This is a genomic window from Cupriavidus sp. 10L43_2, assembly GCF_056395265.1.
The window spans coordinates 115,344-203,787 of record NZ_JBFTJE010000009.1; the positions used below are offsets into that span (position 1 = coordinate 115,344).

An 88,444-nucleotide genomic window follows, 5' to 3' on the forward strand; every position below is an offset into this window, starting at 1 on the left:
CGGATCGCGCCCGGCGACGTCACGTCGCCGCCGAGCCGAATATCACCGCGCCCGTCCTGCCCCGCCGCCTTCACGAGCACGGTGGCGCCATTGACGGCGCCGCCAACGTCCACGCTGGCAGCGGCATCCAGCGTCACCGCCTCCGCCGCCTTCACGCCGCCGGCGCCGTTGATCGCGCCGCCAGCCGTGACGGTCAGCGCCCGACCCGACTCCAGCGTACCGCCCAGCGTGACATCCCCACCCGCCTGAGCCGTGTAGCCCGCCTCTGCCTGGCCGTTGCCCGACGCCACGATCGCGCCGCCCGCGTTGAGCGCCGCCGCCTGCTTGGCATAGGTGCTGCCTACTTTGAGATTGCCAGCCGAGTCGATGGTCAGATTGCCGGCCGATGCCGCCAGGTTGCCATCGGCGCGCACGCCCACGCCCGCCGTCGTGCTGATGATGTGGATCTGGCCGGCGTTCATCGCACCAAATGCCGTGGCATCAATCGCCAGCCCGTTGCTCGCGCTGGAATTGGAGGCGGCGCTATTCGCCCCGGCGGCGGCAGTGGTAAAGCCATCGCCCAGCGGCGTCACCAACTGGCGGCCGGCCACCACGTTGATCTGCTTGCCCGCGTTCAGCGCGGCGTCAATGCCGATCGACTCGCCAATCAGATTGATGTTGCCGACCGTGCCCTCGATGCCCGTGGCAGCGCTGCCCGGGTTGGGATTGCCGATCCGGATCCTGCCGCCTTCCACCAGGAAGCCCGCCGTGGCGGCGGTGTCGAAGCTCGTGATGGTGCCGGCAGCGGACAGCCATTGCGGCGTGCCGGTGGTCAGCGTGACCTGGCTGGTATTGGTGAAGCCCGCGCCATTGGTGTAGACGCCGCCGGGCGCGGCAATCACGAGCCCTGCCGCCGCACCGAAGATCTCCACGGTGCCGTTGATCTGCGCCGGCGCGCTGCTGGTGACCTGGTTGACGATCAGCCGCGCCGGCCCCGACGCGGCCAGATTGGCATTGCCGGCAACCTGCCCGCCCAGGAAAGCGCCACCGCCGGTCGCACTATTGTTCAGGATCAGGCCGATGGGATCGACGACAAACGTGCGGTACTGGTTGAGCGAGATGCCCTGCGCGTTCGGCGTGGTGATGCCGACGACCGGTACGCCGCCATCGGGCGCACCGGGTCCCGTGGTCACGGAAATCGATGGCGTAAAGCGCACCGGCGCGTTCGGATCGGTAATCGGCGCGGCCAGCGCCTCCGCCGGGCCAAAGCGCAGCAGCACCGGCAGCTTCGACACGGCCCAGCGCAGCAGCCCTTGCCGCACCGCGCCGCCGTGCACGGCCAGTGCATCGACCTCCGTCGCCCCCGCCGCCAGCGCGCCCGCCGCCTGCCGCGCTTGCTGCAGGGTGATCTGCACCGGCCCAAGCCACAACGTGACGGCCACCGTCGCCGCCACCGCCCGTGCAAGCAGGCTGCGCCGGCCCCGCTCGGCCAGCGAAGCTGGCTCCCGCGTATCCGTCGGGACGGTCGCGGCGGTCGGGGCGTGAATGTTCAGGGCGTGGGCGGACGGCGTGGCCGAGCGGTCGCGTTGCATGGCGTTCCTACGATTTCTTCCAGGGGGCGGCAATGACGGGGTTACTGACGATGGCGGCAGGTCACTGGGTGATCTTTGCCTTGGTCAGCAGGCCGGTGACCAGGGCCACCGTGGCGCGCTCGAGCGCCTGCGCCTGCAGTGCCTGCCGGATCCCCGGCGCCGCCGCGTCATACGACGGCACCTGCGTCGGGCGCAAGGCGTCCACCTTGACGAGGTAGCGACGGGCGTTCCAGGTCACGGCGTTTGGGCTCACCCCACCCGCCGGCAGCGTGGAAATGGCCTCGGCAATCGGCAGCGGCAGGCTTTGCGTATGGCCTTCCTGCGCGGGCACCTTGAAGCTGATCCAGTCCAGCGCCCCGCCACTGGTGCGGGTGGGTGCCAGGCTCATGTCCTGGGCAACCTTGGCGAAGTCCTCGCCGGCCTTGATCCGTGCCAGCGCCTTCACGGCCGCCGCATCGTCGGCCAGCTCGATCACACGCGCCTTGTACTCCATGGCGCCCAGCGACGCCGCGATGGCGTCGTACCGCGCGCGGACCTGCGCATCGGTCACCGGCTCGGGCTTGATCCGATCCTTGAGCCATGCCTGCGTCAGGATCTGATTGCGGGCCTCCCGCAGCTGGGTCTGCACCTCCGGGCGGGCTTCCAGCGCCTTGTCCTTGCTGGCTTCCTGCCGGAACAACTCGCGCGCGATCAACTGCTGCTTGATCGCCTCGCGCGACTGAGGCGTGTCTGGCAGGCCAGCCGCCTTTGCTGCCTCGACGATGGCGGCATCGGAAATCGTCACGCCATTGACCGTTGCGGCGTGGGCAACATGGAGGCCGAGTGCCAGAACGACGCCGGCAGCGAGGCGGGAGAGAATCGGTTGCATGGTTTGGGTTCCTAGTAAATCCAGTTCAGCGTGGCCAGCAGGACGGTCCGCTTGGGGCCGAGGTTCGCGGGCTGGGCCAGTGGCGCGCCAGCCAGCAGTTCCCCGCTCAGGGTCTGGCCGGCCCATTGGGCCGACAGGCGAACGCCTGCCCCGGCGCCAGCCACCGCTTGCCATTGGCGGGTGGCCACGTACTGGGCCTCGCCGCCGTCGAGAAAGAGATAGGGTTCGATGCGGATGCCGGCCACGACGGGCGCATTGGCCCAGGCCAGTTCGTTGCGCAGATAGGCGCCGCGATCCCCGGCAATCACGCCTTCCCGGAAGCCGCGCACGGTGCTCATGCCCCCGGCGTAGATCTGCTCCGAGCCGAATAGCGCGACGTTGGTCCATTGGCCCGAGAGTTGGGCGCGCCACGCGAGCACCGCCCCGCCGCCCACCGGCGGGAGCGGCAGTTGCAGCGTGGTGCTGGCATCGAGCTTGTTGAACTGGGCGTGCGCCTCGTCATGGCGGATATCGGACGGATCGCGCGTGGCGTGCAGTGAGGTCAGGCCACGCGAGTACCCGGCGTCGGCTGTCACGTAGCCCTGCATGCCATTGGCGGCAAAGCGCCACAGGCCGTTCCAGCCGGCGCGCAGCACGGTCAGCCGCTGCGGATCGAGTTGCAGGTTGTTGATTTCGCGCTCGCTCTTGCGCCACGTCAGGGTCAAGTCGAGCGCCTGCCGGCCGGTCTGACCGCGCGTGATCACGCGGTTCCAGCCGAAGGTATGACCGATGCTGCGGCCGTAGAGCAACGCCGTATCACCGATGGTGTTCTGGTACTCCGACAGCGATGCCGTGTAGCTGAACGTGTTGTAGCCGAATGGCAGCGCCGCCGAGGCCACGGCGGCATTGGTGTCGGTGGTGCCGACATAACTGGCCGAGAACGACTCCTGCAGCCCCAACGCGTTGTCCGCATCCATGCCGAGGCGCGTGCGGGCGATGCCCGTGCTGCGGCTGCCGTAGTTATCCACGCCGGCGTTGAACCGGAAGCGGTCGCCGGGCGGATTCGTCAGCGCCACGACCGACCCGCCCGGGGTCTGGCCCGGCAGGATCTGCATTTCCGCGCGATTGCGGCGCAGGCGGTTGATCTGGTCGACGCCCTGTTCCAGGTCGGGCAGGCGCAGGGTGTCGTCTGGCGCCGGAAACTGCCAGGCCGTGCCGGCATCCGTCACCCAGCCGCCACCCACCGTATCGAACAGTGGCGCGCTGCCAGGCCGGAGCGTGCGGCCATTGAGCTGGAGGGCTTCCACCTTCCCCGTCACGACGGTCACCACCAGCACCCCGCTGGCGAGGTTCTGCTCGCCAAGGTAGGCGCGCGTGGTGATGTAGCCACGGGCCACGAACGCCTCCGTGAAGCGGCGCAGGAGCAGGTTGATCCGGTTCGTGCCAAGCGCCCGGCCGACGAAAGGTGCGGTAATGGCCGCGACTTCGGCATCGGCCAGCACCGTGTTGCCCACCACATCGATCCGTGCGATGTCGAAGGTGGCCGAAGTCTCCGCCACGTCCTCGACGCGCGCGTCGGGCGCCACCACGACGCCACTGTCGATGCGGGCCGGCGGCTGCGTCGCCTCGCGCTCGAGGTCGCGCTGGCGCTGCTCCCGCAGCAAACGCTGGGCGGGGTCTTCCGGAACGATGGGGCCCGGCGGCAGCGCCTGCGCCCAGGCCGCCGTGGCGGCCGTCCAGGCTGCCGCCCATGCCACTGCGTGCCGGGTGCTCATCGCCATGCCCATGACGTCAGCCCCACATGGCTTTCGATGCTGACCGGGTCCTGCTGGCGGGGCCGCACCACCGTGGTGTTCCCGGCCACCGTCACGTCACCGTCCAGGCTACCGCCATCGATCACGGCGTCGCCGCTCAGGCGCGTGCGGCCCGTGGCCATCCAGCTTCCGCCCACGTCCATGGCATAGAGCCGCGCCCAGGTGTCACCGAAGAACACCTTGAAACCGCGGTCCCGGGCGATCGCCGTGTAGCCGGTAACACCAGTGGCATAGGTGAGCGGCGCGTTGACCGTGAGGTCGCCCACCGCCAGCACGCGCCCGCCGATGTTCTCGGCCACGCGGCCCGCCGTGATGTCGATATCGCCGCCGGCGGACAGCAGCCCACCGCTGACGGTCGTCGTCGAGGACGCCGAAGTCCGGCACACGATCATGCACGTGCGCGAGAGGTGCGCGGCGCCGCTGGTGACGCCTTCTGTCCGGAACGTGTCGGCCGCCTTGATAACGATCGATCCGTTGTTGGCGTAGATGTTGCCCCCGGTATTGATCACATTGCGCCCACTCAGCGTGGTGCCGGTCTCGGAAAGCAGGTAGGCGGTCTGGTCCGGGCGGTCTACCGTCCCGTAGTCGATATCGAAGGTATCGCTGCGCTTCGACAGCACCAGCCAGCGCCGCCCGGAGGATGCGCCGATAACGGGCTGTTCGGCGTTGGCGCCATCGGACTTGGTGATGGCGTTGACGAGGTCGCCAGCGGCGGTCACTTCGAGCCGGGCGTTGGACAGCATCCGCGCGTGGCGGTTGATGACGTCGCCGCCGGAGCGCACCACGACGTCGTCGTTGACGCCGAAGAGGATGGCGAGGGAATCGGGCGTCGATTCGTTGCGGAGCGAGCCTCCGGTTTGCACCGTGACCGCGCCGAGGGACGCCGCCGTATCCTGAATGCGCGTCTGGCCCTGCACCAGCGCGCCCAGGTTGACCATGTCGCCATCGGCCTGCACGAGCACGCCACCGCTGCGGGCGACGACGGTGGACTGGCCTGCTGCCGACTCGAGTCCGATCGATCCGGCGTGCAGCCTGATGTCGGTGGCGGCCAGGATGTCGCTGTCACGCAGGGCAAAACGCCCGGCGGCGTCGATGTTGGCGGCGCCGCCCACGGACGTCAGCACCGTTCCATCGAGTGCCACGTCATGGGCGCCGACGATCAGGTGCCCGCCTGCCGAGGCGCGCGTGCCGGTCAATTGCATGGCCGTGCCCGCGTCAAAAAGGCCGATGCCGCCGCTGGCATCGAGCGTCGTATCGGCCAGCCGTACCGGTTCGGTATGGACCTGGCCGCTGGCGCCGATCACGATGTCCCCGGCTCCCTTGGAGCCGGCCCGGATCGCGGCATTGGCCAACTCCACCCGGTCTGAAGCCACCGACACATGCCGCCCCGCCTCCACCGTTCCCGTGCCCCGCAAGCCACCGCTGGCTACCACCACGTCGCGATTGGCCTCGATACGGCCCGATGCGAGCCGCAGGTCGCCGCTCCCCGACACAACGAAATCGCCGGCGGTCGCATAGGCCGCGCCAGCATGCCGCACGCCGGCGCCCTGGTCCGTCACCATCAGTTCGATCCGGCCAGCCATCAGGCTGCCTGCGGCCGTGATATCGAGCGCAATGCCATTCGCCGGGGTGGCGGACGGCGCGCTGTAGGCAATCCAGGGGGACAGGTTGTCGGTTGGGGAAACGCTGGCGTCGATCTCGGCATGGCTGTCACCCACCACTGCGCGGACGCGCGCGTTGGCATCCGCATACAGGTTCTCGACCTTGCCGGCGATGCGCAATTGCTTGGCGATCAGCTCCAGGTTCAGCAGCGTGCCGGACAGCCCGCCGGGGCCAATGTCGATGGCGCCCTGACGCGTATTCAGCACGAGGTTGCGCTGCAACTGTCCGTTGACCGTGAAATCGTTGAACGTGACCTGCCCCGTGGTCAGCGCCAGGTTGCCCATGTTCCGCGCCACCATGCCGTTGACGCTGATGCCGTTGGGATTGGCGATCACGACGTTCGCGCGGGGGCCCAGCACGCTGAGCTGGCCCTCGAGCAGGGACGGATTGGTGCCGGTGACCTGGTTGAGGATGGTGCGTGCGCGCGCCGCCGCGTTGTCGAGATCGACCCCGGCACGCGGCACGTTGAATTCGCGGTAGGTATTGGCGGAAACGCCGCCCACGGCGCCGGCCACGCCGACCGTGATGCGGCCATTGGCGCCCGTGACGGCCGTGGTGGCAGTGCCGCCGTCCGGCACAACGCCGGCGGCAAGGCAGTGCGCGGCCAGTGCGAACTGGCTCAGACCCGTGACCCATCCGGCCACCCCACGCGGCAGCCAGGCAAAATTCCCCCGTACTCGATACAACGACCTGCTCCCTTCTTTCTTATCCTGTGCTGCGCATGTGACGAACGCAGCGGCTATCGGGGCCGGAAGATAACAAAGGCGGGATCTGCCTCAAATAGCCGATCGGCTAAAAGCACCCGCGTCGTGGGCGGAGTGCAACGTTGCAATTTGAGGCAATTTCGTAATTTTTAAGGGAGAAGTAAGCAGGATTAAATTCAAGCCGCACCGCGCACAGCAATGCGTGAACACCCCACATCTCACGCCTGACGCCAGTTACATCACGACATGAGGTTAAGGATGATGTGCGGCGTGCCGTTATCTGTCGATGCGGGGGATTGCACCTTGTCGAAAGACGTCCGAGCGCCCACGCCGCCCCTCCCCCACCGACGAGGGAGGTACCCCCCTCAATCGTGGGATTTGCAGAGCCGCGCCTCCCCCCCTAGAACAACTCCCCCTCCCCACCCCCACTCGGCCAGGCCGACCGGAATGCGTGGGGATGCATAACGACCCCTGCCGCGTCCAGCTGGGCCGTGGATAGCACGAGGTGGCGCGCCAGCCAGTCGTGGAGGCTGCGCAGGAAGCGGATGTTGTCGAGGTTGTTCGAGGCGGCGATCAGGCGTTCCAGCTTCACGTGGGCCGTGTAGACGTCGAGCAGGTTCAGCATGCGGAGCTTGGCTGGCGTGGCGGCGCTGCGTTCGATGGCCAGCACGCGCGTCACTTGCGCGTTGGAGAGCGCCCCGCCCTGGGCGATCTGCTGGTAGAGGTCTTCCAGCGCCGGGAAGCGCACCGTGGGCTGCACGCGTGGCACGGCGGCCACCTTCTCCATGCGTAGCACCACGTAGCGCGTGGCGGCGTTGCGGCGGGCGAGTTCCTGCTCGGCGGCGGTGGCCTTGCGGCTGCGGCGCGGGGGCGGGATGTCGGTGAAATCGGGGAGGCGCGGCACGGCGTCGCGCTCGGTGTAGTCGGGCACCTGTTCAAGCCAGGCCGGCTCGGGCAGCGCGGCGCGGGCACAGTCGGCGCCGAAGGGGTATTCGTGGCCATCCGGCCCGCGCAGGATATAGGCGTGGCCCTCGGGAAAGCCGTGGTGGCGGCCGCCCTTGGCGCCGCGCGCGTGGCAGCGGGTGTTGGCGGGATCGACGAAATCCTTGCGAACGGGAATCCAGCCGCCGGGCGGGGCCTGCTTCATGGTGACGAGGGGTAAATCCGGGGAACGGGCGCTATTGTCGCACCGCCCGCCCCGCCGCCACCATTTATCGTTACTTCAGCATGAAGGCCATGGCCGAGCAGCAGTTCAGCATGCGCACGGCGGCCTGCACGGTGGGCGCCGTGAAGGCCAGCGTCACGCCGTCCACGCGCTCGAAGGTCGGCCACTGGCAGAACAGGTCGGCGTAGGCGGAGGACATGGTTTGCAGCCGGCAGTTGACCGGGCCGGCCAGTTCCAGGCAGCGGGCCTCGGGATGGGCGATGGCATTGCGCGTCACGGCCTCCGCCGCGTGGGCGATGGCATCGCGCGCAGTCGTCGGTGACAGCGTGGTGCCGCTGCCCTGCCCGCCCGCCGTCTTGGTCTGCACGTAGCGCACCCAGGGCATCAGCGGCTGGGTTTCGGCGATGAACACGTCGTCGCCGCTGGCCAGCAGCACGGGCACGTCGAACTCGCCGGCCAGTGCGGCATAGATGCCCGCCTCGCCCAGCTCCAGCCCGTTGAACCAGACCCGTGCGAAGGCGCTGCTGTTGATGGTGTGCGCCAGCACGCCCCGGCCCTGTGCGCGGCTGTGATAGCCGATCATGAACACGCCGTCGCAGTCGTGCTCCACGCCGGCCATCATGCTCAGGTAGCGCGGCTTGCCGAGCACCAGTTGCGCACGCGGGTCGATCTGGTCCGGCAGCAGGTTGCGGAAGCCGCCGTGCGAGTCGTTGACCAGCACCTCGGTGGCGCCGCCCGCGAAGGCGCCCTGCACCGCCGCGTTCGCCTCGGCCGTCATCCAGGCGCGGGCGCGCTCGTACTCGCCATTGCCGGCGCGCGTCTGCTCGGTGTGGAATACGCCCGCCACGCCTTCGATATCGGCGGAAATCAGAATCTTCATATCAGGTCTCGGAGAGATCCGGCAGCAGCTCGCGCAGCGCCGCGCGGTGGTGGCCGTCGCGGCCGGTCACTGGCTCGGCATGCCAGAGGGCGTGGACGATGGCCTGCTCCACGCTGTCGGCGGCGGCCCGGAACAGCGGGTCGAGCCGCGATTCGTGGACCATCGGCACGGCAGGCATCGGCACATCGGCCAGATGGGGCACGGTGTAGGCCGTGGAAAAGGCCAGCGCGATGTCGCCGGAGCCATGGCCGAAGACCGACCCGGTACGCGCGAGGCCGGTGCCGGCGCGCAGCGCCAGGCGCCGAAGCTGCCGGGCGTCGAGCGGCGCATCGGTGGCCACGACCATGATGATCGAGCCCTTCTCCGTCTCGGTCTTGGCAGCCAGACGCTCGGCCAGCCTGGAACCCACGGCCTGGCCCGCATAGATCAGCGACTCGGCCGTGCCGAAGTTCGACAGCACCATCGCGCCGACGGTATACCCACCCGCCAGACGTGACGCCGTGCCGATGCCACCCTTCACCCCGAACGACGACATCCCGCGCCCGGCCCCCACGGCGCCCTGCGCCACCTCGGCCCCGGCAGCCGCCAGCGCCCCGGCGTAGTCGGCTTCCTGCACCGCCATCGCCTGGATATCGTTCAGGTAGCCGTCATTGCATTCGAAAACCAGCGGATTGACCGTGGGCCAGCCGCGCCCGATCTCGGGGTTCTCCGCAATCGCCGCGCGGATCTGCGCCTGCGCCACGGTCCCCACGCTGAACGTGTTGGTCAGCGCGATGGGCGTCTCCAGCACGCCCAGTTCCTCCACCTGCACCAGCCCGATGCTCTTGCCGAAGCCATTGAGCACCACAGCCGCCGCCGGCACCTTGTGGGTGTAGACGTTGCCGGCGTGCGGGCGGATCACGGTCACGCCGGTCTGGCGGGCGCCGTCCGCCAGCGTGCGATGACCGACGCGCACGCCCGGCACATCGGTGATCGCGTTGCGGGAGCCGGCCGGCAGGTTGCCGACCACGGGGGGCGCGTTGGCGGTCATGCGGGCATCACCGGCGGTCGATCTTCGGATCGAGGGCGTCGCGCAGCCCGTCGCCGAGCAGGTTGAACGCCAGCACGGTCAGGAAGATGGCCAGGCTCGGGAAGATGGCCACGTGCGGCGCGGTGACCATGTCGGCGCGCGCCTCGTTGAGCATCGCGCCCCATTCCGGGGTGGGCGGCTGGGCGCCGAGGCCCAGGAACGACAGCCCGGCGGCCGTGATAATCGACGTGCCGATCCGCATCGAGAAATACACCACGATGGACGACACCGTACCCGGCAGGATGTGCCGCATCAGGATGGTCCAGTCGGACGCCCCGATACTCCTGGCCGCCTCCACATAGGTCAGCCCCTTGAGCATCAGCGTGTTGCCGCGCACCAGCCGCGCGAACGCCGGCACGCTGAACACGGCCACGGCGAAGATCACGTTGGTCATGCCATTGCCGAGGATGGCCACGATGCCGATCGCAAGCAGGATGCCCGGGAACGCGAACAGCACGTCCGACAGGCGCGTCACGATGCGGTCCCACCAGCCCTCGTAGTAGCCCGCCATCAGGCCCAGCACGGTGCCGATGATGGCGCCGATGATGACCGAGAAGAAGCCGGCCGCCAGCGAGATGCGCGTGCCGGCCAGGATGCGGCTGAAGATGTCGCGGCCGAGCGAGTCCACCCCCATCCAGTGGGCGGCGGACGGCCCGGCGTTCAGCGCGTCGTAGTCGAAGAAGTTCTCGGGGTCGTAGGGGACGATGTACGGCGCCAGCACCGCAATCACCACCAGCATCAGCACGAAGGCGCCGGCCACCAGGGCCAGGTGCTGCTTGCGGAACTTGCGCCAGAACTCGGTCCAGGGCGTGCGGACGGCCTCCGGGACGGTACTGGGGGATGCTGCCGCGGCGGGCGTGGAAAGCTCAGTCATGCCGGCCTCTTACTTGTAGCGGATGGTGGGATTGATCACGGTGTAGAGCATGTCCACCACCAGGTTGATCAGGATGAATTCGAGCGAGAACAGCAGCACCTCGGCCTGGATGACCGGGTAGTCGCGCATTTCCACGGCGTCCACCAGCAGGCGGCCCAGGCCGGGCCAGTTGAACACCTTCTCGACCAGGATGGAGCCGCCCAGCAGGAAGCCGAACTGCAGGCCCATCATCGTCACGACCGGGATCATCGCGTTGCGCAGCGTGTGCTTGATGACCACCACGGTCTCGCGCACGCCCTTGGCCCGGGCGGTACGCACGAAATCTTCCTGCAGCACCTCGATGAACGAGGCCCGCGTGAAGCGCGCCATCACGGCGGCCACGGCGGCGCCCAGCGTCAGCGAGGGCAGGATGTAGTGCTTCCAGCTATCGGCGCCAATCGACGGCAGCCAGCCCAGTTGCACCGAGAAGACCTCCATCAGCAGCATGCCGAGCGCGAAGGCCGGGAACGAGATGCCCGACACCGCCAGCGTCATGCCGAGCCGGTCCGGCCATTTGTTGCGCCACACCGCCGAGCCAATGCCGATGGCCATGCCGAAGATGACTGCCCAGACCATCGACGAGAGCGTCAGGTACAGCGTGGGCAGGAAGCGCTCGCCAATCTCCTCGGAGACCGGGCGCTTGGTGCGCAGCGAGGTGCCGAATTCCCCCTGCAGCGCGTTGGTGAAGAAGCGCACGAACTGCTCGGGCATCGGGCGATCCAGTCCCAGGTCCTTGCGCACCAGTTCGACGGTGGCCATGTCGGCTTCAGGGCCGGCGGCCAGCCGCGCCGGGTCACCGGGCAGCATGTGGACGAACAGGAACACCAGCACTGCCACGAGCAGCAGTGTCGGGATCACGCCCAGGAATCGTTTGAGGAAGTAATTCAGCATCTGGCTACCAGGAATTGAGACCGCGGGCCACCCGCCCATGCCCCCGCATCTCGGGCGGGCGGCCAACACGGCTTACTGCGTACGACTGTAAGGACGACTTACCGCGACTACAGCTACCACTTCGGCGGCGCTTGGTGGCGCCGTCTTTATATTTGCGCCCCTCCCCCGCAAGCGGGAGAGGGGCGCAAAACGCTTACTGCTTGATGTCGATCTCGTCGAAGTTGAACGAGCCGTCAGGCATCACGTAGGCGCCGCTCAGGCGCTTGGAACGCGCGAACAGCACCTTCTCCGTGATCAGGAACGCCCACGGGGCATCCTTCCAGATCCGTTCCTGGGCGTCCTTGTACAGCCTGGCCTTCTCGGCGCGGTCCGTCGTGCGCAGCGCGCCGGCGATGTCCGCATCGACCTGGTCGTTCTTGTAGTACGCCGTGTTCAGCAGCTTCGGCGGCATCGATTCCGAGGCCAGCAGCGGGCGCAGCGCCCAGTCCGACTCGCCCGTCGACGACGACCAGCCCACGTAGTACAGGCGCACGCCGGCGTCCTCAGGCTTCTGCACCGACTCCACGCGCTCCACGCGCTGGCCGGCTTCCAGGGCCTGCACCTGCGCCTTGATGCCCACCTGTTGCAGCTGCTGCTGCACGAACTGGATCACCTTCTGCGCCGTGGTGTGGTTGTAGGCCGACCACAGCGTGGTCTCGAAGCCGTTCGGGTAGCCGGCTTCCTTCAGCAGCTCGCGCGCCTTGGCCGGGTCATACGGCCACGGGCCCAGCTTCTCGGCGAAGTCCACGCCCGGCGGCACCACGCCCTGGGCCGGCACGGCGTAGCCGGCGAAGGCCACCTTGGCCAGCGCTTCCTTGTTGATGGCGTAGTTGATGGCCTGGCGCACCTTCGGGTCATTGAACGGCTTGACCTGGGTGTTGAACGACACATAGCGCTGGATGATCGACGGACCGTCGATCAGGTCCACCTTCGGGCTGGCCTTCAGCACGGCGGCCTGCTCGAACGGAATGCTGAACGCGAAGTCCGCCTCGCCCGTCTGCATCACGGCCGAGCGGGTGTTGTTGTCCACCACCGGCTTCCAGGTGATGGTGTCGATCTTCGGGTAGCCCGTCTTCCAGTAGCCGGCAAACTTCTTGCCCTTCAGGTAGTCGGTCTGCTTCCATTCGACGAACTCGAACGGGCCCGTGCCCACCGGGTGGAAGGCGATTTCCTTGCCGTACTTCTTCAGCGCGGTCGGGCTGATCATCACGGCCGACGGGTGGGCCAGCACGTTGATGAACGGCGAGAACTGCTCCTTCAGCGTGATCTTGACCGTGGCCGGGTCCACCACCTCGGTCTTGGCCACGCGGTTGAACAGCGTGTAGCGCTTGAGCTTGTTGGCCGGATCGGTCACGCGGTCCAGGTTGGCCTTGACGGCGGTGGCGTCGAAGGTGGTGCCGTCGTGGAACTTGATGCCCTTCTTGAGCTTGATCGTGTAGACCAGGCCGTCCTTGGTCACGTCGTAGCTGTCAGCCAGCACGTTGACCAGCTTCAGGTCCTTGTCGAAGCCGAACAGGCCCTGGTAGAACGACTTCACGGCTGCCTGCGACAGCGTGTCGTTGGCATCGTACGGATCGAGCGTGGTGAACGTCGAGTACACGGCCATCACGGCGTCCTTGGCCGCGAACGCCGGGCTGGCGCCCAGCATGCCAATCGCGCTCATCGCCACGGCGCCGGCGATCAGGCGCGRCGAAACCATACGGGTAGACATATTTCTCTTCTCCTGTTGGAAAAAATCAGTACTGCGTGATGACTAGACTCAAGACTTGATAAAGGCTCAATACGCGCCGCCAACCGGGTGCCGGGCCACGAAGTGCCCGTGCGCGCCGCTGCCGGCCACCGCCACCAGTGGCTGCACCACCGGCTCGTCGCCCACTGCACGGATCGGGCTGGGGATTTCATCAGAAAGCGGCTCGCGCTTCACATGGCGGCGCGCCGGATCGGCAATCGGCACCGCCGACATCAGCTTCTTCGTATACGGGTGCTGCGGATTCTCGAAAATCGCGCGGCGCGGGCCGATCTCGACGATCTGGCCCAGATACATCACGGCCACGCGATGGCTCACGCGCTCCACCACGGCCATATCGTGGGAGATGAACAGGAAGGCGACGCCAAGCTCGCGCTGGAGGTCGAGCATCAGGTTCACGATTTGTGCCTGAATCGACACATCCAGGGCGGACACCGATTCGTCGGCCACCACCACCTTGGGGTTCAGCGCCAGCGCCCGTGCAATACAGATGCGCTGGCGTTGGCCGCCCGAGAACTCGTGCGGATAGCGCGAGGCGTGGGCGGGCGTCAGGCCCACCTTTTCGAGCAGCCACGCCACGCGGGCTTCGGCTTCGCGGCCGCTGGCCACCTTGTGCACCAGCAGCGGCTCCATGATCGAGTAACCCACCGGCACGCGCGGATCGAGCGAGGCGAACGGGTCCTGGAAGATGAACTGGATATTGCGGCGCAGCGCCTGCAGCGCCGGGCCCTGCATCTGGCTGATGTTCTGGCCGGCGAACTCGATCGTGCCGCTCTGGGCATCCACCAGACGCAGCAGCGAGCGGCCCGTGGTGGACTTGCCGCAGCCSGATTCGCCCACCAGCGCCAGCGTCTCGCCCGGGTACAGGTCGAAGCTGACCTGCTCCACCGCATGCACGCGGCGCGTGACCCGGCCGAACAGGCCGCCCGGGACGTCGAAGCGGGTGACCAGATCGCGCACGCGCAGGATCGGCTCGGCGCCGGCGTGGACGGTGTCCTGCGGCACCTCGGCCTCGGGCGCGGCCACGTCGTTCACCTGCACCAGCGGGAACTTGGCCGGCAGATCCTTGCCGGACATCGCCCCGAGCTTCGGCACGGCGGAGAGCAGCGCGCGCGTGTACGGGTGAGCCGGCGCGTGGAAGACCTCGTCGGAGGTGCCCTCCTCGACCTTCTCGCCCCGATACATCACCAGCACGCGGTCGGCCACTTCGGCCACCACGCCCATGTCGTGGGTGATGAAGACCACGCCCATGTCCATCTCGGACTGGAGGTTGCGGATCAGTTGCAGGATTTCGGCCTGGATGGTCACGTCCAGCGCCGTGGTCGGCTCATCGGCAATCAGCAGCGCCGGCTTGCACGACAGCGCCATGGCAATCATCACGCGCTGGCGCATGCCGCCGGAGAGCTGGTGCGGATAGCGGTCCAGCACGCGGCGCGCCTCGGGAATGCGTACGAGTTCGAGCATGCGCAGCGCCTCGGCGCGCGCGGCAGCCTTGTTCTTGCCCTGATGCAGCCGGATCGATTCGGCGATCTGCTCGCCCACCGGGAATACCGGGTTCAGCGAGGTCATCGGCTCCTGGAAGATCATCGCCACGTCCGAGCCGCGCACGGAACGCAGGGCGGCATCGGGCGCGCGAGCCAGGTCCAGCACCTCGCCGCCGCGCCGGCGCAGCAGCATGCTGCCGTTGGCGATCTTGCCGCCGCCATGCTCCACCAGCCGCATCAGCGCCAGCGACGTGACCGACTTGCCCGAGCCGGACTCGCCCACCACGGCCAGCGTCTCGCCGCGATCGACGTGGAAAGAGAGGTTGCGCACGGCCTCGACGGTCCGCTCCGAGGTGGCGAAGCGGACGGACAGGTTGTCCACCGCGACGACGCGTTCAGGGGGAAGTACGAGGTTTCGATGCGTAGAGGTGTTGGCCATGCGACTTGTCCGATGTGCTGCGATTGCTGCGTTCTACTGCGATTTGCTACGAAAGACTTCGAATTTGCGGGGCTGCGGGCTGACGACGATCAACCGTAGATCAGCACGCTGACAGGCTCGCCCACGCGCGCCACGCCGCGGTACATGCCCTCGGTGTTGAACGGCAGCGTGACGTTGCCCTGCCGATCCACGGCAATCAGGCCGCCCCGGCCCTGAATGGCGACCAGCTTCTCCATCACCACGCGGCGCGCCGATTCTTCCAGCGACAGCCCGGCGTAGCGCATCTGCGCGGACACATCGTGCGCGGCCACGGTGCGGATGAACATCTCGCCGGTGCCGGTGGCGGACACGGCCGCCACGTCATCGGCATAGCAGCCGGCGCCGAACACGGGCGTATCGCCCACGCGGCCCACCTGCTTGTTGGTCACGCCGCCGGTAGAGGTGGCGGCAGCCAGGTTGCCCTGGGCGTCGCAAGCCACCGCGCCCACCGTGCCGAACTTCTTGTCCGGATCGATCGGATCGGTGCCAGCTTGCGCCGCCTTCGCTGCCAGCGCCGCCGCGTCGTGGTCGAGCAAGGCCATGCCGGTGCTCGCCTGCGCGCGCTGCCACTGGTCGTGGCGGGCCTGCGTGAAGTAATAGTCGGGGGAGACGAGTTCGAGCCCCTGCGCCTCGGCAAACGCCTCGGCGCCGTCGGCGGCGAACAGCACGTGCTCGCTGTGCTCCAGCACGGCCCGCGCGGCCAGCACCGGGTTGCGCACGCGCGTCACGCAGGCCACGGCGCCAGCGTTGCGCGTGGCGCCGTCCATCACGGCGGCGTCCAGCTCGAACGTCCCGGCGTGGGTCAGCACGGCGCCCTTGCCGGCGTTGAACAGCGGGCAGTCCTCAAGCAGGCGCACCGCTTCGGTCACGGCGTCGAGCGCGCTGCCGCCCTCGGCCAGCACGCGTTGGCCGGCCAGCAGCACCTGCTCCAGCGCAGCGATGTATTCGCGTTCACGGTTGGCATCCATGGCGGCACGGGTAATCGTGCCGGCGCCGCCGTGGATGGCAATGACAGCCTGGGTCATGACAGCTTTCACTCAGTAGATTCGGAAGATTTCGAGGTGCCCCGCTCGCGCTGGCCCGCACCGGGTGCGTCGTAGAGCCAGGGGAGCAGGAATTCGGTCATCTCGGCCGCCGCCTTGACGGAGCGCGCCGAGCGATAGGCCACGGCACCGCACAGCGCTTCGATCAGCGCGAGCACCGTGGCATCGGAATTCGCGGAAAGACGATTGCCGGCGTTGGCATACAGCGCGATATCGGCCAGCGGTGCCAGCGGCGAGGTCGGGCCATCCGTCAGCGCCAGCAGCCTGCCGCGATGGGCCTTCACGCGCTTGGCCAGCACCATGCTGTCCGTCACATATCGGGGAAAGGCGATGGCGATCACCAGGTCTTGCGGCTGGAGCTTGAACAGTTGCCGCGCCGCGTGCGACGCGCCGCCCACCGTCGACACCGACGTCACCATGCGGCAGTGCATCTCCAGCCCGTGCTGGAGCAGGCCGGCCAGGAAGCCGCTCGCCCCGAAGCCCATCACATAGACGCGCTCGGCGGCGAGGATGGCATCGACGGCCCGCTCGCAGGCCTCGGCATCGAGCGCGCGGCGCGTGGCTTCGAGGTTGCGCGCGCCGTCGTCCAGCGCGGCGGCGAAGACCTCGGCCACCGTCGTCGGGCGGGCCAGTTCGTCGCGCAGGCGCTCCACCGGGGCCAGCGTGGCCTCGAAGCCGCGCACGAGTTCGGCGCGGAACTGCGGATAGCCTTCGAAGCCGAGCGCCCGGGCAAAGCGGTTGGCCGTGGCCACGGACACATCCACGGCCGTCGCGAATTCGTCGATGCGCATGGTCGCCGCGCGGAACAGGTTGTCCAGCACGTACTGCGCCATGCGCTGGTGCGCGGGCGTCAGTGTCGGCAGGCTGCGGGCGATGCGTTCGGAAATCGACTGGCCTTCGGACATGTCTGGGGAAAGAACCGGTTCAGGGCGCCGCGCGCACCATCCCGGAAAGTCCTTTGATGAAAAGGCACTTTCCCGGTGCGGCGGTCTATGTAAATAAATTTACACGCAAACCCCATACCAGGAGAACCTGGAAGTGACGAATTAGGGGAAATCCCTGAATACATGGATGCGGACATGGGGCCCGGGGCCGGCTGGCGCCTGCAAGACCAGCCACCGGGCGCGCTACAATGCCGGCCTGCCCGCCTCCGGGCGTGTTCTTCGCCTTATCTTCCAGTCCTCGTGATCCGAATCGACCAGCTAGTCCTCCAGCGCGGCACCAAGGTGCTGTTCGACCACACCAGCGTGACGCTCAACCCAGCCGAGCGCGTCGGCCTTGTCGGCGCCAACGGCAGCGGCAAGTCCACGCTGTTCGGCATGCTGCGGGGCGAGCTGCACCCGGATGGCGGCGATGTCTTCGTGCCCGCGCAGTGGCGTATCGCGCACGTGGCGCAGGAAACCCCGGCGGTTGACCGCTCCGCCGTGGACTATGTGATCGATGGCGACACCCGGCTGCGCGAGATCGAAGCGCGCATCGCCGCCGCCCAGGCCAGCGGCGACGGCAGCGCCGAGGGCGAGGCCCACGCCGCCTTCGCCGATGCCGACGGCTACACCGCGCCGGCCCGCGCCGAAGCGCTGCTGCTGGGCCTGGGCTTCACGTTGCCGCAGGTGACGCAGCCCGTGGCGTCGTTCTCGGGCGGCTGGCGCATGCGCCTGAACCTGGCCCAGGCGCTGATGTGCCCGTCCGACCTGCTGCTGCTCGACGAACCGACCAACCACCTGGATCTGGACGCCATCGTCTGGCTGGAGGACTGGCTGGCGCGCTACCCGGGCACGCTGGTGATGATTTCCCACGATCGCGAGTTCCTCGACGCGATCTGCAACGTCACGGTCCATATCGAGAACCAGCAGTTGCGCCGTTATGGCGGCAATTACACCCAGTTCGAGACCCTGCGGCTCCAGCAGATGGCGCTGCAGTCGTCAGCCTACGCGCGCCAGCAGAAAGAAATCGCGCATCTGGAATCGTTCATCAACCGCTTCAAGGCTAAGGCGACCAAAGCGCGCCAGGCGCAGAGCCGCGTCAAGGCGCTCGAGAAGATGGAGCGGCTGGCGCCGGTGCACGTGGCGGCCGGCTTTGCCTTCGAGTTCCGCGAGCCCGATTCGGCGCCGAACCCGATGATGGTGCTCGAGGGGGTGGATTGCGGGTACGCCGAGGCCGAGCCGCCCGTGACCATCCTGCACAACCTGGCGATGTCGATCCAGAACGGCCAGCGCATCGGCCTGCTTGGCGCCAACGGTCAAGGCAAGTCCACGCTGGTCAAGACGCTGGCCGGCACGCAGGCGCCGATGAACGGCACGCTGCGGCTGGGCAAGGGGCTGGTGATCGGCTATTTCGCCCAGCATCAGCTCGAAACCCTGCGCGACCACGATTCCCCGCTCCAGCATCTGGCGCGGCTGGCGCCGGACGTGCGCGAGCAGGAGCTGCGCGACTTCCTGGGCAGCTTCAACTTCCGGGGCGACATGGCGACCGCGCCGATCGAACCGTTCTCGGGTGGCGAAAAGGCCCGGCTGGCGCTGTCGCTGATCGTCTGGCAGAAGCCCAACTTCCTGCTGCTGGACGAGCCGACCAACCACCTGGACCTCGACACCCGCGAGGCCCTGACCATGGCGCTGGCCCAGTTCGAAGGCACCCTGATCCTGGTCTCCCACGACCGGCACCTGCTGCGCGCCACCTCGGACCAGTTCATGCTGGTGGCGGACGGCACCATCCGTCCATTCGATGGCGACCTGGACGACTACCGTGACTGGCTGCTCCAGCAAGCCGCCGCCAAGCGCAACGCCGCCACGGCCGCGCACGCCTCCGAAGCCGCGGCGGACGCCGGCGCCAACGTCAACCGCAAGGACCAGCGCCGCGCCGACGCCGACGAGCGCCAGCGTCTCTCCGTCCTGCGCAAGCCGCTGACCAAGGAACTCGAAAAAGTCGAAAAGCGCATGGCCGCGCTCCACACCGACAAAACCGCCATCGACGCCTTCATGGCCGACGAGACCAGCTACGCCGAAACCAACAAGGCCAGGCTGATGGAAATGCTGAAGCGCCAGGGCGAAGTCACCAGCGAACTGGAACAGTTGGAGGAGCGCTGGCTGGAACTGCAGGAACAGATCGAACAGATCGCGTAAGACATGTGAAAACGCCACCCGAGGGTGGCGTTTTTGTTTGATCTCACCGGCGTCTCACCGGTAATTCTTCTCCCGCCGGATCAGCCCTACTGCCAGCGTCACCGTCAAGATCACCAGCCAGATCAGTGACCAGCCGGGGATCGAGATGCCGAACAGGGGGGGCAGCGGCGCGGTGCACAGGCCGTCCGAGAAGAAGACCTGGGGCAGCAGGCGCGCGGTGGGCAGTTGGTTGACCCAGTTTTCCAACGGATCGATGCCGCACGAGGACTTCGGGTTCAGCAGCAGGGAGACGTGATACCCCGCCACCGCGATCCCGGCCACGCCGGACAGCATGCCCAGCCCCTGCCACAGCGTGCGCGTGTTCTGGGCCAGCGCGGCCAGCAGGGAAAACAGGCCGATGCCGACGAAGGCGAAGCGCTGCATGATGCAGAGCGGACACGGCTGGTAGCCCTCCACGAACTGGAAGTAGAGCGCGGCGCCGAGCATCGCGAACGAGAGCACGGCGATCAGCAGGAAGTAGGCACGGGAATTGGCTTGCATGGGGGTCCGGGACGGAAGAGGCGTCGAGCCGAATTATTACCCATTTTCCGTCCGCCGTTGCCAGCGGCCCCTTGATATCCCGCCATTGCGCTGTCAATCCGCCGCGGCGGATTGACGCAGCGCCCGCGGTCAGGCTGCCGCGGCTGCCGAAGTGCCCGCCAGATAGCGCCGGCGCCACGGCTTGAGCACCGCGATGGCCAGCGCCGCCGTGACGATGTCCAGCGTGATGGCCACGCCGAACACCGGCATCCAGCTCCCCATGCGCTCATGCATCAGCGCCGCCAGCGGGCCGCCGAAAATCGAGCCGATCCCCTGCGAGATATAGAGCCAGCCGTAGTTGGTGGTGGCGAATTTGGTGCCGAAGGTATCGGTCAGCGTGGACGGGAACAGCGAGAAGATCTCGCCCCAGCCCAGGAACACCACGCCCGAGAGCAGCACGAACAGCACCGCGTTCTCGCGCGTGAGCAGCCACAGCGTCATCGCCACGGCCTCCAGCGCGAAGGCGAAGCACATCGTATTTTCACGACCCCAGCGGTCGGAAATCCAGCCGAACATCGGTCGCGTCAGCCCGTTGGTGAGCCGGTCGATGGTCAGCGCCAGCGGTAGCGCGGCCATGCCGAAGACCACCGCGTTGGACACCCCGAAGTCCTTGGCGAAGGCGGCCATCTGCGAGGTGACCATCAGCCCTGACGTGGACATCATCGTCATCATCAGGAACAGCAGCCAGAACAGCGGCATCTTGAGCATCTGACGGGTCGGCACGTCCACCACGTTCGAGGGCGTGTACGACGCGCGCACCGGCAGCCGCTCGCCCGGCGCCGGGGCGCGCAGCCCCTGCGAAGCCAGGAAGCCGATCACCGCGAAAATCAGGCCGAACTGCCACAGCGTGGTCTCCAGCCCCTTGCCGGCCAGGGCCGACGCAATCGGGAAGGTGGTGACGATGGCGCCCATGCCGTAGCCGGCCGCGACCATGCCGACGGCAAACCCGCGCCGGTCCGGGAACCAGCGCACCATCTGCCCCACCACGCCGATATAGACGATGCCCGTGCCCAGGCCGCCGACCACGCCATAGGTCAGGTACAGCATGCCCACGCTCTGGGCCGAGGCGGCCAGCACCCACGACAGCCCGGCCATCACCGTGCCGGCCGCGATCAGCCGGCGTGGCCCGAAGCGCTCGATCAGCGCGCCCTGGAACGGCGAGAAGAACGTCTGCAGCACGATCAGCAGCGAGAAGGTGACCTGCAACTCCGAGAGCGGCACCCCCAGCTTGGCCGCCAGCGGCTTGGTAAACAGGGTCCAGACATACTGCGGACTGGAAATCGCCATCATGCAGACGAGACCCAGCAACAGTTGCAGCCAGCGCGTGCGCGCCAGCGGCATGGCCTGCGGCACGCCGAGGGCCGCGTTATCAGCAACGGTACGCATTTGCACCACTCCTTGAGACAGGAACTTCGAGGAAGACACGCGGCCACGCATTCGTCATGGCGGGCTCGCGCAGGTTGGAACTCAGTAAATTGCGACCCCCGCCCTACCAGGCCGCCACGCCGCCATCGCTACGCGGATCGCTGCCGCCCTGGTAGAGGCCATCGGCCTGCAGCACGATGGCGCCGGCGTGGCCCATGGTTTCGTCGTATGGCCCCAGCACCTCCACGTCATGACCCAGGCGGTGCAGCGCCTGCTGCGTGGCATCGGGAAAGCGCGATTCGAGCTTGAGGGTGTCGCTGGTCTGGCCCCAGGTGCGGCCGAGCAGCCAGCGCGGTGCGTCGATGGTGGCCTGCGGGTTCATGCCGAAATGGACGATCCGCGAGAACACCGCGCTCTGCGACTGCGGCTGGCCGTCGCCGCCCATGTTCCCGTAGACCAGCGTGCGGCCGTCGTTCAGGCGCGCCATGGCCGGATTCAGCGTGTGGAATGGCTTGCGCCCCGGCATCAGCGGGTTGCGCGCAGTCGGGTCGAGCGAAAAGCTGCAGCCCCGGTTCTGCCAGTTCACGCCGGTGCCCGGTAGCACGATGCCGCTGCCGAACTCGTGATAAATGCTCTGGATAAAGCTCACCGCCACGCCGCTACCATCGATCACGCCCATCCAGACCGTGTCCGCCGGCCCCATGCCCTGCCCCCACGGCAGCACCGCGTCCGGGCGGATGCGTGCGGCGGCGGCATCGAGCCACGGCGGCGCCAGCAGGTCCTGTGGATCGATCTCCATATAGGCGGGATCGGTGATATGCCGGTCGCGCACGTGGAACGCCTGCTTGGTGGCCTCCACGCAGGCATGGACGAAGTCCGGGCCGAGCGGGTCCATGCCGGGCGCCAGCAGGCGGTCCAGCTGACCGAGGATCAGCAGCGACACCAGCCCCTGCGTGGGCGGCGGCATGTTGTAGACCGTGCCGCGTGAATGGGCCAGCGCCAGGGGCGCTTTCCAAGTGGCGCGGTGCGCGCGCAGGTCGGCCAGCGTCAGCGGACTGCCCGCGTTGCCGAGTTCCCGGGCCAGCATCTGTGCCAGATCGCCCTGATAGAAGTCATCGAGCCCGGCCTGCGCCAGTTGCTCCAGCGTGGCGCCCAGACGCGGATGGCGGAAGCGCGTGCCCGCCGCCGGAGCGCGTCCGTCGATCAGAAATGTCTCAGCGAAGCCCGGCACATCGGCCAGTTCTGCGGCCTTGGCGGCCACGCAGGCCGACTGGCTCTGCGTGACCGGCACGCCCACGCGGGCATAGTCGATGGCATCGGCCAGCAGCCGCGAGAGCGGCAGGCGCCCGCCCAGCGCGTCGTGCGACCACGCCAGCGCCGCCTGCCAGCCGGACACCGTGCCGGCGACGGTGTTCGCCGCCATGCCGCCGCGCGTGGGAATGGCCTGGAAGCCGGCCTCCCGATAGCGCGCGATGGTGGCATCGCCGGCCGCTGCGCCGCAGGCGTCCAGGGCGCGCGGCGCCTCGCCGGGGCGGGAGATCAGCCAGAAGCTGTCGCCGCCGATGCTATTCATATGGGGATAGACCACGGCGATGGTGGCGGCGGCGGCGACCATCGCCTCGACGGCGTTGCCGCCCTCGCGCAGCACGGCCAGCGCACTCTGCGACGCCAGCGCGTGCGGCGCCACGGCCATGCCCCGGCTACCCCGGATCGGATTGAGATGAAATGCCACGCTCCGCGACTCCTGCGATTTATGTATACATAAATTTCCTGTGCAGAAGGATCGCAATAGGCGTGCCACCACGTGCGCCCGGGCACGCTCGCCTAATAAGAAACATCTCAAGCCCGCGTCAGCACGGGGCTGGCGGGTGGATGCTCACGTGGAAAGTGGAATGGGAAAGGCGGGAGTCAGCCGAAGCGCCTGCGCCGGACGGGTGCGTTCGGGGTCTGGGCCGGCGCCGGGCGCACAAGGCTGGTGCGGGCTTGCTCGAGCCGCTCGGTGGTCAGCCGGCTGACCTCGGCACGGCCATCTTCGATATGGGTGGAGAGCAGCGCCACGGCGCGGGCGCCATCGGCGGCTTCCAGGGCGTCGAGAATGGCCGAATGTTCGTCGTACGTCAGCGAAATCCGCGTGCCGAAGGCGAAGTCGAGCCGGCGGATGATGCGGATGCGGTCCGTCACCTGCTGGTGGACCGCCGCTGACTCGGGATTGCCGGCCGCATCGACGATGGCAAGGTGGAAGGCCTCGTCCAGTTGCGCCACGGCGTTGCCATCGGCCAGCCGCCGGGCGACGGGCACGCGCCAGATCGCGCCAAGCTGCCGCACCAGCGCCGCGAGGGCCGCCTGATGCGGGGCCTCGGGCCGGCACAGCCGCGTTACCGCGTGGGTCTCCAGCAGGGTGCGCAACTCGTAGAGCGCTTCGAAGCGGGCCAGATCCAGCGGCACCACTTCCCAGCCGTTGCGGTAGTAGCCGCGCACCAGCCCATCGCCCTGCAGGCGGTGCAGCGCCTCGCGCACGGGCGTGCGGGAGATGCCCAGCCGCTCCGCCACATCGTTCTCGGTGAACCGATCGCCGGGCAGGAGGCGGAAGGCGAAGATGTCGTCGCGCAGCGCCTGATAGGCGGCCTGGGAGCGCTTGGCCTTGGCCAGGCTGGCGCTGCCATCGAGGGTGTCTGCTGCGTCTGCCATGCTCGTTCCCCCCGGCCTTGGCCCGTCAGTCCAGGTGCCGCACGCGGTCGATGGCTTGTTCGAGGCGATCCACGGGAATCACCTCGATACCCTCGATCTTCTGCTTCGGCGCGTTGGCCTTCGGGATCACCGCCATCGTGAAGCCGAGCTTGGCGGCTTCCTTGAGCCGCTCCTGCCCGCGCGGGCTCGGGCGGATCTCGCCAGCCAGCCCCACTTCGCCGAACACGACCAGCCCGCGCGGCAGCGGCTTGTTGCGCATCGACGAATGGATCGACAGCAGCACCGCCAGATCGGCGGCCGGCTCGGTGATCTTGACTCCGCCCACGGCGTTCAGGAACACGTCCTGATCGAAGCAGGCAATGCCCGCGTGCCGGTGCAGCACGGCCAGCAGCATCGCCAGCCGGTTCTGCTCCAGCCCCACCGCCAGCCGGCGCGGATTGGGCACGTTGGCGGTATCGACCAGCGCCTGCACCTCTACCAGCAGCGGCCGGGTGCCCTCCTGCGTGACCAGCACGCACGAGCCCGCCACCGATTCCTCGTGCTGCGAGAGGAACAGGGCCGAAGGATTGCTGATGCCGCGCAGGCCGCGCTCGGTCATCGCAAAAACACCCAGTTCGTTGACCGCACCGAAGCGGTTCTTGAAGGCGCGGATCAGCCGGTGCGACGAATGGGTGTCCCCTTCGAAGTACAGCACCGTATCGACGATGTGCTCCAGCACACGCGGCCCGGCCAGGCTGCCCTCCTTGGTCACATGGCCGACCAGGATGATGGTGATGCCGGTGCTTTTTGCGATGCGCGTCAGTTGCGCCGCGCACTCGCGCACCTGCGCCACCGAGCCGGGCGCCGAGGTCAGCGCCTCCGAATACAGGGTCTGGATCGAGTCGATCACGGCCACTTCGGGCTGCTCGGCCTCCAGCGTGGCCTGGATTTTCTCGAGCTGGATCTCGGGCAGCAGGCCCAGTGCGGGAGCATCCACGCCCAGCCGTTGGGCACGCAGGGCGATCTGGGCGCCGGATTCCTCGCCGCTCACATAGAGCACGCGCCGCTGGCCGGCCAGGTTGGCCAGCGTCTGGAGCAGCAGCGTGGATTTGCCGATACCGGGGTCCCCGCCAATCAGCACCACGCCGCCCGAGACCAGCCCGCCGCCGAGCACGCGGTCGAACTCATCGATGCCGGTGGAGAAGCGCGGCACGTCAGCCGCGTCGATCTCGGACAGCTTGCGCACCACGGCCGAGTTGGCCAGCGGCTGGAAGCGCCGGGCGGCGCTGGACCCGGAATCCGCCACGGATTCCACGAGCGTGTTCCAGGCGTTGCACTGCGGGCACTGGCCGGCCCAGCGCGGCGTGGTGCCGCCGCACTCGGTGCAGGAATAGACAGTCTTGGTCTTGGCCAAACGGCGTCCTTGTTCTGGGAGAGGGTCAGCGGCGGTCAGGCGCGGGTCAGGCCGGGGCGTCGGCCGTAGTCAGCGTGGCCACCGTGCAGGGTACGCGCATCGCCAGCGCGCACATCAGCTCATAGCCGACGGTGCCGCTGGCCGCCGCCACCTCGTCGATCGGCAGGCCCTGGCCCCAGAGCGTGACCGATGTGCCGACACGGGCCTTCGGGCAGGGCGTGAGATCCACGCAGACCATGTCCATCGAGACCCGGCCGACCAGCGTGGTGCGCGTGCCATCGACCAGCACCGGCGCGGGGCGGTCGCCCCAGCCGGCCGCGTGGCGCGGGTAGCCATCGGCATAGCCGCAGGCCACGATGCCGATGCGCATCGCGCGGTCGGCCGTGAACATCGAGCCATAGCCGACCGTATCGCCCGGCTGCAGGTCCTGGACGGCGATCAGTTCGCTGTGCAGCGACATGGCCGGCTGCAGGCCGGTATCAGCGATATCCGCCGCCACGCCCGTGGGCGACGCGCCGTACAGGATCACCCCCGGCCGCACCCAGGCGCGGTGCGCCTGCGGGTGCCAGAGCACGGCGGCCGAGTTGGACAGGCTGGCTTCGCCCGGCAAATTGGCCGTGGTGGTGTCGAAGGCCTCGATCTGGTGCGCGATGCCCCGCGCGCTGTCGGCATCCGAGAAATGCGTCATGTGCACGATACTGCCCACACAGGAGAGTCCGCGCGCACGTTCCCAGGCGGTCCGATAGGCCTCCGGCCGGAAGCCGAGCCGGTTCATGCCGGTGTTGAGCTTGAGCTGGATCGCCAGCGGCCCCCGGGGCCGGGCCACCTCGAGCATGCGCAGTTGTTCCTCGCAATGAATGGCTGTCGTGAGGCGATATTGTTCCAACAGGGGAACATCCTGCGGTTGGAAGAATCCCTCTAGCAAGAGGATCGGCCCCTGCCACCCGAGTTCGCGGAGCAGCACGGCCTCGTTGAGGTCGAGGAGCCCGAAGCCGTCGGTGCCGCGCATGCCCGCGAAGGCGCGCCGGATACCGTGGCCGTAGGCGTTGGCCTTGACCACCGCCCAGATGTGGGATTGGGGCGCGTAGCGGCGCACCACGTCCAGGTTGTTGGCCAGCGCGGGCTGGTGGATGACTGCGTGTATGGGTCTTGGCATGGTCTGGCTAAGGGTGCAGGTTGCGTCCCGGCATGCACCGGATCAGGGAAGACCCGGACGGCAACCCGCTGCAATCGGGCGTTGATGTTGCATACACTGTGCCGGCACCGCCACGCGCATGACGCGAAAGTGCGCTGGAATACGGAGCGGCCGGCACATGCGGGGCAACATCGCGCAGGCGATATTTGAACACAACCGGCGCCCACCTCAGGGAATCCGGAAGGCGGGTTCCTGTCAAAACGCGGGTCCGCCGGAGTGCTGAAATGTCGTGGTTTCGTGATATAAAGCCGGACGCTCCGGCCATGTTTTAAAAGAGAAGCAATATGTCAATGACGGTCAGGCAAGCCGAAAGGCGCGCGAAAGTTGCGCAACCGCCCCACTTTGACAAGGCCGTCGCGCCAGGTTCCCTACAAGCCGCGATGTTGCCGGTCGGCGTGCCCCTGCCCGCCGTGCCGGGCGTCCGCGATGGAGACAAAGTCGAAGGTATGAAGAAGGGTTTCTACACGATCATGGCCGCGCAGTTCTTTTCGTCGCTGGCCGACAATGCGCTGCTCATCGCCGCCATCGCCCTTCTCACCGAATTGCATTCCCCGCAGTGGATGACCCCGCTGCTGAAGCTGTTCTTCGTGCTGTCCTATGTGGTGCTGGCGGCCTTCGTGGGGGCCTTCGCGGACTCCATGCCCAAGGGCAAGGTCATGCTGATCACCAACGCCATCAAGATCGTCGGCTGCGCGATCATGATGTTCGGGCTGCACCCGCTGCTGGCGTACGGCGTGGTGGGCTTCGGCGCCGCCGCGTACTCGCCGGCCAAGTACGGCATCCTGACCGAGCTGCTGCCGCCCGAGAAGCTGGTGATGGCCAACGGCTGGATCGAGGGGCTCACGGTGAGTTCGATCATCCTCGGCACCGTGGTGGGCGGCGCGCTGATCTCGGTCCATATCTCGGACATCCTGCTCCGCTTCGACATCCCCTACGTGGACACCGGCATCAACACCCCGGCCGAGGCGGCCATGGTGGTGATCATGTTCTTCTACGTCGTGGCGTCGGTGTTCAACGTTTTCATCCCGGAAACCGGCGCGCGCTACCCGCAACAGGAAAAGAACCCGGTGAAGCTGATTGCCGAGTTCGGCGACTGCTTCATCGCGCTGTGGCGCGACAAGCTGGGCCAGATCTCGCTGGCCGTGACCACGCTGTTCTGGGGCGTAGGCGCCACCTTGCAGTTCATCGTGCTCAAGTGGGCGGAGAAGTCGCTGGGGCTGAACCTGTCCCAGGGCGCCCTGCTCCAGGCCGTGGTGGCGGTGGGCGTGGCGGTCGGCGCGATCATGGCCGCCGCCCGGATCCCGCTGCGCCGCTCGCTGTCGGTGCTGCCGTTCGGCGTGGCGATGGGGATCACCGTCATGATCATGGCCTTCTACACCAAGGACGCCATGCCAGCCGTGATGCTGAACGTGCTGGGTTATCCCATGCCGCTCTACATGGCCATCGCCTATGTGTTCCTGATGATCGTCGGAGCCATGTCGGGCTACTTCGTGGTGCCGATGAACGCCCTGCTCCAGCATCGCGGGCACGTGCTGCTGTCCGCCGGGCACTCGATCGCCGTCCAGAACTTCAACGAAAATGTTTCAGTTCTGCTGATGCTGTGCCTCTACGCGCTGCTCATCAAGCTGAATGTGCCGATCGGCTTCGTGATCGTGGCGCTGGGCCTGTTCATCTCGGCCACCATGCTGCTGGTCATGCGCCTGCACAAGCACAACATCAAGATGCACAACTCGCTGGCGATGATCGGCGAGGACAAGCACCACTGACCCGCGCGCGGGCAGCGAAACAGGAAACGCCCCGCCCGGCCTGCGCCGGCGGGGCGTTTTTCATGCTGGCAGCGCCTTCAGGCCGCGCGCCATGGTCTGGTAGCGCGCGGTCTCGCCGACCACGGTCCGTGCATTGGTTTCCGTGTTGACCAGTTGGGAACGGGTCGGATCGCTGTGGAACACCGTGACCGTATAGCCCTTCTGCAATGAGAAGGTGGAAGTTTCGGGGGCCACCGGCGCCCCGCCATGGACATCCAGGTCGTAGACCACCTGCTGATACTTATCCTCCACATGCACGCTGACGCGCAATCCCCCTTCGTGCGTCCCGGCGGAAACGGAAACCGTCAGCGTATTGAAGACCAGGCTGAGGTTCAGCGTCGCCACCGGATTGCCGGCACCGTCGAACAGTGACCACAGGAACATGTTCCCGCGCACGGTCGGCACCACCGCGATCTCGGATGCCGACGCATAGGTGATGAGGCCATCGACAAGCACCTCGGCCACCATGTTCTTTACCCCGGCCTTGACCTGCCCCTGCATCACGTTTTCGATCGGATAGCGGGCAATGCTCGCCTCCTCCTTGAACGAGTAATACCGCTCGCCGCCATAGGGGGACAACGGGAAGATCACGTTCATGGCGGTCGAATTCAATGTGCCGATACAGTCATATGAGAACAATTCATTGCCGGTGACGTCGGAGAAACTGACATAGCCGTAGGTATCCGAAAAGTAATAGTGCGGCTTCCCGCCAACGATCTGAAAGCGGATCTCCCGCGCCGCCAGGTCGATCGTCACGGTACAGAACTGGAAGTCGCTGATGCCCTTCATCTTGAGGGTGAAGAGGTTGCCAACGTAGGCATCCGGTTCGAAGTTGAAGGTGGACATTACGTCCATGTACTCGCGCCGCGCCGCGGTGCGGGCCGCCGGCGGCAGCGCCATGACCGCCAGGTAGAGGTCGTCCTTCAACTGGGCGTAAGGCGCATGGGCGATCGGCAGGTGGTCGCGCACGATCGTCGCGCCGGCGGCGATGCGCGCCAGCAGATCCGCTTCGGGATCGTTGCTGGCCGCCGCGTTCTGCAGGCCGAACGCCGTGATCGTCAGGACGTGATTCTGTTGTGAGGGGAGCAGGCCCGGCGTGGGAGGCTCGATGGACAGCACGCTGGCATACATCACGTACACCTCGAGCCGATAGCCGACCTGGAAAGGCACGGCGTCTTGAACCGGTTCCGCCTCTTGAGCGCTGATCTCGCGCGCATACACGCTGGCTCCCGCGCCGTTCTTCACCCCGATGGCGGCGTATACCCCTGTGTCGGGCGCATGGAGCGGCTGGGCCGTGACATCGATGCGCACCTGCATGGTGGTGAAGTCGACGCGAATCGTGCCGCTCGCTTCGTTGTAGGCATTGAGCAGCACCAGCGTCTGGGTGATCGTGCCCGACGCCTGCTTGAAGGTATACGTCAGCGACTGGCTGGCTTCCCGTTCCTTGACGATCAGGTAATCGGCATCCACCAGGTATTTGCGGCTCTTGCCCGTCGGCGGGCGGATCGTATAAGCGCCAATCGGCAGGCTGTCCAGGATCATCTCCGGCGCGCGGACCGGAGTGGATAACACCTCCCGTGCGCCTTCCATCAGCACCAGTGGCTCCCCGTAGATCTGCTTGAAATCGTCGATCAGGAACCGCAGGGAGAGGCTGCCAGTGACGCCGGTCCCCTGCAACTCCACCGTATCGACCAGCCGCAGTGGCGAATCGAGATGCAGCGCGCTCTTCACTGTCGGCAACGTCTCCGACGTCACCAGTTCGCACAGCGGATAGACGGCGCGGGCGTGGCTGAACACATTGAGCATGGCACGCAGCGGCGACAGCGGCGCGCCGGCCAGGGCGACAAACGGCGCAATGTCCACATCGCACCGTTCGACGCAGGCGGTAGCCATTTCGTCGAACCCCGCCGGCCGGGGCGCTGGCGAGGGCGACGTGTTCATCAGGATCCGGTCCACCTGGTTCAGGTGGCTGATCGAGGCATCGCCAGCCTTGTACTTCAGCAGCATCACCAGATAGACCTGGGCGCGGAGGTCCCAGGATTCATATGGCGTGCCACTGCGGAGCAGCGCCATCACACTCGCGAAGAACGCCGGCGCGCCCTGGTAGAGCCAGCCCTCCGTATAGACATCGGCGCCCATTGCGAAGTCCTGCCAGATCGCCGCAAACACATTGCCCCACACGGAATCCGGATCGGCGATACCTTTGTCGGAGAAGTGGCGCTGGTAGCCGCCAGCGATGGCATTCGGCGCATTCCAGCTGGTCGGCAGGTTGTCGAGCCAGACGGGCGCGACCGATGCCGACGTCGTGGCCGCCGCTCGCCGGCCGTAGTAGGCGGGTTCGGCGTCCAACGCGGCGTCATCGGCCGCCAGGTAATAGTGGTTCCTGACGTTGAGATCCGTGGGCCGCTGGGGTTGGAATGACACCCCCATCAGGGCATTGAAGGAGGTCAACATGTCCTGGTAATACGCGCCCAGCGCATTGAGACCGCCAGGATAGGCCCGCAGCACGGCCTTGTCCCGGGCGGGCACCAGCATGCACATATAGTCGCCCTCGATCAGGCCGAACTCGGCATCCTGCGCGTCCCAGGTGGCAAAGAATGGCGCCTCGGCATTGCCCGCCCGATAGATCGGTAGCATTTTGCTCGTCGAGGGGAAGGCAAACTCGATCAGAGGGGTGCCCGCCACATAGGGCGTCACGACAAACGGGACGCGCACCGCGTTCATGGTGACATTGACCCACGCGCTGCCCAGCGTCGTCCACTGTGCCGGAACCGTGCCGTCGCTGGCACATACCACCCACACCGGCGACGTGAAGCCGGGCGATATTTGCCGGAGCCGGAGCGTGGCGCCGGGCGCCAGGATGATGCCGAGCGCCTGCTTGTCGTGATCGAGCCCTTTCGGCAGCCCCCCCTTGCGAATCCATTCCGGATCCTGAAGCGTGTACACAGACTTCGTTTGTAGGATTTCCGCCATCTTGGATACCTCGTGAAGGATGCAATCGGACCCGGCTGCGCGTCACGCCACCGCCCGCAAGCCACGCGGCATGGTCTGGTAGCGCGCCGTGGCCGCCACGGTGGTCCGCGCCGACGTCTCTGCGTTGATCAGTTGGGAGCGCGTGGGGTCCTGGTGGAACACCGTGACCGTATAGCCCTTCTGCAGCGGGAAGCTCAGGGCAGCGCCCACCACCGCGGCATTCCCCGGCAGGGCGATGTCATAGACCGGATCGCCGTAGCGGTTTTCCACCCCAATGCTGATGTAGACCGCCGACACGCCGGGGTCCGGCACGGTAACGTGCAGTGTCATGTTCAGCACGTTGATCACCAGGTCCAGTTCCAACTCGGCCACGAGCTGACCCGTGCTGCCCAGCAAATTCCATATGAAGATGTTGCCTCGCACGGCGGGCATTTCGGAAATTTGCGATGCCGTGGCGGTCATCACCACGCCGTTGCCGGGCAGGTCCAGCATCGTATTGACCAACCCATTCCACGTGACGCCCTGCATCCTGTTCTCGATGGTGTAGCGCTGACCCAGTTCCTCCTTGAACGAGTAGAACTGCTCGCCACCGTAGCGGGACAGCGGGAACGTGCGGACCATGGCGGTCGCGTACTGATTGCCGATGCAGTCATAGGAGAACAACTCCCGGCCGTCTGCGTTGCGAAAGCTGACATAGGCGTAAGTATTCGAAAAATAGTCGTGCGGCTTCTTGCCGCCGAAGATCTGGAAGCGCACCTGGAGCGCGACCAGATCGATCGTCATGGTGAAGAACGTCCAGTCGCTGATGCCCTTCAGCGAGACGAAGAAGTTGTTGCCGATATTGGTGCCCGGCGCGGTGTTCTGCAGGGACATCACGTCGGCGTAGTCGACCACCGCCTGGGCGCGCGCCGGCTCCGGCAGCGCCATCACGGCCAGGTAGATGTCATCCTTGACCGTGGCATACGGTGCCGTGGTAATCGGCAGGCGCTCCCGCACCAGTGCCGCCGCTTCCGCAATGCGCAACGACAGGTCCGCCACCGGACTGTTCATCGCCTGCAGGTTCTCGAGCCCGTGCGCCGTGATCACGAAGTCGTTGGTCGCCTGCGGCCGAATCAGTCCCAGGGCGGCCGGCAGCACCCGCAGCCGCGATGGCTCCTCATGGCGCACCTCGATCCGATAGCCGATCTCGAACGGAATGTCCGCATGCTCCGGGGCTGGGTGGTTGCCGTGAAAGTCCCGCTGATAGACCGGATCGCCATCGGCCGTCCGGATCGTGACGCCGATGTAGACCGTATCCATGAACGCGGTATTGGGGTTGCTCAACAGGTCCACGATGATCTGGCGCGTGGGCGCGTCCACGCGGATCGTGCCGTACAGGCCGTTATCCGCCCCCAACAGCATGAAGGTCTGCGTGACGATGGCGGACGCCTGCTTGAAGACATAGGCCAGCGCCTGCGTGCTGGTGCCCTCCCTCACAATCAGGTAGGCCGAGTCAATCGCATATTTACGATTCTTGCCGGTGGGTGGGCGCAACGTGTACACGCCAACCGGCAAATCGGCGAACGTCACCCCGGTGGCGGCGATGCGTGCCGAGGACACCTCCCTTGGCCCTTCCATCACGAACAGCGGTTCGTCGTAGATCTGCACGAACTGGTCGATGGCAAACTGCAGCGTCACGCTGCCGCGCAGGCCAGTACGGCGCATCTCCGCCGGGTCCACCAGTTGCAGCGGCGACGCCGCATGGAGCGCCTCCTGCGCCGGGACCAGGCTGGCCGCGCTGACCAGCGCATAGAGCGGGTACACCGCGCGCGCGTCGCTGAACATATTGAGCACCGTCCGCACCGACGCCATCCTGGCGCCCACCATGCCGATGAATGGCGCCACATCCACCCCGGCCTCGGCGGCATAGACCTCGGCCATCATGTCGATCACGGGCGGCGCGATCGGCGGCAACGGCAGCGCGTTGGCATAGGTCCGGTACTGCCGGTTGAAGCTGGCAAACGCCGTGTTGCCGGCCTTGTACTTGAGCAGCATCAGGAAATAGAGCTTCTCGCGCACACTCCAATCCTGCAGCGGCGTACCGCTCGTGATCCGGTCAATGACACCGCTGAACAGAGCCGCCTCGCCCTGATAGAGCCAGCCATCGGTGTGCACCGCAGCGCCCAGCGTGATGTCCTGCCAGGTGGCGGCATAGAGCTTGTTCCAGACCTCGAGAAAGCTGACCGAACCGGCCGCCATGAAGGTGCCGAGGTAGGCGTGGCCCAGCGTTTCCAGCGGGGTCCAATTGGTGCGCAGGCCGGCGAACCAGTCCGCCGTCATGGACGCCGAGGTCGATGCGGCCCACGCGGGGCCGTAGTAGGCGCCGCCGCTGCCCTCCGCATCGGCCTTGATGAAGAACTGGTTGCGGATGTTGAGGTCCGTCGCCCGTTCGGGATCGAACGCTATGCCACACAGCGCGTTGAAGGTGGAAACCACGTTGTCGTAGTACGCCGTCAGTGCGGCGAGGCCGCCCGGCAAGGTCCTGAGCGTGGGCTTGTCGGCCTCGGGCACCAGCATCCGGACGTAGCGCGACTCGATCAGCGCGAACTCGGCCGCCTGCTGGTCCCACGTCGCAAAAAATGGGGATTCCGCACCGCCAGCTTCGAACACGGGGAGCGTCTTGCTGGTTGGCGAGCAGGTGTACCAGACGGTGGGCGGCGTGCCGCCGCCGAGGTACGGGGTCTCGATAAACGGCACCGAGGCGGTGTGCGCCGTGATCGTAAGTGGCATTTCGCCGAAACTGAACACGCGCTCGGTGCGGCCGTCGCTGTTGAGCAGGCGCAGTGTCAGCTCGCCCATGAAATCCATGTCGATCTGGCTGATCGTCAGCTCGCCGCCCGCCGCCAGGACCACGCCGAGATGCTGGCGGTCGTGGCCCAGACCCTTGTCGAGTCCAGCGTTGCGGAACCACTCGGGGTCCGTGAGCCAGTGGAGCGTCTTGACCTTCTCGATGTCCGACATCTGCCATCCCCCTTCGTCGCGACGTCCGGATCGGACGTTTCGATGCAGCGTGAGGGGAAGTATCGCGGTGCGGTGCGGAGGCCGGAATGGATTAGCGAGAGGCGGGTGCGGGAGGGGATTTGTCGGCAGTGRCCCGCTCGGCGGCGCGCGCCTGCCACCCCGGCGGCACCACGAAGCCGCGCGAGCGTTCCTGCCAGATGCCGGGCTGCTCGGGCCCGGCGGGCGCCAGTTCGCAGACCATCACCGGGGCTTCACGCCGCCAGCTATGCGCCTGGTGCGGATCGGCAAAGCGTTGCGCCAGCGCGGTGTGCAACGCGGCGGCGGACTCCGTCTGCGACTCGGGCACCCGCGCGCCCGAGAGCCAGTCCGCGCGCGGCAGCCGGCACCAGCGCGTGGTGGCCGCCGCCGGGTGGGCCTGCGCCCGCGCGGCCCAGTCCTCCAGCGTGGACCACCAGCCGTGCAGGTGATCGGGCGCGATGCCCAGCGTATCGAGCCCGGCCGGCAGGCGGCCATCGCGATAGAACAGCCAGCCCAGCAGGTAGACCTCGCTGCGGTCGATGGGATGGGTGAGCACCGCCTGCGCTTCGGCCGCGCGGCCCAGCGGCAGCTGACGGCCGACGATATGGTCGAGCTTGTCCCCTAACCGATCGACGAGATTGGGGCCGACGAAGTTGCGGCGGTCGGGTGGCGTGCCCGGCTGTCCATCCACCATCAGGTAGAACTTGGCCGCCATCTCCCAGTGCACGGTCTGCGCGCTGGCGGGATCGCGCCAGATCACGTCCAGTTCGCCCAGCGTCTGGATGCCATGGCCGTTGGCGCGCCGGATCGGCACATTGGCGGCGACGAGTTCGATCCCATCGGCCCGATGCAACGCGAAGTGGAGCAGCCGCTCGGCATGGCGGCCCAGGCGCAGGCTGCGGCTACCCGTGGGGTCCGGGTGGCCGCTCAGTTCGGCGATGGTTTCGGGAAGTGTGGCGGGGTCGGCGCGCTCAAGCCAGCGCTGCCACGCGGCCTGCGCGCCGGGCGGCCAGTAGGCCAACGCGGCGCCGGCGCCGTAGCCAGCCGGCAGGTGCGAGAGCAGCGGCGGCGAGAGCGAGCACCACGCGAGATCGCGCACGCGCTGGGACGCGGCGGTGCGCCACAGGGGCGCCGGCCCGTCGGCGCCGGCTGCTACCGGCCCGCCCGGGCGGATGGCCTGCGCGGGATCAGGCTTCAGCTCCCGCACGGTCGTGTACTTCGCGGGCCAGACACAGGTCTTCCCATGCGCGCGCCTTGTCGGTCAGCGTGCGCAGCAGGTAGGCCGGATGATAGGTCACCACCACGGGAATCCCCTCGTACTGGTGCACGGTGCCGCGCAGCTTGCCGATGGGCGTCGTCGAGCGCAGCAGCGACTGCGCCGCGAAACGCCCCAGCACCACGATCACCTTCGGCCGGATCAGCGCGATCTGGCGGCGCAGGAACGGCTCGCAGTGCGCCACCTCCTCCGGCTCCGGATTGCGATTGCCGGGCGGGCGGCACTTCAGCACATTGGCGATAAAGACATTGCGGTCGCGCGCAAGGCCCAGCGCGCCGAGCATGTTGTCGAGCAGCTTGCCGGCCTGGCCGACGAACGGCTCGCCCTGGAGGTCTTCATTCTCGCCCGGGGCCTCGCCCACTAGCATCCATTCGGCGCGGCGGTCGCCCACGCCGAGGACCGTATTGGTGCGGGTGTCACTCAGGCCGCAGGCGGTGCACTCGGCCACGGCGGCTTCCAGCGCCGCCCAGTCCATGGCGGCGATGGCAGCGTCCCGGGCCAGAGCGGCCTCATCCTGCACGGCGGGTTGCGGCGGCGGCGACAGGGCTTCGATCACCACGGGGCGCGGGGTGGCGGCCGGGGTGGTCATCACCACGTCGACTTCGGGTTCGATTTCGGCCACGGCTACCGTGGCGACCTCGATTTCGACCTCGACGTCGGCTTCGGCCTCTACAGGCGCCCCAGCCAACCGGCGCGGTACCCATTCCGACGGGATGCCGAGCACTTCGAGGAACTGCGCGCGGCGATTCATGCGGACTCCTTGCCTTCGTGCCAGGCCCGGCGCAGCACGAGCGCGTCTTCGCGCCCATTGGCCGTGGCCGGATAGTAGCCCTTGCGGCGGCCGATCTCGGCAAACCCGGCTTCCTCGTACAGCGTCAGCGCGCCCACATTGGACGGGCGCACTTCCAGCAGCATGGTGCCGAGGTTGTGGGCATGGGCGGTGGCCAGCGCCACAGCCAGCAGCAGCCGGCCATGGCCCTGCCGCTGCCGGCGCGGGTCCACGGTGATATTGAGCAGGTGCATTTCGTCGACCACCGGCATCAACACGGCATAGCCGACCAGCGTATTGGCTGGATCACGGAGCGTCAGGCCGATATGGCCCGATTTCAGGGAATTCTCAAAATTGCCGCGCGTCCAGGGATGGCTGTAGGCGCGCTGCTCGATATCGGCCACGGCGTGCAGGTCCAGCGCGCTCATGCGGCCGAGCGTCCAGCCATCGCCCAGCTCGGGCATGACCGGCACGGCCGGCCATTGGGGCGACTCGGGCAGCAGCGCGGCGCTCACGCGGCCTCCCCTGCGGCGGCCTTCGCGGCCTTGGCGGCTTTATCAGCTTTCTCGGCGGCAATCGCCTCGCGCTCCACGATGGTGTGGGCAACCTTGTTGCGCACATAGATCGGCATGGCGTCGGCAGCGTCGATGGTCTCGCCGCGCGCCAGCGCCCGCAGGCCGATGGCCACCGCGGCGCGGGCGTCCGGCATGGCTTCGGGCATTACGCGGCCGGCCTGCGCGGCCACCTGGAGCCGTTCGCCAAACACGGTCGAACCATTGCCGGCGAGCCAGAACGCGCCATCGGGCTGCGCCACGGCTTCGGGCGGTCCCACCTGCACCGGGCCCTCCATCGACCACTCCATTGCGGCGGCGTCCCAGCGGAACGTGGCGGCATAGGTCTCGTCCATGCGGGCGTCGAGCGCAACCAGCACGCGCGTGTCCGCCGGCAACGATGAAGTGCCGGATCGGACGCTTTCCGCGCACATCGTCAATACATTGATGGGAATTACCGGCAGATCAGCGCCGAAGGCGAGCCCTTGGGCCACGCCGCAGGCGGTACGCAGGCCAGTGAACGAGCCGGGGCCGGCGCCAAACGCGATGGCGGCACAGTCGGCCAGCGTGATGCCGGCCTCGGCCAGCACGTCGGCCACGGCCGGCAGCACGCGCGCAGACGACCGCGCGCCCGTATGCTCATGGCGGGAGAAACACTCGAGGGCGCCGTCAGTGGCGGCGCGCCCCAGTGCGACGGAGCACCACTCGGTGGAGGTCTCGACAGCAAGAATCCAGGACATGGCGCGATTGTATCCGGAGCGCGGCCAAAGCTGTATTGGCAGGCACGCCGGCACCGTGCGCGACAGACCGTGCCGCCGCGCGCGGACCGAAGGCTTCTTCGGTTTTTCCGCCGCAAACGGCGCGGCGCGGCGGCTATCATCGCACTTCTACGCCCACTCATTACCCGGAGACACCATGAGCGACCTGCAGGCCCGCTTCGACCAGGCCCTAATCGACGTCAAGACCCTGAGCGAGCGTCCCAACAATATGACGCTGCTGCGCCTCTACGCGCTTTACAAGCAGGGTGCCGAGGGCGACGCCCACGGCGACAAGCCCGGCATGACCGACTTCGTCGGCCGCTACAAGTTCGAAGCCTGGGAAGCCCTCAAGGGCACCAGCCAGGACGACGCCAAGCAGAAATACGTCGAACTGGTCGGCGAACTGCTGGCAGGCACCGCCAGCTAAGCCCCCGCTAGGCCCCTGCCCCGACCGGCATCGGCTTCGGCCGGATACGCCACGCGGCCAGGATCGCCGTGGCGATCACCACGCCCACGGCCAGGAAGGTCTCATCGAATGCCGCGATCCGGGCGACCGGATCGCCACCCGGCCCGAGCACCGCGCCGTGCTCCGCCAGCCGCCACTGCAGCCCCACCCCCGCCAGACTCACCCCGATCGCCCCGCCAAGCTGCCGCAGGAAATTGATGCAGCTCGAGCCTTGGGCGATCAGCGAGAAATCCACCCCGCGCATCGACCCGAGCGTCAGCGACGGCAGGATGGAGCCGAGCCCGATCCGCCCAATCACCGCATAGAGCACCAGCAGCAGGTAAGGCGTGGCCATCGACCCGGTGGCCATCAGCAGGAACGACGCCGCCAGCAGCGCCAGCCCGAACGACACCTGCCGGTGCGGCAAGATGTAGTTGGTCAGCCGCCCCGCCACCGCAATCGTCACCGCCAGCACAATGCCGGCCGGCATCAGCACGATGCCCGCCTGCGACGGCGTATAGGCCAGCGCCATCTGCATGTAGACCGGCAGCAGGTAGGTGGAACCGAACAGCCCGGCGCCATAGATAAACGCCACCACGGCCCCGGCCGAGAACTGGCGGTAGCTGTAGAGCCGCATATCCATCAGCGGCTCGGGCGCGCGCAGCTGCCAGACCACGAAGCCCGCCAGCAGCAAGACGCCCAGCCCGGCCAGCGCCAGTCCGGCCGGCACGTTCTCGCGCATTTCCACCAGCCCGTTGAGCAGGGTCACCGTGGCCACGCCGGCCAGCGCCAGCCCGCGCCAGTCGAGTGCCTTCCGCTCGCCGATCATCGCCGAGTCCACGGCCATATAGCGGCGCGCCATCCACAGGCCGATGAGGGTCAGCGGCACCACCACGAAGAAGATCGAGCGCCAGCCGAAGGTCTCCACGAGGAAGCCGCCCACGCTTGGGCCGATGGCTGGCGCCAGCACCACGCCGAAGCCGAACAGGCTCAGCGCCTTGCCCTGCTCGCGTTCTTCGAACACGCGCAGGATGAAAATATTGGGCAGCGGCTGCATGATGCCGGCCGCGATGCCCTCGGCCACGCGCATGGCCAGCATCACGCCGAAGGTGGGCGAAAACCCGCCAATCAGCCCGCCCGCGCCCAGCAGCAACAGGCTGCCGACGAAGGTGCGGCGCAGCCCGAATCGGTTCAGCAGCCACGGCGTGAGCAGCATCGACAGCGTCATGGCGATCATGAAACTGGCCGCCACCCACTGCGCGCGCTCCTGGCCAAGGTGGAAATGCCGGCTCAGGTCCGGCACGGCCACGTTGACGATGGTCGAGGACACGATGGACGACATCGTGCCCAGCATCAGCGTGACCAGGATCAGCCAGCGCAGGCGCTCGCCATAGCGGGCGCGCAGCACGGCGCGTGTCGGCCCGCCGGCCGGCTGCGAGCCCGTCACCCGAGCCGCCCGGTGTGAGCGATCTCCCGGATCTTGCGCACCGTGTCGAGGTCCGCCTCGTGGTATGCCGACTTGACGATCTCCGCATAGCGGTCGTCGCCGCTGTCATCCGTGTCGGGCAGGGTCGTTTCATAGATGAAACGCACCAGCAGCGCGCCCGGCGCGGGGGTCTCGATGCTCATCGACAGCCTGCCGCCGGCATGCTCGGCCGTGGCCGCAGTCTCATAGCGCACCGCGCGCCGTGGCTCGAATACCACGCGGTCCTGTATCGACGTCTTTCCGAAATGCAGCACGCGGTCCAGCCAGCCATCGCCCCGCGCCAATACCTCGGCGCGCTCCAGCCCCAGGACGAACAACTCGGGCGACTCGGCCCGCAGCACCAGGCCCTGCCACAGCTGTTCAGCGGTCAGCGGCTCCAGCGTGGGATTGCCTGGGTCATTGATCTCCACCAGGTGTTCAAAACGCAACTTGACTCTCCAATCTCGTGAATGTCCATATTATGAAGGCTCCTTGCGCGCCGCGGCGGTCCGCGCTTTCGTTTTCAGAGTCATCTCATAGCCGCCATGCAGCGCATCGATGATCCTGTCCGGACTGGCATCACTCCTGACAGCTCTTGTCAGGAGTGCCGGCGCACAATGCTGGCCCGGGCAAGGAAGGCGTCAGGAGCCGTCAGGAGCGGACAGAAGCGGAAAGCACGAACCGACACTGGCCGCCGCCACGCCCGAGAACGCTCATGAAGCAGGAGGCTGGCATGGAGTTGCTGATCAATATCGACGTCGATGACCTCGAACACGGCATCGGCTTCTACGAAGCAGGACTGGGATTGCGGCTGGGCCGCCGGCTGTTCGACAACAGCGTGGCGGAAATGCACGGCGCCTGCGCGCCGATCTACCTGCTGGCCAAGGAGGCCGGCACGGTGGCCACGGCGCGGGCCGATGCGCGGCGCGACTACGCGCGGCACTGGACCCCCGTGCACCTGGACTTCGTGGTGGAAAACCTCGAAGCGGCCATCGAGCGCGCGCTGGGCGCCGGCGCCGAGATCGAGGACTGGCCGCAGGACTTCGACTGGGGCCGGCAGGCCCGCCTGTCCGACCCGTTCGGCCATGGCCTGTGCTTCATCGAATGGCGGGGCCGGGGCTACGGCGCCGTGGCGGGCCCCTGACCCACGAGCCAGCCACAAACAAAAAACCCCACGGCGCGAACCGTGGGGTTTTTCATTGCAAGCCTGAAGAAACTCAGACTTCCTCGTACAGCGGCAGCGTCAGGAATTCGGCGAAGTCTTCCGACGTCGACATTTCCTCGAAGATCTGCGCGGCGCGATCATAAGTGCTGGTATCGCCACCCACGAGTGCCTTCACCTTGGCCAGTTCTTCCGGAATCAGCGCGCGCACCAGCTCGGCGGTCACCTTGCGGCCGTCTTCCAGCTTGCCCTTCGGCGAGCGGATCCATTGCCAGACCTGCGAGCGCGAGATCTCGGCCGTGGCGGCATCTTCCATCAGGTTGTGGATCGGCACGCAGCCGTTGCCGGCCAGCCAGGCGCCCAGGTAATGGATGCCCACGTTGATGTTCATGCGCAGGCCGTGCTCGGTGATCGGGGCCTCGGGCTTGAAGTCGAGCAGGTCGGCGCCCTTCACGTTCACGTCCGGACGCTGCTTCTCGAACTGGTTCGGCTTGTCGCCGAGCACTTCCACAAATTCCTTCATCGCCGGCGCGACCAGACCCGGGTGGGCCACCCAGCCGCCGTCGTAGCCATCGGTAGCGTCACGGCGCTTGTCGCTGATGATGCCTTCCATGGCGATGGCGTTCTTTTCCGGATCGTTCTTGATCGGGATCAGGGCGCTCATGCCGCCAATCGCGGGCGCACCGCGCTTGTGGCAGGTCTTCAGCAGCAGCAGCGCGTAGGCGCGCATGAACGGCGCGGTCATCGTGACTTTGGCGCGGTCTGCCAGGCAGAAGTCCTTGTCCACCTTGAACTTCTTGATGCACGAGAAGATGTAGTCCCAGCGGCCGGCGTTCAGGCCAGCGCTGTGGTCGCGCAGTTCATAGAGGATTTCCTCCATCTCGAACGCGGCCAGGATGGTCTCGATCAGCACCGTGGCCTTGACCGTGCCCTGCGGCAGGCCAATCTCGTTCTGGGCCATCACGAAGATGTCGTTCCAGAGGCGGGCCTCCAGGTGGCTTTCCATCTTCGGCAGGTAGAAGAACGGGCCGGCGCCACGCGCGATCTGCTCGCGGGCGTTGTGGAACAGGAACAGTGCGAAGTCGAAGATGCCGCCCGAGATGCGCTTGCCGTCGATGGTGACGTGCTTCTCTTCCAGGTGCCAGCCGCGCGGGCGCACCTGCAGCGTGGCGATCTTGTCGTTGAGCTTGTAGTGCTTGCCGTTGGAGTCCAGCGTCAGCGTGCGGCGCACGGCGGCCTTCAGGTTCACCTGGCCCTGCATCTGGTTGTGCCAGTTCGGGGTGTTGGAGTCCTCGAAGTCCGTCATGTAGCTGTCAGCGCCCGAGTTGAAGGCGTTGATCACCATCTTGGCTTCCACCGGACCGGTGATTTCCACGCGACGGCATTCCAGCGCCTGCGGCACCGGTGCCACCTTCCATTCGCCTTCGCGGACGCTCTTGGTCTCCGGCAGGAAGTCCGGGAGTTCGCCGGCATCCAGGCGCTTGGCGCGCACGACGCGGGCGGCCAGCAGCTCCTGGCGGCGCGGCTCGAAGGCGCGATGCAGCTTGTCGACCAGGGCCAGGGCTTCCGGCGTGAGGATGTCTTCGTAGGCCGGCAGGATGTCGCCGGTAATCTTCATGCCCGCGGGCAGCGTGATAGCCATCAGTCTTCTCCTGTGTGTGCGATGGTGTGTTGTTGGGTGGACCCGTCCGTCAGACCGCGACGCCGGAGGCGGCGAGGAAGGCCAGCAGGTCGTTCATGTCGTGCCCGGTGCCGGTGGGCGCCACGTCCAGGCGCTCCGCCGGGTGGCCGGCACGGTTGATCCAGAAAGTCTTGTAGCCATACCAGGTGGCGCCGCACGCGTCCCAGCCGTTCGAGGACACGAAGGCGATGTCCCCGGCGGGCAGGTCGAAGGCCTGCGGCCCCAGCGCGTAGGCGGCCGGCGCGGTCTTGTACTGGCGCACCGCATCGACCGACAGCACGTGGTCGAACAACCCGTGCATGCCTGCGCTCTTGACCGAGATGTCGAGCATCTCGGGGTTGCCATTCGACAGGATGCCCAGCGGCAGCCCCGCGCGGCGCAGCCGCTTGAGCGCGCCGAGGTTCTCGGGGAAGGCCGAAAGGCAGGCGTACTCCTTGAGCAGTTGCGCCTCGGTGGCCTCGTCCAGCTTCAGCCCGAGGCGCTCCGCGGCGTAGCGCAGCGCATCCACGGTCAGCGCCCAGAACGGCTTGTACAGCGCGCCGTCCGGCGCGGCCATGGTGCGCAACCGCGTGTAATCGATCTGGCGTTCGCGCCACAACAGCGCCAGGGCCTCTCCCTTGCCGGGAAACAACTGCTCCGCGCGCGCCGTGACCGAATACACGTCGAACAGCGTGCCGTAGGCATCGAACACCACCGCGCGGATCTTGTTCATGGAGGGACTGAATGGGCCTGTACACCGTTGAATGCATCCGATTGTAGTCAGTCGTTGCAGTGCGGCAAAGTCGCACCGGGTCACTTGATCTTTTACTTTTGGGCAACTAATCTTGGCCGATCCGCACAAGACTGTGTATTAACCGGCGAGCTTTCGTGGATCATTTCAAGCAATTGGAGACTTTTGTATCGGTCGCGTCACGTGGCAGCCTCTCGGCTGCCGCCGCCGCCGAAGGCGTGGCGCCGGCGATCATCGGGCGTCGCATCGATGCGCTGGAAGAACGGCTCGGCGTGAAGCTGCTGGTGCGCACCACACGCAAGATCACGCTGACGTTCGAAGGCTCCGCCTTCCTCGAGGACTGCCAGCGCATCCTGAACGACCTGCACAACGCCGAGGCCAGCGTCTCGGCCGGCGGCGTCAAGGCCAGCGGCCACCTGCGGGTGACCGCCCCGGCTGGCTTCGGCCGCAAGCATGTGGCGCCGGTGGTGCCGCTGTTCATCGAATCGCACCCGGACGTGACGCTTACGCTCGACCTCTCCGATCGGGTGGTCGATCTCGTCAACGAAGGCTTTGACTGCGCCATCCGCCTCGGTGACCTGCCCGATTCCAGCCTCGTCTCGATCCGCCTGGCGGAAAACCGCCGCGTGGTGGTGGCCTCCCCCGGCTATCTGGCCCGCGCCGGCACGCCGAAGCTGCCGGAGGACCTGTCACGCCACAATTGCCTGGCTTTCGGCGCCAGTGCCAACGTGCAGCGCGGCTGGGTGTTCCAGCAGGATGGGCGCGCGGTCACGGTCAAGGTGGGCGGCAATATGGAATGCACCGACGGCGCCGTGCTGCACGCGTGGTGCCTCGAAGGCCATGGGCTGGCGTGGCGGTCCTGGTGGGAGGTGGGCCAGGAAATCGCCAGCGGCCGGCTTGTCACCGTGCTCGACGACTTCCAGGCGCCGCCCATCGGCATCCACGCGGTGTTCCCCCAGCGCAAGCACCTGCCGCTGCGCGTACGGCTGTTCATCGACCATCTGAAGCACACCTACGGCAATCCGGCCTACTGGCGCCGCGCCGAGCAGGCGCCGACCAGCGCCGCCGCCGAGGCGTCCGCCGCCGTGGCATAGGTGGTTTCACCCACTGTAAACATTGATATTCCGCAATGGCGACTGCTTCACACTGACTACAATCCAATCAGACAGGCGCCGTCTGGCCTGCCCCGCCTTATCGTGAAATCTTTAAATTCGTGAAAGGAGGTATGGCATGTTCAAGCACATCCTGTTGCCCACCGACGGGTCGGAACTCTCCAAAAAGGCCATCAATGGCGGCCTGGAGCTGGCCAAGGCGATTGGTGCCCGGGTCACCGCCTATGTCTGTCTGGAGGAATACCCCTACACGCCGTTTAGCGAGATTGTCGTCGAGGCCCCGCAAGCCTTCCGGGACCGGATCGAGAATCAGGCGCGGCTCTACCTGAAGGAGATCGAGACCGCCGCCGTGGCCGATGGCCTGCCCTTCGACGCCGACATGACCACCTTCGCGGTGCCCTACCTCGGCATCATCGACGCGGCCGAACGCCATGGCTGCGACGTGATCTTCATGGCTTCGCACGGCCGGCGCGGACTGTCCGGCCTGCTGCTCGGCAGCGAAACCCAGAAGGTCCTGACTCACACCGACATCCCGGTCATCGTTTATCGATGACACGCTGAACCAGCGGCATCCCGCCGCGTCAGTTCACATCAAGGCCGCGCACGGCAACATGCGCGGCCTTGTTGCTTCATATGTCATCGCCGCATCGCAATTCCGCCAGGATTGTGCCGATTGGCCCCAGGAATTGGACGAACTACGATTCTCTTGATCCCCGCCGTTGACGAAAATCCATCATCCATTTCCAACTGGGAAGAGCATGATGGCACTCGATCTTTACATCCGCCCCCTGGCCCGCCGAGCAATCTGTCTTGGCGTCAGTGCGTTGCTGGCCGCCTGCGGTGGCGGCGGCGACGATTCGGAACCGATTGGCACGGACATCTCCGTGACCCAACCCGAGGCGGGCCCGGCCCCGCTGCCGCCCAACGTCGAACCCGCGCCAACGCCCCCCACGCCGGAGCCACCCGCGCCTGCGCCCACGCCACCGGCCCCTGTTCCCGTCCCGCCCGAGCCGCAGCCGATCCCGCCCGTTCCCCACCCGGGACCGCCCACCGAGACAGAAGTGATCACGCGGGACTCGGTACTGAAAACGCAGGCTCGCGTATACGCCGAAGCCCTATGGAAGTCCGCCGAAACGCTGGACCCTGGCCACGCGCTGCCGGTCAACAAGTCCTGCATGAACGCGCAAGGCGTGGCCAGCCCGGTGGGCTGGGTGTTCACCGGCAACCTCGGCCAGTTCATCTGGAACGTGACTGCCGCGCGTGATCTTGGCCTGCTGGACGCCGCCGAAGCCCAGCGGCGCGTGGCGCGCCACCTGGACTCCCTCGCCGTGCTGCAAGCGACGGCCCGGCAAAATGGCGCGCCCGGCGGCCTGTTCCATGGCACCACGGACACCCGGACGGCCGTACCCTCCGGCGATGTGGGTTCGATCGAGAATGCCTGGCTGGCGGTCAGCCTCGCCATGGCCAAACAGGCGTACCCCGAGCTCGCCGCGCAGGCTGGCGCCATCCTCGGCCAGATGCGCTTCGAGACCATGGTGCATCCGCAAAAGCAGCAATACGAGATCTCCTTCAACCCGGCCACCCAGAAATATTCGGGGATGACCTACGGCCTGCTCGGCGAGACACGGCTGCTGGCCTATGTCGGCATCGCCCTCGGAACCGTGCCGCGCAGCCAGTATTTCAACATCGGCCGCGTACCGACCTGGGCCGAGCGCTCGCAGGACCCGGCGAAGTTCCGCACCTACGAGGGCGTCCGGGTATATGAAGGCACCCGCTCCTATGACGGCCGGCATTTCATGCCGACCAACGGCGGCTCCGTGTTCGAATCGTTCGCGGTGCCCGTGGTGATTTCCGAATCCAAATGGGGCCCTAACAGCTGGGGGCGCTCGCATCCGAACATGGCCAAGACGCAGATCAAGTACGGCCTCGACACCTTTGGCTACTGGGGCTTTTCGCCCGCTTCCGTGCCGGCCAACGCCGGATACACCGAGTACGGCACGCCGCCGGCTTCGCTGGGCGGCTCCGGCTACAACCCGCGCGGGCAACGCGTGGCGACCCGTGCCGGCCCGGTGGTGTCGCTCTACTCGGTCCTGCTGTTGATCGAGGAGGACCCCGAGGCGGTGATGGCCAACATGAAGAAGCTGCTCGACAACTTCCCCACGCTGAACCACCCGCAATACGGCCTGATGGACAGTGTCGACGTGGAAAACGGCACCGTTTCCAAGTGCCTGCTCGCCGGCAACGTCGGTTGGGCGCTGGGCGCCGTGACCAACTACCTGACCGATGGCAAGCTGCGCGGCTATGTGGACAAGGAATGGGGCCACATGCTGCAGCCGCTGCTGGAGATCGAGGAATTCAGCATCCCGGCGGAGCCTGCGCAGCAGGGCTAAAAATGGTGGCTGATCAGCTATGCGGCCATCGCGCTCGGCAATGTGCCGCGCAGCCAGTACTTCCACCTTGACCGCGTGCCGGAATGGTCCGAGCGCAGCATCGACCAGACGAAGTACCGCACCTATGACGGCGTGCGCGTCTACGAGGCCTCGCGCAGCTTCGGCGGCCGGTCCTTCATCCCGACCTGGGGCGGCTCCGTGTTCGAGACCTTTGCCGTGCCGATCATGATCAACGAGCAGAAATGGGGCATCAATAGCTGGGCGCGCTCGCATCCGAACATGGCCAAGGCGCAGATCCAGTATGGGCTCGACCAGTTCGGCTACTGGGGCTTCTCGCCCGCCACCATTCCGGCCACGGGCGGGTACACCGAGTACGGCGCACCGCCGCTGTCCGTGGCTGGCGGCTACCGCCCGGTGGGGCAGCGCGAGTCCACCCGTGCCGGCCCGGTGGTATCGCCCTACTCCGTGTTGTCACTGATCGAATACGAGCCCGAAGCCGTGATCGACGCCATGCGCAAACTGACGACCAACTTCCCCACCCTGAACCATCCGACATATGGCCTGATGGACAGTGTCGACGTGCAGACCGGCGTCGTATCCAACTGCGCGCTGTACCTCGACAACTCGCTGGCACTGGGCGCCGTGGCCAACTATCTAACCGATGGCAAGCTGCGTGGTTACGTCGACAAGGAATGGGGCCACATCCTCCAGCCGCTGCTGGAGATCGAGGAATTCAGCATCCCGGCGCAGCAGCCCTAGTCCGGCTGCCGTCCCCGGAATGAAAAACGCCGCGCCGTCCCCTACCGGACGGCGCGGCGTTTTGTCGCCTTATCGACGACTAGCCAGGTATCAGGCCACCTTCTTGTCGAAGAACTGCTCGTCTTCGGTCGAGCCCTTCAGCGCGGTCGTCGACGACTGGCCGCCTTCGATGGCCTGCGTCACGGCGTCGAAGTAACCGGTGCCCACTTCGCGCTGGTGCTTGACGGCGGTGAAGCCCTTCTCGGCCGCGGCGAACTCGTTCTCCTGCAGTTCCACGAACGCGCTCATCTGGTTGCGGGCGTAGCCGTGGGCCAGGTTGAACATCGAGTAGTTCAGCGAGTGGAAGCCAGCCAGCGTGATGAACTGGAACTTGTAGCCCATCGCGCCCAGTTCCTTCTGGAACTTGGCGATCGTGGCGTCGTCGAGGTTCTTCTTCCAGTTGAACGACGGCGAGCAATTGTAGGCCAGCATCTTGCCCGGGAACTTGGCGTGGACGGCCTCGGCAAACTTTTTGGCGAACTCCAGGTCCGGCTTGCCGGTTTCGCACCACACCAGGTCAGCCACTTCGGCGTAGGCCAGTGCACGGGCGATGGACTGCTCGATGCCCGGCTTGGTGCGATAGAAGCCTTCCACGGTGCGTTCGCCGGTCAGGAACGGCTGGTCGCGCTCGTCCACGTCCGAGGTCAGCAGGTCGGCGGCTTCGGCGTCGGTCCGGGCGATCACCAGCGTCGGGGTGCCCGAGACGTCGGCAGCCAGGCGCGCGGCCGTCAGCTTGGCCACGGCTTCACGCGTCGGCACGAGCACCTTGCCACCCATGTGGCCGCACTTCTTCACCGAGGCGAGCTGGTCTTCGAAGTGAACGCCGGCGGCGCCCGCGTCGATCATCGACTTCATCAGTTCGAACGCATTCAGCACACCACCGAAACCGGCTTCGGCATCGGCCACGATCGGGGCGAAGAAGTCGGTGTCACCCTTGCCTTCGCTCCACTGGATCTGGTCGGCGCGCTGGAACGTGTTGTTGATGCGCTTGACCACCATCGGCACCGAGTTGGCCGGGTACAGCGACTGGTCCGGGTACATCTCGCCGGCCAGGTTGGCGTCGCCGGCCACTTGCCAGCCGGACAGGTAGATGGCCTTCAGGCCGGCCTTCACCTGTTGCATGGCCTGGTTGCCGGTCAGCGCGCCGAGCGTGTTGACGAACGGCTCGGTGTTCAGCAGGTGCCAGAGCTTGTCGGCGCCGCGGCGGGCCAGCGTGTGCTCGATCTGGACCGAGCCGCGCAGGCGCACCACGTCTTCGGCGGTGTAGTGACGTTGAATGCCCTTCCAGCGGGGGTTGGTGTCCCAGTCTTTTTGCAGGGCGTCGATTTGTTGTTGGCGGGAAGTCATGTTCACTCTCCTGATGACAGATGGGTAGTTGGCGAAAATTCGGGTACTTGGCTTCGGATCTTGTGACACCCTGCGTCGCCGTGATTTTGGCGTCTCAGGTCATGTGTCTTATATAAGAGTGTAGGGAAGCTTCCCGCGTCGCAACAGCGCTCATTCATCGTCATGCAGAGATTTTTATTCCTTAATAATCAGTATGTTGAAAAACAATTTTCACGATGCGGCACGCAATCTTTCATGATGAGAAATGCCCGTTGTGCCGCGCACCCATGTATTTTTGCGCACCAAAACAGCTTTCCACATCATGAAATATTGGCAGCCGAGGACGACACTCGGGCTTTCGCGAGGTCCGGCGACGCCGGTGCGCCTTCCAGATGGTCGACAAATTCGCTGACCATCGTCGCCATGCGCCGGGGCTGGGCCAGCGGCAACCAGTGGTGGGCCTCCACCTGCCGGCGCCAGAGGTCCGCCACCCATTTGCCGAGGTTCTCGGTGAGCGCGGGACGCACGTAGCGGTCCAGCGTCGGCACGATGACCTGCACCGGCGCATGGGCCCGGCGCTCGCGCGGGGCGCGCAGCCGGGCGCGGAAGTTGGCGCGATAGAGCCGCAGGCCATGGATGCCATCGGCGGTCTGCGTGGGATTGGGCGGCGCGAACAGCCCCTCGGTATGGCGCAGCCAGTGTGTCCAGCCGCGCCCGAGCCAGAGGCGCCAGTGCCATTCGGGCAGCTTGGGAATATGGAAGAAGACGATGTACCACGAGGCCAGCGCCTGCCGCAGCGTGGCGCGCCGCTGCGCCCACGTGCGCCGCTCCGATGTGCGCAGCGCGCTGGCGGCATGGTCGAGGCACGGCCCCGAGCACGAGGTGAACGACGCGATGCGCCCGTAGAGGCGCGGGTCGGTCACGAATTCCCAGCCCTGGATCGATCCCCAGTCGTGGCCGACCAGATGCACGCGCCGATCTGGCGCCACGGCGTCGATGACCGCGATGAAATCATCGGCGAGCCGTTCCAGCCGGTAGTCATCCACGCGCGGCGGCACGTCCGAGGCCCCAGCGCCGCGCACGTCGTACGCAATCACATGGAAGCGGTCGGCCAGCGCCTCGGCCACGCCGTGCCAGACGTGGCTGTTGTCCGGGTAGCCGTGCACCAGCACCACCACTGGCTTGGCGGGATCGCCCCACGCCGTTGCCGCCAGCCGTACGGTGCCGGACTGGACGTGGAACTGGCAGGCCGGATAGGGATACGGCTGCGGCCCGTCTCGCTCTATATCTATATGCAGGGGATGGCTGGCAGGCATCGGCGGCAGGCTCCGGGGATGGCGCGATGACAGCCGGTGCTGTCATCGTCGATCCATGCTACGCCGAACGCCGCACCGCCGCGAGCCGCGCGACGGTGTTTGAAACGTGACAAGTCTGGATCAGGCCGCCACGCCGTCGCGGGCCTTGCGGTAGGCCACCCAGTCGCCGCTGTCGATACGGGCGAGCCCGGCCACGGCAGCATCGGCCACCGGATACAGCAGACATTCGATGGGCGCGCCGTTGCAGTCGACGATGCAGGATTCGCGCAGGAACAGCGTGGCCTGACCCGGGTAGACCTCCTCGATCTCGTCGAGCACGGGCAGCAGCGCGTCGGGGATGTCGTAGAGATCGCCGGTCACCGGACCGGCCGCCGCGTCCGGCACAAGCCCCGGATAGGTGCCGAAGTCATACAGCCGGCCCGCCAGCACGCCCGTGCCGATCAGCGTCGGCGCGGCAATGCCATGGCGCGCAGCCGCGCGGTTCAGGTCGTTGACCTCGCCGGCACGCAGCGTACCGTAGACGAAAACGCGGGGCATCAGGACGTCTCCTCGGAAAATAGCCACTCGGGAAGCGGCCATGGTAGAGGAAATATGGCGGATTGAGGCAGCCTGCCGCCTTACATCTGCTTGAACAGGTGCGCGTACTGCCGCGCCACCGGCAGCACTTCCTCGCGGTCGCGCAGCCGCAGCGAGAGCCGGCCCAGCGACTGGGTGATCGCGCTGGCCACGCAGTCGATATTGACCACCGTGCCGCGATGGATCTGCCAGAAGCGGTCCGGGTCCAGCTGCTGCGCCAGTTCGCGCAGGCTGGTGCGGATCAGCGCCTCGCCGCTGGTGGAGACCACGTTCACGTACTTGTCGGTGGCTTCGAGGTAGACCACTTCGTCCACCGGGATGATGCGGACCTCCTGCCCCACCAGCGCCTTGATAAAGCGCAAATACTGCCCGGCGGAACGCGTCGGGGTCTGGTTCTCGAGCGACTCCAGCCGGTGCAGCAGTTGCGCGAGCTTGTCTGCATCGACCATCGCGCCCACGTCGTGGGTCTCGTGGCTGCTGTCCCGGGCCTCCATGCGCGCCTTGAGCCGGCAGACGGTGGCCTCCAGCCGCTCGCGCTGCACCGGCTTCAGCACGTAGTCCACGGCGGCGCGCTCGAAGGCTTCCAGCGCGAACTGGTCGTAGGCGGTGACGAAGACCACCAGCGGCGGGTCGTCGAACTCGATCAGTTCGCGCGCCACGTCCATGCCGCTCATGCCGGGCATGCGGATGTCGAGGAAGGCCACGTCGGGCCGATGTTCGCGCGCGGCATCGAGCGCCGCCACGCCGTCATGGACCACGGCGACGATATTCGCCTCGGGCCAGAGCCCGGCCAGTTCGGACGCCAGCACGCGGGCCAGCAGCAGTTCGTCGTCAGCGATCAGCAGGGTCGGACTCATGGGGTCGGACTCGGGGAGGCAGAAATGAATCAGGAACTGGAAACGGCAGGCGCGGCCATGGCCGGCGCACTGCCTTGCGCGGGAGCGCGCACGGGGGCGAGCGTGGGATCGGTCCGCCGTACCAGCGGCAGCGTCACCCGCACCACCACGCCGCGCGGGGTGTTTTCTTCCATCTGCATGCTGGCTGTGGCGCCGAAGATCCGCGCCAGGCGCTCGCGCACATGGGTCAGGCCCATGCCCGAGCCCTTGCTGTGGCCCTGGCAGAAGCCCACGCCGGTATCGGCGATGATGACCTGCACGCTGCCGTCGCCGGCTTCCCGGGCAGACAGCGTGATCTTGCCGCCCCGCATGCAAGGCTCGATGCCGTGCGTCACCGCGTTCTCCACCAGCGGCTGGATCAGCATCGGCGGAATCTCGGCCTCGGCCAGCGCCGGCGGCAGGTCGATCTGGAAGTCGAGCCGCGCGCCAAAGCGCATGCCCTGGATATCGAGATAGCTGCGCAGCAGCTCGAACTCCTGCTTCAGCGTGCACTGCTCCGCCCGCGTGTGTTGCAGCGACATGCGCAGGAAGCCGATCAGCCGCTGCAGCAGTTGCCGCGCCGCGCGCGGATCGGTGGCGATCAGCCCGTCGAGGTTGGCCAGCGAGTTGAACAGGAAATGGGGTTCGATCTGCGCCTGCAGCGCCATCAACTGGGCGCGCACGAGCTGCTTCTCGGATTCCTCGCGCTGGAGCGCGTCCAGCGCGGCCTGCCGTTCCAGGTAGGCCAGCTTCTCGCGCGACCAGTAGAAATAGATCATGCTCGCCGATGCCAGCATGCCCACCACCAGGCACATGCGCAGCATGTCGCCGGTCTCGGCCTGCGACTTGACCGGCAGCCCCAGCAGCGCGCGCGTGGCCCAGCTACCGAGCACCACGCCCAGCGGCACGGCCACCACGGCCAGGCACATGAACGGCCAGCGGCGCGGGCGGTCGTTCCACCAGATCAGCACGCGCGGCACGTCGATAAAGACCCAGATCGACAGGCCAATCAGCTGGCTATAGAGGAAGTTGTGCGCGAAGGTGCCACCCGTCTGGAAGCCGTAGTTCAGGCTGACGGCGATCACCGTGTTCATGCAAAGCACGAACAGCAGGTCGCGGCCAAGGATATTCAGCCGCGATGGCAGCGCGGTGGAGAGGCAGCGCTTCATAGGCGGACGTCCGCCAGGATGACGCACCCGTCCCCGGCGACATGGATTTGCCGCATGGTCTTCCCTCCTCGTTGATTCACGGCAATGGCCGCGTGGCATTCTGATGATGCACTGCAGCATGCATCCGCCTGTTATCGCAATTTGCTTAAAAGGCGGTCTGCGTGAAGGCACTTTACGCCGGACGCGGCGAGGAAGGAAGCATCGTGCGACGAAACGGCGGCACACGGCGCGAAGTGTGCGCCGGGCCGACCGGGAGGCAGGATTTTGGGGAGATCTGTCGTTGGCGACACCCGCGAACGGCCGTTTGAAAGCCGTTCGCGCAGGATCAGGCGGCCAGCGCCGGACGGTTGACGCTCTCGGCCAGCGCCGTGGACACCGTGTCGCGCGACAGATGCGGCGCGAACATATTGATGAACGCGTGCGCGTAGCCGCGCAGGTAGGCGCCCCGCCGCACGGCCACGCTGGTCGTGTTCGGCTCGAACAGATGGTCGGCGGAGATCCGCACCAGGCCGGCGTCCTTGCGGGCGTCGTAGGCCATCGAGGCGATGATCCCCACGCCCAGGTCCAGCTCGGCATAGGTCTTGATCACGTCGGCATCCATTGCCGTCAGCACGATTTCCGGCTGGAGACCGGCATCGGCAAACGCCCCGTCGATCTTGCGGCGCCCGGTGAAACCGGCGTCGTAGGTGATGATCGGGAAATTGGCGATGTCCTCCAGCGTCGGCTCGGGCAGCCGCGTCAGCGGATGCTCGGGCGAGACCACCAGCACGTGCTGCCAGCTATAGGCCTCGAACGAGGTCAGCCCGGCCTCGTTGGCCACGGCCTCCGTGGCGATGCCGATGTCGGCCTGCCCGGTCAGCAGCAATTCGACGATATGGGACGGCGACGCCTCCTGCAGCGCCAGCGTCACATGGGGATATTCGCGGCGGAAGCTCTGCACCACCTTCGGCAGCGCATAGCGCGCCTGCGTGTGGGTCGTGGCCACGGTCAGGCGGCCGGTATGGCGGCCCGCGAACTCATCGCCGGCCTGGCGCAGGTTCTCGGCCTCGAGCAATAGCCGTTCGACGATGCGGACGATCTCGCGGCCCGGCTCGGTCAGCCCGGTCAGCCGCTTGCCGTAGCGTTCGAAGATCTCCACGCCGAGTTCTTCCTCGAGTTCGCGGATCTGGCGCGACACGCCCGGTTGTGACGTATAGAGCGCATTGGCCACTTCCGTCAGGTTGAACTGACGGCGCACCGCCTCGCGGATCGATCTCAGTTGCTGGAAGTTCATGGGGGCGCTCCTGGGTGCTCTGTTTATAGGGGGCGATCAGTTACGGGTGCCGGCCGTGAAGACGCGCAACTGGCGCGGACGCACCGCCAGCAACTCGCCTTCCCGGAAGCCCGCATGGCGGAAGCGTTCGAGCGGCAGCGCCACCTCGATCACGTCCTGGTTGTCCTCGCGTTCCAGTTCGAGCTGGGCCACCGGGCCCAGCGTCAGCGCGCGGCGCAGCGTGACGGCGATGCCATCGGTGCCCGGCGCGTAGCGCTCCACGTCCAGGTCATGCGGGCGGACGTAGGCCACCGCGTCGCCGGCGGTCTCGTGGCCGCTGCCCACCACGGGCAGCACCGAATCGCCCGTGTGCAGCAGCCCGCCGGTATCGCCCACCTCCAGCCGACCATGGAACAGGTTCACATTGCCGAGGAAGCCGAACACGAACGGCGTGGCCGGATGGTTGTAGACCGCCTCGGGCGTGCCGAACTGCTCCACGCGGCCGTGGTTCATCAGCACCACTTGGTCGGCCACTTCCAGCGCYTCTTCCTGGTCRTGSGTGACGAASACGCTGGTCACRTKCAGTTCATCRTGCAGSCGGCGCAGCCAGCGSCGCAGTTCCTTGCGCACCTTGGCATCCAGCGCGCCGAACGGCTCGTCGAGCAGCAGCACGCGCGGCTCCACGGCCAGCGCGCGGGCCAGCGCAATCCGCTGGCGCTGCCCGCCCGAGAGTTGCGCCGGGTAGCGGTCGGCCAGCCAGTCGAGCTGCACCAGTTCCAGCAGCGACTTCACCTTCTCGCGGATCTTCGCTTCCGAGGGCCGCTCGGCGCGCGGCTTCACGCGCAGGCCGAAGGCCACGTTCTCGAACACGCTCATGTGCTTGAACAGCGCGTAATGCTGGAACACGAAGCCGACGTTGCGCTGGCGCACGTGCTGCGCCGAGGCGTCCTGCCCGCCCAGCACCACCTGGCCCGCATCGGCGCGCTCCAGCCCGGCGATGATGCGCAGCAGCGTGGTCTTGCCGCAGCCCGAGGGCCCCAGCAGCGCGGTCAGCTCGCCTTCGTCGAAATCGAGCGAGACGTTGTCCAGCGCGACGAAATCGCCGAAATGCTTCTGTACGTTCCTGACCTGAATGCTCATGATGGCTGCCCTTGCAGTGTCGGCGCGGGGCGGCTCGCGCCCTCGTCCTGATGTTCCTTGCTGGCGCGGAGTTCCACCAGCGTCTTGATGCCCAGCGTGACCAGCGCCAGCAGCGTCAGCAGCGACGCCACCGCGAACGCGGCCGCGAAGTTGTACTCGTTGTAAAGAATTTCCACGTGCAGCGGCATGGTGTTGGTCAGGCCGCGGATATGGCCCGAGACCACCGACACCGCGCCGAACTCGCCCATCGCCCGCGCATTGCACAGGATCACGCCATACAGCAGCCCCCAGCGGATGTTCGGCAGCGTGATATGGCGGAAGGTCTGCCAGCCGGAGGCGCCCAGCACGATGGCGGCCTCCTCTTCCTCGCTGCCCTGGGCCTGCATCAGCGGAATCAGCTCGCGCGCCACGAACGGGAAGGTGACGAAGATCGTCGCCAGCACGATGCCCGGCACCGCGAACATGATCTTGATATCGTGCGCCTCCAGCCACGGGCCGAACCAGCCCTGCGCGCCGAACATCAGCACGTAGATCAGGCCCGAGATAACCGGCGAGACCGAGAACGGCAGGTCGATCAGCGTGGTCAGCAGTTGCTTGCCCCGGAATTCGAACTTGGCGATGGCCCACGCGGCGGCCACGCCGAACACCACGTTCAGCGGCACGGCGATGACGGCCACCAGCAGCGTGAGCTGGATCGCCGAAACGGCGTCCGGCTCCACGAGCGCGGCGAAGTAGGTATCGACGCCCTTCTTCAGCGCCTCGTAGAACACCGAAGCCAGCGGGATGAACAGGAACAGGCCGAGGAACAGCACCGCCACTGTGATCAGGGTGTAGCGCACCCACGGGGCTTCGCCGGTGGCGTCGTGGCGGTGCGGGGCGCCGGTGTTGGCGCCGAGTCGGGAAATTGCGCCGGCCATGTCAGTTCGCCTCCGGATTGCCGTCAGGCAACGCAGCAGCGCGGCGGCCCGACTGGGAACGGCGCGTCCACGCCTGCAACAGGTTGATCAACAGCAGCAGCCCGAACGAGATCACCAGCATCACCACCGCCACGGCGGTGGCGCCAGCGTAGTCGTACTGCTCCAGCTTCGAATAAATCATCAGCGGGGCAATCTCGGACACCATCGGCATGTTGCCGGAGATGAACACCACCGAGCCGTACTCGCCCGTGGCCCGGGCGAACGACAGCGCGAAGCCGGTCAGCAGCGCCGGCAGGATGGCCGGCAGGATCACGCGCCAGAAGGTCTGGAGCCGGGAGGCGCCCAGGCTGGCAGCGGCTTCCTCAAGCTCACGCTCCACGTCTTCCAGCACCGGCTGCACCGTGCGCACGACGAACGGCAAGCCGATGAAGGTCAGCGCCACCACCACACCAAGTGGCGTAAACGCCACCTTGATGCCGAGGGGCTCCAGATACTTGCCGATCCAGCCATTGCCCGCGAACAGCGCCGTCAGCGCGATACCGGCCACGGCGGTGGGCAGTGCGAACGGCAGGTCCACCAGCGCGTCGATCAGGCGCTTGCCCGGAAAGCGGTAGCGCACCAGCACCCACGCCACCACCAGTCCGAACACGGTATTGATGATGGCCGCCACCAGCGAGGCGCCAAAGCTCAACTGATAGGACGCCACCACGCGCGGCGCGGTCACCGTGGTCCAGAACGCGTCCCACGTCATCGTGAACGTCTTCAGGAACGTGGCCGACAGCGGGATCAGGACGATCAGCGTCAGATAGAAGATGGTGAAACCCAGGGACAGGCCGAAGCCGGGCAGCACGGTAAACCGTTGCGTGCCGGAGCGGGCCGGCCGACGCGGCGCGTCGGTGGGCGCGGGGGCCGCCAGGGTGATCGATGGGGGCATGTCGTCTCGTCTTATGAAGCCGGCGCATAAGGCGCCGGTGTACGAGACAAATTTTGCAGATGCGCCCTTATAAACAGAACGAATCTTTACGAATTTCTTTAATCGTTTTAAATATAAGGGACGGTCGGACTGACCTCGGCGGAGGCCTCCCAGGTGTCTGACCCGTCACCTGAAGCCGAAATTCGTCCATCGGACTCAATTCTTTGCAGCAAAGTGGCGAGTAAGGCCTGCCCTTCTGGCCACTCGTCCAACCCCGAATCGGCATTGATATGACCGAGATGACCGGCATCGACCAGCTCGCTGCCCCACAGCGTGCCCCAGCAGAAGGCGGTGCGCTGGTGCATCCATGGATCGTTGCGGCTGGCGACGAGAATCGTCGGAAACGGCAGCCGGGAGGTCGGTAGCAGCGAGGCCACGCCGAATTTGTCCGGGTCGGCCGGGGCCACCAGCAGCACGCCCGCCACGCCGGCCGGGTCCAGCACCGCCTGGCGCAGCGTGGCCAGGCACCCGAAACTGTGCGCGACGAGTACCGCCCCGCGCGGCGCCACGCGCTGGGCGCGCGAGATGCCTTCCGAGACCCGTTCCGCCCAGAGCGGCAGGCTGGGGCGCCCCCAATCATGCTGATCGATGCGCTGCCAATCCGGAAACTTCGCTTCCCAACGGCTCTGCCAGTGGGCCGGCCCACTGCCGTGGAGCCCGGGCACGGTCAGGATCTGCAAGCCGCGCGGCACCGCCAGGCGCGGCGCGGCCTTGCTATCCGGCAACAACGCAGACAACGAAGCGATCGATGCAGTCATGCGGGCTCCCTTGGCGCGGCAGTCGATGAATGTTCCGTTGCATGCAAGTGACGTGCCGACACCGGCTCCCCGGCCACAGCCACGCCCTGCCCCAGCGCGATGCCCGCGTCCTGCAGCCGCGCCACGGCCACGTCGTCCTGCAGCCGGCGGCCGATCAGCGTCACGCCGGCGGTATCGGCGCTCGCACGGAGGCCGGATAGCTGGCGGTCGGTCCAGGTGCGGCGCATGTCGAGCTTGAGCCAGTCCGGCAGCGCGTGCGCCATCAGCGCACCGGCCTCGGCCGGGTCCGATGCCTGCAGGCTCACCTTGAAGCCGTTGCGCCGGTAGTTGCCCACCACGTGCAGCAGCAGCGGCAGGTCATCATTGGCGCTAGCCGGCACCTGGATCACGAAACGGTCGATCGGCAGCCCCAAGGACTCCAGCGCGCGCCGGAACGCCGCGCCGTGGTCGTCCGCCACGGCGGCCAGCAGCCGATTGTGAACATTCAAGACAAGCTGATGGGAACCATCGGCCGCGAAGTAGTTGATGGCGTGCACCAGCCGCGACAGGCGGTCCAGCGAGACCAGCGAGGCATCGTCCGCCGCCATCGCGAACAGCTTCCACGCCGCCAGCCCCACGCCGTCCTCGGCATAGGTGCGGATGGAGCCCTCATGGGCCACCACCTCGCGCGCCGCCAGCGTCACCAGCGGCTCGAACGCGCTGGTCAGCGAGCAGTTGAAGTACTGGCCCTGCACCTGCCCGCGCGCATCGCGCCACAGCTCGCGCCCCGGCACCGGCTCACGCGGCAGGGTGTCGAGATAGGTGGCCAGCGGGCTGGCCGACGAAGACAGGGCTTGCGTCGAAAGGGTCATGGCAACTCCGCCGGCAACGCCGGTGTGTGGATGGCCTGATGGATCATCATAGAAGCTCCTCCGCCAACGGGGCATGAAGATTCTTGGAGGTCGATACCTCAGTGGGGGTGTCTGCCGGGGTGTCCGCGACTGGCTCTGCCTTCCGCATCACGCGGTCGAGCACCGCCGCCTCCAGTTCCGCAAACGCCGCCGCGCCGCGTTGGCGGGGCCGGGGCAGGTCCACGCGCTGGTCCAGCGCGATGCGGCCGTCCTCGATCAGCACCACGCGGTCGGCCAGCGCAATCGCCTCGGACACATCGTGAGTAACCAGCAGTGCCGTGAAGCCGAGCCGGCGCCACAGCGATTCGATCAGCCCCTGCATCTCGATGCGCGTCAGCGCGTCCAGCGCGCCGAGCGGCTCATCGAGCAACAGCAGGCGCGGATGGTGGACCAGCGCCCGCGCCAGTGCCACGCGCTGCCGCTGGCCRCCGGAGAGCCGCGCGGGCCATTCGCCGGCACGCTCGGCCAGCCCCACCTGGGCCAGCACGTTGGCCGCGTCGTCGCGGCGCGTGCGCGGCAGGCCCAGCGCCACGTTGTCCAGCACGCGCTTCCACGGCAGCAGGCGCGCGTCCTGGAACATCACGCGGATGTCCTCGCGCACCGCCTTGCCTGCCTTGGCTTCGCTGGTGTCGATGGTGACGGCGCCGCCATCGGCCGCCTCCAGCCCCGCCACCAGCCGCAGCAGCGTGCTCTTGCCGCAGCCGCTACGTCCGACGATGGCCACGAACTCGCCCGGCTGCACCTGCAGGTCGATGCCATGCAGCACCTCCCGGCCGTTGTAGCGCTTGACCACCTGCTCCACGCACAGGGACACCCCCCCTGAAGGTCGGGTATCGCGCGTCACCGGCCGCGTCGGGGCGCGGGCGGCCAGCCCTGCGTCGAGGTAGGCCAGCGCCGCTTGTTCCACCGGATGGGTATGCATCGTCGACTCCTTGTTCGTCGTCATGCCGCGTTCAGGCGGACTGGTAGCCCGGATGCCAGCGCAGCCAGAAGCGCTCCAGCGCGCGCGACAGCACATCCGCCAGCTTGCCGAGCAGCGCGTAGAGCAGGATGCCCACCAGCACCACATCGGTCTGCAGGAATTCGCGCGCGTTCATCGTCATATAGCCGATACCTGACTGCGCAGAGATCGTCTCGGCAACGATCAGAATCACCCACATCAGGCCGAGCGAGAACCGCACGCCCACCAGGATGTTCGGCAGCGCGCCGGGCAGGATCACCTCGCGGTACAGCCGCCAGCCGGACAAGCCGTAGCTGCGCGCCATCTCCACCAGCCCCGGGTCCACCGCGCGAATGCCGTGGTAGGTATTCAGGTAGACCGGGAAGAACACACCCAGCGCCACCAGGAACAGCTTGGCGGTCTCGTCGATGCCAAACCAGAGGATCACCAGCGGAATCAGCGCCAGCGTGGGGATGTTGCGCACCATCTGGAGCGTGCTGTCGAGCAGCGTGGCGGCGGTGCGGAAGGTGCCGGTCAGCAGCCCGAGCACGAGGCCCAGCCCGCCACCCACCGCCAGCCCGACCACCGCGCGCCAGGTGCTGACCCAGACATGGCGCCACAGCTCACCGGAGGCGGCCAGCGACCACGCGGCCTCCACCACGGCCAGCGGCGCCGGCAGCACGCGGTTGGACAGCCACCCCAGTTGCGAGGACGCCTGCCACACGCCAATCAGCAGCACCGGCACGATCCACGGGGCGATGGCCTGCGCGTTGAGGGTCGGCACGGAAATGCGTTTCGATTGAGACATCTTGAGACCCTCCCCCGCGCTAGCTCTGCGACGCACGCGGCACGATGCCGGTGGCCATCACTTCGCCGAACGGCCCGGACAGCACCTGTCCCGGCAGCTTCTCCCGCACGGTGCGCGGCAGCAGCGGGAAAACCAGCTCGGCGAAGCGGTACGCTTCTTCGAGGTGCGGGTAGCCGGACAGCACGAAGGTGTCGATGCCCAGCGCCGCGTATTCCTCGATACGCGCCGCCACGGTCTGCGGATCGCCGACCAGCGCCGTGCCGGCACCGCCGCGCACCAGCCCCACGCCGGCCCACAGGTTAGGACTGATCTCAAGCGCCTCGCGGGTGCGCTTGGCCCCGCCCGCGTGGAGCGCGGCCATGCGGCGCTGCCCTTCCGAATCCATCTTGGCGAAGACAGCCTGCGCGCGCGCCACGGTCTCATCGTCGAGCCGGCTGATCAGGTCCTCGGCGGCGGCCCAGGCGGCATCGTCGGTCTCGCGCACGATCACATGCAGGCGGATGCCGAACTTGACCGTGCGGCCATGCTTCGCCGCGCGGGCGCGCACATCGGCCAGCTTCTTCGCCACGTCTGCCGGCGGCTCGCCCCAAGTCAGGTAGGTATCGACCTGCTCGCCCGCCAGTTCGTGCGCGGCCTCGGACGACCCGCCAAAGTACACCGGCGGATGCGGGCGCTGCACGGGCGGGTACAGCACCCGGGCGCCCTTCACGGTCAGGTGCTTGCCGCTGAAGTCGATCTGCCCGCTGTCATGGCTGGCGGCCAGCACGTCGCGCCAGATGCGGATGAACTCCGCCGAGGCCTCGTAGCGCGCCGCATGGTCGAGGAACACACCATCGCCTTCCAGCTCCGCCACATCACCGCCGGTGACCAGATTCACGAGCAGCCGCCCGCCGGAGAGTCGGTCGAACGTGGCCGCCATGCGCGCGGCCAGCGTCGGCGTCATCAGGCCAGGCCGCACGGCCACCAGGAACTTGAGCTGGCGCGTCACGGCGGACAACGCCGACGCCGCCACCCACGGGTCTTCGCACGAGCGGCCGGTGGGAATCAGCACGCCTTCGTAACCGAGCGTATCGGCGGCGACGGCAATCTGCTTCAGATAGTCGAAGCTGACCTCGCGCGCGCCTTCGGACGTGCCCAGGTAGCGGCTGTCGCCATGGGTGGGGATGAACCAGAACAGTTGCATGTCGGGCCTCGTGATTTATCTAGATAGGGGGACCAGGGATCAGCGTTGTGCCTGCTGGGTCGATGCCTTGCCGGCCGGCGGCGTCCAGGCGGCATCGGCCACCTGGATCGGCTTGGGAATCAGCTTTAGCGTGTGGAAGGCATCGGCAATGCGCTGCTGCTCGGCCAGCACAGCGGGCGTGACCGGCTTCGCGCCATAGGAAAATCGGGAAACGGCGAGGTCTAGCACGGTGGCGTCGAGGCCGGTTTCCTTCACCAGCACCGCGCTGGCGTCCTTCGGATGCTTCTCGGCCCACTGGCCCAGTTGCGCGAGCTCGTCGAGGATGGTGCTCACCACGTCCGGCTTGGCCTGCGCGTAGGGGCGCGAGGCCAGGTAGAACTGGTGATTGCTGACCACGTTCTTGCCATCCGCGCTGCGTCCGTCGATCAGCACGCGCGCGCCCAGCTGCTTCTCGGCGGCGGCCAGGAACGGGTCCCAGATCACCCAGGCGTCCACGGCGCCGCGCTCGAAGGCAGCCCGGGCATCGGCGGGCGGCAGGTAGACCGGCTGGATCTCGCTGTAGGCCACGCCGGCCGCCTCCAACTGCTTCACCAGCAGGTAGTGCACGTTCGAACCCTTGTTCAGCGCCACGCGCTTGCCGCGCAGGTCCGCCACGGACTTCAGCGCGGAGCCCTTCGGCACCACGATGGCCTCGGCGGTCGGCGCGGGCGGCTCATTGCCGATGTAGGCCAGTTGCGCGCCGGCGGCCTGGGCAAAGATCGGCGGGGCTTCGCCCACGGTGCCGAAATCGACGGCGCCCACGTTGAGCCCCTCCAGCAGCTGCGGGCCAGCCGGGAACTCGGTCCACTTGACCGTAATGCCCTGCGGCGCAAGACGTTTCTCAAGCGTGCCGCGCGCCTTGAGCAGCGTCAGCGTGCCGTACTTCTGGTAGCCGATGCGCAGCAGCTTCGGGTTCACAGTCTGCGACTGGGCCTGTACCGGGGCGGCCAGCAGCCCGTAGGCCAGGCCGGTGGCGAGTACCAGCGCGCCCGTCAGCAGGCGGCGGCGTTTGAAAAGGGAGCGAGCGATGGGCGATGTCATGCGAGTTGTCCTAAATCTGTCTGAAAGTGGAATCGGATAGCAACCGGCGACAGGCCTCCCTGCCGGCTGTCGAACAGCGGCATCGGGCACGTGGTCTTCCGGGAATGCGGCGCGCGTCAGGCGCGGCGCGGGGGATTCAGGTCAGGCGGGACATCGCCGGCGGGCGATGCGGAACAGGCTGGCGGACATCGGGCGCTCCTTGTTGGGTCTTCCTGATGGGTCTTCCGGATGGGCCGGGGCGGCGCACGCGATGGCGCCACCCCGTGACGGATTTACTTCCGGCCCGGCTGGTAGACCTGGTCGAACGACCCGCCATCGGCGAAGTGCGTCTTCTGGGCCTTCTGCCAGCCGCCAAATACCTCGTCGATCGTGAACAGCTTCACCTTCGGGAAGTTGGCCGCGTACTTGGCCGCCACCTTCTCGGAAATCGGCCGGTAGTAGTTCTTGGCGGCGATTTCCTGGCCCTCGTCGGTGTAGAGGAACTGGAGGTAGGCTTCGGCCGCCTTGCGGGTGCCCTTCTTGTCCACCACCTTGTCCACCACCGCCACGGGCGGCTCGGCCAGGATCGAGACCGACGGGGCGACGATATCGAACTTGTCCGGACCCAGTTCCTTGATGGCCAGGATGGCCTCGTTCTCCCAGGCGATCAGCACGTCGCCCAGGCCGCGTTCCACGAACGTGGTGGTGGCACCGCGCGCGCCGGAATCGAGCACCGGCACGTTCTTGAGCAGCGCCGAGACGAAATCGCGGGCCTTGGCGTCATTGCCGCCCGGCTGGCGCAGCGCATAGCCCCACGCGGCCAGGTAGTTCCAGCGCGCGCCGCCCGAGGTCTTCGGGTTCGGGGTGATCACCTGCACGCCCGGCTTGATCAGATCGCCCCAGTCCTTGATCTGCTTGGGATTGCCCTTGCGGACCAGGAACACGATGGTCGAGGTGTACGGCGAGGCGTTGTGGGGGAGGCGCTTCTGCCAGTCCCGCTTGATCCAGCCCTTTTCAGCGATGGCGTCGATGTCGTAGCCGAGCGCCAGCGTGACCACGTCGGCGTCCAACCCGTCGATCACGGAGCGGGCCTGCTTGCCCGAACCGCCGTGCGACTGGCGAATCGTCACGGCATCGCCACCCTGCGCCTTCCAGGCCTTGGCGAAGGCCGCGTTCACATCCACGTACAGCTCGCGCGTGGGGTCATACGATACGTTCAGCAGATTGGTGGCCGAGGCGGTCTGGGCGGCGCCGAGCGCGGAAAGTACGGCGAGGCCGATGGCCAGCTTGCGAATCATCTTGTCTTGCTCCCGTCTAGTGTCGTGAATGGCGTGGAAACCGGCCCGGATGGCTTCCGGGCTTCTGTCAGGGTTAGAGACTACCGACGGGGTCTTCTGAACGGAACGAATGGTTTCGCCGATCCAAGCACGAAATCCGCATAAGAACGGGCAGGAATATGCACATATCCGCCCGAAAGGCGCCGGGGCGGCGCCCAAAAAAGAAAGCCCGCGAAGCCGGAGAAGCATCGCGGGCCAAGTTTCCATTTCCGGAAACGGGTAGACAAGTCATGAAGAGCGCCCCCGCATCTCCATGACGGATGCCATCGTAACGACGCTCCCCCCAATTCAACTTGACCCACATCAAGTATCGGCCACGCCCCGGCCTCCTCCCCTCGTCCGTTGCCGCCAATCCACTGCCAGGGAAGGCGGCACACGTCACCCCTTTTAAGGTTTCTGCGATTTAAGCGAGGGCCCCTGACGTCCATCATTCGCTGCATGCGGGACGCCTTCAATAGGTGGAAATGATCTGAAGACTGCCCGGCCCCATTAGACCCAGAAGGTAGGAAGTGAATATCATGAACAAGTCATACAAGAGTATCTGGTGCCAGAAGACTGGCACCTATGTTGCGGCCTCCGAAGCCGCCAAGTCAGGCGCCAGGAAAATCAAGTCCACGGCCGCCTTGCTGGCTATCAGCGCGTCAATCCTGGCTGCCGAGGAAACGAAGGCCGGCTCACTGGACGGCGGCACCGCAACCGGATCCAATGGTTCGATCGCCATCGGGACTCGAGCCGAAGCAAGCGGCACGGGCTCCATTGCGCTCGGCAACCCCGGTTCATTCCAGGCTATGGCGGTGRCCAGCGGCACGGATAGCATGGCGCTCGGCAATGGTTCCACGGCCTCCGGACACGCCGGCACGGCGGTTGGCGCGGATGCCAAGGCGACTGCATCGATGACCAGCGCATTTGGCCCCCACGCCCAGGCCACCGGCGTGCTTTCCACGGCGCTCGGCGGGTACTCCGTCGCCAGCGGCTATAACTCCGTCGCGCTTGGCGCCCAGTCCACCGCCACGCGCGCCAACACGGTAGCAATCGGCAATGCCGACACACAGCGCGTGATCACTCACATGGCAGGAGGCTCGTTGGATACCGATGGCGCCAACGTGGGCCAGTTGCGAGGGATTGCGGCGGGGTTAGGCGGTGGCGCTGCCGTGAATCCTAGCGGCACCATTGCCGCCCCTGTCTACAACGTCGCGGGCGCGGACCGGAGCAACGTCGGGGCGGCCCTTTCGGCCCTTGACGCAGCAACCGTGCAGTTCAATGGCGCCGAGGGCGCCGCGAACCTTCAGAACAAGAAGATGGTCAATGTGGCCGCTGGCACGGTGTCCTCCGGCAGCACCGAGGCCGTCAATGGCGCTCAACTCAATGCGACCAACACCACTATCGAGAATCTGACAAGTCAAATCAACAACGGCACGACCGGCCTGGTACAGCAAAATGCCACGACCAAGGCGATCACCGTCGCCAAGGACACGGACGGCACCCAGGTCGACCTGACCGGCACCGCCGGCGCCCGGCAGTTGCGCGGCGTAGCCAATGGCACGGTCGCGGCCGGCAGCCTGCACGCCGTCAACGGCGGCCAACTCCATGGCGTCAGCAGCTCGGTGGCTACTGCGCTGGGCGGCGGCTCGGCAGTCAATGGCGACGGCTCCGTCTCCGCGCCCACCTACACCGTCGGCGGCACCACCGTCAACAACGTGGGCAGCGCCATCACTAACCTCGATGGCCGTGTGACCAATGTGGACAACCGCGTGACGACGATCGATGGCCGGGTGACCAACGTCGAAGGCTCGGTCACGAACCTTACCAACAATATCAATAGCGGCACGGTCGGCCTGGTCAAGCAGGATGCTACGACCAAGGCCATCACCGTGGCCAGCGACAAGGCTGGCACGCAGGTCGACCTGACCGGCACCGCCGGCGCCCGGCAGTTGCGCGGCGTCGCCAATGGCACGGTCGCGGCCGGCAGCCTGCACGCCGTCAACGGCGGCCAGCTCCATGGCGTCAGCAGCTCGGTGGCTACCGCGCTGGGCGGCGGCGCTGCGGTCAACGGCAATGGCACCGTGTCGGCACCGACCTACACGGTTGGCGGGACGACCGTCAACAACGTGGGCAGCGCCATCACCAATCTCGATGGCCGTGTGACCAATGTGGACAACCGCGTGACGACGATCGATGGCCGGGTGACCAACGTCGAAGGCTCGGTCACGAACCTCACCAGCAACATCAACAACGGTACGGTGGGCCTGGTCAAGCAGGACGCCACCACCAAGGCCATCACCGTGGCCAGCGACAAGGCTGGCACGCAGGTGGACCTGACCGGCACCGCCGGTGCTCGCCAGCTGCGCGGTGTCGCCAATGGCACGGTCGCGGCCGGCAGCCTGCACGCCGTCAACGGCGGCCAACTCCATGGCGTCAGCAGCTCGGTGGCTACCGCGCTGGGCGGCGGCGCTGCGGTCAACGGCAATGGCACCGTGTCGGCACCGACCTACACGGTTGGCGGGACGACCGTCAACAACGTGGGCAGCGCCATCACCAATCTCGATGGTCGCGTGACCACCGTCGAGGGCGACATCACCAACAACATCAACAACGGCGCCGTCGGCCTGGTCCGACAGGACGCCACCACCAAGGTCATCACCGTCRCAAGCGACAAGGCCGGCACGCAGGTCGACCTGACCGGCACCGCCGGTGCTCGCCAGTTGCGCGGCGTGGCCAATGGCACGGTCGCGGCAGACAGCCTGCACGCCGTCAACGGCGGCCAGCTCCATGGCGTCAGCAGCTCGGTGGCTACCGCGCTGGGCGGCGGCGCTGCGGTCAACGGCAATGGCACCGTGTCGGCACCGACCTATACGGTTGGCGGGACGACCGTCAACAACGTGGGCAGCGCCATCAGCAACCTCGATGGCCGCGTGACCACCGTGGACAATCGCGTGACCAACGTCGATGGCCGGGTGACCAACGTCGAAGGCTCGGTCACGAACCTTACCAACAATATCAATAGCGGTACGGTCGGCCTGGTCAAGCAGGATGCTACGACCAAGGCCATCACCGTGGCCAGCGACAAGGCTGGCACGCAGGTCGACCTGACCGGCACCGCCGGTGCTCGCCAGCTGCGCGGCGTCGCCAATGGCACGGTCGCGGCCGGCAGCCTGCACGCCGTCAACGGCGGCCAGCTCCATGGCGTCAGCAGCTCGGTGGCTACCGCGCTGGGCGGCGGCTCGTCGGTCAACGGAGACGGATCCGTCTCCGCGCCCACCTACACCGTCGGCGGCACCACCGTCAACAACGTGGGCAGCGCCATCACCAATCTCGATGGCCGCGTCACTACCGTGGACAATCGCGTGACCAACGTCGATGGCCGCGTGACCAACGTCGAAGGCTCGGTCACGAACCTCACCAACAATATCAACAACGGCACGACCGGCCTGGTCCAGCAGGACGCCACCACCAAGGCGATTACCGTCGCCAAGGACAAGGACGGCACGCAGGTGGACCTGACCGGCACCGCCGGCGCCCGCCAGCTTCGCGGCGTGGCCAACGGCACGGTGGCGGCAGGCAGCCTGCACGCGGTCAACGGCGGCCAGCTCCATGGCGTGAGCAGCTCGGTGGCCAGCGCGCTGGGTGGCGGGGCCACGGTCAACAGCGATGGCTCGGTGTCCGCGCCGACCTACGCCGTTGGCGGTAACACGTTCAACAACGTGGGCGGCGCCCTGACCAACCTGGATGGCCGCGTCACCACGATCGACGGCCGCGTGACCAACGTCGAGGGCGACGTCACGAACCTCGCCAACACGATCAACAACGGCATGGCCGGCCTCGTCAAGCAAGACGCGACGACCAAGGCGATCACCGTCGCCAAGGACAAGGACGGCTCGCTGGTGGATCTGACCGGCACCGCCGGCGCCCGGCAGCTGCGTGGCGTGGCCAACGGCACGGTCGCGGCCGGCAGCCTGTTCGCCGTCAACGGCGGCCAGCTCCACGGCGTGAGCAGTTCCATTGCCACGGCACTGGGTGGCGGAGCGGGGGTAAACGGCGACGGTAGCATCTCCGGGCCGACCTACACCGTCGGCGGCACCACCGTCAATAACGTGGGCGGCGCGATCACGAACCTCGACAACCGCGTGACCAATGTCGAGGGTTCGATGACCCAGATCACCAACAACATCAACAACGGCACGATCGGCCTGGTCAAGCAGGACGCCGCAACCGGCCACATCAACGTGGCGACCGACAAGGGCGGCAAGGTGGTGAACGTGGCCGGCACGGAAGGCACGCGCCAGCTCACCGGCGTGGCCGACGGCCTGATTGGCGCCGGCAGCACCGACGCCGTCAACGGCAGCCAGATCTTCAGCCTGACGCAACAACTGGCGAAGGGTGGCGGCACGAGCCACCACTTCCAGGCGGACGGCAAGTCCGACGGCAGCGACGCCGCCATCGTCCGGTCGGAGAGCCGTGGCGTGGCGATCGGCAGCTACGGTGAGGCCAGCGGTAACGCCGCCGTTGCCGTGGGTGCCGATGCCAAGGCCAGCGCTGACAACAGCGTGGCGTTGGGCGCCGGTTCGATTGCCGACCGTGCCGACACCGTCTCGGTTGGCAACGCGGATGCCGAACGCCAGATCGTCAACGTGGCCGCCGGCACGCAGGATACCGACGCGGTCAACGTCGGCCAGATGCGGAGCTACGCCAGCCAAGGCAACAGCCAGACGCTGAACCAGGCCAACACCTACACCGACCGGCAGGTGGGTGCGGTGCGCCGCGACGCCCACGCCGGCACCGCCTCGGCGATGGCGATGGCAGGCCTGCCGCAGTCGGTCCAGCCGGGCAAGGGCATGGCCGCGCTGGGTGCCTCCGCGTACAGCGGGGAATCCGCGATCGCGCTGGGCGTCTCCAAGATGTCGAGCAGCGGGAAGTGGGTCTACAAGGCCATCGTGTCCTCCAACACGCGCGGCAACTATGGCTCGACGGTCTCCGCCGGCTTCCACTGGTAAGCCACGACAGCGGGCGCCACGCCAGCAAAGCCCGTCTCCTCCCGGAGGCGGGCTTTTTTCATGCGCCCCGGCACGGGAAAACCGCAGTGGCCGGCGCCCCCGGATCGGCGGACAATCGATGACTACCCATGGCCATTCTTCATCGCCGCCCATCGTGACGTCCCCCCTGCCCTTGCGCAGCCCCCGGCTGCATTTCGATCTCACGACGGTCCAGCTTTTCATCGCCGTGGCCGAACTCGGCGGTATCACGCGTGGCGCGGAGCGCCTGCACCTGGCCCCGGCCGCGGCCTCGCGCCGCGTGCTCGAACTGGAGGCCCAACTGGGCGTGGCCCTGTTCGAACGCCTGCCTCACGGCATGGCGCTGACCGAAGCCGGCCGCGCGCTGCTGGCCCACGCGCGCGGCATCACCCACACCGTGCAGCGCATGCAGGACGACGCCGCCTCCTTTATCGGCGGCGACCTTGGCGTGGTGCGCATTGCCGCGCCGAAGTCCGCCGTGATCCAGTTCCTGCCGTTCGATATCCAGCGCTGCGCCTCGGCCTGCCCCGGCGTGCGCATCGACCTCCAGGAAATGAACAGCCTCGAGGTGCAGCAGTCCCTGCGGCGCGGCACCGTGGACATCGGCATCTACGAAGGCAGCCTCGGCATGATCGACCTGCCGACCGCACCCTACCGCCATGACCGGCTGGTGCTGGTGGTGGCGCGCGACCATGCGCTGGCCGGCCACGCCCAAGTGACCTCGGACGATGTGCTCGACTGCGACCTGATCGTGCTGGGCGAAGGCTCGGCCATCTCGGTCGGACTGGAACGGCTTGCCGAGGAAGCCGGCCGGGTGCTGCGCATGCGCATGCGCGTGGGCGGCTTCGACAGCATCGCCGCGCTGGTGGCGCAGAACCTGGGCTGCGGCGTGATGCCGGAGGCCGTCGCGGCCGAGGTGGCGGGCGGCAGCCGCTTCGTGCGCCTGCCCATCGACGCCCCCTGGGCGGAGCGGCAGTTCGTGCTGTGCCATCGCCCGGCGGACGCGCTGTCCTCGGCGGCGCTGGGCGTGCTCAAGGTGCTTGCGCAAAACGCGTAACCAGAATCCCCCAAATAGCGATAGCCCGCGCCGGGCGCATTGCGGATGATGGCTCCATAACGATTAAGGATGGAGACAGGCAATGCAGCGCAGACAATTCCTACTTGGAGCCGTGGCCGGACTGGCCGTGCCGGGCCTGATGCCCAGCCTGGCGCGGGCGGCCGATGTGGCCGGCCCGGTGCGCATCGTCGTGGGCTTCGCCCCGGGCGGCGGTACCGACGTGCTGGCGCGGGTCATCGGCCAGAAGCTGGGGATGATGTGGAACACCACCGTGCTGGTGGAGAACAAACCCGGCGCCACCGGGGCCATTGCCGCTGCATATGTGGCGAAACAGCCACCTGATGGCACCACGTTGCTGATGGCGCACGTCAACAGCCATGCCATCGCCCCGGCGCTGCTCGACGTCAAGTACGACCCGCGCGCCGACTTCACGCCGATTTCTATGGTCGGCGTCACCCCCAACATGCTGACCTGCCGGCCCGAGCAGAAGGTGCGCACGGTGAAGGATATCGTCGCGCTGTGCCGGCAGAAGCCGGGCCAGATCTCGTTCGGCTCGTCCGGCATCGGTTCGGCCCAGCATCTGGCGCTGGAAATGTTCCGGCTGCAGGCCAAGCTCGATGTGGTGCATGTGCCCTACAAAGGCTCCGGCCCGCTCGTGGCGGACCTGATCGGCGGCCAGATCGACTACGCGTTCGACACCATGACCGCCGCCACGCCCTTCATCCAGCAGGGCAAGGTCATCGCCATCGCCCAGACCCGGCTCAAGCGCGCGGCCAGCCATCCCAATGTGCCGACGCTGGCGGAGTCCGGCTTTCCCGGCCTGGACGCAGCGTCTTGGTACGGCCTGGTCGGGCCGAAGGGGATGTCCCCGGCGCTGGTGCAGCGCATGAACGACGACGTCAACCGCGTGCTGCTCATGCCCGACGTGGCCGAGCGGCTCAAGAGCTTCGGCGCCGAAGATTCCGGCGGCTCGAGCCAGCAGTTCGGCGCCTTTATCGCGTCCGAGTCCACCAAGTGGGCCAAGGTCGTGAAGGACGCCGGCGTGAAAGCCGAAAGCTGATGGCTGCGAGACGGCGCGCCCGCGCGCGCCACCCTCGCCCCCCTCTCCACGAATTCAGGATTCACCCGATGACAGATCTCAGCCAATCCGGCGCCCCGGCGCCTGCCACCCCCCTGCCGCTGGCCGGCGTGCGTGTGCTCGACGTGAGCCAGGTCATGGCCGGCCCCTACGCCTGCATGCTGCTGGCCGATCTCGGCGCCGACGTGATCAAGATCGAGCCGCCCGATGGCGGCGACCAGACGCGCGGCGCCATGGGTTTCAAGATGAAGGGGCCGGACAGCATGGGCTTCCTTAACATGAACCGGAACAAGCGCAGCGTCACGCTGGACCTCAAGACCCATTCCGGCCGCGAGGTGCTCTACCGGCTGGCGGAAACCGCCGACATCCTGGTCGAGAACTACCGGCCCGGCGTGATGAAGCGGCTTGGCATCGACTATGAGACGCTGGCCAAGATCAATCCGAAGCTGGTGTACGTGAGCATTTCGGGCTTCGGCCAGAGCGGGCCGTGGGCCAACCGGCCCGGCTTCGACCTGATGGCGCAGGCCATGTCGGGCGTGATGAGCGTGACCGGCTACCCCGGCGGTGCGCCCGTGAAGGCTGGCGTGCCAGTGGCCGATATCGGCTGTGCGCTTTTCGCCACTTACGGCATGCTGGCAGCCTATATCGGCGCCAAGCAGACGGGCAAGGGGCAGTACGTGGATGCGTCGCTGTTCGACTCCGCGCTGGCGTTCTCGGTGTGGGACACCTGCGAGTACTGGGGCACCGGCCGCGAGCCCGAACCGCTGGGCACGGCCAACCGCATGAGCGCGCCCTATCAGGCCATGAAGGCGGCCGACGGCTACTTCGTGATGGGCGCCACCAACCAGAAGCTGTGGCAGTTGCTGTGCCAGACGCTGGATCGGCATGACCTGCTCAAGGACGAGCGCTTCGCCAGCGTGTCGCTGCGGCTGGCCAACCGGCCGGCGCTGATCGCCGAGCTGGAGCAGAGCTTCGCCAAGGCGAGTTGCGATGAATGGATCGAGCGGCTGCTCGCCGTAGGCATCCCGGCCGGGCCGATCCTGACCTACCCGCAGGCGTTCGACAGCGAGCACGGCAAGCATCGCCAGATGCGCATCGAGATCGACCATCCGATCGAGGGCAAGGTGCCCAATATCGGCTTCGCGGTGAAGATGGGCGGCACGCCCCAGCAGGTGCGGCGCCCGCCGCCACTGCTGGGCCAGCACACCAAGGAAATCCTGGCCGAACTGGGTCTCTCGCAGGACGAACAGCAGTCGCTGGCGACGGCCGGCGCGTTCGGATCATGAGCGCCCCGCTGCCGTCCCCGGACGGGCAGGTCACGCTGACGATGGCAGGCGGCATCGCCACGCTCACCTTCGACCGCCCCGCCGCGCGCAACGCGATGACCTGGGCGATGTACGAGCAACTGGCCGGGCACTGCCGCACGCTGGCCGCGCAAGGCACGGCCGGCGCGCGCGTGGTGGTGATGCGCGGCGCGGGCGGCGAGGCCTTCGTGGCCGGCACCGACATCGCCCAGTTCCAGCAGTTTTCCAGTGGCGACGATGGCGTGGATTACGAGTCACGCATCGACGAAGGCATCCGGCTGGTCGAGCAGCTGCCGATGCCTACCGTGGCAGTTGTCGAAGGCTGGGCGGTAGGCGGCGGGCTCGCCATCGCCACGGCTTGCGACTTCCGCCTCGGCACGCCCAAGGCCCGCTTCGGCGTGCCGATCGCCCGCACGCTGGGCAACACGCTGTCGGCACTGAACCTCACCCGGCTGCGCGCCGCGTGGGGCCTGCAACCGGTGCGCCGCATGCTGCTGCTGGCCCAGATCCTCGACGCGGACGCCGCCTTGGCCTGCGGCTTCCTCGAAGGCGTGCACGCGCCCGACGCCCTGGAGGCCGAAGTCGCCGCCCTCTGCGACCGCCTCGGCGCCCTGGCCCCCGTCACCCAGACCGTGGTCAAGGAAGCCCTCCGCCGCCAGACCGTAGCCGCCGTGGCAGACACCGACGACCTCGTCCGGCAATGCTATGGCAGCGAGGACTTCCGGGAAGGGGTGGATGCGTTCGTGGCCAAGCGGTCGCCGGTGTGGCGGGGAAGCTGACTCCAGGCGGGAAGACTTGCGGACAAGACCATATTTGGTCTATATTTGGACCCCATCCACCATGGACCGAGGGAGCCAAGCCGTGAAATTCTCCACCCAGGTCAAACCCATCAGTTACCTCAAAAGCCACGCCGCCGAGATCGTCAAGGACATCTCGGCGTCGCGCGAGCCGATGCTGATCACCCAAAACGGCGAGGCCAAGCTCGTGGTCATGGATGTGCGCACGTTCGAGGAACAGGAAGAAACCCTCGCCCTGCTGAAGCTGCTGGCGATGGGCGCCCGCGACATCGAGCGCGGGCGTTTTCGTGATGTGGAGGACGTCTTCGCCGACCTAGATAAGGACGACGACGCGTGAGGGCCGTCTTCCTTGCAGCGGCAGAAGAGGATTTGCACGAACTGCGCCGCTACATCGTCCGGCGCTTCGGCAAGGCAAGTTGGCAGGAAACCTTGCAGGGCATCAAGGACTCGGTGCGCACGATCCAGGCCTTTCCGGAAGGCGGTGCCATCCCCGACGAACTGGCAGACCTCGGCCTCCGGCAGTACCGACAGGTCATCTCGGGCATGAACCGGATCCTCTACGAGGTCAGGGCTGACGTCCTGTTCATCCACATCGTCTGCGACACGCGCCGCGACATGCGCACCCTCCTTTCCCGCAGGCTCCTGCGAGCGATTCCAGAAGGCAACTAGATGCGAAAAACGGCCCGGAGGGTATCCCCCTCCGGGCCGTTTTCTTGTACCGGCAGATTTGCCAGCCGCTCAGTCCACCATCTTCCCAAACGTGAACGCGCCGTCTTCGTAGTCCACCGGGATCACGTCCTTGGCGGCGAACTTGCCTTCGAGGATGGCGCGGGCCACCGGGTTCTCGATCTGCTGCTGGATCGCGCGCTTCAGCGGCCGGGCGCCGAACACCGGGTCGTAGCCTGCGCTGGCAATCTTCTCCAGCGCCGCCTCGGTCACGTCCAGCGTCATGTCCATGCGTGCCAGACGCGCCTGCAGCCGTTGCAGCTGGATGCGGGCGATGGACTCGATGTGCTGCTGGTCYAGCGAGTGGAACACCACCACCTCGTCGATSCGGTTSAGGAACTCGGGSCGGAAATGCGTGCGCACCTCCTGCCAGACTGCGCCCTTCACCACGTCCTGCGGCTCGCCGGACATCGACTGGATCAGGTGCGAGCCCAGGTTGCTGGTCATCACGATCACCGTGTTCTTGAAATCGACCGTGCGGCCCTGGCCATCGGTCAGGCGGCCATCGTCCAGCACCTGCAGCAGCACGTTGAACACGTCCGGGTGCGCCTTCTCGACTTCATCGAGCAGGATCACCGCATACGGCTTGCGTCGCACCGCCTCGGTCAGGTAGCCGCCYTCCTCGTAGCCCACGTAGCCCGGGGGCGCGCCGATCAGCCGGCTCACGCTGTGCTTCTCCATGAACTCGCTCATGTCGATGCGGATCAGGTGGTCTTCCGAGTCGAACAGGAACTCGGCCAGCGCCTTGCACAGCTCGGTCTTGCCGACGCCGGTCGGCCCCAGGAACAGGAACGAGCCATAGGGCTTGTTCTCGTCTGCCAGGCCGGCACGCGAGCGGCGGATGGCGTCGGACACCAGCCGCACGGCCTCGTCCTGGCCCACCACGCGTGCGTGGAGGCGGTCTTCCATCTTCAGCAGCTTGTCGCGCTCGCCCTGCATCATCTTGGCGACCGGAATCCCGGTGGCACGGCTGACTACCTCGGCGATTTCCTCGGCACCCACCTGCGTGCGCAGCAGCTTGTTCGGCTGCTTCTGCTCGCTGGCCTCGGCCTTGGTCGCCGCCTGCAGCTTGCCTTCCAGTTCCGGCAGCTTGCCGTACTGAAGCTCCGCCACCTTGTCCAGCTTGCCTTCGCGCTGCAGCCGGGTGATCTCGAGCTTGATCTTCTCGATCTCTTCCTTCAGCGCAGCCGCGCCCTGGGCAGCGCCCTTCTCGGCGCGCCAGATCTCGTCCAGGTCGGCATATTCCTTCCCAAGCCGCTCGATTTCCTGCTCGATCAGCTCCAGCCGCTTGCGCGACGCCTCGTCGCTCTCCTTCTTCACGGCCTCGCGCTCGATCTTGAGCTGGATCGTGCGGCGCTCGAGCTTGTCCATCGCCTCCGGCTTGGAGTCGATTTCCATCTTGATGCGCGCGCCGGCCTCGTCGATCAGGTCGATGGCCTTGTCCGGCAGGAAGCGGTCCGTGATGTAGCGGTGCGACAGTTCCGCCGCCGCGACGATGGCCGGGTCGGTGATCTCCACGCCGTGGTGCAGTTCGTACTTCTCCTGCAGGCCGCGCAGGATGGCGATGGTCGCCTCCACACTCGGCTCTTCCACCAGCACCTTCTGGAAGCGGCGCTCCAGCGCGGCGTCCTTCTCGATGTACTTGCGGTAYTCATTGAGCGTGGTCGCGCCAATGCAGTGCAGCTCGCCGCGCGCCAGCGCCGGCTTGAGCATGTTGCCGGCGTCGATGGCGCCCTCGGCCTTGCCCGCGCCGACCATGGTGTGGATTTCGTCGATGAAGACGATGGTCTGGCCTTCATCCTTGGCCACGTCGTTCAGCACAGCCTTGAGCCGTTCCTCGAACTCGCCGCGATACTTGGCGCCAGCCAGCAGGCCGGCCATGTCGAGCACCAGCACGCGCTTGTTCTTGAGCGTCTCGGGCACCTCGCCGTTGACGATGCGCTGGGCCAGCCCTTCGACAATGGCGGTCTTGCCCACGCCCGGCTCGCCGATCAGCACCGGATTGTTCTTGGTACGGCGCTGCAGGATCTGGATGGAGCGGCGGATTTCGTCGTCACGGCCGATCACCGGGTCGAGCTTGCCCGCACGGGCGCGCTCGGTCAGGTCGACGGTGTATTTCTTGAGCGCCTCGCGCTGGGATTCGGCATCGGCACTCTGCACGGTGTCGCCACCCCGCACGGTCTGGATGGCCGCCTCGAGCGACTTGCGCGACAGCCCATGCTCGCGCGCAATACGGCCGCCCTCGCCTTTGTCGTCAGCCACGGCGAGCAGGAACAGCTCGCTGGCAATGAACTGGTCATTGCGCTTGATGGCTTCCTTCTCGGTGGCGTTGAGCAGGTTGTTGAGGTCACGGCCCACCTGGACCTCGTTGGTGCCCTGCACCTGCGGCAGCCGCTTGATGGCGGCGTCCAACGTGGTCTGCAGCCCACTGACGTTCACACCGGCGCGCGCCAGCAACGTGCGCGCGGCGCCATCGTTCTGCGCCAGCAGCGCGCGCAGCAGGTGCACCGGTTCGATGTACTGGTTGTCGTGACCCAGCGCCAGGCTCTGCGCATCAGCAAGCGCCTCCTGGAACCGGGTGGTGAATTTATCAAGTCGCATTCGGATCCCTCTCTCTCTAGGAAAGTGTGTCCTGTTGCGCGGGGTGGCCCGGCCCGGACACGTTACTTCGGAAAGATAGGGCTTTGACTTGACATTTCAAGGCTGACGGGCGGATTTCGAGCGGCGGCGCCAAAGCCATATGGCGACCGCAGTGACCACCAGCGTCGTCAGAAACGAGGGAAGCCAATACAACAACGCTTCGAAGTTGTATCCGTCCTCAGCGGGATCGAAACGCCGGTAATGGTCGAACAACCACTGTCCGAGCCACGGAGGAATAGAAATGACCTCCGAGTAATCCAGCCACTTGGCAGTCAGGTACAGAGGAAAAAGCACAAGCCACGCGGCCAGCAACACGACTTTGACAAGTGCCTTTAAGACCGCCGTCACGGCGTGGACCTCTTGACCGTGAGTCTGCCGTAGCAGGCAACATCCGTGTTGGGAATCCGGCCGACAGTCGATGCTTTGAGCAAAGCCCTCAGGCGGTCAAAGTCGGTGCGAGACATCGTCCACTCTTCCATCCGCGGCGAAGAGGGCGAACCACCTGCGCCTGTCGGTCGAAAACGGATTTTGCTCCCGAAACCATCTCAAACGCCCGCCGGAGGGCCGGTCTAACACGTAATAAGTGCCAGGCGTGATCGGACCGGAGTTCTTGCGACAGGCGGCAAGATAACTATTGATGTCCCCATCTCGTCCCGAGAATGCCGGCACATCGAGTACGCCGGCCCGAAGCCGACTCATGGGCCGGTCGTTGAGATAAAACGTCAAATCGATCATGACTCGATGCTCCTTCGTGAAACGAGCATCGAGATTGGCTTAGGGGCGCGCCAGGCCCAATAGGAATTGTTCGAAAGCGGTCATCAAACTGACTGGGGTCAGAACGCTCCCGTCGAGATGTGGGGTCTCTCGACGGGAAACGTGGCGTTTAACGCACCTGCCCGACTAGTTCGGCACGTTCACCGTCGATCCACTCACCGAGATCACATCGCCCGCCGCCGGGGTGGCGGCGATCGGGGGGACGTTCGAGGGCAGGATCTGCGGTGCCGGGGCGGCGGTGCCTCCGCGTGACGTGGTGCGCACCACTTGGGACGGCGGCAGGGCCGTGCCGCTGCGCAGGTTGGCGTACACGGCGTCAAGCGCCCGGTTCAGGTACACGTGCAGCGGGATGAATGTGTTGGCGTAGCCAGGCAGTACGTCGATGAAGGCGTCGAAATGCTGGCCGTTGGTCACCTCTATATAAGAGAGTTTGCTGCCGGTGCCCTCGGCCACCTTGTTCAGCCCCAGGTAAGGCCGCGACGTGTGGTTGACCGGCAGCAGGCCGTCGCTGCGGCCATGGACGATCATCGCCGGCTTGCCGCGCAGATTGCCCGTGCGCAAGGTCTGGCCGATGCCCGCCTGGAGTGCTGCGCTGTTGGTCAGCAGGTCGCGCAGGCAATTGGCGCCGGGCAGGTTGGCGTCCGCGACGCCGCCGACGCTGTTGGTGGAGAGGAAGTCGCGGGCGGGGCCGCCCTGGGCTTTCTCGTTCATGAGCGTCACGCCGGTGCTCGGCGGCACGCCGTTGCCGGTGGAGAACGTCAGGGCCAATATGTTTGGCGGGATGGTCACCGGGGTGCCGGTAGCGCCGCCCGGCGAGGCGAAGGTGTAGTCGCACAGCTTGTCGGTGACGCTGGCACGCGAGTAGGAGTTGGCGTACGTCACCGAGATCGAGCTGGCCACTTCGAGCGATGAAAGCGATGCATGCAGCACATCGGATTCTGGCTCCCAGCCGGCGGCGTGCAGGCGTGTGAAGGCATCGGTCGACTGGTCAGTCAGCGACGCGCCCGTGAGTTGCCCGTTGCCGACCAGCGAGCCGCAGCGATTGGCGCCCTGGATGACCGTCACCGAGGTGAACGGTGCCGGCAGCGACGCCGTGCCCGCGCAAAGCGAGAACAGGTTCGCGGTGGTCGTGTAGTCATACAGATGCCGCCCCGATGACCCCACCGTCACCCCGCCCCGCTTCACCGTGATGGCCGGCACGGCGGGCATGTTCACGTTCGGTTCGCCCACAGCCACGCCGTCGATCAGGCCGTTCGTATCCTGCTCCGCCGCCGCGATGGCCGCGCCGCCGCCGTTGGAGACGGCCGAGGCGATCACCAGGATCTTGTCCTTGCCGATGGAGGCCTGCCGCACCCCGTCGGACCCCACGGTGCCGAATTTATCGTTGATCGCCCACATGGCGAACTCGATGGCCTGGAGCGTGTTCAGCCCCCAGTTGGCCTCGGGATTCTGCTTCGAGTGGGCATGCTTGTAGGCCAGCCGGTGCGGATTGGCAGTGGTGAAGTCCGCCAGCGACTGCGCGCCCGGCTGCGCCGCGAACTGGGCCAGCTTGCCGGCGCCGGTGCGAGCCTGGCGGGTGCCGTTGATCAGCGGCACGGTGTCCGAGTCGAGGTCGTGCGCCCCCGCGCCCGTGCCCTTGTCGGTATAGGCCACGGCACAGCCGCGCTTGAGCCCCCATTCGCCGACCGAAATCCCGCCATAAATGCCGCGCGAGCCCGACGAGGTCGCCGAGATCAGGCAAGGATTGGCGGGATCGAAGTTGGTCGGGATCTGCGCCATGATCGTCACGTTCTGCTGGCCGGTGCCGTCGTCGGCAAAGGCGATGTACTCGGTACCGGGCACCTTGCCCTGGCTGGCGGTGACGTTACCCTGGGGATCGACGTTCGGCCCGTACAGCGAGCCGTACCCGCCCAGCGGATTGGTATCGACGATGGCGCGGTAGTTATTGAAGATGGCGATGCGGCGCAGCTCGGCCGCCGTGGGCGCGGCGGGATCGGCGGGAACCGGCGCGGTAGCCGTGGCGATCAGGCCGTCCTTGCCGAGCCCGGCGGTCAGCAGGTCGTCGGTCGTGCCGTCGTAGTTCTGCACGCCGATGGTGCCCACCACGAAGGTCGGCCGGTTGTTCGGGTTCTGCGTGACCGGGCCGCCACCGCCCCCACCGCTGTTGTTGTTGTCCCCGCCGCCGCAGGCGCCAATCAGCAGCACCGCCACGGCGGCGGCAACGGCGGTGTGGCATCGTGGATCGACTAGGAATTTTCCTGCGCGCGTTGCAAGGCTATGCGTCATGGGGTGTCTCCTGTTATGTATGCCGGCGGGGCCGGATCGGTAAAACAGAAACAAGACCTACGAACCGCAAACTGCAAACCGCAAATGCAAACCAACGGGGGCGACGGGGGCGATGGGGAGCACGCCCGGCGGAGCGTCGTATTCGTCCCTCCCGGGACATAGTAGACGGTTCAGGCGTTTGGATGCGAGCAGGCAGTCAGTCGAATGCCAGCTATAGCGCCGATGCCGGAACCTGTATGTGCGACCCGATACATAGGCATCGGGCCAGCCAAGTGTTTGACGGAAAAGGGAAAATACTTAGGCGAGCGCGCGCCAGGTCCAGATGCCGAAGGCCGTGAGCACCAGCGAGCCACCCAGGTGCACCACCACGTGGGCGAGCGCCCAGCGATAGTCGCCCGCCATCAGGTTGCCGACCACCTCGCTGGAGAACGTCGAGAACGTGGTCAGGCCGCCGAGAAAGCCGGTGACGGCCAGCAGCCGCCATTCGGGCGAGAGGCCCGGGTGCGACTGGAAGAACGCCACGGCAATCCCGACCAGATAGCCGCCCACGAGGTTGGCGGCCAGCGTGCCGTACGGCAGCGCCGGGTTGGCCGCGTTCCACAGCACGGAAAATCCCCAGCGCAGCCAGGCGCCCGCGGCGGCGCCGACGCCCACCGCCACAAACCCGAGCGGACCCATTCAACCTTCCTTATTGTTGTTCGATGTGTCCGATGATTCGGCGTTGAACGATTCGATGCCCCAGCGGCGCAGCGCCGCGTCGTCCGAGACCCGCGCATCGACCCAGCGCGCGCCCTCGGGCGTTTCTTCCTTCTTCCAGAACGGCGCCTCGGACTTCAGGTAGTCCATGATGAACTCGCACGCCGCGAAGGCATCGCCCCGGTGCGCGGACGCCACGGCGACCAGCACGATCTGGTCCAGCGGCTGCAACAGCCCCACGCGATGGACAATGGTCACGCCGAGCAACGCCCAGCGCTCGCGCGCGGCGGCCTCGATGCGTTCCAGCGACTTCTCGGTCATGCCCGGATAGTGCTCGAGTTCCATCGTCCGGACCGCCGTGCCGTGCGTGACATCGCGCACGGTGCCGATGAAGCTGGCCACGGCGCCCACGCCGGGATTGCCGGCCCGCAGCGCCGCCACTTCGGCGCCGAGGTCGAAATCATCGTGCTGCACGCGTGCGCTCATCTCAGCCTCCGGTCACGGGCGGGAAGAACGCCACCTCGCAGCCCTCGGCCAGCGGCGTGTCGGCGCGGGCCACGGCGTGGTCCACGGCCATGCGCAGCGCGCGGCCCTCGGCCAGCGCCTCGGCCCACTGGCCGCCGCGCTCGCGCAGCCAGCCGCGCAGGTCGCCCACGGTGCGTACGCTGGCGGGCACCTCGGCGCGCTCGGCGCCCTGCCCCACCTGCTCGCGCACGCTGGCGAAGTATCGGAGTTCGATTTGCATGATGTTCGGGTCCGCGCGTCAGCCCAGCAGGCCGTCGAACGGGATGAATTGCACGGTGTCGCCGCGACGAATGGTCTGGTTCGGCGGGTTGTCGATCAGCCCGTCGCCCCAGACCGTAGACGTCAGCACGCCCGAACTCTGGTTCGGGAACAGGTAGAGGCCGCCCGCGTCGTTGAGGCGCGCGCGCAGGAATTCGTTGCGGCGGTCGCCACGCTCCAGATCGAAATCGGCACGCAGCGGCAGGCGGCGCGGCGTCACATCGGCCACGCCTTGCAGACGCAGGATGAACGGCCGCACGAACAGCAGGAAGGTGACGAAGCTCGACACGGGGTTGCCCGGCAGGCCGAGGAAGTGCGCTGGACTGTCCGAGCCGTTCGCCACCTGGCCGAAGGCCAGCGGCTTACCGGGCTTGATGGCGATCTGCCAGAGGTCCAGCCGCCCTTCGGCCTGCACGGCCGGCCGGATATGGTCTTCCTCACCCACCGAGACGCCACCCGAGGTGATGATCAGATCACACCCTTCGGCGGCGCGGCGCAGGGTGTCACGCGTGGCGGCCAGCGTGTCCGGCACGATGCCGAAGTCGGACACTTCGCAGCCCAGGTTTTCGAGCAGGCCGCGCAGCGTGAAGCGGTTGGAGTTATAGATGGCGCCCGGCTTGAGCGGCTCGCCGGGCATGGCCAGCTCGTCGCCCGTGAAGAACACGGCCACGCGCACGCGGCGCACCACATCCAGCTTCGCCTGCCCGACCGAAGCCGCCAGTCCCAGCGCCTGCGGCGTCAGCCGGGTGCCGGTCGGCAGAATCTCGGCGCCGGTCTCGATGTCCTCGCCCGCGCGGCGAATCCATTCGCCCGAAGCCGGCACATGATTGACGATGACCGCCTCGCCATCGGCCACGCACTGCTCCTGCATGACCACGGCATCGGCGCCGGGCGGGATCAGGCCGCCCGTGAAGATCCGTGCGGCGGTGCCGGCGGCCAGCGCCGTGCCCACGTGGCCGGCCGGAATCCGCTGCGAGACCGGCAGGCGCGTACCCGGCGCGGGGACGTCGGCGGCGCGCATCACGTAGCCATCCATCGAGGTATTGTCGGCGGGCGGCACGCGCAGCGTGCTGGTCACGGGCGCGGCCAGCACGCGGCCGTTGGCGTCGAGCGTGTCGACGGTCTCGGTGGCCGTCAGCGGACGCACGCCGGCCATCAGGGCCGCGAGGGCCTCGGCCATGGTCAGCATCGGCGGACGGTTGGCGGCAGCAGTTGGGGTGGGGGCTTGGGTCATGTGAGCGTGGCTGGAATCAGGTTGGCCCATGAAAAACAGCCCCCGGCGCGAAGCCTGGGGGCCGTGGCAGCGGGCCCGGCAAACCCGATTGTAACGAGTTGGGCGCCGGTCGGTCGCTGGACAGTCGCTTACAGTCCGGTGTGCCGGGCGATGTACGCCTTGACCTGCGCGGCATCCGCCGGCATCACCTCGAAACGCTGCGGCAGCGCCTCGATCCCATCGAACGCGGCGGGCCGCTCGGGCTCGTGCCCCAGTGCCTCGCGGATCGTGTCGGCGAACTTGGCCGGCAGTGCCGTTTCCAGCACTACCATCGGCACGCCCGGCGTCAGGTACTCGCGCGCCACCTTCACGCCATCGGCGGTATGGGTGTCGATGGTGACGCCGTAACGCGCGTGCACGTCGCGGATGGTGGCCAGGCGGTCGTCATGCGTGCTGCGGCCCGAAACGAAGCCGAACTGGCGGATGCGGTCGAATTCCGGCGTGCCGGAGAGATCGAAGCCCCCCTTGGCATCCACGTCGCGGAACAGCGCGGCCAGCTTGTCGCCGTCCTGGCCGAGCAGGTCGAACACGAAGCGCTCGAAGTTCGAGGCCTTGGAGATATCCATGCTCGGGCTCGACGTATGGTACGTCTGCGCCGAGGTCCGCACGCGGTAGGTGCCGGTGCGAAAGAACTCGTCGAGCACGTCGTTCTCGTTGGTGGCCACCACGAGCTTGTCGATCGGCAGGCCCATCATGCGCGCGATATGGCCGGCGCAGACGTTGCCGAAGTTGCCCGACGGCACGCAGAACGACACCTTCTGGCCAGGGCCATCGGTGGCCAGCAGCCAGCCCTTGAAGTAGTAGACCACCTGGGCCACCACGCGCGCCCAGTTGATCGAATTGACGGTGCCGATGCACTGGCGCGCCTTGAAGGCGTGGTCGTTCGACACCGCCTTGACGATGTCCTGGGCGTCGTCGAACACGCCTTCGATGGCCAGGTTGAAGATGTTCGGGTCCTGCAGGCTGAACATCTGCGCGGTCTGGAACGCGCTCATCTTGCGGTGCGGGCTCAGCATGAACACGCGGATGCCGTCCTTGCCGCGCATCGCGTACTCGGCGGCGCTGCCGGTGTCGCCGGACGTCGCCCCGAGGATGTTCAGCTTCAGGCCGGCCCGGCGCAGTGCGTACTCGAACAGGTTGCCGAGCAGCTGCATCGCCATGTCCTTGAAGGCCAGCGTCGGGCCGTTCGACAGGCCCAGCAGTTGCAGCGGCGTGCCGCCTTCCTCGCCCAGCGTGCGCAGCGGGGTGATGTCCGCCGTGTTATCGCCCGGACGTGCGTTGCGGTACACCTCGGCGGTGTAGGTCTGGCGCGTCAGCGCGCGCAGGTCGTCGGCGGGGATGTCATCGCAGAAGCGCGAGAGCACCTCGAACGCCAGGTCGGCATAGGACAGCTTGCGCCAGGCTTCCAGTTCGTCGGCCGTGACCTGCGGGTACTGCTTCGGCAGGTAGAGCCCACCGTCCGGCGCCAGGCCGCCCAGCAGGATCTCGGAGAACGATTGCGGCATGTCATGGCCGCGCGTCGATTGGTATTGCATGAGCGGAGGCGTCTTAGTTCAGTTCTTCCATGCGCAGGCGCGTCACGGCGGACAGCACCGTCGGCAGCGACTCGATGCCGCGGATGGCGGCGTTCACGTGCTTCTCGCGCGTGAGGTGCGTCAGGATGATGATGTCGGTCTGCGGCTCGCCCTGGCGCGACTCCTTCTGGAGCATTGCGTCGATGCTGATGCCGCCCTCGGCCAGGATGCGCGTGATCTCGGCCAGCACGCCGGTCTCGTCGGACACGCGCATGCGCAGGTAGTAGGAGCTGGTGACTTCCTCGATCGGCAGCACCGGCACGCTGGACAGCTCGTCCGGCTGGAACGCCAGGTGCGGCACGCGATGGTTCGGATCGGCCGTATGCAGGCGTGTCACGTCTACCAGATCGGCGATCACGGCCGAGGCGGTCGGCTCGGCGCCGGCGCCCTTGCCGTAGTACAGCGTGGTGCCCACGGCGTCGGCCTGCACCAGCACGGCGTTCATCGCGCCTTCCACATTGGCGATCAGGCGGGATGCCGGCACCAGCGTGGGATGCACGCGCAGCTCCACACCCTCCTCGCGGCGGCGCGTGATGCCGAGCAGCTTGATGCGGTAGCCCAGTTCCTCGGCGTACTTGATGTCGATGGCGGACAGGTTGGTGATGCCTTCCACGTGCGCCTTGTCGAACTGCACCGGCATGCCGAAGGCGATGGCGCTCATCAGCGTGACCTTGTGGGCGGCGTCGATGCCCTCGATGTCGAAGGTCGGGTCAGCCTCGGCATAGCCCAGCTGCTGGGCTTCCTTGAGCACCACGTCGAAGTCCAGGCCCTTGTCGCGCATTTCGGACAGGATGAAGTTCGTCGTGCCGTTGATGATGCCGGCGATCCACTGGATGCGGTTCGCGGTCAGGCCCTCGCGCAGCGCCTTGATGATGGGGATGCCCCCAGCCACGGCGGCCTCGAACGCCACGATCACGCCCTTGCGGCGGGCGGCCTCGAAGATCTCGTTGCCATGCACGGCCAGCAGCGCCTTGTTGGCGGTGACCACGTGCTTGCCGTTCTCGATGGCCTTCAGGACCAGCTCGCGGGCGATGCCGTAGCCGCCGATCAGCTCCACCACGATGTCGATTTCCGGGCGGGTGACCACCTCGTTGGCATCGCTGACGACTTCCACCTCGCCGCCGGTCAGCTCCCGGGCGCGCTCGGTGTTGAGGTCGGCCACCATCGCAATCTCGATGCCGCGGCCTGCACGGCGACGAATTTCTTCCTGATTGCGCTTGAGCACGTTGAACGTGCCGCTACCAACGGTACCGATGCCGAGAAGGCCGACTTTAATGGGTTGCATGGACGTCTGACTCTGGGTTGCTTGATGCGGGATGAACGGGGGCGCCGCGGCGGCTCAGGCCGTGCCGTGACGTTTTCGATAGGTTTCGAGGAAGCGGCCGACGCGCGTCACGGCCTCGCGCAGGTCTTCCTCGTGCGGCAGGAACACGATCCGGAAGTGATCCGGYGCGCCCCAGTTGAAGCCGGTGCCCTGCACCAGCAGCACCTTCGATTCCTGCAGCAGTTCGTAGATGAATTCCTGGTCGTCCTGGATCGGGTACATCGACAGGTCGAGCTTGGGGAACAGGTACAGCGCGGCCTTGGGCTTGACGCAGCTCACACCGGGGATCTGGGTGATCAGCTCATAGGCCAGGTCGCGCTGGCGGCGCAGCCGGCCGCCCTCGCCCACCAGGTCGTTGATGCTCTGGTAGCCGCCCAGCGCGGTCTGGATGGCCCACTGGGCCGGCACGTTGGCGCACAGCCGCATCGAGGACAGCATGTTCAGGCCCTCGATATAGTCCAGCGCCGGGCGCTTGTCGCCCGACACCACCATCCAGCCAGCGCGGTAGCCGCACGAGCGGTAGTTCTTCGACAGGCCGTTGAAGGTCACTGTCAGCACGTCCGTGGACAGCGCGGCGATCGAGGTGTGCGAATGGCCGTCGTACAGCACCTTGTCGTAGATCTCGTCGGCAAAGATGATCAGGCCGTGCTCGCGCGCGATGGCCACGATCTCCTGCAGCAATTCGTCCGAGTACAGCGCCCCAGTGGGGTTGTTCGGGTTGATGACGACGATCGCCTTGGTGTTCGGGGTGATCTTCTTGCGGATGTCGTCGAGGTCCGGCATCCAGTCGTCGGCCTCGTCGCAGATATAGTGCACCGGAGTGCCGCCGGACAGGCTCACGGCGGCGGTCCACAGCGGGTAGTCCGGCGCCGGCACCAGCACCTCGTCGCCGCTGTTGAGCAGCGCGTTCATCGACATCACGATCAGCTCGGAGGCGCCGTTGCCCACGTAGATGTCGTCCAGCCCCACGCCCTGGATCTTCTTCTCCTGGGTGTAGTGCATGATGGCCTTGCGCGCCGCGAAGATGCCCTTGGAGTCCGAGTAACCTGCCGAATTGGGCAGGTTGCGCATCATGTCCTGCTGGATCTCCTCCGGGGCATCGAAACCGAACACGGCCAGGTTGCCGATGTTCAGCTTGATGATCTTGTGCCCTTCCTCCTCCATCTGCCGGGCCTTTTCCAGCACCGGGCCGCGGATGTCATAGCAAACGTTCTGGAGCTTGTTCGATTTCTGGATGGGTTTCACGGCGGTGTTGGCGATGTCAGGGCAGGCTGCCGGTCTCCGTGGCAGCGGATTTTCGGAATCTTCTGGAATGTCCTGGCAAGTCTGGGCGGACGGCGGCGCATCCGCGGTGATGTGCCCGGCGCGTGGCAGACAGGGAGGCAAAAGCTATAATTTATCGGATTATGACAGACTTCGGCATGGATTCTTGCATTGCAGCGACGCTTTCCCGCGCCGGGCGCACGATCCTGCCACCGCGAGCCCCCTCTTGAAACTCCACGCTGACAAACCCCACAATCTCAATACCGTGACCAGCTACGGCCCCGGGTATATCGAAATCAACCTGGTCCGCCACAACCAGTCCGTGCTCGTCATGCCGGAAGGCCCGGTCGAGCCGTGGCCGGTTGCCCGTTTCGAGGACCTGGAACCCGCCCATTTCGACGTCCTGCTCGATAAACAGGCAGAAGTCGTCCTGCTGGGTACCGGCAACAAGCTGCGTTTTCCCCACCCGCGCCTGACCGCCGCGCTGGCTCGCCGCCATATCGGCGTGGACGCCATGGATCTCCAGGCCGCATGCCGCACCTACAATATCCTGATGGCCGAGGGCCGCAAGGTGGCGGCGATCCTGCTGGTGGAGCCGATCGACGAAGCTTGAGCGGCGGGCCCCCTGGTGCGAATATCGGCTGGCAACCTGCCGAGGTTGAGCACACGCCACGCTTGAAGTCTGGCCGACTGCCCCAAACTGCACCCGCCATGGCACAAGCCCGGATCACCCCCCACAACAAACGGGCCGCCATCACCGATGATGCATCGCCATCCAGGAGAGCCACCAGCATGACAGTCAGTCTCAACCAGGCCGTTCCGGACTTCCGCGCCCCCGCTACCGGCGGGGAGTTCCATCTTGCCGGCCAGCGCGGCAAGACCGTGGTCCTGTACTTCTACCCGAAGGACAACACGCCGGGCTGCACCACCGAAGCGATGAACTTCCGCGACCAGTACGCCGAGGTCGAGGCGGCCGGCGCCGTGGTGTTCGGCATCTCGCGCGACAGCATGAAGTCTCACGAGAACTTCAAGGCCAAGCTTGAGCTGCCCTTCGCGCTGATCTCGGACGCCGATGAGGCGCTCTGCGGCCTGTTCGATGTCATCAAGATGAAAAAGATGTATGGCAAGGAAGTGCGCGGGATCGAGCGCAGCACTTTCATCCTCGACGGCAAGGGCATCCTGCGGCACGAGATGCGCGGCATCAAGGTGCCGAACCACGTGGACGAAGTCCTCGAACTCATCCGCAAGATCTAGTCCGCCAGGCGCCACTGCCACGGGCGCAACACCGCGCAACACTCCGTCCGCAGGGTCATTGCCAAACCGAAAACGTTCGGATACATTGGCCCGTAATGCGTTCAGATCCCAGTTGCCACGCTGTTGTACCGTTCCGGCCCAGGAGAGAAAGTCCCCGGGCTGGTAGCGGACCTGCCGTGTCCGGGGTCCGCGAAGAAGCCGCCACACCTGTTCATCAGGCATGGCGGCTTTTTTGTTTGCCTGCCCTTTTCCGCCCCCCTGAAAGGATGTCCAAGCATGCCGCTGCCTACCATGCCCGCCAAGCCTGCCCAATTGCTGGACCCGAGCGAATTCGCACCGGTCTCACTGCCCAAGGCCAAAGCCGCGCAGGGTAAGAAACCTGTGCCGACGCTCGAGCGCGAGGCATTGCTCGATTCAGGCCCGACCGGTGACACGGGCGACCAGGCGCCCGCCACGCGCGGCCGCGCCGGCAGCCCCACGCGCGCCCGCACCCCGGACGCCCCGGCGC

The 88,444-nt window shown here is 66.9% G+C and carries 73 protein-coding genes and 1 pseudogene (1 of these 74 running past the window's edge); 18 read left to right on the forward strand and 56 right to left on the reverse strand.

The window, feature by feature from the left end; translation table 11 throughout:
* The 13 genes from AC1DEL_RS15135 to AC1DEL_RS15195 all read right to left on the reverse strand — a co-directional run.
* Nucleotides 1-1,571 carry the 5' portion of a beta strand repeat-containing protein gene (locus AC1DEL_RS15135; protein ID WP_477126330.1) on the reverse strand. Its footprint begins 5,821 nt before the window's first position, so the window shows 1,571 of its 7,392 coding nt (coding positions 1-1,571); the start codon lies at nt 1,569-1,571; its stop codon lies beyond the left edge, outside the window.
* Between the two features lie 61 nt (nt 1,572-1,632).
* The gene (locus AC1DEL_RS15140; RefSeq protein WP_477126331.1) at nt 1,633-2,439 is read right to left on the reverse strand and encodes a peptidylprolyl isomerase; all 807 of its coding nucleotides are present in this window, start codon (nt 2,437-2,439) and stop codon (nt 1,633-1,635) included.
* Nucleotides 2,440-2,450: 11 nt separating this feature from the next.
* Nucleotides 2,451-4,205 carry a ShlB/FhaC/HecB family hemolysin secretion/activation protein gene (locus AC1DEL_RS15145; protein ID WP_477110773.1) on the reverse strand — a complete coding sequence of 585 codons (1,755 nt, stop codon included), beginning with the start codon at nt 4,203-4,205 and terminating at the stop codon, nt 2,451-2,453.
* Entirely contained in the window at nt 4,190-6,580 is a 2,391-nt protein-coding gene (locus AC1DEL_RS15150; RefSeq protein WP_477126332.1) for a two-partner secretion domain-containing protein, read from the reverse strand. The genes AC1DEL_RS15145 and AC1DEL_RS15150 overlap by 16 nt, the downstream gene beginning before the upstream one ends.
* A gap of 418 nt (nt 6,581-6,998) precedes the next feature.
* On the reverse strand, nt 6,999-7,745 hold the full coding sequence (locus tag AC1DEL_RS15155) for a hypothetical protein (protein ID WP_092289323.1): 747 nt from the start codon (nt 7,743-7,745) through the stop codon (nt 6,999-7,001).
* A gap of 70 nt (nt 7,746-7,815) precedes the next feature.
* On the reverse strand, nt 7,816-8,643 hold the full coding sequence (locus AC1DEL_RS15160; protein ID WP_477113824.1) for a M55 family metallopeptidase: 828 nt from the start codon (nt 8,641-8,643) through the stop codon (nt 7,816-7,818).
* Between the two features lies 1 nt (nt 8,644).
* Complete coding sequence (locus AC1DEL_RS15165; protein WP_477126333.1) at nt 8,645-9,673, reverse strand: DmpA family aminopeptidase; 1,029 nt, start codon at nt 9,671-9,673, stop codon at nt 8,645-8,647.
* A gap of 7 nt (nt 9,674-9,680) precedes the next feature.
* The gene (gene gsiD / locus AC1DEL_RS15170) at nt 9,681-10,586 is read right to left on the reverse strand and encodes a glutathione ABC transporter permease GsiD (RefSeq protein ID WP_477110771.1); all 906 of its coding nucleotides are present in this window, start codon (nt 10,584-10,586) and stop codon (nt 9,681-9,683) included.
* 9 nt (nt 10,587-10,595) lie between these two features.
* Complete coding sequence (gene gsiC, locus AC1DEL_RS15175; RefSeq protein WP_092289330.1) at nt 10,596-11,516, reverse strand: glutathione ABC transporter permease GsiC; 921 nt, start codon at nt 11,514-11,516, stop codon at nt 10,596-10,598.
* 193 nt (nt 11,517-11,709) lie between these two features.
* Nucleotides 11,710-13,266: a glutathione ABC transporter substrate-binding protein GsiB gene (gene gsiB, locus AC1DEL_RS15180; protein WP_477159108.1), complete on the reverse strand. Its 1,557-nt coding sequence runs from the start codon at nt 13,264-13,266 to the stop codon at nt 11,710-11,712.
* A 66-nt stretch (nt 13,267-13,332) separates the two neighbouring features.
* Complete coding sequence (locus tag AC1DEL_RS15185; RefSeq protein WP_441645280.1) at nt 13,333-15,225, reverse strand: dipeptide ABC transporter ATP-binding protein; 1,893 nt, start codon at nt 15,223-15,225, stop codon at nt 13,333-13,335.
* Nucleotides 15,226-15,314: 89 nt separating this feature from the next.
* Nucleotides 15,315-16,289, reverse strand: a complete 975-nt coding sequence (locus AC1DEL_RS15190; protein WP_092289336.1) for an isoaspartyl peptidase/L-asparaginase family protein — start codon at nt 16,287-16,289, stop codon at nt 15,315-15,317.
* An 8-nt stretch (nt 16,290-16,297) separates the two neighbouring features.
* Complete coding sequence (locus AC1DEL_RS15195; RefSeq protein ID WP_477126334.1) at nt 16,298-17,212, reverse strand: MurR/RpiR family transcriptional regulator; 915 nt, start codon at nt 17,210-17,212, stop codon at nt 16,298-16,300.
* Nucleotides 17,213-17,491: 279 nt separating this feature from the next.
* Between AC1DEL_RS15195 and AC1DEL_RS15200 the strand changes: the two genes are divergently transcribed.
* Complete coding sequence (locus AC1DEL_RS15200; RefSeq protein ID WP_092289339.1) at nt 17,492-19,426, forward strand: ATP-binding cassette domain-containing protein; 1,935 nt, start codon at nt 17,492-17,494, stop codon at nt 19,424-19,426.
* Nucleotides 19,427-19,480: 54 nt separating this feature from the next.
* Here AC1DEL_RS15200 and AC1DEL_RS15205 read toward each other — a convergent pair whose 3' ends face one another.
* The 6 genes from AC1DEL_RS15205 to alr all read right to left on the reverse strand — a co-directional run bounded on the left by AC1DEL_RS15205 (nt 19,481) and on the right by alr (nt 26,607).
* Nucleotides 19,481-19,966, reverse strand: coding sequence for a disulfide bond formation protein B (locus AC1DEL_RS15205; RefSeq protein ID WP_477126335.1), 486 nt, complete (start codon nt 19,964-19,966; stop codon nt 19,481-19,483).
* A 129-nt stretch (nt 19,967-20,095) separates the two neighbouring features.
* The gene (gene oxlT, locus AC1DEL_RS15210) at nt 20,096-21,391 is read right to left on the reverse strand and encodes an oxalate/formate MFS antiporter (protein ID WP_441593598.1); all 1,296 of its coding nucleotides are present in this window, start codon (nt 21,389-21,391) and stop codon (nt 20,096-20,098) included.
* Between the two features lie 103 nt (nt 21,392-21,494).
* Entirely contained in the window at nt 21,495-23,063 is a 1,569-nt protein-coding gene (locus tag AC1DEL_RS15215; protein ID WP_477126345.1) for a gamma-glutamyltransferase family protein, read from the reverse strand.
* 215 nt (nt 23,064-23,278) lie between these two features.
* Nucleotides 23,279-24,058, reverse strand: a complete 780-nt coding sequence (locus tag AC1DEL_RS15220; protein ID WP_092289345.1) for a GntR family transcriptional regulator — start codon at nt 24,056-24,058, stop codon at nt 23,279-23,281.
* A gap of 25 nt (nt 24,059-24,083) precedes the next feature.
* The gene (gene radA, locus AC1DEL_RS15225; protein WP_477126336.1) at nt 24,084-25,451 is read right to left on the reverse strand and encodes a DNA repair protein RadA; all 1,368 of its coding nucleotides are present in this window, start codon (nt 25,449-25,451) and stop codon (nt 24,084-24,086) included.
* A gap of 46 nt (nt 25,452-25,497) precedes the next feature.
* Complete coding sequence (gene alr, locus AC1DEL_RS15230; protein WP_092289349.1) at nt 25,498-26,607, reverse strand: alanine racemase; 1,110 nt, start codon at nt 26,605-26,607, stop codon at nt 25,498-25,500.
* 485 nt (nt 26,608-27,092) lie between these two features.
* On the opposite strand from alr, the gene lplT reads away from it, so the two are divergent.
* Nucleotides 27,093-28,412: a lysophospholipid transporter LplT gene (gene lplT, locus AC1DEL_RS15235; protein ID WP_092289351.1), complete on the forward strand. Its 1,320-nt coding sequence runs from the start codon at nt 27,093-27,095 to the stop codon at nt 28,410-28,412.
* A gap of 60 nt (nt 28,413-28,472) precedes the next feature.
* On the opposite strand, the gene AC1DEL_RS15240 is transcribed toward lplT, so the two are convergent.
* The 6 genes from AC1DEL_RS15240 to tsaB all read right to left on the reverse strand — a co-directional run bounded on the left by AC1DEL_RS15240 (nt 28,473) and on the right by tsaB (nt 37,778).
* Entirely contained in the window at nt 28,473-31,397 is a 2,925-nt protein-coding gene (locus tag AC1DEL_RS15240; protein ID WP_477126337.1) for a putative mucin/carbohydrate-binding domain-containing protein, read from the reverse strand.
* A gap of 69 nt (nt 31,398-31,466) precedes the next feature.
* Nucleotides 31,467-34,424: a putative mucin/carbohydrate-binding domain-containing protein gene (locus AC1DEL_RS15245; RefSeq protein WP_477126338.1), complete on the reverse strand. Its 2,958-nt coding sequence runs from the start codon at nt 34,422-34,424 to the stop codon at nt 31,467-31,469.
* 91 nt (nt 34,425-34,515) lie between these two features.
* Complete coding sequence (locus AC1DEL_RS15250) at nt 34,516-35,649, reverse strand: DUF1853 family protein (protein WP_477159109.1); 1,134 nt, start codon at nt 35,647-35,649, stop codon at nt 34,516-34,518.
* The gene (locus tag AC1DEL_RS15255; protein WP_454757142.1) at nt 35,630-36,469 is read right to left on the reverse strand and encodes a uracil-DNA glycosylase; all 840 of its coding nucleotides are present in this window, start codon (nt 36,467-36,469) and stop codon (nt 35,630-35,632) included. The genes AC1DEL_RS15250 and AC1DEL_RS15255 overlap by 20 nt, the downstream gene beginning before the upstream one ends.
* Nucleotides 36,466-37,002 (reverse strand): ribosomal protein S18-alanine N-acetyltransferase, encoded by a 537-nt coding sequence (gene rimI / locus AC1DEL_RS15260; RefSeq protein WP_441593594.1) that lies wholly within the window; start codon nt 37,000-37,002, stop codon nt 36,466-36,468. Before rimI ends, AC1DEL_RS15255 begins: the two co-directional genes overlap by 4 nt.
* A complete protein-coding gene (gene tsaB, locus AC1DEL_RS15265) occupies nt 36,999-37,778 on the reverse strand; it encodes a tRNA (adenosine(37)-N6)-threonylcarbamoyltransferase complex dimerization subunit type 1 TsaB (protein WP_477126339.1) in 780 nt (259 codons plus the stop codon). Before tsaB ends, rimI begins: the two co-directional genes overlap by 4 nt.
* Before the next feature lie 175 nt (nt 37,779-37,953).
* Here tsaB and AC1DEL_RS15270 point away from each other — a divergent pair, with 175 nt between their 5' ends.
* Complete coding sequence (locus AC1DEL_RS15270) at nt 37,954-38,223, forward strand: acyl-CoA-binding protein (protein ID WP_092289362.1); 270 nt, start codon at nt 37,954-37,956, stop codon at nt 38,221-38,223.
* A 7-nt stretch (nt 38,224-38,230) separates the two neighbouring features.
* Here AC1DEL_RS15270 and AC1DEL_RS15275 read toward each other — a convergent pair whose 3' ends face one another.
* Nucleotides 38,231-39,688, reverse strand: coding sequence for a DHA2 family efflux MFS transporter permease subunit (locus AC1DEL_RS15275; RefSeq protein WP_255370646.1), 1,458 nt, complete (start codon nt 39,686-39,688; stop codon nt 38,231-38,233).
* On the reverse strand, nt 39,685-40,155 hold the full coding sequence (locus AC1DEL_RS15280) for an SRPBCC family protein (RefSeq protein ID WP_092289366.1): 471 nt from the start codon (nt 40,153-40,155) through the stop codon (nt 39,685-39,687). Before AC1DEL_RS15280 ends, AC1DEL_RS15275 begins: the two co-directional genes overlap by 4 nt.
* 284 nt (nt 40,156-40,439) lie before the next feature.
* Between AC1DEL_RS15280 and AC1DEL_RS15285 the strand changes: the two genes are divergently transcribed.
* Nucleotides 40,440-40,850: a VOC family protein gene (locus AC1DEL_RS15285; RefSeq protein WP_092289367.1), complete on the forward strand. Its 411-nt coding sequence runs from the start codon at nt 40,440-40,442 to the stop codon at nt 40,848-40,850.
* A 73-nt stretch (nt 40,851-40,923) separates the two neighbouring features.
* On the opposite strand, the gene aceB is transcribed toward AC1DEL_RS15285, so the two are convergent.
* Nucleotides 40,924-42,510: a malate synthase A gene (gene aceB / locus AC1DEL_RS15290; protein ID WP_477126340.1), complete on the reverse strand. Its 1,587-nt coding sequence runs from the start codon at nt 42,508-42,510 to the stop codon at nt 40,924-40,926.
* A 49-nt stretch (nt 42,511-42,559) separates the two neighbouring features.
* On the reverse strand, nt 42,560-43,261 hold the full coding sequence (locus AC1DEL_RS15295) for a haloacid dehalogenase type II (protein ID WP_092289371.1): 702 nt from the start codon (nt 43,259-43,261) through the stop codon (nt 42,560-42,562).
* Nucleotides 43,262-43,416: 155 nt separating this feature from the next.
* On the opposite strand from AC1DEL_RS15295, the gene AC1DEL_RS15300 reads away from it, so the two are divergent.
* The 4 genes from AC1DEL_RS15300 (at nt 43,417) to AC1DEL_RS15315 (ending at nt 47,540) form a co-directional block, all read left to right on the forward strand.
* On the forward strand, nt 43,417-44,373 hold the full coding sequence (locus AC1DEL_RS15300; protein WP_092289372.1) for a LysR family transcriptional regulator: 957 nt from the start codon (nt 43,417-43,419) through the stop codon (nt 44,371-44,373).
* Between the two features lie 136 nt (nt 44,374-44,509).
* Entirely contained in the window at nt 44,510-44,944 is a 435-nt protein-coding gene (locus AC1DEL_RS15305) for a universal stress protein (protein WP_092289374.1), read from the forward strand.
* 331 nt (nt 44,945-45,275) lie between these two features.
* Nucleotides 45,276-46,781, forward strand: a complete 1,506-nt coding sequence (locus AC1DEL_RS15310; RefSeq protein ID WP_477126341.1) for a DUF3131 domain-containing protein — start codon at nt 45,276-45,278, stop codon at nt 46,779-46,781.
* Between the two features lie 42 nt (nt 46,782-46,823).
* A complete protein-coding gene (locus AC1DEL_RS15315; protein WP_477126342.1) occupies nt 46,824-47,540 on the forward strand; it encodes a glucoamylase family protein in 717 nt (238 codons plus the stop codon).
* A 90-nt stretch (nt 47,541-47,630) separates the two neighbouring features.
* On the opposite strand, the gene aceA is transcribed toward AC1DEL_RS15315, so the two are convergent.
* The 16 genes from aceA to AC1DEL_RS15395 all read right to left on the reverse strand — a co-directional run bounded on the left by aceA (nt 47,631) and on the right by AC1DEL_RS15395 (nt 64,059).
* Nucleotides 47,631-48,926: an isocitrate lyase gene (aceA, locus tag AC1DEL_RS15320; RefSeq protein WP_092289378.1), complete on the reverse strand. Its 1,296-nt coding sequence runs from the start codon at nt 48,924-48,926 to the stop codon at nt 47,631-47,633.
* Between the two features lie 299 nt (nt 48,927-49,225).
* The gene (locus tag AC1DEL_RS15325) at nt 49,226-50,221 is read right to left on the reverse strand and encodes an alpha/beta fold hydrolase (protein ID WP_092289379.1); all 996 of its coding nucleotides are present in this window, start codon (nt 50,219-50,221) and stop codon (nt 49,226-49,228) included.
* Between the two features lie 120 nt (nt 50,222-50,341).
* Nucleotides 50,342-50,758, reverse strand: a complete 417-nt coding sequence (locus tag AC1DEL_RS15330; protein WP_092289381.1) for a gamma-glutamylcyclotransferase family protein — start codon at nt 50,756-50,758, stop codon at nt 50,342-50,344.
* 80 nt (nt 50,759-50,838) lie between these two features.
* On the reverse strand, nt 50,839-51,654 hold the full coding sequence (locus tag AC1DEL_RS15335; RefSeq protein WP_092289383.1) for a LytR/AlgR family response regulator transcription factor: 816 nt from the start codon (nt 51,652-51,654) through the stop codon (nt 50,839-50,841).
* A 29-nt stretch (nt 51,655-51,683) separates the two neighbouring features.
* A complete protein-coding gene (locus AC1DEL_RS15340) occupies nt 51,684-52,841 on the reverse strand; it encodes a sensor histidine kinase (protein ID WP_092289385.1) in 1,158 nt (385 codons plus the stop codon).
* Between the two features lie 325 nt (nt 52,842-53,166).
* On the reverse strand, nt 53,167-54,114 hold the full coding sequence (locus AC1DEL_RS15345) for a CysB family HTH-type transcriptional regulator (RefSeq protein WP_092289387.1): 948 nt from the start codon (nt 54,112-54,114) through the stop codon (nt 53,167-53,169).
* 36 nt (nt 54,115-54,150) lie between these two features.
* Nucleotides 54,151-55,233 (reverse strand): sulfate/molybdate ABC transporter ATP-binding protein, encoded by a 1,083-nt coding sequence (locus AC1DEL_RS15350; RefSeq protein ID WP_477159110.1) that lies wholly within the window; start codon nt 55,231-55,233, stop codon nt 54,151-54,153.
* Entirely contained in the window at nt 55,230-56,150 is a 921-nt protein-coding gene (gene cysW, locus AC1DEL_RS15355) for a sulfate ABC transporter permease subunit CysW (protein ID WP_441593587.1), read from the reverse strand. Before cysW ends, AC1DEL_RS15350 begins: the two co-directional genes overlap by 4 nt.
* A 1-nt stretch (nt 56,151) precedes the next feature.
* On the reverse strand, nt 56,152-57,084 hold the full coding sequence (cysT, locus tag AC1DEL_RS15360; protein WP_092289392.1) for a sulfate ABC transporter permease subunit CysT: 933 nt from the start codon (nt 57,082-57,084) through the stop codon (nt 56,152-56,154).
* A gap of 107 nt (nt 57,085-57,191) precedes the next feature.
* Nucleotides 57,192-57,881, reverse strand: a complete 690-nt coding sequence (locus AC1DEL_RS15365; RefSeq protein ID WP_441593586.1) for an RBBP9/YdeN family alpha/beta hydrolase — start codon at nt 57,879-57,881, stop codon at nt 57,192-57,194.
* Complete coding sequence (locus AC1DEL_RS15370) at nt 57,878-58,732, reverse strand: EAL domain-containing protein (RefSeq protein ID WP_092289396.1); 855 nt, start codon at nt 58,730-58,732, stop codon at nt 57,878-57,880. The genes AC1DEL_RS15365 and AC1DEL_RS15370 overlap by 4 nt, the downstream gene beginning before the upstream one ends.
* Nucleotides 58,733-58,778: 46 nt before the next feature.
* Entirely contained in the window at nt 58,779-59,693 is a 915-nt protein-coding gene (locus tag AC1DEL_RS15375) for an ATP-binding cassette domain-containing protein (RefSeq protein WP_477126346.1), read from the reverse strand.
* Between the two features lie 31 nt (nt 59,694-59,724).
* On the reverse strand, nt 59,725-60,519 hold the full coding sequence (ssuC, locus tag AC1DEL_RS15380; RefSeq protein ID WP_092289399.1) for an aliphatic sulfonate ABC transporter permease SsuC: 795 nt from the start codon (nt 60,517-60,519) through the stop codon (nt 59,725-59,727).
* Nucleotides 60,520-60,538: 19 nt separating this feature from the next.
* Entirely contained in the window at nt 60,539-61,702 is a 1,164-nt protein-coding gene (gene ssuD / locus AC1DEL_RS15385) for an FMNH2-dependent alkanesulfonate monooxygenase (protein WP_092289401.1), read from the reverse strand.
* A gap of 39 nt (nt 61,703-61,741) precedes the next feature.
* Nucleotides 61,742-62,782: a sulfonate ABC transporter substrate-binding protein gene (locus AC1DEL_RS15390; RefSeq protein WP_092289402.1), complete on the reverse strand. Its 1,041-nt coding sequence runs from the start codon at nt 62,780-62,782 to the stop codon at nt 61,742-61,744.
* Between the two features lie 272 nt (nt 62,783-63,054).
* Entirely contained in the window at nt 63,055-64,059 is a 1,005-nt protein-coding gene (locus tag AC1DEL_RS15395; RefSeq protein WP_477126343.1) for a sulfate ABC transporter substrate-binding protein, read from the reverse strand.
* A gap of 557 nt (nt 64,060-64,616) precedes the next feature.
* Between AC1DEL_RS15395 and AC1DEL_RS15400 the strand changes: the two genes are divergently transcribed.
* The 7 genes from AC1DEL_RS15400 (at nt 64,617) to AC1DEL_RS15430 (ending at nt 74,012) form a co-directional block, all read left to right on the forward strand.
* On the forward strand, nt 64,617-69,089 hold the full coding sequence (locus AC1DEL_RS15400; RefSeq protein ID WP_477159111.1) for an ESPR-type extended signal peptide-containing protein: 4,473 nt from the start codon (nt 64,617-64,619) through the stop codon (nt 69,087-69,089).
* Between the two features lie 118 nt (nt 69,090-69,207).
* Nucleotides 69,208-70,164 (forward strand): LysR family transcriptional regulator, encoded by a 957-nt coding sequence (locus tag AC1DEL_RS15405; protein ID WP_477126460.1) that lies wholly within the window; start codon nt 69,208-69,210, stop codon nt 70,162-70,164.
* Nucleotides 70,165-70,246: 82 nt separating this feature from the next.
* The gene (locus tag AC1DEL_RS15410; RefSeq protein WP_092289410.1) at nt 70,247-71,224 is read left to right on the forward strand and encodes a Bug family tripartite tricarboxylate transporter substrate binding protein; all 978 of its coding nucleotides are present in this window, start codon (nt 70,247-70,249) and stop codon (nt 71,222-71,224) included.
* Between the two features lie 68 nt (nt 71,225-71,292).
* Nucleotides 71,293-72,528, forward strand: coding sequence for a CaiB/BaiF CoA transferase family protein (locus AC1DEL_RS15415; RefSeq protein ID WP_477126461.1), 1,236 nt, complete (start codon nt 71,293-71,295; stop codon nt 72,526-72,528).
* On the forward strand, nt 72,525-73,325 hold the full coding sequence (locus AC1DEL_RS15420; protein WP_477126462.1) for an enoyl-CoA hydratase/isomerase family protein: 801 nt from the start codon (nt 72,525-72,527) through the stop codon (nt 73,323-73,325). The genes AC1DEL_RS15415 and AC1DEL_RS15420 overlap by 4 nt, the downstream gene beginning before the upstream one ends.
* Nucleotides 73,326-73,407: 82 nt before the next feature.
* The gene (locus tag AC1DEL_RS15425) at nt 73,408-73,680 is read left to right on the forward strand and encodes a type II toxin-antitoxin system Phd/YefM family antitoxin (protein WP_092289416.1); all 273 of its coding nucleotides are present in this window, start codon (nt 73,408-73,410) and stop codon (nt 73,678-73,680) included.
* Nucleotides 73,677-74,012, forward strand: coding sequence for a type II toxin-antitoxin system RelE/ParE family toxin (locus tag AC1DEL_RS15430; RefSeq protein WP_477126463.1), 336 nt, complete (start codon nt 73,677-73,679; stop codon nt 74,010-74,012). Before AC1DEL_RS15425 ends, AC1DEL_RS15430 begins: the two co-directional genes overlap by 4 nt.
* 69 nt (nt 74,013-74,081) lie before the next feature.
* Here the strand turns inward: AC1DEL_RS15430 and clpB are convergent, their stop codons facing one another.
* The 11 genes from clpB to AC1DEL_RS15485 all read right to left on the reverse strand — a co-directional run bounded on the left by clpB (nt 74,082) and on the right by AC1DEL_RS15485 (nt 86,664).
* Nucleotides 74,082-76,670, reverse strand: a complete 2,589-nt coding sequence (gene clpB / locus AC1DEL_RS15435) for an ATP-dependent chaperone ClpB (protein WP_441593582.1) — start codon at nt 76,668-76,670, stop codon at nt 74,082-74,084.
* Between the two features lie 96 nt (nt 76,671-76,766).
* The gene (locus tag AC1DEL_RS15440; protein WP_441645731.1) at nt 76,767-77,057 is read right to left on the reverse strand and encodes a hypothetical protein; all 291 of its coding nucleotides are present in this window, start codon (nt 77,055-77,057) and stop codon (nt 76,767-76,769) included.
* Between the two features lie 96 nt (nt 77,058-77,153).
* Nucleotides 77,154-77,444, reverse strand: coding sequence for a tlde1 domain-containing protein (locus tag AC1DEL_RS15445; RefSeq protein WP_092289421.1), 291 nt, complete (start codon nt 77,442-77,444; stop codon nt 77,154-77,156).
* Nucleotides 77,445-77,609: 165 nt separating this feature from the next.
* The gene (locus tag AC1DEL_RS15450; protein WP_477126464.1) at nt 77,610-79,769 is read right to left on the reverse strand and encodes a 3-hydroxybutyrate oligomer hydrolase family protein; all 2,160 of its coding nucleotides are present in this window, start codon (nt 79,767-79,769) and stop codon (nt 77,610-77,612) included.
* 297 nt (nt 79,770-80,066) lie between these two features.
* Nucleotides 80,067-80,447: a fluoride efflux transporter CrcB gene (gene crcB / locus AC1DEL_RS15455; RefSeq protein ID WP_092289424.1), complete on the reverse strand. Its 381-nt coding sequence runs from the start codon at nt 80,445-80,447 to the stop codon at nt 80,067-80,069.
* Nucleotides 80,448-80,951, reverse strand: a complete 504-nt coding sequence (locus AC1DEL_RS15460; protein ID WP_441593581.1) for a molybdenum cofactor biosynthesis protein MoaE — start codon at nt 80,949-80,951, stop codon at nt 80,448-80,450. It lies immediately after the preceding gene.
* Nucleotide 80,952: 1 nt separating this feature from the next.
* On the reverse strand, nt 80,953-81,210 hold the full coding sequence (moaD, locus tag AC1DEL_RS15465) for a molybdopterin converting factor subunit 1 (protein ID WP_092289428.1): 258 nt from the start codon (nt 81,208-81,210) through the stop codon (nt 80,953-80,955).
* Nucleotides 81,211-81,228: 18 nt separating this feature from the next.
* Nucleotides 81,229-82,437 (reverse strand): molybdopterin molybdotransferase MoeA, encoded by a 1,209-nt coding sequence (locus tag AC1DEL_RS15470; protein ID WP_477126468.1) that lies wholly within the window; start codon nt 82,435-82,437, stop codon nt 81,229-81,231.
* A 173-nt stretch (nt 82,438-82,610) separates the two neighbouring features.
* Complete coding sequence (thrC, locus tag AC1DEL_RS15475) at nt 82,611-84,056, reverse strand: threonine synthase (RefSeq protein ID WP_477126465.1); 1,446 nt, start codon at nt 84,054-84,056, stop codon at nt 82,611-82,613.
* Between the two features lie 13 nt (nt 84,057-84,069).
* Nucleotides 84,070-85,380: a homoserine dehydrogenase gene (locus AC1DEL_RS15480; protein WP_092289434.1), complete on the reverse strand. Its 1,311-nt coding sequence runs from the start codon at nt 85,378-85,380 to the stop codon at nt 84,070-84,072.
* Nucleotides 85,381-85,434: 54 nt separating this feature from the next.
* On the reverse strand, nt 85,435-86,664 hold the full coding sequence (locus tag AC1DEL_RS15485) for a pyridoxal phosphate-dependent aminotransferase (RefSeq protein ID WP_092289436.1): 1,230 nt from the start codon (nt 86,662-86,664) through the stop codon (nt 85,435-85,437).
* Nucleotides 86,665-86,908: 244 nt separating this feature from the next.
* Between AC1DEL_RS15485 and AC1DEL_RS15490 the strand changes: the two genes are divergently transcribed.
* The 3 genes and pseudogenes from AC1DEL_RS15490 to AC1DEL_RS15500 form a co-directional block, all read left to right on the forward strand.
* Nucleotides 86,909-87,295 carry an Mth938-like domain-containing protein gene (locus AC1DEL_RS15490; protein WP_092289438.1) on the forward strand — a complete coding sequence of 129 codons (387 nt, stop codon included), beginning with the start codon at nt 86,909-86,911 and terminating at the stop codon, nt 87,293-87,295.
* 179 nt (nt 87,296-87,474) lie between these two features.
* Entirely contained in the window at nt 87,475-87,936 is a 462-nt protein-coding gene (locus tag AC1DEL_RS15495) for a peroxiredoxin (protein ID WP_477105751.1), read from the forward strand.
* A 276-nt stretch (nt 87,937-88,212) separates the two neighbouring features.
* Nucleotides 88,213-88,444: pseudogene (locus tag AC1DEL_RS15500) on the forward strand (PhoH family protein); the annotation flags it as partial.

Bases quoted from the DNA above. Each gene is read 5' to 3' on its own strand.
- AC1DEL_RS15335 (WP_092289383.1), bottom strand. From the start codon at position 51,654: ATGAGTCCGACCCTGCTGATCGCTGACGACGAACTGCTGCTGGCCCGC.
- AC1DEL_RS15205 (WP_477126335.1), bottom strand. From the start codon at position 19,966: ATGCAAGCCAATTCCCGTGCCTACTTCCTGCTGATCGCCGTGCTCTCG.
- AC1DEL_RS15480 (WP_092289434.1), bottom strand. From the start codon at position 85,380: ATGCAACCCATTAAAGTCGGCCTTCTCGGCATCGGTACCGTTGGTAGC.
- oxlT (WP_441593598.1), bottom strand. From the start codon at position 21,391: ATGCGTACCGTTGCTGATAACGCGGCCCTCGGCGTGCCGCAGGCCATG.
- AC1DEL_RS15190 (WP_092289336.1), bottom strand. From the start codon at position 16,289: ATGACCCAGGCTGTCATTGCCATCCACGGCGGCGCCGGCACGATTACC.
- AC1DEL_RS15390 (WP_092289402.1), bottom strand. From the start codon at position 62,782: ATGACATCGCCCATCGCTCGCTCCCTTTTCAAACGCCGCCGCCTGCTG.
- AC1DEL_RS15445 (WP_092289421.1), bottom strand. From the start codon at position 77,444: ATGATCGATTTGACGTTTTATCTCAACGACCGGCCCATGAGTCGGCTT.
- alr (WP_092289349.1), bottom strand. From the start codon at position 26,607: ATGCCAAGACCCATACACGCAGTCATCCACCAGCCCGCGCTGGCCAAC.
- AC1DEL_RS15340 (WP_092289385.1), bottom strand. From the start codon at position 52,841: ATGAAGCGCTGCCTCTCCACCGCGCTGCCATCGCGGCTGAATATCCTT.
- AC1DEL_RS15495 (WP_477105751.1), top strand. From the start codon at position 87,475: ATGACAGTCAGTCTCAACCAGGCCGTTCCGGACTTCCGCGCCCCCGCT.
- AC1DEL_RS15460 (WP_441593581.1), bottom strand. From the start codon at position 80,951: ATGAGCGCACGCGTGCAGCACGATGATTTCGACCTCGGCGCCGAAGTG.
- AC1DEL_RS15410 (WP_092289410.1), top strand. From the start codon at position 70,247: ATGCAGCGCAGACAATTCCTACTTGGAGCCGTGGCCGGACTGGCCGTG.
- gsiD (WP_477110771.1), bottom strand. From the start codon at position 10,586: ATGACTGAGCTTTCCACGCCCGCCGCGGCAGCATCCCCCAGTACCGTC.
- AC1DEL_RS15245 (WP_477126338.1), bottom strand. From the start codon at position 34,424: ATGTCGGACATCGAGAAGGTCAAGACGCTCCACTGGCTCACGGACCCC.
- AC1DEL_RS15470 (WP_477126468.1), bottom strand. From the start codon at position 82,437: ATGCTGACCATGGCCGAGGCCCTCGCGGCCCTGATGGCCGGCGTGCGT.
- cysW (WP_441593587.1), bottom strand. From the start codon at position 56,150: ATGGCCGGCGCAATTTCCCGACTCGGCGCCAACACCGGCGCCCCGCAC.
- AC1DEL_RS15295 (WP_092289371.1), bottom strand. From the start codon at position 43,261: ATGAACAAGATCCGCGCGGTGGTGTTCGATGCCTACGGCACGCTGTTC.
- AC1DEL_RS15195 (WP_477126334.1), bottom strand. From the start codon at position 17,212: ATGTCCGAAGGCCAGTCGATTTCCGAACGCATCGCCCGCAGCCTGCCG.
- AC1DEL_RS15165 (WP_477126333.1), bottom strand. From the start codon at position 9,673: ATGACCGCCAACGCGCCCCCCGTGGTCGGCAACCTGCCGGCCGGCTCC.
- AC1DEL_RS15345 (WP_092289387.1), bottom strand. From the start codon at position 54,114: ATGAACTTCCAGCAACTGAGATCGATCCGCGAGGCGGTGCGCCGTCAG.
- tsaB (WP_477126339.1), bottom strand. From the start codon at position 37,778: ATGTCCTGGATTCTTGCTGTCGAGACCTCCACCGAGTGGTGCTCCGTC.
- lplT (WP_092289351.1), top strand. From the start codon at position 27,093: ATGAAGAAGGGTTTCTACACGATCATGGCCGCGCAGTTCTTTTCGTCG.
- AC1DEL_RS15220 (WP_092289345.1), bottom strand. From the start codon at position 24,058: ATGGCAGACGCAGCAGACACCCTCGATGGCAGCGCCAGCCTGGCCAAG.
- AC1DEL_RS15415 (WP_477126461.1), top strand. From the start codon at position 71,293: ATGACAGATCTCAGCCAATCCGGCGCCCCGGCGCCTGCCACCCCCCTG.
- AC1DEL_RS15325 (WP_092289379.1), bottom strand. From the start codon at position 50,221: ATGCCTGCCAGCCATCCCCTGCATATAGATATAGAGCGAGACGGGCCG.
- AC1DEL_RS15155 (WP_092289323.1), bottom strand. From the start codon at position 7,745: ATGAAGCAGGCCCCGCCCGGCGGCTGGATTCCCGTTCGCAAGGATTTC.
- ssuD (WP_092289401.1), bottom strand. From the start codon at position 61,702: ATGCAACTGTTCTGGTTCATCCCCACCCATGGCGACAGCCGCTACCTG.
- AC1DEL_RS15140 (WP_477126331.1), bottom strand. From the start codon at position 2,439: ATGCAACCGATTCTCTCCCGCCTCGCTGCCGGCGTCGTTCTGGCACTC.
- AC1DEL_RS15270 (WP_092289362.1), top strand. From the start codon at position 37,954: ATGAGCGACCTGCAGGCCCGCTTCGACCAGGCCCTAATCGACGTCAAG.
- aceA (WP_092289378.1), bottom strand. From the start codon at position 48,926: ATGACTTCCCGCCAACAACAAATCGACGCCCTGCAAAAAGACTGGGAC.
- AC1DEL_RS15285 (WP_092289367.1), top strand. From the start codon at position 40,440: ATGGAGTTGCTGATCAATATCGACGTCGATGACCTCGAACACGGCATC.
- crcB (WP_092289424.1), bottom strand. From the start codon at position 80,447: ATGGGTCCGCTCGGGTTTGTGGCGGTGGGCGTCGGCGCCGCCGCGGGC.
- gsiC (WP_092289330.1), bottom strand. From the start codon at position 11,516: ATGCTGAATTACTTCCTCAAACGATTCCTGGGCGTGATCCCGACACTG.
- AC1DEL_RS15405 (WP_477126460.1), top strand. From the start codon at position 69,208: ATGACTACCCATGGCCATTCTTCATCGCCGCCCATCGTGACGTCCCCC.
- AC1DEL_RS15365 (WP_441593586.1), bottom strand. From the start codon at position 57,881: ATGACTGCATCGATCGCTTCGTTGTCTGCGTTGTTGCCGGATAGCAAG.
- AC1DEL_RS15160 (WP_477113824.1), bottom strand. From the start codon at position 8,643: ATGAAGATTCTGATTTCCGCCGATATCGAAGGCGTGGCGGGCGTATTC.
- AC1DEL_RS15145 (WP_477110773.1), bottom strand. From the start codon at position 4,205: ATGGGCATGGCGATGAGCACCCGGCACGCAGTGGCATGGGCGGCAGCC.
- AC1DEL_RS15370 (WP_092289396.1), bottom strand. From the start codon at position 58,732: ATGACCCTTTCGACGCAAGCCCTGTCTTCGTCGGCCAGCCCGCTGGCC.
- cysT (WP_092289392.1), bottom strand. From the start codon at position 57,084: ATGCCCCCATCGATCACCCTGGCGGCCCCCGCGCCCACCGACGCGCCG.
- AC1DEL_RS15255 (WP_454757142.1), bottom strand. From the start codon at position 36,469: ATGAATCGCCGCGCGCAGTTCCTCGAAGTGCTCGGCATCCCGTCGGAA.
- AC1DEL_RS15395 (WP_477126343.1), bottom strand. From the start codon at position 64,059: ATGATTCGCAAGCTGGCCATCGGCCTCGCCGTACTTTCCGCGCTCGGC.
- aceB (WP_477126340.1), bottom strand. From the start codon at position 42,510: ATGGCTATCACGCTGCCCGCGGGCATGAAGATTACCGGCGACATCCTG.
- AC1DEL_RS15215 (WP_477126345.1), bottom strand. From the start codon at position 23,063: ATGGCCGTGGCGCCGCACGCGCTGGCGTCGCAGAGTGCGCTGGCCGTG.
- AC1DEL_RS15305 (WP_092289374.1), top strand. From the start codon at position 44,510: ATGTTCAAGCACATCCTGTTGCCCACCGACGGGTCGGAACTCTCCAAA.
- ssuC (WP_092289399.1), bottom strand. From the start codon at position 60,519: ATGTCTCAATCGAAACGCATTTCCGTGCCGACCCTCAACGCGCAGGCC.
- moaD (WP_092289428.1), bottom strand. From the start codon at position 81,210: ATGCAAATCGAACTCCGATACTTCGCCAGCGTGCGCGAGCAGGTGGGG.
- AC1DEL_RS15420 (WP_477126462.1), top strand. From the start codon at position 72,525: ATGAGCGCCCCGCTGCCGTCCCCGGACGGGCAGGTCACGCTGACGATG.
- thrC (WP_477126465.1), bottom strand. From the start codon at position 84,056: ATGCAATACCAATCGACGCGCGGCCATGACATGCCGCAATCGTTCTCC.
- AC1DEL_RS15450 (WP_477126464.1), bottom strand. From the start codon at position 79,769: ATGACGCATAGCCTTGCAACGCGCGCAGGAAAATTCCTAGTCGATCCA.
- AC1DEL_RS15330 (WP_092289381.1), bottom strand. From the start codon at position 50,758: ATGCCCCGCGTTTTCGTCTACGGTACGCTGCGTGCCGGCGAGGTCAAC.